Source organism: Sulfitobacter sp. DSM 110093 (assembly GCF_022788715.1).
Lineage (GTDB): Bacteria > Pseudomonadota > Alphaproteobacteria > Rhodobacterales > Rhodobacteraceae > Sulfitobacter.
Map to the genome: position 1 here is coordinate 1 of NZ_CP085168.1, position 115,343 is coordinate 115,343.

Sequence of the window (115,343 nt, forward strand, 5' to 3'; positions counted from 1 at the left end):
ATGAATACGAGCGGATCCGCGTCTCTGGGCAGACATGCCGGGCTTATCTCAAGCCAGCTTATACAGCATCGACAACGCTTACTTGAGCCGAATAAAGAAAAGGTCTTGCGGCCTTTTTCGTTCAAAGAGGCTTGCCATTACATCGGCGTAAACGAAAACTCGTTGCGCCATACCCTACGCACCAACCCAGATCTGCCTCAAGGATCGTTGCTTCGGGGCACGCGTCGTCATTTCGAAGCATCCGAAATCAATGCGATCAGAGATTTCTTGATCGAGAATGATCGGCTCGAAAGTAAAAATATTACGCGCAGGCAGAATGGTGAGCGCTCTCAGGTAGTTAGCATCGTTAATCTGAAAGGCGGGGCGGGCAAGACGTCCACAGCCGCAAGCGTTGCATGTGCATTGGCGTTGCGTGGCTATAGGGTCGCGGTCATTGATCTCGACGCTCAAGCCAGCACGACTCAATTTTGCGGTATCATCCCAGAGCGCGAGCCGGATATGCTCACGCTCTATGACGCGATCCGCTACCCGGATGCTTCTGATCCTGAAGAAACTCAACGCGTTGATATCCGCGAAGTGATCCGGCAAACGCATATTCCCAATCTCAGCCTTATTCCCTCCAATATGCATATCATGGAGTTCGAGCATGAGACTGCGGTGAATGATCAGAAGAAATTCCCGTTTTTCGTTCGCGTTGAAGAGGCGCTTGAGCCCATCCGCGATGACTTTGACGTCTTCTTGGTCGATTGCCCACCACAAATGAGCTTTGCCGTAATTTCATCTCTTTTCGCTAGCTCTGGGCTTCTTGTCCCCGTCACGGCCTCCTTCATCGATGTGATGAGCCTGGGTACATTCCTCGGCATGGCAGGTGAGATGATGTCGGTTTTGGAGGGACGCCAGGGCGCTCGGCCCTACGACTGGATCAAATACCTGATCACAAGATACAACCCGACAGACCAGCCGCAAATTCAGGTCGCAAGCTATTTAAGATCGATCCTCGAAGATGCAGTTATGGCCAGCGAGTTCTATTTGTCGGCCGCAATCGCGGATGCGGCGAATAGCGCAGAAACAATCGCGGAAGTAGATCCGTCGAGCTTCAATCGTCAAACCTATCAGCGTGCTTGGGAATCAGTTACACGGGTCGTCACAGAATTCGAAGGTCTTATCCATCAATCTTGGGGAAGAGACACCAATGGCGCGTAAAGGAATTTTCTCAGCAAGTCTTGAGCGAACCCTGTCCGGTGGTGACGAGCCTCAGGAAGCCCCCTCCCCTGCCGTGTCCCCTGTGTCCGCAGCGCCTGCGTCTGGCAGCCCAACGGTTCGACGCTTCCGCGAAACATATGATGATCTGCGGAACCAGACGATCCAGGACATCGACATTGACCTCATCGGTCAAAGTAAGTTTCGGGATCGCTTCGATGTCTCTGCAGAGATTGATACGCTCGTCGCATCCATTCGCGAGTCAGGCCAACAAGTCCCAGTGCTGCTTCGGGCCGCACCGGCTGGCTCAGGCTACGAATATGAGCCGGTCTATGGTCGGCGTCGGATCGCGGCTTGTCGTATCATCGGCATTCCGGTCAAAGCCTATATTGGCGAGCTGGACGATGACGCGTTGGTGGTGGCCCAAGGCCTCGAGAACGCTGAACGCCTCGAGAATAGCTACATCGAGAAATCCGCCTTCATTACTCAGTTGCTTGATAGCGGCATGAAAGCTGCGGTGATTGAACGGGCCCTTAACATCCCGACAGGCGACGTAAGCCGGATGGCAAAGGTCATTAGGGAAATCCCGAGTGAGCTTATTGATGCAATTGGTTCTGCGCACGGCATCGGTCGGAGGCAATGGGGTGAACTGGCAAAGATCACAGCAGTTGTGGAAACCCGCCGGATCAAAAAAGCGGTAGAAGCACTGCCCAACGAGCTCGATAGCCCTGGCCGTTTCACCACGGTCCTTCAGCGTTTGAAAGGGGGCTCTGAGCAGCGGTCAAGCAAGCCTAAGAAGCTCTCGGTTGCAAAGGGTCAGGTTGAGATGAGCCCCAGCACCAAGGGCATCAGCATCAAGGTAAAGGATAAGTCCGACGCGGCCTTCATCGAATGGCTTCAGGACGAAACCGAAAATCTATACTGGCAATGGAAATCTGCGAATGAATAACGTAAGTCATTGTTATAACGGGATTATTTGGCGATGTTAGTAAAAATCTGTACCGCGGTACAGATTTTGCCCACACTCCAAGTAAAGCGCCACTAAGAGCGCATTGTACGAACCAAATATGAGCAACATTAGCATAAGAAAGGAGGCAGACGCAGCGCAAAAAGAAACCCCACGAAACCGAAGTCTCGAAGGGTCCCAAGAGTTTTAAGCACCTCATGGATACCTTGCTGAAGAATCGATTGCAACACCGTTTTCGGTGAATGGTCTCTCTTTGCCGTCTGAAAGCTATGAAACAGGCAAAAATCACGGCATCTCATGTCGGGGATCGGAGGAGCTATGCCCCTACCCTTCCCGAACGCATGCAACCAGTCACGCGCCGCGATCTCATGACCGCAGTTAAAAGCAGCAGCCCGAGCTATGGTCTGACCCCAAGCTCGATCCTTGTTTTGGAAACGCTCTTGAGCTTTCTGCCATGCCGGGACCGCAGTAAAGGCATGGAGACGCCTCTTAGTTCTGACGCGCTCTTGGTGGTTTACCCATCGAACAAAACCATCTGCGAGCGCGCCAACCGCATGGGTGATCGGGTGCTTCGGCGCCACATCGCCAAGCTCTGCGAGATCGGTTTCATCACACGCAAGGACAGCGCCACCGGAAAGCGCTTCCCGCTTCGGGTTGGCGGGGTTGTTCGTGATGCCTTCGGCTTCGATCTCTCCCCCCTCCTGCACCTTTACCCGGAACTGGTGGCAGAGGCCGCGCGCCTCGATCTTGAGGCTGAAGAGCTTCGCTCGATGCGCTCTGAGGCGCTGGCAATCCGCGCTGATCTTCTGCGCGCTCCTGAGCAGCTGGCCGCGGTACAGATCGAATACCTTACTCAGGTGAAAACGATCCTGCGCCGCTCTTCTTTAAAGACCGGCGAGGTCGCGGCTCTTATGCAGGAGATGCGCGCTTTGAAGCCGGCCGACCAAGCGGCTCGCCCTGCACCTGAAGCCCACAACGAAATTTCTCGTGTCCTAAACGGGGGCCCCTGCCCTTCCCCGGCCGCCGCTGACCAGATGTGTCGCGCAGAGAACAAAGAGAGCGAACGGCAAAAAGCTGACCCCGGTACACAACCCGTCAGTGATGAGTCAACCATCAAACTCAACGCGACCCAACCAATCGTTCTGCCCCGCCGGAAACTGAAGGTTCGCCGCGAAGCACACCCCCAAAGCGATATTGCGGATACGCGACCAGAGTCCGGCAGGAACGGTCAAAATGTCCGCCAAGTAGAGTCTATAAAACTAGATCCTAATAAGAAGGCGCCCGATGAGTATTCGCGACTTACAGAAGCATGGGAGCATTGTCCAAATATCGCCAGCCTCTACCCGGATGCTGTACAATCACCCTCTCGCTTGCGGGAAGCGGTTTTTCTTTTTGGATCATTTTTGAGTTTGAAAGGTGAAGCCATGGCTAAAGGTGTCGCCTCAATCGGATGGCCGAACATGCTCAGAGCTTTGGAGTATCTTGCTGAGAATGCGATGCGCATCAAATCACCAGCAGCCTATTTCACCTCGATGATTGAAGGGTTCATAGCAGGAAAACCTGTCGCCGGTATGCGATGATCTGTTGCGGGTTCCTCCACACCCCGCACGAAATCTGTACCGCGGTACAGATTTTTGATTTGGGCTTAGCTTCTGCTCCAGCAGCCAGAGTTCAAGCCGATACTCTGAGGACCATCGGCGCAGCCCTGTCCGGGTGAACAAGGCTGCTGACGATATCCAAAAAGACATTCCGCGAAATTTCTGTACCGCGGTACATGAGCCTCAGAAAGAAGGTTCGCACTCCAAACCTACTTTATCATCGACCGCCGTTTCATAGGCCTCAGATGCAGCCGGAGATTCGGCTTCAATCTGACGGATAACCAGAGGCACCGGTTTGCCGGTATGAAGGTTACCATCTGCTTCCACCGTAATGCGCCCGTCAGGCTGCCACGAATGTAGTGCTCCCCGTGCCGAAATGAATTTGCTTGCCTGAACTGTGACATCAGACATATTGGATCCCTCCCTGTTGATCTGACTTTAGGATACGTAACACCCGTGAAAATCCTCAGCGGGTCTTTTTGTGATTGGCCCTCTTATTTCCCTCAGCAATTGCGAGCCATGCGGAAACCGGCCTGTCGCGCGGCGGCCTCAGTTTCAAAAGGCTGCCGGTTGTTGACCCCGGTCTTCGAGTAACCGGGGCAATGCGGCAGGTGGTAGATCTTCGAATTTTTGTTGCCGATCACTGGCGCTTGCTCTCCTTCAGGCCGATGGTCTTCGCCGCTTAGGAATGCGGCGCGATCGAACTTACTGGGGTCAGTAGCCGGAAAGTTCACTGGCTCCGCATCCGGGCTCAGCCAAACCGGGATATGATCCGAGACGCTATCGCGCGCCTCAGCATGGGTGATGCCCAGAACCTTGTGTGGAAACTCCAATCTACCGCTGGCATGGATGGGCAGGCTCACGCCAGGCGGCGCCCTGATGTCATCGTAGAGGTTTGCGAAGCGGCCGTCCTTGGTGCTCAGCGTAGTGCCTCCACCCGTGATCAACTGCGCGGCGGTCTGACCGACGGGGCCCCAGGCCGGGTTTGTCGGAGGCAGGTTGAAGTTTCCCGTCAAGAATGACGGTGAGCCCTCAAAGCTGTCATTGAGCCAGTCGAGATATGAGCGCAGCGCATGCGCTTCCTTTTCCCGCTCCGCAACGGATTTGCCGTAGATGGGATGTACCGTGGCCATTACGAATTGAAACCCATCGTTGGTTTCAAAGCGGGCTGAGAAGGGCTCTCGCGCAAAGACATCGCGATTATCCACATAGACCACAGCGCCATCGACCCAGGTGATTTTATCGCTGCAGTAATGGAAGGCCTCGAACCCTTTGTAGGATCAGCTGAGCCGCGCCTTCTTCACTCATGACTTTCTGAACTGCGATCAAGTCAAATCGGCTCGCGGCCTTTGCGACCGCGGTCAAATCCTGTCCGTCATCTCATCCGAGATGTTCGATATTCCAACTTGCAATAAAGGCATCCGCATAGACCGGTGAGGGAAGCTAAAATACAAAGATGAGTCACAGAAATTTTTACATGGTAGTATCCGCCGTTATTTTTCCGCAGACGCGAGGCGACCCCATCCGATCGTCTTCAGGGCAGGGGGCGCATAAATGAGATAGCGACGGGAGAAGAGGTTACATGACGGCAGTTCTTTGCCCAAGATCGGCCTCCATTGACCGAAACTTAGCATTGGCATATATTGCCAATAAAGGAGGCTCGACCCATGGTGACACGCAACGTTGTCCTGACCGAAACCCAAGACCATCTGGTTCAAGCACTGGTGGCGTCCGGGCGCTACCAGAATGCGAGTGAAGCCTTGCGCGCTGGCCTGAGGCTGCTTGAGCAGGAAGAGGCGCAGATCATGGGCGTCCGCCAAGTGCTTCTCGAAGGTCTCGCGCAGGCGAAGGCGAGTGAACTTGCTGAGGGCAGCGGCAAAGACGCGATCCGTAGGGCCTTTGCGACCGCGTGCGCCCGTTCATGAGCCGACCCTTTCGGCTGACCCGTCGGGCGGAAGCCAGCCTCACTGAAATGGCCAGAAGTACGATCGAAACTTTCGGCCGGCGCGAAGCGGAGCTTTACGAGGCCGGATTGCTCAACGGCTGTGAACGTATTCTGAATGGCCAAGCCCATAGTCGGAGCTGCGCTGTTCTTGTTGATGATGTCGAAGACCTACGGTTCATGAGGGCAGGGGAGCATTTCCTAGTCTTTCTGGATCGATCGGACGAGGTCATCATCGTGGGTACCTTCCAGTCCCCGAGCGATCTGCCTCGCCTTGTTGCCTCACTTTGAGCTTAGAAGTCCGAAGCCTGCTGATCCCCATCACAACCCGGTTGCCTTCGTCAGGTTCACTCTGAACCGATCGCGCCGGCGCTGATAGCGGCGGGTCATCTCGGCCGAAGCATGCCCGAGCTGCTTCTGGACATAGCGTTCATCAACCTCTGCCGAACTGGCGAGGCCGGCACGCAGCGAATGGCCTGCAAACAGTGCGAGCCGGTCTTTTTCGGGCAGGTCGGACCGAATTCCGGCGTCTAGGACCGTGCGCTTGATCAGCCGCACAACATGCTTGTCGTTCAGTCTTGTCTCCGTGGCACGCTTGCCATCCCGCGAGGTGCCGACAAAGACCGGACCGAAGTCGAACTTGGCGAAGTGCAGCCATTGTTCGAGCGCATGCACGGGGCAGGTTTGATCCTTGGACCCGCGGCCAATCTCGACCTCACGCCAGCCAGTCTTGGCATTGAGGGTGAGCAGGGCGCCCTTGTCGAAGATCTCAATCCAGCCCCCCGAGTCCGGCGTGTCATCCTTGTGAACGTCGAGGCTGATGATTTCCGATCGACGCAGACCGCCCGCATAGCCGATCAGCAGGATGGCTCGGTCTCGCAGACCGCGCAGGTCGTAGGGCAAGGTGGCCACCATCGCGAGAATGTCCTCGGCCAGGATCGCCTCCTTCTGCACCGGCGGACGGGCGTGTTTGCGTTTGATGCCAGCCAGTACGGAGGCAATATGGCGGTTCTTGCGATCGAGGTTGAAGCCGCGTTGCTTGTAGTTCCAGCTAAGGCCAGAAAGACGGCGCTCGATGGTCGAAACTGAGAGGGCAGGTGCCTTTCCCGTGGGTGCCGCCAAGTTGGCGAGGTAGAGGCCGATCATCTCGGGTGAAGGCGGCAAGGGCTCCGTTCCCTTCAATCTGCACCACCGGGCAAAGTGCGCCCAGTCTTTTGCATAGGCAGTCAGGGTGTTCTCAGAGGCCGCCTGCTTTGCATAGCCGCGTGCGGTTTCTACCAGCTGATCAAGGGTGCCTGAGCCAGCCACATGCGAGGGCAGGGTGATGCCATCACTTTTCTTTTGATCTCTTGCGTGACCCTGAGCATCTTCAGATGTAGTAAAGCGACCTGAGCTCAACTTCTCGTTCTCTGTGGCCATATCTCTCCTAAAAATTCACTAATATTGAAACTGTTTCTCAATATATCTGTACAGGTCCGATAATGTAAACTTATTGGACATAATTTTGACCAACAAGATGCGGCGGTTCATGCGCTATTATCTGGAAATAAGCGCCGCGCAGGTTTAGTCTGTCTGGATGAACCCGACCGCTAAACTCATTATAGGCGATACCATGAGCCTACAGCTTCTGCCCCGTTGGATCACTCAGCAAAGAGATGAAGACCCTGAAACTGTTGCTTTGTTATCTGGCGCGGCGCTGGCTACGCTAGATGCGGTGTTACGCGACCCAAACGGTACATTGCCCTGTGCCCTATTGCGGGATCGAATGGCTCTGGATTCTGCTGTGGCTTGCCTAAAGCTCGAGGGTCGCAATGAATCCGGGTCCGATATCCGTGACGCGGTGTGTTTAGCGCGGGCAGGAGATCGGCTGGGACCTGCGGGCGAGATGTTTATGGAGTGGCGTAAGCTGGCGCGGATCAACTTGGGTGTCAGTGGATGGAAGGGGCGGGTGGAGAATGCGCTACCAACAGCGCTGGCTCATGAGGCCGTGTCCATTCTTGGAACTCCATCGGGAACACCGGTGGGACAAGCAAGCGACATCTTAGCAGAGCTGTTGCCCCGGTTCCCACGAGAAGAAGTGGGAGCATTGATGTTGGCGGATGTTGCTTTGGCCCGTGCGGTCGGTTGGGATCGGCCTGTACCATTATTGGGGGCGCATATGGCGCGCAGGGATATCCGCGCGATCGCGACTGGGGCGGGTGAACCCAAGCTTTTTGTACATCGTGCGATGGTTGCTGCTTGCGACAATGCCATCCGTTTGGCGGCGGACCTAGACCTGCGCGTTGCCAAGTTGCGGTCCGTTGCGCCAAAACTGCGGGCCAAAGGATCAGACGCTGCGCTGGCTTTGTTCCTGAGCCACGATGCGGTGTCACCGTCAGGCATGCTAAGCCCGATGATCCAGGGCACATTGATGCCGATGACGGATCGCGCGGCGCGCCGTCTGTGTGACCGTTTGGCGGAACTGGGCGTCGTGCGGGAACTGACTGGCAGGCCGACGTTCCGACTGTACGGGGTGTAAGCATGGCCAAGGAACTCTCAGTGTTAGACACTGAATTAGACGACCTGCCCCCGGAATTGCGCTGGCGTGAATGGATGGGCCGGATTGAAGCGGTGATTTTTGCGAGCGCTTCGCCAGTGTCGCGCGGGGACTTGGCGCGCGTTGTGGGGCAGGGGGCCTCGGTTGACCTGTTGATTGAGGATATTCAGACCGATTTAAACGATCGCCCCTATGAGTTAGTCGCCGTAGCAGACGGCTGGTTGATGCGAACGCGGACGCGATTTGCTGATGCCATTCGCGCGGCGGCCGATGTGGGCGACCAGCATCTGAATTTGGACGAATTTGAAGTCGCTGTGCTCGCATCGATTGCCTATCACCAGCCGCTGACGCGGGATGGGTTGAAGGATATTTTTGGCAAAGACATCAGCCGTGATTTGATCGGAAGGTTAAGGGCGCAGGAGTTGATCGCCATGGGTCCGCGTAGTCCGAGGGCGGGGGCACCCTATACCTATGTGACGACGCAGAAGTTCTTGATGGCGTTTGGGATGGAAAGTCTCCGTGATTTACCCGACCGCGGCGAGCTAGAGGATGCTGGCTTGGCAACTTGACACACAGAAGCCTATGAGTGTGCAACTGGTGGGGATTCTAATGAGCAAATGGTGGACGTTCTAATAGACAAATGGTGGGGTCTCTAATAAGCAACCAGTGGTAAGAAACCAGACCTCTCATACGAGGGGCGTTCTGCAAAGCTCGAAAGGGAAGCGCCGGTCGATGAGTGATACAGAAGACTATCTGCCAAGACACCTCATTCCAGAGCTTGAAGACGCGATCGCATCAGCGCGTGTAGTTAACCTCATCGGCCCGAGGCAGGTTGGTAAGACGACACTTGTAAGAGACTTGTTTGGCAATGGCCGTTTTGTCACTTTGGATGACGCTGCAGTCTTAGCCGCCATTGAAGCTGACCCAGAAGGGCAGCTCACCAGTCTAATGGAAGACCTGGACCACGCACCGCTTATCATCGATGAGGCTCAGCGGTCTAAAAAGCTGGCTCTGGCAATTAAGAGGGTGGTCGATACCAATCGGCGCAAAGGGCAATTTGTACTTACCGGATCCTCCAATGTATTTACGACCACTGATGTCGCTGACTCTCTCGCAGGCAGGATGCGCACACTCAAGCTCTGGCCCTTGTCAGTTGCGGAAATCAAAAGAGCACCGGTCAGCCGCCTAATGGATTGGGCGATGCAAAAAGACCCGAAGCTGGGACAAGTGGCCGATCCAGAGCCAATCACCCGAAGTGATTACATTGATTTCATTCTGGAAGGTGGGTTTCCCGAAACCAGAACGTTGCCAATCAGATCCCGCCAGCGGCAGTATAGGGACTATATCGACGCAGTTGTTGAGCGCGATGTGGCAGATATCACGCCGGTTCGAAAACCAGATGCGCTGCGTATCCTGATAGACCAGATGGCGACACGGTCGGCTCAAGAAATCAAGGCTTCCGAACTTGCCAAACTGACCAAGCTGCAACGCGTTACGGTCGAGCAATATCTGGACATCCTGATACGACTATCGATGCTCACCAAACTGGGTGCCTGGACATCGGGTGAGGGTAAGCGGGAAATTAAGAACCCAAAATATCACTTCGCAGATTCAGGCATCGCTTGCGCCTTGCGTCGCTTCACTGAAGATACCTTTACCATCGACAACAATCCGCAAGCCCTCGGCGGTCTACTGGAGAGCTTTGTTTTGAACGAACTGCTCAGAGCCGTCCCAATGCAGGATGCTGACTATCGGCTCTATCACTGGCGCAGTGCGGACCAGCGGGAGATTGACATCCTGATCGACGGCGGCAGCCACCTGGTCTGTGTCGAGGTCAAGGCCTCTGCATCGGTCAGCGGTGATGACTTCAAACATCTCAAATGGTTCTCAAAAGACGGGCCTGGAGGCAGCAGGATATGTACTGGGATCGTGCTTTACTTGGGTAAAGAAAAACTCACCTTTGGCGATAGGAATTTTGCTCTCCCGGTGAGCGCCCTTTGGAGCAATATCAATGCCTAGGTGGCTTTGTCATGTTATTGACGCGCCCCATCTGCATTGGTCGACTTCATGCACGTGAGCTGATTGGGTCGGGGCCGCGCTTACCAAGACGCGGCGCCACGTTGACCTATGTGACTACTGAGCAGTTCCTGATCGCGTTTGACCTGGAATCGTTACGCGATCTGCCGGATAGGGAACAGCTGGAAGACGCGGGCTTCACTGCGGAGAGCGAAAAGGCTGGCATATAGGCGTTCTCTAAAAATAAGTTGCTTTGCAAAAGTGTTTGGATATAACAATCTCAGGATGTTGAATGGCGCCTCATTCTACCTCGGCGTGAACTTCCATTGTTGATTGTCACCGAGGGCATTGTCAGGTTGTTGATGTTGCTTCGGTTCACGCATAGCGCTTGCGGATGATCAGCCAAGTTTCATAACTCCGCTTGAAGGGATTCCGGTTTCCTCGGTCCATCATCTCCTATGCTGTGTGGGCGTACCATCGCTTTGCCCTGAGCTTGCGCGGTGTCGAAGATCTTCTGGCCGAACGAGGTGTGATCGTCTCGTATGAAAGCATCCGGGTTTGGTGCCAACGGTTTGGACCGCAGATCGCGGCCAAGATCCGTCGCGACCGCCCAGCTCCGTCCGACAAATGGCACTTGGACGAAGTGGCCATCTCAATCCGCGGGCGGAAACACTGGCTTTGGCGGGCGGTCGACGCGAACGAAGACGTATTGGATATCTTGGTGCAAAGCCGCAGAAATGCTCAGGCTGCCAAGCGGTTCCTGAAAAAGCTGATGAAGCGATGGGGCGTGCCACGCGTGCTCGTAACTGACAAGCTACGCAGTTATGGCGTGGCCGTCCGGAACCTTTGTTCGGGGGTCGATCACCGCTCGCACAAGGGGTTGAATATCCGGTCCGAGGCGTCGCACCGACATACGCGACGACGACAGAAAATCATGGGGCGATTCAAAACCCCGCGCCAAGTTCAGCGGCTTCTATCCGTCCATGATCAAACCGCCACCATCTTCCGACCGCACCGCCAGCACCTTTCCGCAGCATCTTATCGCCACGCCCGGGCCGATGCATTCAGCCTGTGGAACAACTATGCGGCGGAAATGGCAGTCTGAACCAGACGCGGATATTGATCACGTCCGGGCATTACAACCTGACAATGCCCTTACAACATCAAAACTCAGAGAACCTTGATAGCACTTTCCAGATGATTGGTAGTAACAATGCGGTCGCCAACGCGTTCAAGCCCATTGCGAGACCTGCGAATGCCCCAGCAGTTTCATTCACTTGAAGAGCGCGTGCGGTTCCAATGCCGTGGCTCGCGGTACCGATCGCCAAACCACGTGCCCGCCAGTCATCCACGCCTACCATATTGAGGACGGCAGAGCCGACCATCGCTCCCAAAATGCCCGTGACAATGACCAGAACTGCCGTCAGCGATGGTAATCCGCCAAGCTCCTCGGCGATCGCCATTGCGACGGGGGCGGTGACAGACTTTGGGGCGATAGAGGCCAGCACTTCGCTCGACCCTCCCATCGCCCATGTCACCGCGATCGCGGACAGGATCGCAGTAAATGACCCAAAGACGAGGCTCACCGCAATGGCCAAGGCAGATCGGCGCACATGGTGCCACTGACGATAAAGGGGCACAGCCAGAGCGACGGTGGCCGGGCCAAGAAGGAAATGAACAAACTGTGCGCCTTCGAAATAGGTTCCGTAATCGGTTCCTGTCATCATCAGGACGCCGACGACCAAAAGGACTGCAACAAGAACCGGGTTCAACAGAGGGTTCTGTCCGGTTTTCTCAAACACCCAGCTGGCCGCCTGAAACGCGACAAGCGTCAGGGTCAAATGGTACAATGGTGTCGCGCTTAAATAGACCCAGACCTCTTGCAGGTTATCCATCAGAAGCCTTCATCCCGAGCCGGTACATGAGCAGGCCTGTCACGCCTATTGTCCCTAGTGTGCTGACGATCAGGGCAACCCCGAGTGGCAAGAGAGCTTCGCCTAGCAATTGAAAATGCAAGATCACACCAGTGCCCGCAGGCACGAACAACAGGGACATTGAGCGCAAAAGCCCATTTGTCGTATGCTCCAATTGCGCGGGCACTTCACCGCGGATCAATAGAATGATGAAGAGAAACAGCATGCCAAGCACAGGCCCTGGAACAGACAGTTCCAAGGCCCCGACGGCCAGCTCTCCGGCAAGCTGACACAGGAGTATCAAGGTTAGGAAAGGCAACATCTGGTTCCTCCGGGCTTGCCAGCATAAACACTGGTCATCTTTTCCCAAAGGCTCAACTTGGGAGCTGATATCTCGGACCAAAGAACCTTGTCCGTTCGTGTGTCATAAGGGATCACTTTGGCCCCCCTTTCGACTTCGGGAATGGCGGGTGGGAGTTGGACACTCCGATGGCAATCATTCATGCCCGTCTCTGCAAGGTGATATCGTAGCTGTAATGCTGTGCTGGTAGAATACTCAACGTAATAATCAGGCCGACGCCATCCTTATCGAGGTAATTTCTGCGAAGCTCCAAAGCATGATCTCCGATCTCTACCTGTAGAATGTCGGCCAATTCGCGGGGAACCGGTCTCGCGCCGATTGACTGTTGGATTTCGTGGATAACGACGTCGTGGCGGGCTTCAAGGAGGGAGTAAACCAATCCTGAGTAGGTCGGTATTTCCTCAACGATGCCTGCATATTCCTGACTAAGATAAACATCGGTCCAGCCGACCGGGGCTGACAACGTATCTATGTGCCGGGTCTGGCTAATCCGGATCCAATGTCGCCCTGGCCGATCCTGTAACTTCTGAGCAAGGTCTTCATCTGCGACAATAGCAGCAGTTTTATGCACCTTGCGCCACGATGGGCCCGCAAACTGCATCAGGTCTCCTGCTGCAGACATTGAATGGACATAGGTTTGCGTCGGTTCTGTTGATAGAATGCGGGTTGCGGCGCCCTGCTTCCGTTCGATCAGACCCAGCTTCTCTAATTCCGCCATCGCATTACGGATCGTCGATCTGCTCGTATCAAATCGTTCACAGAGCACGGTTTCACTGGGCATCGCGTCACCAGTTTTGAGGACGCCTGCCTTCAGATCCGCCATGATTCGGGCGGCTACATCGCGATAACGTTTCTTCATATATCTTATCTTTCAGAGGCTTATGCGAATCTTCATAAAGGCGGATTGACCTGGCACCTATCTTGCACCAACCTATCCGAACATGTCAACTTGTTCGTACAAGTTGCGCGGGGAGGGGAAGAGATGAACGACACTGTACATGACGATGTGGCTCAACTGGACGCCGAGGGGTTGGATCGCAAACTGTCCCCAATGATAGCCATTACGCTGACCCTGATTTCGGCGCTATACGCCGTGTTCCATCTCGCCGTATTAAATTTTTGGTCCATTGATGAATGGGTCTATCGGGTAACTCACGTAAACATTGGCGCCATTCTGGCCTTTGTGGGCCTTAAGGCATGGAGGGGAGAGCGAGCTCATCTCGTCTGGGTTGTGGACATATTGTTGGTGCTGGGTGCCATCGGGTGCAGTGTCTATGTCGCGGTAAATCTCGAAATGCTGATCATGCGCACCGGTGTCGTCACCACGGGCGCGGATCTTGTCTGCGGTGCGGTGGGAACATTGATCGTGCTGGAATTTGCACGTCGAGTGTCCGGCATCGTCCTACCTATTATTGCATTGGTGTTTATTTCCTACGTATTCATCGGCCAATGGCTCCCTGGAGTGCTCGAGCATTCCGGGTTCCGCGCAGACAACTTTGCATCCTATCTGTACAGCCAAGAAGCGATATTTGGCATGACCGTCGCGGCGTCGTCCCGCTACATCATCCTGTTTGTGGCCTTTGCCGTCTTTCTCCAGGCCTCTGGTGCAGGCGAGTATTTCATGCGTCTTGCAATGGCGCTGTTTGGCGGAACACGCGGAGGGCCGGGTAAGGTTTCGGTATTTTCAGGTTTACTGTTCGGAACAGTCTCGGGTTCAGCAGTGGCCAACGTAGTCGCTTCGGGTACTTTCACCATTCCTATGATGCGGCGTATTGGATACCCGCGCGAAAGCGCCGGCGGGATTGAGGCCGCTTCGTCGTCGGGCGGGCAGCTGGCACCGCCGGTGATGGGGGCAGGGGCGTTCATCATGGCCGAAATTACCGGAATTCCTTACTCCGACATTGTAGTGGCCGCCGTGTTGCCGTGTCTGCTGTTCTATATTGCAATCTTCCTGACTGTCGATCTGCAAGCAAAGCATCTAGGCCTTCATGGGGTTCCGCGCAGCGAACTGCCGAAAATTGGTGAGCTTTGCCGCGATGCTTTCTTACTCTTGCCGCTCGTAGTTCTGCTGTATCTACTCCTGTCAGGGTACTCCATCATCGCGGCTGGGACATGGGGTCTGGCATCGACGCTACTGGTTTCGATGTGCCGCGAAATCGGGTTTCGGTCTTACGTGCTCGCAGTTCCGCTTGTTTTGTTTGTGGCTTTGCCGCTGTCGGGAATGCCGGTTAATTATGCGGGAGCTTTGGCAACAGTCGTCAGTTTCATTCTGATGGCCGCGCTGGCATTAGTGCAGAAGCGAGGCTCGCAGCTCCCTGAAGTGGTGCGAAACCTGGCGCAGCTTACTTATGTCGGGCTTGCGGATTCATCGCGCAAATCTTTGCAGCTTATTAGCGTCATGGCCTGTGCGGGTATCGTCGTTGGAGTTCTTGGCCTTACGGGGCTTGGGGGGAGGTTTTCCTCGGTGCTACTTACGGCAGCCGGTGAAAGTCAAATCCTCGCCTTTATCCTGGCGATGCTTATCTCGATTGTGCTGGGGATGGGCATGCCGACCACAGCCGCCTACGCGATTGCCGCAGCTGTTGTCGCGCCTGCGCTTCAACAGATGGGCGTTTCGGCCCTGGCTGCGCATATGTTCGTCTTCTACTGCGCCGTTATTTCGGCAATCACACCGCCAGTTGCCATCGCTGCCTTTGCAGGGGCCGCAATTGCGGGGGGTAAACCCTGGCCGACGTCGATCCGTGCAATGCGCTATGGCATTGCGGCATTTTTCCTGCCGTTCATGTTCTACACCAGCCCTGAAATATTGCTCGAAGGCACTTGGAGCGAAACACTCCACATCTTCGGAACGGCCTTGATCGCTGTTTATTTCATTGCCGTTTCAGGCGAGGGCGAGTTGTTCGGACCGGTTGGGCCTCTGGTTCGAGCGCTTTCGGCCATCGCGGCACTCTTGCTTCTGTGGTCTAGCCTGCCAACAGACGTTCTTGGGCTAGCCATTGCCGCAGGGCTGATCCTGTGGGCACGCACCTCGGGGCTCCGCGCCTCACAACGCACCGCATCTCGTTAAACCGGAGACAAAAGAGGAGGAACTCCATGACTATCTTTACAAAAACCATCTTGGCCGCGACGGCTGTGGTCGGTCTTGCCTTGCCCGCCGTAGCGCAAGACACGCCGTCATCCATGACAATTTCAACAGCCTCACCAGGAGGTGTCTATGCCGTCTATGGGGAAGGCATCGCGCAGCTTGTTTCGGACGTGGTGGGTATCACGACATCAACACGTCAAACCCAAGGACCAGCACAGAACCTTGTTTTGCTTCAAGCAGGTCAAACAGAACTAGCCATGACAACATCCGGCCCGGCGTTCGAAGCTATGAACGGCGAACTGGAACTCGCACCAGGTCAGAAATACGGTGAGATGCGTGCCCTGTTCGCGATGTACCCGACGCCGTTTCAGATGATTGCGCTGGCAGAAAGCGGTATTACATCGCTTGATGGTCTTGCCGGCAAGCGCGTAGGCTCAGGCCCCCGTGCGGGCACCGGCGGAACCTACTGGCCACGTTGGCTTGGGGCAATGTCTATCGATGCTGACTTGCAATACGGCGGTATTGGCGATCAAGCGAGCCAATTGGCTGACGGACGTCTGGACGCGATCGTGACAGCGGGCGGCATTCCGCACCCGGCATTGTCCGAACTTGAGAATACTCAGGATGTGACAATTTTCGGGATGAGCGACGAAACTTTGGCCGGAATCTTGGATAGTAACCCCTACGCTGTCGAATTCACGATCCCTCAAGGGACCTACGAAACCCCTGAAGGTGATCTGACCACAGCAGCGATGTGGAACTTTGTCGTAGCCGATGCGTCGATGTCGGAAGAACTGGCTTATGAGATCACCAAAGCCGTTCTTGAAAATAACGCGCGCATGGTCTCTACCCACTCGGCTGCCAAGAATACGCTGGCCGAAAACATTCTCAGCAACACGTTCATTCCGCTGCACCCTGGGGCCGCACGCTACTATGCCCAAATCGGTGTTGATATTCCGGCTGCAATCGCACCAGTTGGGGAATAAATCAGGATGAGTTTGGCATCGACAGCCCCTGGTCTTATTTCCCGAACGACTGGCTACTTGCGGGCTTCCGGCTTTTTCGATGAAGGCGGAACCGTCGATGCCTATCTTGCCTTTGAGGCCGCCCTTGCCGAAGTTGAGGGCGACCTCGGCGTCATCCCCGAAGAGGCTGTTGCGCCTATCGTTTCGGTATGTCGCCGTGATCTAATCGACATGGATGCCCTGAGAAACGGTGCAGTAGCAGTGGGGTATCCCATCGTGCCATTGGTTTCGATGTTGGCAGAGCTGGCGGGAGAACACGGGCAGTGGGTCCATTACGGAACCACAACGCAAGACGTTATGGATACAGCGCAAGTTCTTCAGATCCGTGGAGCTCTAACCGGTATCTTCTCAGACATGCAGGACGTCGAAGGATTTCTGGCAGCACTTTGCCAAGACCACAAAGATACGGCGATGGCCGGTCGATCTAAACTGCAGCACGGAGTGCCTATTTCTTTCGGGTACAAATCAGCAGTTTGGCTTGATCAGATTCAACGAACACGGGAAGGCGTGCAGCGCGCATTGGACGACGCATCTATGCTGCAATTCGGCGGTGCCATCGGTACGCTTGCGTCATTGCAAGGCGCGGGGTTGAGCGTCCGGAGTGCACTTGCCAAGCGACTTGACCTACATGAGCCGATAATTTCCTGGCACGTAAGCCGTGACCGGACCGCAATGCTGGCGACGGCGGTTGCTAGTTTATTGGGGGCGCTGGCAAAAATGGCCGTTGATATCGCATTGATGATGTCGACGGAAGTTCAGGAGCTCCAAGAACCTGCGGCTAAGGGGCGGGGCAGCTCGTCCACGATGCCTCAAAAGCGCAACCCGGTAATGTGTGAGGCCATCATTGAAGCGGCGCGTGAGGTCCAGCATGTGCCGAGCATCATTCTTGACGCAATGCTCCAAGAACATGAGCGCGGTATCGGCCATGGCTACCGCGAAAGAACGGCGATATGCAACGCGATCTGTCTTCTGTCTGGCGCCGTCACGCTTGCCAAAGACTTACTAACTGGGTTGAAAGTGGATACCGCACGAATGCAGAGAAACCTTGGCGCTACAAAAGGATTGATCCAGTCAGAAGCGGTTATGATCTATCTGTCAGAGAGATTTGGGCGGATTAAGGCACACGACATCCTTCATGAGGTGTCCCATCAGGTTATCCTAAAGAAAAGTGACCTTGAAACGGAGCTTGCAAGATTGGGTTTGGAAGTGCCTCCAGCTATTCTAGCCGAAGATGCCCAGATTGCGCATGCTTACGGGATGATCGATCAGGTTTTATGTAAGCGGCGGCTACCGGCCCTTTGACTTGCCCAAGATATGCTGCCGTACGGTACCTCAAACGGGACTGTTGCATTAATTTGCGAAGGCCATGAATGCGTAGGGAAGAGCCTTGGATTATGCGTCCGCGAACAGTTCGCTGATGAACTGGATCTCCCCTCGAACGCCCGGCTGCTTGTAGTGGATGTGACCTCGCTTGATCGTTCGGATGGTTTCGATGCCGCTCAGCGTCGTTTTGGCGGTTCGCAAGGAACGAAAGCTCTGGTGGTATCCGAGGAGCCGTTTGGTGGCCGCATGATCGCTTTCGATCAGGTTGTTGCGCCACTTTCGGTCGATGTGCCGGATGCTGTCAAAATGCGGGTCATATAGATGATTGATCTCGCGGATGACGCGCCGGTAGGTCGGGGCTTTGTCTGTGACAATGGTGACCGGCCGATGAAGTCTCACGCGCTCGATCGCCTTGTTGAGAAAGGCCTTTGCTGCTTTTGCATCCCGCCGGGCGGTGAGGCGGAAATCAACCATTTGACCGTTTGCATCAATGGCGCGCCAGAGATAGCGCCATTTGCCACCGACCCGAATGTAGGTTTCGTCAACGTGCCAATCGACGCTTGCGCGAAACAGATGCCTCTCAGTCCGCTTCGTTAGTTCAGGCGAGAACTTCTGGACCCAGCGGAAGACTGTTGATCGATCGAGCGCGATCCCGCGCTCTTCCAGGAGATCAACAACATCTTGGTAGGACAACGGATATCGCAGAGAATGATCTCCCGGGGAAAGCGATGGCGCTTGAACGGTGATTTTCGTGGCATGCTCGACCTCCAAATCATGATCGTCGCCAAGTGGCTTCGTTAATGCAACAGTCCCCCCGAAAAGGCATGGGTGGCGTAGAGCCGTCCTCGGCCTACAAGATCGGGGATGGCGATCTTGCAAAGCAGAACGCTCCGCCGTCCAGTTGATAGACTGCGGAGTTTTACCGTTCGTTCAGGTCAAGCCCAGCCGGTGATCGATTTTATCTCCAGGTAGTCGTGCAGACCCCACTTACCATGTTCTCGACCATTGCCGGACTGCTTGTAGCCGCCGAAGGGCGCCCTGGCGTCCCAAGCGGCTCCGTTCAGCCAACTTGCCCCCACCCTGAGTTACCGCGCCACCCGGCGCGCATTTTTAGTATCCGCGGATTGGACATAGGCAGAAAGACCGTAAACCGTGTCATTGGCGATCTCAATTGCTTGAGCCTCGCTCTCATAACCAAGGATCGTGAGCACCGGTCCAAAGATTTCTTCTTGCGCTATGGTCATGTCGTTAGTGACATCGGCAAAGACTGTAGGCTTGATATAGAAACCTCGATCTAACCCTTCGGGTAGACCAGGGCCGCCAGCGACGAGGGTTGCACCCTCGGCAATACCGGCCTCAATTAGGGCTTGGACCCGCCGAAACTGGGACTGATTGACCACCGGCCCCAAGATAGCATCCCCCATGGGGTCGCCCACGTCATGGGCCTCGGCCGCCTCGCGGGCCGCAGCCTTGGCTTCTTCCATCCGATCCATTGGGACAAGCATTCGGGTCGGTGCGCGGCAGGCTTGCCCAGCGTTAATGAAGCACTCACTCACCCCCGCCTCAACTGCAGCGGCAAGATCGGCATCGGCCAGGATGAGATTGGCAGATTTTCCGCCTAGTTCCTGCGCGACACGCTTGACCGTATCAGCGGCATCCTTGGCCACGGCAACGCCAGCTTGCGTCGATCCGGTGACCGACACCATATCCACATCTCCATGGCGAGACAGTGCGGAGCCGACAATCGCACCCTCACCGAGGATGTGGTTGTAAACGCCTGCAGGAAATCCAGCCTCGGCTATCAGCTCAGCAAAACGGACCGAGGAGAGGGGCGAGAATTCTGAAGGTTTCGCCACCATAGTACATCCTGCCGCAAGTGCCGGCGCCGCCTTCATCACCAGTTGGTTCATCGGCCAATTCCACGGGGTAATTAGGGCGCAAACACCAACCGGTTCTTTTGAAATCAATATATTGCCACGCAGCTCCTCGAATGTTTCGGCTTCGAGAGCCTCAATTGCCGCCTCGATGTGCATCCGGCCCACGGCGGCCTGTGCGGTTTTTGAAAATCCGATTGTGGTGCCCATCTCGCGGGTCATCAGTTCGGCAATTTCGTCATAGGCTTCGTTGTAGAGGTGCAGAAGACGACGCAGCAGAGCAGCGCGTTCAGGCACTGTGGTTTGCGACCAAGACGGAAAGACTGCCTTGGCCGCTGCGACAGCTGCATTTACAGCGCGCGCGTCGCCCATCGGGACATCGGCGATATTGTCCTCGTTCGCAGGGTTTATCAGCGGTGTGGTCGCGCTGGAAACTGGCGCGACCCAGGCCCCGCCGATGTAGAATTTACCAAGGTTTTGCATCGGAACTCCTTTCGGCTGGCCCGGCAACTTCGCTCCCTACCGGGCGAATAAATACGAGGCGACCTGTTATTCATCAGGCCGCTCCGCTCATAGTAGTGTTGGGTCCGTTCAGAGCCGTCCTAGACGCTTGTAAAGCTTGATCTCTTCCTGCCAGAATGGCTGGGCCTTCAGATCGGCTTCGGTCTGTGCGAACTCTTTCATTTGATCCTTCTGCACTTCATCCCATTTGTCCGCGAAGGTACCGTCGTTGATCTTATCGATCACGCCACGCAGGTGGTCTTTGGACGCCTTTTCCGCCGCTTCGTTTGGTCTGACCCAGGCGAGTTGGCCAAAGGCTGAGGTGCGGGAATGCAGCTTGAGCTGCTCGAACAGCCCGTGGTCGACAAAGTACTGGCCGATCTCGCGCATTTCGCCCGAGGCATACAGCTCGAGGATTGCCGCTTCGTAGCTGACACCCTTTTCAACCAGAACCTCGACCCCCTGCCGTACGGCGTGCAGAAATCCGAAATGTTCGTTGAACAAGTCTGCGATAGTCTCTTCTTCAAAACTAGACTCGATCACACCCATTTTGGTGGAGCCGATGGCCTTGGCTAGCGCGATCAAAGTGTTCTGCGCGTTGCCGCTGGCATCTTGGTGAACCGCGACAAGGCTGGGAAAGCCAACGCCGGCGACGACCGTGTCACGCACGCCCTGGCCGACCATGCGCGGAGCTAACATGATGACGTCCACGTCCGTTTGAGGGACGATCTTCTTGAAGTGGACGTTGTAGCCTGAGGCAAAGTTGACCACATTGCCTGGTTGCAAGTTGGGGGCGATATGCTCGGCGTAGACCGCGGGCATAACCTCATCCGGAACCAGCATGAAGTTGATATCCGCCTTCTCGGCCGCGTCCGACAAGGGCAGGGTTTCGAATCCGTCTTCCTTGGATTTGTCGGCCGAGGCATCGCTGCGCGAACCAACGATGTGAACTCACGTTGAAGCGCAATTTCTGTTTGATCAGTTTATCAGGGTGACGTCACCCTTTCCATCAGGTTCAATCGGAAGACTTCAGCGGGCGTTTGATACCCCAGACACTTGCACGGCGTGCTGTTGAGACGGTCGCAGATCGACCTTAAATATCGATCTGTGAACACCGTGGGATCAGCCTTTCGCGGAAGGTAGCGGCGTAGACGGTTGTTGGTGTTTTCGACCGTACCCTTCTGCCAAGGCGATTGGGGGTCGCAGAACCAAGCGTCGACACCAAGCCCAGCTTTCAAATGCCGCCAGGCAGTGAACTCTGTGCCGCGATCAAATGTGATGCTGCGACGGGCTTCAGCGGGCAGGGGAGATAAGCTATCAATCAGGCCTTCCATCACCGGCTTTGACTGACGATCTGGGTTCTTTAAAACGACAGCGAACCGGCTCACGCGTTCGACCAACGAAGTCACATTCGCTTTCCCAAACTCCTTGCGGAACATCACCAGATCGCACTCCCATGTGTGGATGCCCGCTTTGATGCAAGAGATAATTTGACGGTTTAAACATGTGATCGGGTACGGTCATGTGTCAGGCCTCAATTTGCGACGTTTCACATGCCGCGGGCCGGTATGGCGATGCGAAGGTTGGGTCCATATCAATGACACGAGCGCGGAGCTCTCTGGGAGTGCCTGGTTTTCCTAACCTCGATCTGGTCGATCATTTGTCCTTACTGTCTCAATGTCCTTCTCACATCATACCGAGCGTTGCAGGCTTACGCCGTCGCGATCGGATCTCGATAATCTTCATGCTTCGTCATCATTGCCCAAATGGTTCGGGCTGTTTTGTTAGCCAACGCGATTGCGACCAACATACGTGGTTTGCGTTCTAACATTTGCTCAAGCCACGACCCTTTAGGTGGTCCATTTTTGATCGCCCATCTGATCCGGGTCATGGCGCCGATGATCAGCAGTCGTCGGATGTCGCGTTGCCCCATCTTTGATGTTCGCCCCAACACTTGCCGCCCACCTGTTGATTTCTGAACCGGGACCAGACCCAGCCATGCCGCAAAATCCCGACCGCGTTTGAAGCCTTCTAGCGGCGGGGAGAATGCCTTGATCGCCATTGCACTCACAGGTCCGACCCCCGGCGCAGTTTGCAATCGGATCGTTTCTGGGTCGGATTTCGATTCTTCTTTCAGGCGCCGCTCTATCGCAACTATTTTGTCAGTAATGATACTTAGCTGATCCAAGTGTATATGGCTGAGTTCAATAACAATTGAAGGCAGGTCACAATCCGGGCTATCAATCTGTTCAGCTAACTTCTTTACAAAGTTCCGACCGGGAGGGGCGATGATCCCGTATTCCATCAAATGACCACGCAGCGCATTGATGATGGAGTTACGTTGCCGAACAAACAAATCCCGTGTCTTGAAGACCATCGAACGGGATTGTTGTTCAGCCGATTTGACAGGAACAAATCGCATTGTGGGCCTGACTGCCGCTTCCGCAATGGCCTCGGCGTCGTTTGCGTCATTCTTCTGGCGCTTAACGAATGGCTTCACATAGATAGGTGGGATCAAGCGGACGTCATGGCCCAACTTCATGATCTCGCGACCCCAGTAGTGCGATGACGCACATGCCTCCATTGCGACCACGCAAGAGGGCTGTTCGCCCAAGAACTTCAGGAACTGACCCCGAGTTAGTTTCTTGCGGAACATTGGCTCACCAGTAGCCGTCGCGCCGTGTGCCTGGAAAACGGACTTTGCCAAGTCGACGCCGATCATTGTAACTTCATTCATGGATGCTTCCTCCAATTTGGTGCTTTCAACATCACCATTATGGCACACTTTGATGCCGCTTCAGGGGTGGGGCATCCACACCATCAATGCCCGAATTGGCTACGTTCGGCTATCGCTTCGGGGCGATGGGCTATGGCAATTTCATCAAGAAATCTGCGCCCATGATGCCTGCGGGTTCCGCGTGGCCTGCGGCGTCGGCGATGCTCTGGTAAATGGCGATAGAACTTCTCAGCACGGCCGTCTTTGGAGTAAGCATAACGATAGATCGTCTCATGGCTGACGCGCATGGGATGGCACTCTTGCCGCATGCGTCCCGCGATCTGTTCAGGCGACCAACCCGCATCAAGTCCGTCGCGGACTGCCGCCATGATGTCAGGATATCGGATCAACTTACGATGCACCGCGCGGCGTTGTTCGTATCTGTCCTGCGCGTTCACAGCGTGGTAGCCGTTCAGCTGTGGCAGTTCTTCGTCATGATAGAAGTTCCGCCTGATCTCGCGGTAGATTGTTGAGGGCGCGCGACGCAGATTGTCGGCGATCTCTTTGATTGGTATCTTCGCATCAAGCCAATTGGCCAGCTTGCGGCGTTCTTCGAGGTTTAAAGCATCCCGCCAGAAACCTGAATCGGGGGATTCCCCTGCGTATGGTTTGATGATTCACTCTGTTCGGGAGGATGGATCATGTCAGCACCTTTGCCGGATGCGCTTCGCATGCGATTTCAGCGATACATTGAAGAAGGTTTGAGCGGTCGAGCAGCGGCGTTGCGCTTGAAGTTATCACCAGCCACCGGTGCTCGGTGGGCGCTTGCTATCCGAAGGAAAGGTCGCGCGGACGCCGCGCCACAGGGGCGACCGCGAGGTAAAGGTACGCTGGATCCCCATCGCGTTTTGTTTGCCGAGATTATAGCTCAAGATGGCGATGTCACGATGCCCGAATTGAGTGCTGTCTTGTTTGATGCAACCGGAGTGCGAGCGCATCCCAATGCTATCGGAAAGTTCCTGCGCAAGCTGGGCTATACATATAAAAAAAGTCATTGGTCGCCACCGAGCGCCGCCGCGCGAAGGTAAGGCGACGACGCGAAGATTGGTTCGCGCACCGAATTCCAGCCGTGATCGAACAACCCGAGCGCGTTGTCTTTCTTGATGAAACGTCAGTGAAGACAAATTTAACCAGGCAGCGGGGATGGGCTCCTCCTGGAGACCGACTTATTATGGACGCCCCGTTTGGCTCATGGGGCACGCAGACCTTCATCGCCGGACTGCGTGCCGATGGGATGATCGCGCCCTGGGTGATTAAAGGTGCTATGGATGGCCCGGCTTTCGCTGCATACGTTGAAAAGGTACTGGTGCCAGAGCTTTCCCCTGGAAGCGTCGTCATTCTGGACAATCTTGCCACTCACAAGAACGCTGAAGCGGCAAACGCGATGCGGAAGGCAGGATGCTGGTTCCTGTTCTTGCCGCCCTATAGTCCCGACCTCAACCCCATCGAAATGGCGTTCTCCAAGCTCAAAGCGCATCTGCGCCGCATTGGCGCCCGCACCTTCACCGACCTATTCAACGCAATCGCCGAGATCTGCGACCTATTCTCACCAGACGAATGCTGGAACTACTTTAAGGCTGCCGGCTATGTCGCAAGTTAAAGGCGGGATGCTTTAGTCGCTAACCTTACTTGCCGTTACGAACGGATATAGAAGGCGCCTCCGGCCGTCGCAGATTGCATGTATTTGCGGCCCATATCATTTGAGCCTGTTGATCCTATGTGACCTCTCTGCGGCGGCGTGCCCACAGTTCATGCGCAAACTCTCTGGCGTTGGTTAGAGAAGCTTCGGGGCCTCCAAGCAGCTTCAGTGCAATGGCTGCAGTTTCGATGATCTCACCGACTGCGGTGGGCGGCTCAAAGTAGCCATCCCAAATTGCTTGCCACGTTTCTAGGCGCGTAAATCCAGTGGCGTGGAGGTTCTGTTTGTTTTTTTGAATAGTTGGCCCAACAACCCAATGGTCCGTTGTCTCGTCTGCTTGAAGCAGAAACAGGTCCTGACCTTTGCCCGCCATAATCTGCGCCGCATCCCGCTGCCCAGAGAGTACGCCGAAAGTGTCCCAGCCCAAAAGTCTCGCGGTATCGCGATGTAGTTTGGGATGCTCCCCTCCGCGCCGTCCTGCCAAAGTCGTTCCTGCGGCGCCGGGGTTCAGCATCGCAGCGACGAAATGTGCGGCATTCGGCAACATAAACAACGGATACAACGCAGCCAGCTTTGCAACCCCCGGCGCAAAATACCCGATGGGTAAGAATGCGAGGCTATTAGAGGAAGATAGCGCCTGCGTCGAAGGCGCTACGTGCAGATTGGCATGGTCAAAAGCCTGGTGAACGATGCCACCGTCATAGCCATGAAGCACCACTTTGTATCCGGCACTCGCAATCAGCCGGGCGGCGTGAATGAAGAGCGGTATGCCTTGGGCGCGCGGTGACAGATAGGCTGGCCAGTCTAGATCAGCGGGGCCGTTGCCGATCGCTGGTAGTTGGCTATATTGTCGCGCCGCGCGACTGAAACCGGCTAGTTCCTGACTCATCAAGCCACGTGAGCGAAGCGCAATGAGAAACGCCCCAACCTGCACATCGGCAATGGCGCCCGACAGCAAAATACCAAAGGCATCTTCGGCCTCGGATTGGGACATCGGTCGAGTTTGACCCGCCGCGTTTCCAATCATCGCGATATATCCTGCAAACCGCTGAACAGGATCGGCGTCACTGGCAGAGACCGCAAGCCTGCGGGCCAGTTCTGTGGAATCGGGGCCTGCTTCGCTCCATTGATTGAGCGCAAGAGGCGGGTGGTGAAGCAAGGGGCCGGGCGATGCTGCTTTGTCAGGCCCGGGATAGAGCAAGGCGTTCGCCTCGGAGACGAGCGCACGTATGCGCAGCCTTAGACTTTCAGCGAAGGGGGTCGGTATCATGCCTTTGCCAGTGCGGTGAAAGATCTCTTGGCCATAATGCTCGCGTAGCTGGCGCAGGTTGCGGCTAATGGCAGAGGGCGTTTTCCCTAATTTTTCAGCAGCGCGCCCTAGGTTGCCTTCAACCAACAACGCATCAAAGACGATGAGCAGCTTCAAGCGGTCAAGATCCTGTACGATATCGATCGCTGAATTCTCTACATTTGCTGGGGCGCCGTCCATGATCTGTCCAATTTCAATCTGAGTTAGCTTAGAAACGTTCTAAGTATCTAGTATTTGTCCTAGGCCTGAAGCTTCTATAGCCGACTAAAGAAGTCAGGAATAGGGGCCTAGCGTCACACATACGTAGTGTGCAGTGCATTTTGGGCCTTAAATACAAGCGATAGGACCAAAATATGAGAACTCTACTGACCGCGGCACTTTTCGGAGCCGTCGCCACACTTGCAACCGCTCAAGACATCACAGTGGAGACGGCGAGAGGCCCGGTTGCAGTGCAATCTGCCCCTGAAACGCTCGTTAGTCTGGACCTTGCCATTCTGGATATTCTCGACCGCTTGGACATTCCAGTTGCTGGGGTCGCTGGGGGTGTAAAACCAGAGTATCTGACCCAGTATGGCAATCCGCCTTATAAACAGCTGGGCAGCTTTTTCGAGCCCGATCTGGAGGGCTTGAACGCCTTGTCGCCCGACCTTGCTATTGTTGCGGGACGCTCAGCATCAGCATTCGACAACGTGTCTTCGGTTGCGCCCACGATTGATCTTACCGCGAAGAGCACCGACCTTTTCGGCTCGCTGCGGCGCAATATGACCGAGATTGGGTCGCTCTACGGCAAGGAAGATATGGCCGCAGAGTTGCTGTCGGATCTGGATTCTCGCCTTGCAACGCTGCGCGAATTGTCCTCAGACGCTGGTACCGCGCTGGTGATCATCACCACTGGCGGGCGCATGAGCACGCATGGCGCTGAGGGGCGGTTTGCGATTGTGTTCAACGAGATGGGCTTTGCGCCAGCAATCAAAGAGGTGAAGGCCGGAAATCACGGGCAGCCGATCTCGAATGAGTTCATTCTGGAAACCAATCCGGATTGGGTCTTTGTTGTCGACCGTGATGCGGCCATCGGGCGCGATGGGCAACCTGCCGCGCAAATGCTCGACAATGCTTTGGTCGCCAAAACCAAGGCAGCGCAGGCCGACCAAATTATCTTCTTGGACCCTGCGGATTGGTACCTTGTTGGTGCAGCTGGCCCGACCGCGCTGGAGCGTGCCATGACGCAGATCATGTCTGCCCTTCAGGACTAAGCGTTGATGCGACTGCGCGCCCATACTCCCACGACCCATGGTGCGCAGTCCGATTTGCGCCACCTGCGCAACGCATTGATCTGCGGTTTTGTGTTGGCGGTGCTATCTGTAGCCAGCTTGTTAGTTGGCGCGACTGGTATAGGGTTGGTCAGCCTCATGAGCGACCCCAATGCTTGGGAAATTTTTCTGATCAGTCGCGTGCCACGCACAGCGGCACTGATTATTGCGGGTACCAGTTCCGCGATCATGGGGGCAATTGTACAGCGGTTGGTTAGCAACCGTTTTGTTGAACCATCAACAATGGGGACGATCGACTGTGCCAGTTTTGGTTTGCTGCTTGGGTTGTTGTTTGCGCCCAATGCGGCACCGATGGGACGTATGCTTATCGCAGCAGCTAGCGCTTGGATTGGCACGGCCTTTTTCATGATATTGCTCCGCACGGTGCCGCTGAAATCTCCGCTTATGCCCCCGTTGTTGGGCATCGCCTTTGGGGGCGTGATCGGTGCTATGACCAGTTTCATCGCCTATCGGTTTGATCTTATGCAATCCCTTTCCGCTTGGAGTACGGCAGATTTCTCAGTCGTGCTGAAAGAGCGTTATGAGCTACTGTACATAGCCGCGGCTGTGACGGGGTTGGGGTGGTTGCTGGCAGACCGTTTCACCTTGGCCGGGCTGGGGGATAATGTCGCAAGAGGGTTGGGGCTAAACCCTTTGGCGGTGCTTGCAATTGGCATCACGATAGTTGCGGGTGTTTCTGGTGCGATTGTAGTGACCGTTGGCTTTATTCCGTTTTTGGGGCTGGTCGTACCAAATCTGATTGCACGCTGGCGTGGCGATAACCTGCGGCGCTCCTTGCCGTTGGTGGCATGGCTCGGTGCTGCGCTGACGCTGTTATGCGATATTTTTGGACGGCTGGTGTTTCACCCTTATGACCTACCTATCGGGGTAACCATGGGGGTTCTTGGGGCGGTTATCTTCCTTGGAATGATCCTTAGAAAGTTCGGGCGATGAACCCGGTCGCGCGGGTTACGCGCGCCCGTATGCTCATGGGGTTAGCTGCGGCGGGATGCATAGTGCTTGCCGTTGGATTTTTGACGATCAATGCTGTGGGTGATTGGGGCTTTGTGCTCTCTTTGCGGGGCAGTAAACTGGTGACCATTGCGCTTGTCGCCTGGGCAATCCCGTTCTCAACGGTGCTGTTTCATACCCTGTCCAATAATCAGATCCTGACCCCTTCGATCATGGGTTTCGATGCATTGTTCGTCTTGGTGCAAACATTGGGCGTTTTCATATTGGGTTCTGTTCAGGTTTCTATCCTCGACCCACACTTGGTTTTTGCCGGAGAGCTGGTGGTAATGTCTGCCTTTTCGATGGCCCTGTACTGGCTCTTGTATGCGCGCATGTCGCACGCGATTGAGGTGCTGCTTTTGGTGGGCATCATCTGCGGTGTGCTGTTCCGATCAGTTGCGGGACTGCTTCAGCGGTTGATTGACCCCGGCGAATTCTTGGTTTTGCAAGACCGCCTATTTGCAAGCTTCAACAGCGCAAGCAGCGGAGAACAGGCCTGTGCCGCCTTGATCATTTGTCTCTCGACACTGTGGGCATGGGTGCGGTTTCCGTCACTGGATGCCATGTTGTTGGGGCGCAGCGGTGCTGTGGCTGTGGGCGTGAACTATGACCGTATCGCCAAAGAGACCTTTCTGATCGTTACCCTTCAAGTGGCGGCGGCGACGGCATTGGTCGGGCCGATCACTTTCTTTGGACTGTTGGTGGTGCATCTGACCTATCGCCTGTCGCCGGGCGCGCCGCACCGCCTGACGATCCCTTTGTCGGTACTGATCGGGGGCACTCTGCTGATCGGCGCACAGGTCATACTGGAACGCCTGTTGGGCTTCCTCGGCACGGTCGGCATGGTTGTCGAGTTCATTGGTGGCATCGCCTTTATCCTGTTGTTGATCGGGTCACGCAAATGATTGAAATCGAAAATCTACGCAAATCCTACGCGGGTTCGCCGGTGGTGGATATTCCTGCGCTTAATATGCCGCAGGGGGGAGTCACGGCCATTATCGGGCCTAACGGAGCGGGCAAGTCGACATTGCTGTCTTTGATCGGGCGGTTAGAAACACCCGGCGGGGGCGGCGTGTTCCTAGACGGAGAGAATGTTCGCAGCTTTCGCAGCACTGAGCTGGCCAAACGTCTGGCGATGCTCAAGCAAGACAACAGCCTAACCGCCCGGCTGACAGTGGCCGACCTTGTTGCATTTGGCCGCTTTCCGCATTGCAACGGGCGCCCCACAGATCGAGACAAGGCAAAGGTGAGCGAGGCTCTGGAGTTGGTCCGGATGACCGAGCTTAAAGATCGCTTTCTGGACGAGTTATCCGGTGGACAGCGACAGCGGGCGTTCATTGCGATGGTGCTGGCGCAAAACACCGAATATGCCCTGTTCGATGAGCCGCTCAACAGTCTGGACATCAGCCATGCCGTTGCGGTGATGCGGCTGTTGCATAGGGTCGCCCGCACGATGGGAAAAACCATCGTTGTGGTGCTGCATGATCTTAATTTCGTCGCCCGCTATGCCGATCATGTAATCGCCATGAAAGCGGGCAGGGTCGTCGAAACAGCACCCGCCTCTCACGCTATTCGAGAGGACCTATTGAAACAGCTCTATGACACCGATGTCGCCGTATCTACCCGAGATGGAAGAACATTTGTTGATGTCTATGGCTGAAACCCAAGTTCCCAATTTGCCCGTTCCGCCAGCCGCTCAAGCCGCCAGCTATCGCTTTAGGGCCCCACGATCCGACAAAAGGATGATAGAATGAGTAAGAAGATCACAGCCCGCTTGATGATGACTGTCGCTTGCAGCGCCATCGTAGCCGCTGGCGCTATTGCGTCCAAACCTGCCGCCGCACAAGGCGCCGATGCGGCAGCATTTGACCTTGGTACAATCACTGTGACCGCTGGCGGCTTTACCCAAGATGTCATAGACGCGCCCGCCTCAGTTACAGTGGTCACCAGCGAAGAGCTTGCCACGGGGAATGTGACCAACCTGTCCGACGCGCTTCGCGGTGTGCCGGGGGTGGCCACGACTGGTGTCGCAGGGGAAAAAGACATCAAAATTCGCGGGTTGCCCGGGGATTACACGTTGATTTTGGTTGACGGCAAACGTCAGGGCACACGCGAGAGCCGCACCAATGGGTCGGCAGGATTTGAACAAAGCTTTATCCCACCTGTGTCCGCAATTGACCGGATCGAAATTGTGCGCGGACCGATGTCGTCGCTCTACGGCTCTGATGCGATGGGCGGGGTGATCAACATCATCACAAAACCGGTCTCACCCGTCTGGAGTGGTTCGGTGACCGCCGAGACGCGCATCCCTCAACATAGCAAAGATGGAGATTCGAACCAGCTGTCATTCTATCTGAACGGACCCATCGTTGAAGACAAGCTGGGCCTCCAAATCTGGGGCCGACGCCTGATGTCGGGTGAATCGCAAATTCTAGACGGGCCGCGCGAACAAGAGGATCTAGATTTGACCGGGCGGTTGACTTGGACACCCTCCGCAGATCACGAGATCGCCTTGGAGTACGGCCGCACGACCATTGAGCGCTATTCAAATCCGGGGGAAAGCCTTGATCCTGCGGATGATCCGGACAGACAGGACAATACCCGCGAGGATCTGTCGCTTAGCTATCTTGGCTATTGGGGCAACTCTACCACCGAGTTGAGCTATCAGCGCGAAGTCGGTGAGCGGACGAATTATGACTGGGTTTCCGGTGCGTTGGTTGAGGATGACAGGTCGCCCGAAATCGTCAATTCTGTCATCGACGGAAAGATCACGACGCCCTTTTCATTCCATGGCGACCATACGCTGGTTAGCGGTTTTCAGTTCCGTCGCGCTGATCTGACAGACCAGAACCCCGGACTGGCCGATGGAATAGACTATAAATACACATCGGATGAATGGGCACTCTTTGCCGAAGATGAGTGGCGTGTGACCCCCGAGCTCGCTGTGACGGCTGGGCTACGTTACACAGACAGCGATGCGTTTGGCGGCAAGTTTACACCGCGTCTCTACGGCGTTTGGAGCGCGACACCAAACCTTACAATAAAGGGCGGCGTGTCTACAGGTTACCGCACACCCTCCAGCCGACAAACGGTTCCGGGCTACTTTTACACCACGCAACGGGGCGCCGGCGTCTTGGTGTCAAACCCCGATCTCAAACCAGAATCGAGCACGAACTTTGAGTTGACCGCGTTGTGGCAGGGCGACTCGGTAGAGATTGGCGGCACGGCATTCCGCACCGATTTCCGTGACAAGATCGAGAACTTCAACACCGGAGAACCTATTGATGTCGCTGGAACGACCTATAACCGCTGGGAATACTACAACGTCCAAGATGCCACTATTCAGGGGATTGAACTAACCGCTAGCGCGGTCTTGTCAGACACGGTTTCGCTGCGCGGGTCTTACACGCTTACTGATTCCGAACAGGATTCAGGGGATTTCGAAGGGTTGCCATTGTCACGGACACCGCGCAACGCCGCCAGCATTCGACTGGATTGGATCACGCCTGTCGCGGGTCTGGATGCATGGGCAGTGGCAAGTTACCACGGTTCAGAGGTCAACTCAGGCGCGCGGATCGGAAACAATGGAACACCATACGCAACCGATGCAACCGGCGCAGTCATTGCCTATGAATATGATCCCTATACGACACTGGATATCGGTATGGCCTACGAGGTTAATGATGCGACGACAGTGAACGCTGCGATTTACAACGTGGGCGATGCATCGATAACCGACAGCGACAACAACACCTATCAATCCGGACGCACAGTCTGGCTAGGGGTCACCGCAAAGTTCTAATCGGTACAACAATGCCAATTAGAAGGGCTAAATTGCGGCGATCAGCGGGCGGGTACTGCTTGCATGCTGATCGCCGTAACAAACCCGCGAAGGTTGATGATGCCTAAGACGTGCAAACAGTCTAACAGGCCTGAGGGTGCTAGTTCTTTGCCGTGACAACACCAATGCTTCACAGCGAAGAAGCGTGTGTCACTTGATCTAGTCGGCTTCGGCTCGTTTCACTTTTTGATGCTCGTCTTCAATGAGGCCGATCTTCCAATAGCCAGAAATGTATGTGTCTGAACGCGGCAGTTGTTTTTCCTGATGCAAGAAGGCCCGCAAGCTTTTGACGACACCGGATTCACCCGCGATGCAGGTTTGAACGCGCCCCTCTGGCCACGGGATGGCACGGATGAAATCCTCTTGCGCGGTTGATGCGTTTTGCGGGTTGGGCTGGACCAGCCAATGGATTTCGACCCCCTCGGGGGCGTGGATATCCTGTTTGTCCTCGATTGATGTCACTTCGAAAATTGCCACACCCTTTGCGTCTCTTGGCATCGCCTCAAGCGTGACCGCGGCGACAGGGGTCGCGGAAGGGTCGGCGGCGACCAAATACCAATCGGCGCTGAAATCGACGACTTTCGGCAGGCTGGGGCCCAAGAAGGCTAGGAAATCCCCAGCTTTGGCGTGGCTGGCCCATCTGGATGCCGGGCCATTGTCGCCGTGGGCTACAAAATCAATGCTCATCTCGCCATTGACTGCATCGTAGTTGCGCACGGTGTAGGTCCGTCGAGGAGGCGGCGGGCCTTTTGCGAGGCGATCCACAAAGGCAGTGCGATCTTCGCCATCGTTGGGCAGCATGATTTTGCAATTCGCGCCCTCGCGGCCTTCCGGAAAACCATCAAGTTCAGGCCCGGCGAAGGTAACGCGGATCATATTAGGCGTAAGATACCATGCGTCTTTGACCGTCAGTATACGTGGTCCGGGCCGGCCTGTTGGTTTGGCTGCAGCCTGTTTAAGCTTTGAGATAACGGTCATGTTCGTCTCCACAGAAGAGAAGGTCTTTAATCTTAGTGTAATTGTCAGAAATAGGGATTGAAAATCATTTTGTAAGAGGTGCTGTTGCGTAATCCTTTTAAGCCGACAGAAAACATAGCGCAGTGCAGTTAATCATGTGTGTGGCAGGCCAGCGCCAAGTCTTGGAGATGCTTCTGATCACGGCCTTTGCGATCTGGTCGATCATTCTTTGGACAAGGTCATCGGGGTTTATAACCAACCTCATTGGCGAAACGCCGGACTATCCGGCGATCCGACGGAGCCAAAAGGGGGCAATGATCGAAATCCCTGATGCTCTGCCATTGCAGGATGCACCCTATGCGCTCTTCCGCCTCGTCCGGATGCCGGCGGAAGCGCGGGGCGTGAGCGCAACTGGAGGTGATTGGGCCACCGCGCCTGACGCAATCTGTTCAAATGGTAGATACGGCATTGGTCACCTTTGTCCCCGACGAAATCAACAATTCCTCGAAAAGCTCCGGCATCAGCGCAAGCTAAGAGCTTCCTGCGCGGAACCGCAAGTCTTGCCCCATAGACCTGAAGTATTCTCCACGAGAAAACTCTCCCGGCCCATTGGATGTAGAATCCATCCTGCTCAACTGTAGCGCAGTCAAACCGGTTCACCGCAGTTTCGACTCGCTGCTGTGATTAAAGCTGCCAGACTCGTCCTCTGACGTACTCAGCAAAGGGTATCGCCGTGGGAGGCCGGCCCCAACTCGCCTGCTCTGCGCCTAGTAAAATGCCCTATAAACAGGCTCTTACGCCGAAGTTCCCAGAAATCTCATCTTTTCGTAATTTTCTGCTTGCGGGTATCGGTGACTAACCTTAGAACCCCCTCTACCGGCGGCGCAGAGATGCGGCGGCGGGGCGCCAGACGGGGCGGACGGAAGCGGAGACGCTAGGTTCGGTTCGGTGAGGCGGGAAAATTCGAGGTATTAGAGGCGGGGCGCGCCAAGGTTATAGGGCGCATCTCAGTTTCTTTTGTCTCAACGCTGTTTGAAAATTTGATATCTGAAGAGATATGTGGGCGGTTTGGTTCATTCGATGGATCAACGTCTGTATATCGCGCTCTTAGGCTTCGGTCGATGATAGAGTGTCAGCTTCACTGTTTGGACGGCTTTCGCTACTTTGTAGCTGAAGCACAACAAACAGAGAATGGCTTGTATCTTTCAGTAAGGGATACAGGTCGATGTGCAGAGGTTCGACGTCAAGGATAAGCTAGCAATAGCTTTTCAACTTGAGAGTTTGATCCTGGCTCAGAACGAACGCTGGCGGCAGGCCTAACACATGCAAGTCGAGCGAGACCTTCGGGTCTAGCGGCGGACGGGTTAGTAACGCGTGGGAACGTACCCTTCTCTGCGGAATAGCCACTGGAAACGGTGAGTAATACCGCATACGCCCTTCGGGGGAAAGATTTATCGGAGAAGGATCGGCCCGCGTTAGATTAGATAGTTGGTGGGGTAATGGCCTACCAAGTCTACGATCTATAGCTGGTTTTAGAGGATGATCAGCAACACTGGGACTGAGACACGGCCCAGACTCCTACGGGAGGCAGCAGTGGGGAATCTTAGACAATGGGCGCAAGCCTGATCTAGCCATGCCGCGTGTGTGATGAAGGTCTTAGGATCGTAAAGCACTTTCGCCAGGGATGATAATGACAGTACCTGGTAAAGAAACCCCGGCTAACTCCGTGCCAGCAGCCGCGGTAATACGGAGGGGGTTAGCGTTGTTCGGAATTACTGGGCGTAAAGCGTACGTAGGCGGATCAGAAAGTTGGGGGTGAAATCCCGGGGCTCAACCCCGGAACTGCCTCCAAAACTCCTGGTCTTGAGTTCGAGAGAGGTGAGTGGAATTCCAAGTGTAGAGGTGAAATTCGTAGATATTTGGAGGAACACCAGTGGCGAAGGCGGCTCACTGGCTCGATACTGACGCTGAGGTACGAAAGTGTGGGGAGCAAACAGGATTAGATACCCTGGTAGTCCACACCGTAAACGATGAATGCCAGTCGTCGGGCAGTATACTGTTCGGTGACACACCTAACGGATTAAGCATTCCGCCTGGGGAGTACGGTCGCAAGATTAAAACTCAAAGGAATTGACGGGGGCCCGCACAAGCGGTGGAGCATGTGGTTTAATTCGAAGCAACGCGCAGAACCTTACCAACCCTTGACATCCTGTGCTAACCCGAGAGATCGGGCGTTCACTTCGGTGACGCAGTGACAGGTGCTGCATGGCTGTCGTCAGCTCGTGTCGTGAGATGTTCGGTTAAGTCCGGCAACGAGCGCAACCCACATCCTTAGTTGCCAGCAGTTCGGCTGGGCACTCTAAGGAAACTGCCCGTGATAAGCGGGAGGAAGGTGTGGATGACGTCAAGTCCTCATGGCCCTTACGGGTTGGGCTACACACGTGCTACAATGGCAGTGACAATGGGTTAATCCCCAAAAGCTGTCTCAGTTCGGATTGGGGTCTGCAACTCGACCCCATGAAGTCGGAATCGCTAGTAATCGTGGAACAGCATGCCACGGTGAATACGTTCCCGGGCCTTGTACACACCGCCCGTCACACCATGGGAGTTGGTTCTACCCGACGGCCGTGCGCCAACCTTTCGAGGAGGCAGCGGACCACGGTAGGATCAGCGACTGGGGTGAAGTCGTAACAAGGTAGCCGTAGGGGAACCTGCGGCTGGATCACCTCCTTTCTAAGGATGTTCCTAGCCAGTTGAGCTTGCTCAACTCGTGGAACACTTAGCAGGTCGGCATACAAAGCCGGCCAATATTAGAACCGAGCCGTCCTCATATCTCTTCAGAAATAGGTCCTGCGCTGAACGCGTAGGTCTCAAAAGTTTGGGGCCTTAGCTCAGCTGGGAGAGCGCCTGATTTGCATTCAGGAGGTCAGGAGTTCGATCCTCCTAGGCTCCACCAAGCTTGGCCGCGGAGCGGACGAGCGTAGCCCTGGCAGCATATCCGAAGGATGTGCGAGAAGGGCAGGGCCAGCCACAAACCAGGTCTTACTATCACACGCCTGCATACGCGCACATTGCTTCGCAATATGCTGTTTGTGCGACGTGCGCGCCTCCGGCGCACACTGGGTCGGTAGCTCAGGTGGTTAGAGCGCACGCCTGATAAGCGTGAGGTCGGAGGTTCAAGTCCTCCTCGACCCACCACCTCTCCTAGGGTGGTTAACGGAACATACCTTCAAGCACATACATATGTGTTTGAACGTCTGTTCCCGAATGAAGCACCGCTTCGTTCAATCCAGACGAATTGACATCGTAAAGAGAGATACTAACAACATGTTTGATCGCCCCGTGTTAGGGGATGATCTCAGTTGCTGCCCTTTTGGGCCGGTGTTTGACGGGCTGTTTCCTCGGCCTATCAGACATATCGCGACTGAAACGAATATGTTGTCCAAGTCAAGTACACTAACCAGAGCGATGACGCGGACCTCCTGCACGGACGGTTCGCTATCTGCATCGCTCATTGTCCAGACGCTAGTCTGGGCGGGTAAAAGTATGCTTTTGATACAGAATAAGAGGATCAGTTTCTTACCAGCTTCTGATCTTCGCGCAGGACGCTAAGTCTTGCTTTTTCTGGATCAAATCAAGCGCGAAAAGGGCGTTTGGTGAATGCCTTGGCAGTAAGAGGCGATGAAAGACGTGATACTCTGCGATAAGCCATGGGGAGCTGAGAATAAGCTTTGATCCATGGATTTCTGAATGGGGCAACCCACCTGATACTTTGTTATTACTGCACTTCGGTGCAGCTAATAACTTGGTAAACCAGGTATTTTTAGGCTGAATATATAGGCTTAAAAAGGCAAACCCGGGGAACTGAAACATCTAAGTACCCGGAGGAAAGGAAATCAATATGATACTCCCCTAGTAGCGGCGAGCGAACGGGGACCAGCCGAGCCATGAGTGTGGTTAGAATGCGTTGGAATGCGCAACCAAAGTGGGTGATAGTCCCGTATAAGAAGCATGATTGGACGTATTAAGTAGGGCGGAACACGTGAAATTCTGTCTGAAGATCGGAGGACCACCTTCGAAGGCTAAGTACTCCTTACTGACCGATAGTGAACCAGTACCGTGAGGGAAAGGTGAAAAGCACCCCGACGAGGGGAGTGAAACAGTACCTGAAACCGAACGCCTACAAACAGTTGGAGGGACCTTGCGTCCTGACAGCGTACCTTTTGTATAATGGGTCATCGACTTGGTCTCACGAGCAAGCTTAAGCCGTTAGGTGTAGGCGTAGCGAAAGCGAGTCTTAATAGGGCGTTGAGTTCGTGGGATCAGACCCGAAACCGAGTGATCTAGGCATGGCCAGGTTGAAGATAAGGTAACACTTATTGGAGGACCGAACCCACATCTGTTGAAAAAGATCGGGATGAGCTGTGCCTAGGGGTGAAAGGCCAATCAAACTCGGAGATAGCTGGTTCTCTGCGAAATCTATTTAGGTAGAGCGTCGACCGAATACCCTCGGGGGTAGAGCACTGGATGGGTAATGGGGCCCCACAGGCTTACTGATCCTAACCAAACTCCGAATACCGAGGAGTACTAGTCGGCAGACACACGGCGAATGCTAACGTCCGTCGTGAAGAGGGAAACAACCCTAACCTCCAGCTAAGGCCCCTAATTCATGGCTAAGTGGGAAAGCAGGTGAGACGACCAAAACAACCAGGAGGTTGGCTTAGAAGCAGCCATCCTTTAAAGATAGCGTAACAGCTCACTGGTCTAAATAAGTTGTCTTGCGGCGAAGATGTAACGGGGCTCAAGCCATGAGCCGAAGCTGAGGATGCATTTATTGCATGGTAGCAGAGCGTAGTGTGACATAGTTCCATGTGTCCTTATCGTCCCTCGGGACGTATTGGACACAAGGAGCTTTCTGTGAAGCTGGCGCGTGAGCGATCCGGTGGAGAGATCACTAGTGAGAATGATGACATGAGTAGCGACAAAGAGTGTGAGAGACACTCTCGCCGAAAGTCCAAGGGTTCCTGCTTAAAGCTAATCTGAGCAGGGTAAGCCGACCCCTAAGGCGAGGCCGAAAGGCGTAGTCGATGGGAACCAGGTTAATATTCCTGGGCCAGATGGAAGTGACGGATCTCGAGGGTAGTTCATCCTTATCGGATTGAATGGGCTGCTTAGAGGTCCCTGGAAATAGCTCCATCGCTAGATCGTACCCTAAACCGACACAGGTGGACAGGTAGAGAATACCAAGGCGCTTGAGAGAACTATGTTGAAGGAACTCGGCAAAATACCTCCGTAAGTTCGCGAGAAGGAGGCCCGGTTTCTAGGCAACTAGAGGCTGGGGGCACAAACCAGGGGGTGGCGACTGTTTATTAAAAACACAGGGCTCTGCGAAGTCGTAAGACGACGTATAGGGTCTGACGCCTGCCCGGTGCCTGAAGGTTAAAAGGAGGGGTGAGAGCTCTGAATTGAAGCCCAGGTAAACGGCGGCCGTAACTATAACGGTCCTAAGGTAGCGAAATTCCTTGTCGGGTAAGTTCCGACCTGCACGAATGGCGTAACGACTTCCCCGCTGTCTCCAACATAGACTCAGCGAAATTGAATTACCGGTCAAGATGCCGGTTACCCGCGGTTAGACGGAAAGACCCCGTGCACCTTTACTACAGCTTCACACTGGCATTAGGCCGAACATGTGCAGGATAGGTGGTGGGCTTTGAAACCGAGACGCCAGTCTCGGTGGAGCCTCCCTTGAGATACCACCCTTGTTCTGCTTGATGTCTAACCGCGGACCGTTATCCGGTTCCGGGACCCTGTGTGGCGGGTAGTTTGACTGGGGCGGTCGCCTCCTAAATCGTAACGGAGGCGCGCGAAGGTTGGCTCAGAGCGGTCGGAAATCGCTCGTTGAGTGCAATGGCAGAAGCCAGCCTGACTGCGAGACTGACAAGTCGAGCAGAGTCGAAAGACGGCCATAGTGATCCGGTGGTCCCAAGTGGGAGGGCCATCGCTCAACGGATAAAAGGTACGCCGGGGATAACAGGCTGATACTGCCCAAGAGTCCATATCGACGGCAGTGTTTGGCACCTCGATGTCGGCTCATCTCATCCTGGGGCTGGAGCAGGTCCCAAGGGTACGGCTGTTCGCCGTTTAAAGAGGTACGTGAGCTGGGTTTAGAACGTCGTGAGACAGTTCGGTCCCTATCTTCCGTGGGTGTAGGATACTTGAGAGGAGTTGCCCCTAGTACGAGAGGACCGGGGTGAACGATCCACTGGTGGACCAGTTGTTATGCCAATAGCAGTGCTGGGTAGCTATGATCGGACAGGATAACCGCTGAAGGCATCTAAGCGGGAAGCCCCCCTCAAAACAAGGTATCCCTGAGAGCCGAGGTAGACCACCTCGTCGATAGGCCAGAGATGTAAGCGTAGTAATACGTTCAGTTGACTGGTACTAATTGCTCGATAGGCTTGATTTGATCCAGTAGAAGCAAGACTTCAACTTATCAATCAAAAGCATACACATACAATCAGTTGTACATGACTTGGAACAAACAACGCTCAGCACTTCAGTGGTGACAGCGCGGGAACGGGTATCCCACAGATACCCTACCTCCCGCCGTCCCTCTGAAAAGCAGAGCGCTTGAGGACTTTATTTGGTTTGGTGATCATAGCGCGAGCAAAACACCTGGTCCCATCCCGAACCCAGCCGTTAAGTGCCGTAGCGCCGATGGTACTGCGTCTTAAGACGTGGGAGAGTAGGTCATCGCCAAACCTAATAAGGTCCTCAAATCGGTATCTCTCAACGATGATCAGAATTATACAAAACCGCCGCAGCTCATAAAGCCGCGGCGGTTTTGCTTTGTGAGGCTGTGGTGTGAATGTACCACCAAAATAGCCTTCCGAATTTTCGCAACGCAAATGGTACGTGCGCTGCTTAAAATCTCAAGAAAAATATGACTTTTATGTGCGAATCTTTTTGCAGCACCCCCATCATAAGTTTAAAACTTACTTATTGGCGCGGGATGGAGCAGCCCGGTAGCTCGTCAAGCTCATAACCTGAAGGTCGTAGGTTCAAATCCTACTCCCGCAACCAACTTTAGCGAACTTTCGCTTTCAGTAAGGCCCGCCTCGCCGGCGGGCCTTACTGCGTTTAGCATGTTCAACAGTTTGCCCCGGATCTCCAGATGGTGGACTTTTTCGTCCGCGTCCCAATCGACCACTACTGGAACTGTGAGGTGCCCCTAGTTTCCTAGACACCTGCTTCGTTCATTTTCTGTTGTTTTATTTCATAGTCAACCGTAACCGCGCGATTGGTACCGCCTGCCTGATTTCCGCATGATGACTTAAGATACGTCCATAGCGACGTCGTCAGTGACGTGTCTTATGCGGAGGGTATCATGCGGTGCGAGGTTCTCGGGTTCGAGCGGCGGCGGCGGTGGAGTGATGATGAAAAGCTATCGATCGTTTCGTCTGTTGGGATAGATGGAGCTACGGTCACGCAGGTAGCTCAGCGCTGCGATGTAAGCCGACAGCAGATTTACAGATGGCGGCATGAGTTGAAGGCGAAAGGTCTTTGGCCGCTGGACGCGGGCGCTGCTTTTTTGTCTGTCGATTTCCGGGTTCCGGAAGTCGCGCCTCCTGAGTAGAAGCCTGCTCCTGATGTTTCGCTTGAGCTTTGTTTGCAAAGTGGTCGGAGTTTGCGGTTTGATAGCTCCATCGACGGGGTCGCGCTGACACGATTGATCAGAGCGGTAGACGCGGCATGATCGGGCCCGGAACTGGTGTCCGTGTGTATCTGGCGTGCGGTGTGACGGACATGCGCAAAGGGATCGCAGGTTTGTCCGCTATGGCTCAAGATGAATTGCGCCAGAAGCCCACAGGCGGTGCTGTGTTTGCCTTCCGGGGTCGGCGCGGGGACCGGGTGAAGCTTCTGTACTGGGACGGTCAGGGGTTTTGTCTCTATTATAAAGTTCTCGAACGCGGCCGATTTCCTTGGCCGAGCGCGGAAGACGGAGCCTTGCGGTTGACCTCTGCGCAGCTTGCAATGCTCTGGGAAGGCATTGATTGGCGGCGTCCGGATTGGGGCGCTCCGCCTGCGCGCGTGGGGTGATTTTAGTTTCTGATCTGCTATATTTATATGGTGTTTGCACCTGAATTTTGGTAGTCAGGCGCATGTCGCACTCCGCCAAACGACCCCGCCGAATTGAAGGCGATGATTGCGGCATTGCAGGCCGAAAATGCTGAGATTGCGGCGGAAAACGCCAAGATGTCAGCCACGCTGCGGGCCCATGATCAATTGGTGCAGACGCTGCGCCTGCGGATCGCCAAGTTGCAAAAGCTGGCTTTTGGTAAATCCTCGGAGAAGGTCGAGCGCGAGATTGAGCAACTTGAACTGGCGCTGGAAGACCTGCTGGTTGCAGTGGCTGAGAAGGACGACGCCCCTATCGACGAAGGACTGGACGAGCCCGTTCCAGAGGGGGCGTCAGCCCCTGTTTTGCGCCGCCGCCCGCGTGTGTCTGATGCGACCCTGCGGGAACGCCGTGAGCTTGACCCAGGTGCGTGCTGTCCAGACTGTGGGGGCGATCTGCGCGTGGTGGGTGAGGATGTCAGCGAACTGCTCGACATGATCGCCGCCCAGATGAAGGTGATCCAGATCGCCCGGATCAAGAAATCCTGTCGGCGCTGCGAGCGGATGGTGCAAGAACCTGCACCCAGCCGTCCGATCCCGGGCAGCATGGCCGGGCCGAACCTCCTGGCGCATGTGCTGGTCTCGAAGTTCGACGACCATCTTCCTCTCTACCGTCAGCATGAAATCTTCGAGCGTATGGGGGCCGACATTCCCGAAAGCACACTTGTAGGTTGGTGCGGCCGCGCCATGAAGACACTATCGCCGCTGATCGAGCGGATCGATGTGGACATCCTGAGCAGCGACCTTCTGCATGCGGACGATACCCCGATCCGGGTATTGGACCGCTCCAGAAGAGACAAAGGATTGGGGAAAGGCGTGAAACAAGGCCGGGTCTGGGCCTATGTGCGTGACCAGCGCCCGTGGGCGGGAGCCGCGCCACCTGGCGCTGTCTACCGGTTTGCGCCCAACTGGAAAGAAGAGCATGTTCTAAGCCATCTGGCCGATGCGCGCGGCATTCTGCAAGCAGACGGCTACAAGGGCTATGCCAAGCTCTATGAGCCCCAATCCAACGGCCCACCACGTTTGCGCGAGGCGGCCTGTTGGGCGCACCTGCGGCGAGACTTCCACGACTTTTGGACCTCAACCAAGTCCGAGATCGCGCGCGAGGCGCTCGACCGGATCGGTAAGTTCTACGATGTCGAGCGTGACATTAACGGCCAGTCCGCAGAGGCTCGCCTTGCGGCCCGCCAAAGACTTAGCCGACCAAGTGTGGAGGCCTTCTTTAATTGGTCCGAACAACAGCTCATGCGCATTCCCGGCAAGAGCGATCTGGCCAAGGCCTTCCGCTATGGCCTCAGTCGAAGGGATGCCTTCAGCCTGTTCCTGTCCGATGGTCGGGTTGCAATCGACAACAACCCAGCAGAGCGGGCTCTGCGACCAATCGGTATTGGGCGAAAGAACTCTCATGACCGTTGTCAAGATTTCGGGCGTGTTTCACCGATCGCCGATAAGACGTTTGTGGACTTTTGGCTGATGGGCTGGTGCAGAACGCTGAGTTCAACGCGACGGTTGCTCAAACTCTCATTCGGGGATCCTATTCGGCCCCATATTGATGGTACGGCGTAAAGGGCTGCCCTAATCTAGCTGCGGAGGTCCGGTTTGCCGGCTCCAAATTCTTGCCCAAGGATTCCCTTAACCGGTCTCAACGTTCTGCATACAGACCACCAGATTTGTTCGGTCCAAAATTGCTCTATCGTACGGCCATTCCGCCTTCAGCGTTGCGGGCAATCGCCCAGATAAATCCGAATGACCAGCTCCGGCGCGAGAACCGCATTCTCAAGGAGGAGAGGGAGATCTTAAAAAAGCAACGCAGTTCTTCGCGGGCCAAAGGCCATGAGGTTCGGATTCATTGAATAACACGCGGGGACTTTCGAAACGGCGCGCATTTGCAAGGTCATGGATGTCAGTTCACGTGGTTTACGTGCGTTCCGCAATCGACCGGCCAGTCGCAGACAGCGGTCTGATTTGGTCACGCTGGCCCACATAAAGGAGCAGTCCCGTCTCAGTCTGGGCAGTTATGGCCAGCCACGCATGACCGAAGAACTGAAAGAGATCGGCTTGGATGCCGGCCACCGTCGTGTCGGACGTTTGATGCATCAGAACGGCATATCTGTTGTGAGAACGCGCAAACACAAGGTCACAACCGACAGCTATCACAAGTTCAACATTGCGCCGAACCTGTTGGATCGCGACTTCAACGCCGACAAGCCCAATCAAAAATGGGCTGGCGATATCAGCTATCTCTGGACACGCGAGGGGTGGCTTTATCTCGCGGTGATCCTGGACCTGCATTCCCGTCGTGTCATTGGATGGGCTGTAAGCAACCGGATGAAACGTGACCTGCGATCCGGGCGTTGAAAATGGCAATCGCATTCAGGACACCGCCCAGGGGCTGCATTCACCACACGGATCGTGGGTCGCAATATTTTTCACACGACTACCAGAAAATCCTGCGCCAACATGGGTTCAAGGTGTCGATGTCTGGGAAAGGCAATTGCTACGACAATGCGGCGGTCGAGACGTTCTTCAAGACGATCAAAGCTAAATCGATCTGGCGGCATCCTTGGGAGACACGGCGCAAAGCCGAGATAGCGATCTTCGAATACATCAACGGCTTCTACAATTCGCGTCGCCGCCACTCAGCATTGGGCTGGAAAAGTCCCGTCGCTTTCGAACGGAAAGTGGCTTAAACGAGCAATTGGGGCGGCACGAAAGCGCGACAAGTCCATATCGCTCAAATGCCTCTGTGCGCCCAGTTTCAAGTTACCACGCCTGCCCGTTTTAAACTATCGATTTCATTAGCCACACCCGCAGCGAAAGCTTGCCCTACTGTGCTGAGCGGGCGCCCATGAGGAACGAATTGTGCGATATCCCAAGTGATTGATGGTATAAGACGATGCACCGAAACCAGTTCAAGATCGAGAAGCTGGTGCGCCACGGGGTCAACGATTGCTATGCCTTCCCCGCGTTCCACCAGTCGGACAATGCCGTGAATGGTTCGAAGCTCGGCCACGATTGTGCGGTGAACTTGAATGGTCTCCATCATCAAATCAATCCGCCGCCGAAGCGGGCTTCCTTGTGAGAGGTCGATGAACATCTCTTTGCGAAGACGGGGCAGGGGGATGTCCTCAATATCCTCCAGCGCGTGCCCTTTGGGCAGGATGCATTTTGCTTCGCAATGGGCCAAGGACAGGGCTTCGCCGCCGAAGGCTTCTGCATTGAGGGTGATGCCAAAGGCCAGATCGCAGCGCTGCTCACTGATCATCCTAAGCATTTCGGCCATGCCTACATCAGCGATTTGCACCGTGGCTTGGGGATGCTCCTTGCGGAATTGGCTAAGGGCGTCGAGCAAAAAAGTGTCGCAAAAGACCGGCTGCGCTGCGATCACAAGATGCCCTACCTGACCGCTGGCGATTGCGCTGGCCTCTTGTTCCAAATTTCGAAGGCCCGCAAGATGGTGCACTACGGTCTGGTGAAACCGAAAGGCTTCGGCGGTCGGGGCAAGGCGATTTCGCTTGCGTTGAAACAGCTCGAAACCTGCCTTTTTCTCCAATGAAGACAACAATCGGCTGACCATGGGTTGGCTCATATCTAAATGTTCGGCGGTGAGTTTCATACCCCCCAACCGCATATAGGCGTCAAAGGCCTGTAGCTCTCGTGTCTTGAACATGCTGCATCCTCTCAGTATGCAGAATATGCAACTAACGGCCAACCCTTGTCAAATTTGGCATACTGTGGATGGTAGCCCCCATCCAACAGCTCCGGGATACCGGACAAAATCTGAGGTACTCATGAACAAAATAATCGGAACGATTGCACTTACTCTTTTGACAGTCGGCGGGCCGGCGCTGGCTCAATCCTATCCTGAGAAATCTGTAACGCTGGTGGTCCCCTACGGTCCGGGCGGTGCTTCGGATCTTGCTGGTCGTGCTCTGGCGGAAACGGCACAGCCTATCCTAGGTCAGCCGGTAACAGTGATGAACAAGCCCGGCGCAGGCGGCATGAACGGGGCACGTTTCGTTTCTGATGCCGACGCGGATGGCTATACACTGCTACTCGCGCGTGTTGGCATGGCCTTGTCACCTGCTGTGACGCCGGAATCTGCAGTGCCGTGGGATGCCTATACATTTGTGAGCGCACTTGAGGCGACGCCGATGATCTTGGCCGTGCGCGGCGATGCGCCCTATGAAAATGTCGATGACTTGATCAAGGCGGTCAAAGACACCAATGGCGCAATGACATATGCGGCCTCCGGTGCCACAGCGATTGATGGTTTCACCACACAGGCGCTTTTGGCCGACAATGACCTCGATCCACTTACCGCGGCAACGCTGGTGCCTTACAAAGGCGGCGGCGCGCTTGCGACTGCGCTTTTGGGTGGTCATGTAGACTTTGTTGCGATGGCAGCCGCATCTTTGATGCCGCATATCGAGAGCGGCGATATGAAAGCTCTAATGGTCTTTGCTCCTGAGCGCGTGGACAGCCTGCCCGATGTCGCGACAGCCGATGAACTGGGCTATGAAAAAGCTGGCCAGATTACTGGGTGGAGCGCGCTTTATGCGCCCAAAGACATGCCCGAAGACGTTGTCGCCAAATGGCAGGACGTTCTGGGTCAAGTCGCAACGGACGAAAAATGGCTCGAACTTGCGGCCCGTCGTGGTTCGATTTCGACTATTGGATCGGTTGAAATGCCCGACTACGCCAATAGCCAGTACGAGCTGTTTAACGGTCTCGCCAAGGACTTTGGCTATCTGCCACAATAAGCTTTGCAGGTGGGCGAACGTCGCCCGCCTGCGCTCCCCGTAGCCGGCCCTCGCGGCCAGCCTGATCTCAACAGAGGTCCCATTTCTTTCATGAGGATTGCCATGACGATGCCCGTTCTGCGGGGGCTGCTAGTAGTCGCATTTTTTGCGCTCTGTGCCTTCTATCTTGTCCCTGTGTTTGTGCCTCGCCCGGCGTTTATTCCTGGCTTTGCGCCACCTCCTGACATGTGGCCGAAAACCGTATCGCTGATTGGTATTGTACTTGGCTCACTTGCACTGATCCTCGCGATCCGCGGCGGCGCTCCGGCGGAGGAAGAGGTCGAAACAGACGGCAGCTCCGTCAAACGTATGACGCTGCGATTTGCTGGTTTGGTCTTTGCTTTCGGGCTGTTTCTGGTGGCGCTGCCCTACGTCGGATTTTTGATCGCAATTATCCTGCTTACGCTTTGCATGGTCCTCATGACCGGCGAACGAAACTATCGAATTTGGATTGCACTTCTGTCCGTCGGAGGGCCGATATTGCTTCTTTTGTTCTTCAATTCCGCTCTCGGAACGCAGTTCCCCAAGGGTGAACTGATTAAGATACTCGGCTTCTGATCGGAGACACTGATGCTTAACGAGATACTCGCAGCCCTTGCGGCTGTTGCTACACTGCAAAATTTTCTGATCATGACCGCCGGTATCTGGGGGGGCGTGATCGTTGGGGCCATTCCCGGGATGACGGGCACGATGGCCGTGACCTTGGCGCTACCATTCACTTTTTACATGGCCCCGGTTCCGTCGATCCTGTTGCTTGTGGCCTTGTACAAAGGCTCAACCTACGGCGGGTCCGTTTCAGCGATTTTGATCAAGACCCCTGGCACTGCTTCGGCTGCTTGCACGGCCCTTGATGGCTACCCTCTGGCTCAACAAGGCAAAGGGGGCAAAGCGCTCAACATGGCGCTCTATTCCTCAGTGATTGGCGACTTCCTGTCGAATATCTCGCTGATTTTCTTTGCCGCCCCCCTCGCCTTGCTGGCGCTTCATATCGGTCCGCCTGAGTTTTTTATGCTGATGCTTTTTGCGCTAACGACTGTCGCAGGGGTGTCGGGCAATTCTCTGCTGTTGGGGATGGTCTCTGCGGCACTTGGCCTGTTGTTGGCAACAGTGGGTGAAGACCTCTATGGCTCTTTCCGCTTTGCCTTCGTGCCTGACATGCAGGCGGGCTTGTCTATTGCGCCCGTGTTGATTGGCCTCTTTGCTTTGCCTGAACTGATCAAACTGGTGGTCATGCGCGCGGCCAAAACCGATGAGGCGGCCCCACTGGGTGCGCAGCATGTGACACGCGACGAGTTCATGGGGTCGCTGCGCAGCATTCTCAAAGGCTCCGCAATTGGTTCAATCCTTGGGGCCATCCCAGGTATTGGCCCTTCATCGGCGGCGTTCTTTTCTTATGGCGAAGCGCAACGGAGCTCCAAGAACAGTGCTAATTTCGGTAAAGGCGAACTTGAAGGCATCGCTGCGTCAGAATCTGCGAACAACGGCGCTTGCGGTGCAACGATGATCCCCCTTCTTGCATTGGGTGTGCCCGGCGATGTGATCACTGGCGTGATGCTTGGTGCCTTCATGATCCAAGGCCTGACACCCGGCCCGCTGTTGTTTCAGACGAACATGCATGAAATTTACATGCTCTTTATCGGTATGCTGGTCTCTTCGGTGCTATTGTTCTTCGCAGGCAAAGTTACCATGCGGATGTTCACAAAAGTGGCTCTAATTCCGCAAACCTTGCTGACGCCGTTGGTGCTGCTTCTTTGTATCTTCGGGATCTATTCTATCGCTTCCAGCACCTTCGATGTGGCCGTTCTTCTTGTGATGGGGCTGGTTGGGTTTGGCATGTTCTTGCTGAACATTCCCGCAGCACCCTTCCTCATTGCATTCATCCTTGGCCCAATGATCGAAGAAAACCTGCGCCGCGCGTTGGCAATATCGCGGGGCGATCCTGCGGTGCTGCTATCGTCGCCCATCACATGGGTCTTCGCAGTGCTGATCATCTTTGTGCTTGGCCTAACCGTCCGCCGAGAATTCTTAAAATCTAAAGAAAGACGAGTTCAGCAATGATTGACCTGAGCGAAACAACCTTTGCGTTTGATGACCTGACCGCGGACGCCGCAAGACATCTGGCACGGCTGATCTCATTCGATACGGTCTCGTGCAACTCTAACCGTGCGCTTATTGATCATATGGCAGATTTCTTTGGCGAACTGGGTGGGCGGATTACGATACTGCCTGACGAAACCGGCGCCAAAGCAAATCTGATTGCGGCCTTCGGACCCGAAGATATAGCGGGCATCGTCTGGTCGGGGCATACGGATGTTGTCCCCGCAGATGAACCAGAATGGGAAAGTGACCCCTTTCTGGCCGAGATCAAAGACGACAAGCTTTTTGGCCGGGGCTCTTGCGACATGAAGGGCTTTGCTGCCTGTGTTATGGCAGTGGCACCGCAATTGGCGCATGCGGGGCTTACGCGCCCGATTTACCTCTGTTTTTCCTATGACGAGGAAGTAGGATGTCTGGGTGCGCCCGCGATTGCAGAGTATCTTGGGCAACTGCCAGTGCCACCTGAGTTTGCGATTATCGGCGAACCTTCGATGATGAAGCTGATCACAGGGCAAAAAGGCAAGATTGCCATGCGGGCGCATGTTACGGGCACAGCTGGGCATTCATCATTTGCACCAGAGCATGTAAATGCCATTGAGTTTGCTTCCAAGGCGGTTGAACGGATTTCCGAGCGCGGCAGGCGCTATGAAAAAGAAGGCCCTTTCGATCAGGATTTTACCGTGTCTCACGCCACGATGCTGGTGACGATGATGCAAGGGGGTGTTGCAACAAATGTGACGCCTGACAGTTGCACGCTTACGTTTGAGTTGCGCTCAATCAGCGGTATGGATCCTGAGCAGGATATGGAACGGCTTTTGGATGAAATCACGCGGTCGGTTGCCTCTCCGATGCAAAATAAGGTCCTCGGTACTGGCATCCGTTTTGAAAGGATCTTTTCCTATCCCGCTATGAGTGATGCGCGAGAGACCCCAAGCTTTCAACGCTATGCTGACCTGCTGCCAGCTTGGGGTGGCAAAGTTTCATATGGTTCAGAAGGCGGTGTGTTTGAGCAAATCGGCGGGATCCCTGCGGTGATCGTTGGACCTGGATCTATCGATCAAGCGCATAAGCCGAACGAGTTTGTCGCGATTGAACAACTTGCAACCTGTATTCAGTTTTTGAATGGCGTCGTCGACTTTCTGTCCTCCGAATAGGCCCGCGGCGACAGCTTGAAGTCTTCCCCGCTCGTCGTCGTCATTCAGCGCTTGCCCTCTTAAAGGGCAAGCTTAATTCGCGCCCCGTTCTTGGATCGCGAACAGCAGGTCATCATACGGTTGCTTTCGGCACGTTCGGCCCGCGTTAGAACCATGTCTCGGTGGTCGATTTCCCCCTCGACCACGGCCACCTCGCATGAGCCGCACAGTCCTTCGCGGCAGTCGCAGGCGACATCGATCCCTGCCGCCATGATCGCATCCAGCAAAGTGGTGTCGGCGGCAACTTTGACCACCAAACCCGAGTCCGTCAGTTCCGCCTCAAACGCCTGCTCTTTGTCGGGATCGATACCCGTGGCAGTGGTTGAAAAATGCTCAAAATGGAATGTGCCTTCGGGCAGATCCTTGGTCAGCGTCTCCAGCGCACTCAGCAGCCCTTTAGGCCCACATGCGTAAACTTGCGCGCCATCTTCCAGACCCGCGACCATGTCGGGCAGGTCCATCCGATCACCTTCGTCCCCTGCATACAACGACAGGCGCGCGCCGTGATCACGGGTCACACGGTCCAAAAACGCCATGGTTGATTTAGATCGGCCAGCGTAATGGAGTGCATAACTCTGCCCCAAGGCTTTTAGACGGTCGGCCATCGCAAGAATGGGCGTGATCCCGATGCCACCCGCAACAAGCACCACATGCGGCGCGGTTTCATCAAGTCTGAACAGGTTCGACGGCCCGCGCATACGGATTTCCGCACCAGCCCGGAGGGTTTCATGAATATGCCGAGACCCGCCACGCCCTAATTCCTCGCGCAGAATGGCAACACGATAGCTGTCACCCTCGGGTGCACCGCATAGTGAGTATTTGCGATCATATGCGCCGACGCAAAGCTCGATATGCGATCCGGCAGTCCACTTGGGCAAGGGGCGGCCCTGCGCGTCTTCAATGGTCAGGCCAAGGATGCCGTCAGCCTCTTGGCGTACCTCCGCGATCCGTACCTTTCGAGCGATGTCGCGTCGTGCGGGTGGGCCTACGGCAAAGGTGCGACGGGGATGGATCGCATTCGGGTTGGCTCGCTCTGGGTTCTGTGCGGGATCCCATTCAACCCACAGTTCATCCGGTCCCCGGAATGAGGTGTTGGGTAGGTAGTCAAATTCCTGCTCGGACAGCCGCAAATGGGGCAGGCGGCGGGTCACTTCTTCGAGGAAGATCCGCATTTCCATCCGCCCGATGTTCTTGCCCATACATTGATGCCCGCCATAGCCAAACGTCAGGTGATCAACGGCATTGTCGCGGTAGATATCAAAGGTATCAGCCCTTTCGAAATGCCGTTCATCCTGATTGCCAGAGGCCTGCACAATCAACAACTTTGCGCCCTCGGGCAGATCGACATCATTCAAAGTTGTGGGCGCCGTGGTCTGGCGGCGCCACGCGACGATTGACCCAGCATAACGCAGACATTCCTCAACCGCATTGGGGATCAGGGAGGGGTCCGCACAGATATCGTTCCAAGCATCGGGATGCGTCAGCAAGGTTTTGAACATATTGGCAGACGCCAGCGAGGTCGTTTCATGCGCTGCGACGATGATCGCCATCATCATCGAATGCACATAGCTGTCAGTGACAACCTCGGGTATCTCGGCGTTCATGCGAATGGTATGATGCATCCAACCGGTTCCCTCCGGCTCGGCACGCATCTTTTCGATGATCTCACCCGCATATTGCCAGAAACGCCCTACATCGTGGGCGACCTCAATCTGCTTTTGATCCGAAGGCTTGCCCCATGTGTTCACCGAATGCGCCACGGAAAAGGTCTTGAGGGTGGCGATTTCGTCCTCTGGAACACCAAGGAAATGCAGTGCCACCAGCAGCGGCACTTCGTATAACATGCCATCAATCAAATCGACCCGCCCGCTGTCGATAAAGGCATCAATCTTTTCGCCTGTCAGGCGCCGGATCATATCCTGCTGCTGTTCCAGCTTTTCGGGCATGAAGTGGTCCAGCAGTGCGCGCCGCCGCTCCATATGCGCGGGCTCGTCCTCGTTCACCATGGTGCGGGCCATAGCGTAGTCATAGCCTTTTAGGATCTCATGCGCCTCTGCTGTGGCGGGGGTGATCTTTTCCAAAACATTCCGTGGGGAAAACAGGATAGGGTCGCGAAACACCGCTTTGATGTCATCATACCGGGAAACCACCCAGTATCCCAGTTTCGGGGCGTAAAACACCGGGAGCTGGTCGCGCGACCAACGCAGAGCATCGGCCGGATCAAGCTGATATGGCCCTTCGAAAGCATCAAACGCCTCCGCCATGGCCGCCGGGTCTGTGATCGGACAACCATGCTCCGCGCCTGCAGAGGCGGCTGTGTCAAATGGGCAGCCCTTATCGTTGCTTTCGCTTTGTTCGACCATCCTTTCGCTCCCCCTCACTCACGATGCTCCGAGTCCGTTCTATTTTACGGATAATGAACAGGCCATATTTAACATGATTACGTGTAGGGGCTTCATGGGCCTTGCCGAACCCGCATTTCTTTCAATCGCTAAGGGCTGTGGGGGCAGTGTCGCCACCATGGGTGCAATAATAGCCGAGGCTCGTTGCACGAGAGCAGGGCGCGCGTATCCATTGCCATGGGCCTGTCTAGCGGGGCCGTTTCGATCCTATCGAACGGCGATCTGCCAAACCCAGCCCATGTCGTATCTACTGATCGCATCAATCCATTTTCGACGGCATCCACGTCCGCCCGACAGGGGGCCCGCTGATCGCTTCTTGTCTTGGCTCCGGTTCAGCCAAATGCGGGTTTCTACGGTAAACGACATAAGCCAAGCTCGCCACTGTACCCATCATCGGGATCAAAATCGCCAAAGCAACCACCGGATTTTCAAAGAGCGCGGCCAACGAACCCACCAACAGCCCGGCCCCCATCTGCATGAAGCCCATCAATGACGACGCGGCGCCAGCGATACTTGGAAAGGGGGCCAATGCCGCAGTAGACATGGCGGGCATTACGAAGGCGATCCCGAACGTGTAAAAGGCGACCGGCACCATCACCCGAAGAAAAGTAGTCTCTCCGATCAGCAGCGACAGGATCAAAGCGCTGCCCAAAAGGATCACCCCCAGACCGGGCACAACCAACCGATACGCGCTGTTATGTTTCATAAGGTGGCGAACGACCAATGACCCGGCGAAAAAGCTGCCCGACTGCATCAACATTCCAAGCCCAAATTCGGTCGGGCTGAAGCCAAGCTCTTGCATCAAAATGAAGGGAAGGATCGTGGCCAGAGCGTAAATCGCACCGATTGCACCGGCGATGGTCAGTGACGTCGCCATAAAGTGGCGGTTGGTCAGCAGCGTGAGGTAGGATTGGCCAAGCTGGCGCAGGTTGAGCCGGCTGCGGTCGGGAACAACCGTTTCGCACAGGCCCCAAACCGTCACGCTGATCACCGCAATACCAAAGGCCATCATCGCAACAAATACGGACTGCCACCCTGCATGCATCACCAACAGCCCGCCCAAGGTGGGTGCCAGTGCAGGGGCCACCGCCAAAATGATCCCCATCAAGTTCATGATGCGCGAAGATTCATCGCCCTCAAACATGTCGCGGACCAACGCCCGTGAAATCGCCACGCCTGCGCTGGCTCCGATGCCTTGAACAAATCGCGCCGCGATCAGGGTTTCAATTGTAGGAGCTACAAGCGCCAGTAGGCTGGCAGTCACGAACAAAAGCAGAAAGCCGATAATCACAGGCCGCCGCCCCATTGCATCCGAAAGCGGCCCCGCGATAAGCTGAGCCGAGGCAAAACCCGCAAAATAGAGGGTCAGGGTCATTTTGACCAAGCTGTTCGTAGTATCATAGGCAGAGACAACCTCGGCCATTGCGGGGGTATAAAGCGCCATGGCAATCGGCCCGGTGGCGATGAAAAGAGCACCAATCAAACTAACCCTGCGCACAGACATCCGCGGGGCAACTTTAGCCGCAGTTTGATCACTTATTCGATCTGAAACGCTCATGTGGAAACAGCCCCCGTTGTACGCTTATTGCGGTAAGCGGTCAGATGATTGTCCCGGGCAGTTTTCAGCATACCGCGGAAGGACTGCCAGTCATCGGCGGGTATATCCCCGCGCGTGACGGCTCTCACCTCGTTTCCGATGGCTCTTAATTTGGCCAATAGCGGCGTGGCCTTTTCAGTTACTTGCACCAGTTTGGCGCGGCGGTCTTTTGGATCGACGCTTCGCCGCACCATCCCCGCAGCTTCGAGATTATCCAAAACACTTGTGACGCTCATTGCGCCAAGTCCGGTCAGATCGGCCAGATCATTCTGGCGCAGCGGACCAAAACGGGCCACATTCGCTAATGTCCGCGCCTCACCCGGGGTGATACCTAGCGCCGCATCAGACACCCTGCGTTCAAACTCTGCCCGTAACAAACGGGCGATATCAAGAAGCAGAAAGGACGAGGTATCGGAGTCTATCGGTTGGTGCATGGGTGCGGCCTCACAAATCGTAAGCCTGAAAGATAGTAAGTGGAACGTACTAAATCAACCTTACCCGTTTGCATCTGATTTTGGGCGGAAATGTCGAAGTTATCTCGCGCCTCAAGACTAAGGGTAGCGTTACCCGTATGTGCCGCAGGCCGCAATGACAGCGACGGGGTACAACGTCCAAAAAACGGCAACCAATCCAACCCATCCGGTGGCGATACTCGTCCATTGCATAAAAACCGAAACCGCTTTGAACCGATCCATGTGCAATGCGAACAATAGCGCGACCTGCATAAAGATCGCAGCGAACCACGCAGAGAGCAGTGCGAAACGAACCAGTGAAACATCCTGATAGCTGATCTCTGGCCAGCACAGCCCGCAACCAATCCCATGCAGTCCGTAAATGGCGCTAAAGCTGGCAAGCCAAGCGAGCAGCGGCAGAAGGAGGCGAAGAATGTCCTTCACGCCAACATCCCCGGCAGGTGCGCCGCGAGTAAACTCAGAATGGTGATCGCCGCCAAATAATCGGTCCAGAGAGAGACAATATGCAGCTCTGCCGCGCGGGCGGCCGATGTATATCCCCGCAAAATCCGCGCGATAGCAAAGCTTAGCATCAGACTAACCAAAAGCGCATGCGCGAGCGCATAGGCGCATAGCACACACAAGGTGGCCGCATAGGCATGACCATCAGGCGGCGGCACACGGGACAGAAGCATCGCAAAGGTCAATATCGCAATCACAGTTGCGCCGAACGCAGCAACCAACCCCGTCATAGGACGTGCACTTCGGCAATTGCTGCGTATGGCAAAGCGTATGGCCAGTGCAGCGCTCAGCGCTGCTGCAATCCCGATGCCAAGTTCTGCAAGCGATGGCGTCAACCACTCGGCAGGCGGCCAGCCCGGAGCAACTGTCCATAGAAAGGCGTAGCCAAAAAGCAGTGATCCAAAGAACGTGCCATTTGCCGCCAACAGAAAGATAGATCCCCACCAACCGGGCGATTTTGTTGTCTCACCGGCAAGCGGCAAGTTCGCCCCCCTGCCCGCGTCCTGCGGTCCGGCATCAACCTGCGCGCCCAAACGCCAGACCCAAACAAGGGCCAGTGCCGCCACGCCAGCCAGTGCCAGCGGCGTCAGCCAAAATAGCTTTAGCAAAATCGACACAAAGAACAGCCCCGTCACCGCCGCCATGACAATCGGTAAGCGGGTGTTGCCCGGATAGATAACCATAAAATCGGGTCGGCCCGTGGCGATATCAACGGTCAGCGTTTCGCGTCTGCTGGCCTTTGGATCTCCGAGATAACCTTCGCCTTTGGCCAGACGGTTGGGCAGCCCGGGGTCAGCATGGAAGGGGTCGCGCGATACGACATGCGGCAGGCTGGCAAAATTATAAGCCGGGGGTGGCGACATGCTTGCCCATTCCAGCGTTCCAGCCTTCCAAGGATTGCGCCCGCCGGGCACCGCGACAAAAGCGTGGATCAAGACATCGACCAGTACCATGGCCAAGCCGATCGCCATGACAAAACTGCTGATCGACGAAATTAAATTGATCACGCCCCAACCAGTCTCGGCGTCATGGGTTTCGATTCGGCGGCGTTGGCCCATCAGGCCGACCCAGTGCATCGCCAAAAAAGTGCCGTGAAAGCCGACAAATATCAGCCCAAAGGCCATCTCTCCCAGTCGGAAAAAGCGTTTGCGCCCGGTGAAAAGCGGCAGCCAGTAATAGATGCCCGCAAGGATTGGAAAAACAAACCCTCCGAACAAGACATAGTGCAGATGCGCGGTGATGAAGGCCGTGTCATGCGCCTGCCAGTCAAAAGGCACCACGGCGACCATAACACCGGTCAGCCCGCCGATCACAAAGGTGAAAAAGAAGCCAAGGATGTGCAGCATCGGCAAATGCAGCTCCGGTCGGCCTTTCCACAGCGTTCCGATCCAAGCAAAGACCTGCACCCCGGTCGGCACCGCCACCAGTGTCGAGGCGGCGGAAAAGAACGCCAATCCCATCAGCGGAATGCCCGTGGTGAACATGTGATGCACCCAAAGCCCGAAACTTAGAAACGCCAGTGCCACCGCCGATGCGACGATCCAGCCGTAGCCCAGCAAAGTGGTGCGCGCCATGACTGGTATTATGGTTGAGATCACCCCGGCGGCAGGCAGGAAAATGATATAGACCTCCGGATGCCCAAACAGCCAAAACAGATGTTGCCAAAGCAGGCTGTCGCCCCCCAAATCAGCCTGAAAGAACGGCCACCCAAAGGCGCGTTCAACTTCAAGCAAGACCGAGCCGAGGATCAGCGGCGGGAAACCGGTCAGGATCATCAGCGCGGTGACCAGCGCATACCATGCGAAGATCGGCATCTTGTCGAGCGACATACCCGGCGCACGGTATTTCAGGATCGACACCGTCAGCTCAACCGCCGCACAAATCGCCGAAATTTCGACAAAGGTGATGCCGATCAGCCAGAAATCGGTGTTGATCCCCGGGGAGTGTAAGGGGCCGGTGAGGGGCGGATACATGAACCACCCGCCATCGGGCGCGATCCCAAGAACCAGCGCGATCAACAACATTGACCCGCCAAAAGCGTAACACCAATAGCCATAAGCAGTGAGCCGCGGAAAAGCGAGGTCACGGGTGCCCAGCATCTTGGGCAACAAATAAATCGCCAGCCCCTCAAACGTGGGAATGGCAAAAAGAAACATCATGATGGTGCCATGCATCGTGAAGAACTGCGCAAATGCACCGGCATCGACAAAGGCAGAATGCGGCGTCGCCAATTGTGCACGGATCAGCATCGCCAGAATGCCGCCCACAAGAAAGAAAAAGAAAGCGGTGACAAGGAACATCCGACCAAGATCGGAATGGTTCACGCTGCTGGTCCAACCCTTCCAACCCGGCTCAGAAGCCCAGATCGCGGTCAGCTTGCGGTGGCGGCGCAGTGCAGTCATTGTTCTGCCCCGCTCACAAAGGCATCCCAAGCCTCAGCATCATGGGCTTTTACCGTGAAAACATGCGCCCGATAGCCGGGGCCATTATATTCGGCGGAAAGCCCTTGGAAACTGCCCGGCATATCGGCCTCTATCCTAAGTGTGTTGACGTGGCCGGGAATGGCGTCCAATTTTCCAGCAAGACGCGGCACCCAAAAACTGTGAACGACATCAAGACTGGTAATTGCAACATCCACAGGTCTGCCAGCCGGAATATGCAAAACTCCGTCTGTGGTGTGGCCGGGGCGGCTATCATAGGCAAAGCGCCAACTCCATTGTCGCGCCTCGGCGCTGACGGCAACCACATCGGCACCGGCACGTGGCATCAACCGTTGCCCAGCATGCAGACCATAGACTGTCAACGCGGCAAGGACCGACATGGAGAACACCAGCCCTAACCCTACAATCCAGACTTTGATGCCTGCGGTTTCGTCGGCATCGCAATTCTCCTTCGCGCGAAAGGCCGCCCCAAGCAGGACCAGCACCATTCCCAAGATCGTCGCAGCGCCCGCCAACATCGCCCACCACAGCGTCGAAATGGTACGCGCCGCCGGACCTGCGGGATCGACAACCGAAAGCTCGCCGCTGCAACCAATCAGCAGACTGCACGTTACCCCCATGCAACCGATCCGGAGCCCCCTACCAAAATGACCGAAGAACAAACGCCGCAGAGCGATGAGGACAGGTTGATTGACCCGATTGCCGAAGCCCCCGGTTACCAGCAGACGGAAACCCGCATCGCCGTAAACGGCCACCCGATCCACGCGATGAGCGTGGCTTTTCCGGTGGCGCTGTCTTTCTGCCTTTTGGGGGCTGATGTTCTCTTTTGGTGGACCGGCGATGCCTTCTGGGCGCGTGCCGCGCTTTGGGCGGCAGGGACCGGCTTTCTCTTTGGCATGCTTGCTGCATTCTCCGGCACGGCTGAATTGCTGTTGGTGCGCGGCATCCGCGCACGCGCCGCAGCGTGGACCCATGCAATTATTGCCGTGACCTTGCTGTCGGTGTTGGGGGCAAACTGGGGGCATAGGCTTTATGGCTACGAGGCTGCGGTGCTGCCCTACGGTATCCTGCTCTCTGCACTGGGTGCAGCGATGGTGGCCTTTACAGGGTGGCACGGAGGCAAGCTGGTGTTCGATTATCATTTGGGCACATCAAAGGGCAATTGACCGTTCCGGGGGCTAAGCAACCAATCAGGGAGGGTGACCCCGTTGAGATCAGGCTTTCCCAAAACAAGAAACAGGATCGAAACCATCGGCACCATGGCTGCCGATAGCGTCATGAAAGCGGGCGCTGTTTTGCGTTCGTCCGGCTTTTCGGCGACCTGCACAACCTGATGGCCGATCCAAGCATGTGCCGCCGCCAGCGCTGCGACAAAAACGAGCTTGGCATAAAACCACGGCACAAAGGCTTTGGTTAGAAAGATTAGCCACGTCCCCGCCACTACAGCAATGATCGCCGCCGGGGTAACCACGATCGCATAGGTCGTATGGGTGGCCCTGCGAATGCGTTTGTAATCTTCGGGTGTGACGGCAGGGTCATGGCGCGAAAGCATCAATGGCAGGGCAAGCAACCCGCCGCACCAAAGCAACAGTGCCGCAATATGAGCGCTTTTGAACAACGTGATCAGGCCCGGATACAAATCGCTCATGTCACGTTGCCCGCCCTCAGCGCGATCCAATTTCGGCGGGCCAGCGAAACAGCCAGCACAGCATAAGGGATCCCCGCAGGCACCCACATCAATAGCCCCCCCAGTTGTTGATCTTGCAACGGCGTAAGCCCCCAAGCGTAGGGCGCCATAAAGTGAGCCGCATAAAGCGACTGCGGTGCAAAGGTCAGGATCGCGCCTAGCATTCCCATCTGCGCAAAAGCCGCGACCGTCAGGGATATCGCTTCGACCGCTGATCGCTCTGGCGCGAAAACCTCACGCCAGAACCAGATAGCGCTGCCCAATAGCGTCAGTTGCATCAGCCAATAGACCCCGACATGGCTCAGGGCGGCATCATAGGCCATCGGCAGATGCCAAGCCCAAAGAACGACCGTAGACACAACAAATGCAATAATGGCCGACCCTGATCGACGCCTCGGCAAGATGCTTGCAATAAGCGGCGCGGCTACCGCGACCAAAAGGACGTGATGTAAGACACGGGCAGAGAACAGGGCCGACGACAAAGCGCAGAGCGGTGAGACGAACGCCAGTACGAGTGCCAACATGGCCCAAGCTGCGTTACGTTTACGTGCAATGGCAAAAGCAAGAAGCCCCAAGCAGGTCAAAAGAATAGGATCAAGGTTCCAGCTTGCCCATAGATCGACAGGATCCGGCGCGGGGCCGCAATATACTTGGTTCCACGCATCGTTAAACATGCTGCCCCCGGTTTCTGATCACGTTTGCGCCGTGACCCTCTATCTGGCTGCGCCAATTCATTTGACCATAGGCAATTTCTATCGGGGCCCTCAAGATGCGCCCTTTCTAAGAGCGGATGTTCGACTGCACGCTTAATTCACTTTCAATTCCTTGACTCTCAAAAACGCTGAACCAGCTTTTATCAGCGTGAAGGTTCGTCGCTCTTTTTGTGCGCTACCAAGCGGGCTCAGATGGCGATCCATAGGTTCTAAGGAGGGGCAATGTCTTACTCGACAAGACGCGGCGTTCTGAAAACCTTGCTATTTGGCGGCACTGCCCTCGCCGCTCCAAGTGCCCTTTGGGCCGTGGAATATGGCCGCGGCGAAGGTATGCCTTGGGCCCCCATGCGGGGCGATCCGCCCTATTACGGCACAACCGAAGCTCGTTTTTTTACTCCCGACGAACGCGCCGCTGTGGCGGCAATTTCTGCGCGCCTCATTCCCAGCGATGATGACGGACCCGGCGCCACCGAGGCCGACGTCGTGACCTTTCTTGATCGGCAGATGGCAGGGTTCTACGGGCGTGGGCAGCACTGGTATATGAAAGGCCCCTTCGCAGAGGGGACCGATACCCAAGGCTATCAAAGCGAATACCCACCCGCAGAACTCTATCGGCACGCTTTGGCCGAACTGGATGCCTATTGCCGCGCGCAGGATGATGAAAGTTTTGCCGGGCTGTCAGAAGGCCGGCAGGACGAAATACTGACAGGGTTAGATGAGGAAAAGATCACTTTTGGCGCGGTCTCAGCCAAGGTCTTTTTCGATCTTATTCTAAAAAACACAATCGAGGGGTATTTCGCCGATCCGACCTATGGCGGCAATCGGGATATGGTTGCTTGGCGATATGTCGGCTTTCCCGGCACCCGCTACGATTACCGCGATTTTGTGAACCACGGTGGTGCGCCGATCCCTCTTGAACCAGTCAGCCTTATGGGGCGACCGGGATGGAGCCGCCCCTAGATCGCATGCAAGGCCGCCCCGTGAGCGGCGATATAAGAGGTACCGATGACACGAGAGAAGCTCGCAGGTTTTGATGTTGTCCTTGTCGGCTTCGGCTGGACTGGCGCGATCTATGCCGAAAAGCTGACCGCCGCCGGACTGGAAGTGCTGGCTCTTGAGCGCGGCCCATGGCGCGATACGTCAAAAGATTTCGCCACCACATTCGCGCAGGATGAACTGCGCTATTATTGGCGGCACGGCATGTTTCAGGAAACCGCGCAATCAACCCTGACTTTTCGTAACAACGGTGCAGAAACGGCGCTGCCGATGCGGCATTGGGGATCGTTCCTGCCCGGCAATGGTGTTGGCGGTTCGGGCGTGCATTGGAACGGACAGACCTACCGTTTCCTGCCATCCGACTTTGTTGCGCGCAGCCATAATGAAGAACGCTATGGCCCGCTGCCCGATGGCATGACGGTGCAAGACTACGGGGTAACCTACGACGAGCTTGAGCCGCATTTCGATTATTTCGAAAAGATCTGCGGCATCTGCGGCAAGGCTGGCAATCTGAACGGACAGACCAGCCCGGGGGGCAACCCTTTCGAGGGGGCGCGCAGCAGCGAATATCCCAACCCACCCATGCAGATGACATTCTCGCAAGATCGGTTCGAAGCCTCGGCCTGCGATCTTGGACTCAATCCTTTTCCAGTGCCATCTGCGAATATGTCACGCGCCTATGTCAATCCACTCGGTCTGCAACTGGCACCCTGCACCTATTGCGGGTTCTGCGAAAAATATGGCTGCGGCAACTACTCGAAATCCTCTCCCCAGACCACGATCTTGCCGGTGCTGATGGAGCGCCCAAACTTTACTCTACGGACCGAATCCGAAGTGTTATCAATCGAAAAATCGCCAGATGGATCGCGCGTAACAGGCGTGACTTATGTTGACACCAGCGGCGACAGTTTCTTTCAGCCTGCGGAGATGGTTGTGATGTGCGCCTATCCGTTGGAAAACACCCGACTCATGCTCTTGTCGCAGATCGGGACACCCTATAACCCGCAAACTGGCAAAGGCGTCGTCGGCAAGAACTACTGTTATCAGGTAATGTCTGGTGCCACGGTGTTTTTTGAAGACGAATTTACCAATGGATTTGTCGGTGCCGGGGCACTTGGCATGGCCGTGGATGATTACAACGGTGACAATTTCGATCATAGCGGGTTGGGGTTTATCGGCGGCGGATATATCGCCTGCTACACGACCAACGCCCGCCCAATTGAAAGCCATCCCGTCCCCGATGGCGTTCCTGAATGGGGCAGTGCCTGGAAACAATCCGTCGCCGCCAATTTTCTAAAGACAGCCACCGTAGGTGTGCATGGCGCGTCAATGGCGCACCGCAGCAATTATCTTGACCTTGATCCGACCTATACCGACCGACACAATCGCCCCCTTTTGCGCATGACTTACGATTTCACGCAGAATGATCGCCGACTAACCAATCACCTCACGCCAGTCTCCGAAGACATCGCCCGCGGCATGGGCGGACGCGAGGTAAAGGTTTCTGAGCGCACGGGTGCCTACGACTCGGTCCCGTATCAAACCACCCACAACACCGGCGGCACGATCATGGGCACCGATCCGCAGACCAGTGTGTGCAACCGATTTTGTCAAAGCTGGGACATACCCAATCTATTTGTCGCTGGGGCCGGTTTGTTTCCCCAGAACGCCGGCTATAACCCCACCGCCACGGTCGGCGCTTTGGCCTATTGGTCGGTCGATGCAATTATCAATCGATACTTGCCTGACCCCGGGCCTTTGGTGCAGCCATGATACGAACCACCATCATAACAGCTGTTGGGGCTGCTGCCCTGTCTTTCGCCGCACCAGCTCAGGCGCAGGAATTAGCGTACTCTCAAGTTGAGCGTGGCCGCTACCTGACCTCTGCCGGGGATTGCAAAGCTTGCCACACCGACATCGAAAACGATGGCCAACCCTTCGCCGGCGGACGGGCGATGGCAACGCCCTTTGGCACTATCTACTCGGCTAATCTGACACCCGATGCAGAAACCGGCCTTGGCCGATGGTCGCGGGAAGATTTCTACAATGCTCTGAACGAAGGCATTGATGACCAAGGCAGGCACCTTTACCCCGCGATGCCTTATCCGAATTTTACCCTCATGACGCGGGACGATACCGACGCGATTTTTGCATATTTGCAATCCCTCGAACCGGTACATAAAGAAAAACCCGAGAACGAATTTCCATTTCCGCTGAACATCCGGATGTCTGTCAGCGGCTGGAAAATGCTGTTCTTTGAGGATGAAGAGTACCGCACCGATCCCGATCAATCCGATGCGTGGAACCGGGGGCGATTTCTGGTCGATGGGCCGTTGCATTGCGGCGCATGTCACACCGGAAAGAACCTACTCGGGGCGAGCGTTGACGATGAATATATGCGGGGCGGCTTGCTTGAGAACTGGTTTGCCCCAAACATTCGCGGCGGCGAAAATGGTGGTATCGCGCATTGGGACGAGGATGACATCGTAGAACTCTTGAAGGATGGGCGCAGCAAACACACAGCACCGATGCAGCGCATGGGCGAAGTGGTGTCCTTATCCACGCAAAACCTCCGTACCGACGACCTGCGCGCCGTGGCAACCTATCTCAAAAGCCTTGACGACCAACCGCCCGAAACTTTGGATAAAATTGACGCCGCGCTGGCGGAAACGGGCGGCGCCCTATATTTTGACAATTGCGCAGGTTGCCATGCCGCTGACGGCTCCGGCGTGCCATATATATTCGCACCGCTCACGACCTCTAACAAGGTGCACGCTGAAGACCCATCAACCGCTATCCGCATTATCCTTGGTGGCGCCCGGGCAGAGCCAACAGACAATGTGCCGAGCATCCCCGCCATGCCGCCCTTCGCATGGAAACTGTCAGACGCGCAGATTGCCGATTTGCTGAGCTATCTGCGCGGTTCTGGCCCGCGCCGCGCCGCGCCCGTTTCCGCGTCTGATGTCGCTGAGGTGCGTGGGTATCTAAGCGAAGGGCATTGAAGGTGTCAGTTTTCGGTAAAGCGGAGGGTGGTAGCGCGGCACACATCAACAGGTTGATCGACTCTGTTGTGTAAATCAGCTGACGAACGGCTCTCCCCTTTCCCCAAGCGGATTTATCCTAGGGCTTTCGTGACAGGGATGCCAAGGGCGGTGTAACCGTCCAGGATTGCGACGCGCATCTGAACTTCCGCGACCTGCCGGCCAAAGTCGCGCGCTATCAGGCGCTGGCCAACTAGCATTCACACAATGCATCTTTGTCTCATCGTGGCTTCGGCAGTGGTAGCCGCTCCACTTTCGTCAGAGCGCCCGACCCAGATATCTCGATGCGCAAAGTGCGTCGTTTCTGGCGATAGCACCGGCTGTGGTTGGCTTCCATGGCTGGGCATTCCGGCGCGGCGGGATAACTGCGTCCGCACCGCGGTCAGCGATGGCCTTGTGACATCGGCGTGTGTCGTAGGCACCATCGGCAGTGACGCTGCCAATCTCCTGATCGGGTGGGATCTGGCCTAGTGGATGAGGCAACATCGGTGCATCCCGAGTGTTGCTGCCGGTGATCTCAACTGCTCTGATTTCTAGCGTTTGCTCATCAATGCCGATGCGGATCTTACGCCAGATGCACGCCTTCACCCCTCGACCTTGATGCCGGTGCTATCCACTGCCCGGCAGTGGTTTGTTTTCAAACCATGGGAGGGGATCAGCAGGTGCAGCGGATCCTTCGCGCGATGACATGGAATGCCCACCGAAAGCGTCCTTTGACGGCGGGAGATAGTGCTGAAGTTAGGCACGTCCCAATCGAGGCCCGTCAACCGAAGCAGGCTTTCTACAAAGCCGTCGTCTGGCGCAGCACCATCCCGAAAAGCACTTTCATCGTCAAACAGGTTTGGAACGCAGTGCCACTGAATGTCAGCGACCCACCCCTCTTGCCGAAGGGTCCGGCATCTCAGTTCACTCCGCTGAGTTCGCGAGTATCTCGATACACTGGACGAGGCCGCCTTCGGTGCCGCCAGCGAGGTGCAGCCCAAGTTTACCTCGCATTTCGACCCGGCCAGCCATTGGACTGCCGCCCGCAAAGGCCCAGCATTCTTCAGTTATTTCGACAACTACCTGATCGATACGGATCACGGCGTCATCGTCGATGTCAAGGCCACGCGGTCCATTCGGCAGGCCGAAGTCGGCTCGACACGCACCATGCTAGACCGCGTTAAGGCCAGGTTCAACCTGCATCCCGAACGCCTGATCGCTGACACTGCCTATGGCACCTGGAGCCGGGCGGACTTCGAGTGGGACGTTGAGAACGACCAATACATTTGCCCCGAGGGCCAGACACTGAAACAATTCCGGCGAAATTACTCGGACCCGAACCGGGGGCCGAGCGGACAGGGCAGAACCAAATACCGTGCCCTAAAACTGACTTGCCAGGCCTGTCCGTCTAAGGCCAAACGCTGCCCGAACGCAGATGCAAGATCGATTACCCGCGAAGAGCACGAGGACTCCCGCCAGATTGCCCGAGACATTGCGAATACCAAGCAATACGACATATCTATGAAGCTTCGGAAGTAGGCCGAGATGCTCTTCGCGCACCTCAAGCGCATCCTCGGTCTCGGAAGGCTCTGATTACGTGGCCCATGCGGTGCAAACGACGAATTCCCGCTTGTCGCAACCACCCAAAACCTCCGGAAATTAGCCAAGATCTTTCCCGGGCCGCAGCAAGTACGAAAAGCCTAACCGGAAAGGCGCTCGCGCAGCATTTGTAACGGTCATTTCTGCGCTCGCAAACGTTAGTTTTTCCACAAAATCGGCGGAGAGTAGCCGTTCGCCGCATGTTTAATGAATGCCTGCTTTAGGAAAGCACATATAAATGCTGGCCTTCGTTCATCGGGTTGAACCGGAACCCAAATGCGGACGTCATTGGTAGCGGCTTAGAGCTGTCTGGCCAAGCCGAATGGAGTGTGAGAGCCAGCCTCTCGCGGGCCCAGGCAATGTTGAAGCTGGCTCAACGCATTGATTTTTAGAGTGATTCAATAAATGCAGCTCAGTGGGCGGATATGAATATCTTGCCGATGTCGTAATCACAGTTAAGAATGCCTTATTTAATCAACGCTGGATACTTTCCAAGTAAGCCAAAAGTCCCGCCAGAATTTTTGGCGTTGGGTTCATCACACCATTCACCTCGATTGGCACGGTATCACTTGCCATAGCGCCACCAAATTGGGGCATCACCCTTCCGAAATGGCCGTGTTGAGGATCGCCATAAATATAGCTTAATGCACGGGCGCGGGGGGAAGAGCCTTCATTTTCACTGGCCAACAATGTCAGGTCTGTTGGTCTTGGATCGAGCCGTACCGACGAAAGGCCGTCGCCAAGCCCCGACATCCCGTGGCAAGAGGCACAGTTCGCCGCAAAAAACTTGGCTCTATTATGGGTTTCGGGCATTGAAGGTACTGTGCAGGCGGCTAAACTAGCGCCGATGATTGCGAGAGGGAATAGCAATAACCTCGAAGTTGGCATAGCTAAGGGTAGCATACCCTATAGGAATAAGCACGAGCCTCAGCTGTAAAAAGTTTGCATTTTCGGCCTTGAAGGCGGAGCGTTAAACAAGAATAATTCGTGACCCTTGCTGTCAAAGCTCTGACCCCTCGGAGCATTGGGCGGTCCTTCCCCTCCTTTGACCCAAGGGTGCTGACGTCAGGCAGTTTCACATGAAATCGGAACTTGATTTTTGCTACTGACTACAATGGTGGCGCTACGCTGGAGGCAAATCTCTCTCCCGGCGAAACGTCCAACCGTGGCCGGTGGTGCCCAATGTCCGCACCAACGAAAGATCATCGTGCTGCAGATAGCGTGAAACGTGGCGCGATTGCGTAATCAACAGTAGCCTGCGTTTGCATGAGCATTGTCGCAAAAGTGTCTTTCGCTCGGAGAAAAATTACGGCCCAATGCCAAATTTGATCTAAGTCAAAACACAGTCATGTCCTTCGTGCGATCCGTTTCCCAAAGATGAAGGGAATCGGGATATGTTCGATACGCTCAAATTGATCGCGCTTGCGCTCATTGTGTTCTTAGCGGCACTGGGCGCGGATTGGGCGCGTGATCCGGCTTATATGGTCCATGCGCTGCTGATCATGGTGATCGCGGCAGGGCTGTTTTTCTGGCAACTGCGCCAAATGCCTGTAGAGGCGGGCGAAATGGCTCCCGCCTTTGTGCCGCAGGGCTACATGGACGGCCCAGTGCGTTACGGGGTGATTGCCACGGCCTGTTGGGGCGTGGTCGGCTTTCTTGCCGGGACTTACATCGCTTTCCAGCTCGCCTTTCCCGCGCTCAATATCGAATGGGCGCAGCCCTATGCCAACTTTGGCCGCCTGCGCCCGCTGCACACCAGCGCGGTAATCTTTGCCTTTGGCGGTAATGCTCTGATCGCGACCTCCTTTTATATCGTGCAACGCACATCGGCGGCACGGCTCTGGGGCGGCAACGCGGCTTGGTTCGTCTTTTGGGGCTACCAGCTTTTCATCGTTCTGGCGGCGACAGGTTATCTGCTGGGGGCAACACAATCCAAGGAATATGCCGAACCGGAATGGTATGTCGATATTTGGCTGACCATTGTCTGGCTAACCTACCTCGCTGTGTTCTTCGGCACGATCCTAAAGCGGCGCGAGCGGCATATCTACGTGGCGAACTGGTTTTTTCTAGCCTTCATCATCACCGTGGCGATGCTGCATGTGGTGAACAATCTGGCGATCCCTGTGTCGATCTGGGGCTCCAAGTCCGTGCAGGTTTTCTCGGGCGTGCAGGATGCCATGACGCAATGGTGGTACGGCCATAACGCCGTGGGCTTTTTCCTGACCGCCGGTTTCCTTGGGATGATGTATTACTTCGTGCCAAAGCAGGCGGGTCGCCCGGTCTATAGCTACAAGCTGTCGATTATCCATTTCTGGGCGCTGATCTTCCTTTATATCTGGGCCGGTCCGCACCACCTGCATTACACCGCGCTGCCGGATTGGGCGGCGACATTGGGCATGGTGTTTTCGATTATCCTGTGGATGCCCAGTTGGGGCGGCATGATCAATGGTCTGATGACGCTTGAGGGCGCGTGGGACAAGATCCGCACCGATCCGATTATCCGCATGTTCGTCGCGTCGCTGGCCTTCTATGGGATGTCAACTTTTGAGGGGCCAATGATGTCGATCCGGGCGGTCAACTCATTGAGCCACTATACCGATTGGACCATCGGTCACGTGCATTCCGGCGCATTGGGTTGGAACGGCCTCATCACTTTTGGCGCACTCTACTTTCTGACACCACGACTTTGGGGACGGGCGCAGATGCATTCGCTCTCGGCGATCAATCTGCACTTCTGGCTCGCGACCGTGGGTATCGTTCTCTACGCGTCCTCGATGTGGGTATCGGGTATTATGGAAGGCCTGATGTGGCGCGAGGTGGATGCCAATGGGTTCCTCGTCAACAGCTTTGCCGACACCGTTGAAGCTAAATACCTGATGTATGTGGTCCGTGGTTTGGGTGGGGTTCTCTACCTCGCCGGCGGTGTCGTGATGGTCTGGAACATGTGGATGACCATCCGCGCCCCCGAAGCCCGCCCCATCACCGTCGCCCTGCCAGCGGAGTAAGATCAATGGCCAAGAATCCCCAAAGCCCGAATTACGACCCCGCCGACGACCCTAAGGTCGTTACCGCCCGCAAAGGCGTGAAGCGGGGAAAAGTTCCTAATGAGCTACCACCCGAGACGCAGACGATCACCTTTCACCAGCGGTTTGAGCGCAATGCGACCCTGTTGCTGATTGCCTCGCTGGCGGTGGTCAGCGTCGGTGGCATTATCGAAATCGCGCCGCTCTTCTGGCTGGAGAACACGATCGAGGAGGTCGAGGGCATGCGCCCTTATTCGCCGCTGGAACTGGCGGGGCGCGAGATCTACGTGCGCGAGGGCTGTTATGTCTGCCACAGCCAGATGATCCGCCCGATGCGTGATGAGACGGAGCGCTACGGTCATTACAGCCTTGCCGCAGAATCTATGTATGACCACCCATTTCAATGGGGCTCCAAACGCACCGGGCCGGATCTGGCGCGGGTCGGAGGGCGTTATTCGGATGAGTGGCACGTCGATCACCTGATGGATCCGCAATCTGTCGTGCCGGAAAGCGTCATGCCGAAATATGCCTTCTTGATGGATACCAAGCTGGAAGGCGATGATGTGACCGATCTTGTTGAGACCCACCGTATGGTCGGCGTGCCCTACAGCGATGAGATGATAGCCAGTGCGAGCGGAGATTTTCGCGTACAGATTGATCCTTTCGGCGATTATGACGGCCTACTGGAACGCTATCCCGGCGCACAGGTGCGCAGCTTTGATGCCCAACCGGGGGTCAGCGAGATGGATGCACTGATCGCCTATCTACAAATGCTCGGAACGCTGGTCGATTTCTCGACCTTTGTGCCCGAAGCTAACCGCTGAGGAACTTGCCATGGACACCTATTCCTTCCTGCGTGAACTGGCCGACAGCTGGGCACTGCTGATCCTGACGCTCATCTTTCTTTGTGTCATCGGCTGGGCTTACCGCCCCGGCTCGCGCGCCCTCCATGAAGATGCGGCGGATGTGCCTTTCCGGAACGAGGACCCTGACCAAGATTGCTATGACGGAGCCCGCCAATGACCAACAATCGCAAGATCGACCCCACCACCGGGACCGAGACCACCGGCCACAGTTGGGACGGTATCGAAGAGCTGAACACCCCTCTGCCGCGCTGGTGGCTTTGGACCTTCTACGCCACCATTGTCTGGGGTGTGATCTATACGATCCTCTACCCGGCTTGGCCGATGGTTTCGGGCGCGACGGCGGGATTGTTAGGCTATTCCACCCGCGCCGAAGTCGCAGCCGAGATCGAGCGCGTGAACCTGTCGAACGCAGATCTGATCGACAGCCTCGTTACTGTTGATTTGGCTGTGCTGCGGGACAACGAAGACCTGCACCGCTTTGCCGTCCAAGCCGGGCGCTCGGTCTTTGCAGCCAATTGTTCGCAATGCCACGGCGCGGGGGCGGGGGGCGTTGTGGCTTCGGGGTATCCCAACCTGTTGGACGATGACTGGCTCTGGGGCGGCACTATGGACGACATCGCCTATACCGTCCGTCACGGCATCCGCAACGAAGAAGACCCCGACGCGCGGTTCTCGGAAATGCCGCCGTTTGACTGGATGGAAGACGCCGAATTGGATGCCACCGCCCATTTCGTGCGCAGCCTGTCGGACCTCGGTCACAACGCGACCGCCGCCGCGAAAGGGGCCGCGCTTTACGCCGACAATTGCAGCGCCTGTCACGGCGAAAAGGGGCTGGGCAACCGCGAGATAGGCGCTCCGAACCTTGCCGATGCGATCTGGCTGCGTGGCGACAGCCAAGAAGCGATTCTACGGCAACTCAAAGCGCCGCGCATGGGGGTGATGCCGCCTTGGCAGGCGCGTTTGGGAGAAGCCGAAGTCCGGGCTATAACCGCCTATGTCTATGGACTGGGAGGCGGTGAGGCCGCCGTGGGCGATGCTGAGGATGCGCCCGCCCAATGAGCCAGCGCAAAAGATGATCCGCAGGTTTGATGCAGATCAAAGCAGCCTGCACATCAAGGGTGTAGGCCGAAAGACATAGCCCGGAGCCAAACCACTTATGTCAAACGCCTCGCCCCCGCTTTTCGCTGCACGTGAGCCGATCTTTCCGCGCCGGGTGAGCGGCTTCTTTCGCCGGTTGAAATGGGTCATTCTGATCCTTGCACTGGGCATTTACTACATCACCCCGTGGATCCGTTGGGACCGGGGGCCGAACCTGCCTGACCAAGCGGTGCTGGTCGATCTGGCCAATCGGCGCTTTCACTTCTTCTGGATCGAAATCTGGCCGCATGAATTTTATTTCGTGGCCGGCCTGCTGATCATGGCGGGGCTGGGGCTGTTTTTGTTTACCTCGGCCTTGGGCCGGGTCTGGTGCGGCTACGCCTGTCCGCAGACGGTCTGGACGGACCTCTTCATGACCGTTGAGCGCTGGATCGAGGGCGACCGAAATGCGCGTATTCGCTTGCACAATGCTCTGTGGAGCCTGCGCAAAGGGCGGCTGCGGCTGACCAAATGGGCGGTTTGGCTGCTCATCGCGGTGGCGACGGGCGGGGCGTGGGTCTTCTACTTTGCCGATGCGCCGACCTTGGCGCGTGACCTTATGAACCTGCAGGCCGCCCCGGTGGCCTATGCGACCATCGCCTTGCTCACAGCCACGACGTTTATCTTTGGCGGCTTCATGCGCGAACAGGTCTGCATCTACATGTGTCCTTGGCCCCGCATCCAAGGCGCGATGATGGACCCCGGCACGCTGACAGTCGGCTACCGAAAATGGCGCGGGGAGCCGCGTGGCAAGGGTGGGGTGAAACGTCAAAAGGCGGCAGCCGAGGCGATTGGCAGCGGCGACGCTGTGGCGCGCTATGGGGCGGCGGTTGACAAGAATACAGCCGCCGAACGCCAATCGCGCAGCGGCGAGGTGCTGGGAGATTGCATTGATTGCAACGCCTGTGTCGCAGTGTGCCCGATGGGGATCGACATCCGCGAAGGCCAGCAAATGGAGTGTATCACCTGCGCACTGTGCATTGATGCCTGCGACGACGTGATGGCCAAGATCGGCCGTCCGCGCGGGTTGATCGACTACCTCGCGCTGGATGACGAGCCGCCGACCCAACCGATGCAAAGCGCCGGGGTCGCGGGGCTTGCCGAAGTGCCCGCTGGCGAAGTTGCCGGGGCCTGCCAACCGCCGTGGCAGCCCAAGCCCCTATGGCAGCACATCTTTCGCCCGCGGACGATCTTTTACACCACCGCTTGGGCCGCCATCGGGGTGGCGCTGGTTGTCGCCCTTTTCATCCGACCCGAGATCGACATGACCATCGCCCCGGTTCGCAACCCGACTTTCGTCACCCTCTCGGACGGGTCGATCCGCAACGCCTATGACATCCGCCTGCGCAACAAGCACGGCGAGGCGCGAGACTTTCAGCTGTCGCTCGTGGCTGACAACGTTCTGCAACTGGCTGTCGAAGGCGCTCCCGGCACTGTGGTGGAGGTCCCTGCGGACACCAGCCGCTTGCAACGGGTCTACGTGATCGCACCCCCGCAAGCCCCTGCCGCCAGACAACAGCGGAGTGATCTGCGGCTCTGGGTGCAAGACGTTACCTCAGGGGAGCGTGCTTATAGCAATACGATTTTTAACGGAAAGGAAGGCCTTAATGAACGCAGTGCAGACTGAACGTCCCCTCACAGGATGGCATGTACTTGCGATGTTCGTGGGTGGATTTTCTATCATCATCACGGTTAACCTTGCTTTGGCGGTCAACGCGGTGCGGACTTTCCCAGGCAAAGAAACTGAGTCGAGCTATGTCGCCTCTCAAAACTTCGACACGGACCGCGCTGCGCAGGAAGCACTGGGCTGGCTCTTGCAGACCGACCTGACCGACACAGCGCTCAGACTTGCGGTGCAGGACGAAAGTGCCGGCGTTGTCATGCCAGAGATAATCACGGCAACGCTTGGCCGCGCAACGACCGTGGCGGATGATATGACGCCAGCGTTCGACTGGGATGGCAAAGCGTGGGTGGCCTCGGTCATCGCCGGACCGGGCAATTGGAATCTGCGGATTGAGATGCGCGCTGCCGACGGCACGCTCTTTCGCCGCCGCATACCGCTCAGGGTAGTGCGATGACGATTGCCGCTTGTCCGGGCTGCGTTGTGGCGGCCCCTTCAGCTGACGCTGTGGCGCGAAGCCTGACGGAAAGCGAGGCGGCTCTCTATCTCGCCCTGCCGCAAATCCGCTGTGCGGCTTGCATTGCCGGGGTGGAGAGGGTGTTGGCCAAACTGCCGTCGATCCAAGCGGCGCGGGTGAACCTTGGGGCCAAACGGGTCCGGATCGTTCTTTTGCCGGGGCATGACGCCAGCGCTGCGCTTCAGGCGCTCAATAGTGCAGGCTTTGAGGCGCATGAGCTGGACGCGGCCGCCCTGCGCCCGACGTCGGACGACACAGGCCGCCGCCTATTGGCGCGTGCAGCCGTGGCGGGCTTTGCCATGATGAACGTAATGGCAGTTTCCGTCGCGGTATGGTCCGGGGCCGGCGATATCACGCGAGAGATGTTTCACTGGGTGTCGGCGGCCATCGCGCTGCCTGCCTTGGCCTTTTCGGCGGTGCCGTTTTTTGCGTCGGCGGCAGTTGCCTTGCGGGCCGGACGGATGAACATGGACGTGCCGATTGCGCTGGCGATCCTCCTTGCGGCGACGACATCACTCTATGAGACCTTCGCCGCCACCGGAGCGCATACATGGTTCGATGCGGCACTTTCGCTAACCTTTTTCCTGCTGGTGGGTCGCTATCTTGAGCATCGCGCACGGGCCACCGCACGTTCTGCGGCGGCGGAGCTGACTGCGCTGGAATTGCCGCGTGCGACCCGGCTGACCGCCGCAGGGCGTGAGACCGTAGACGTAGCCGCGCTCATGCCCGAGGACCGGATCGCATTGGCAGCAGGAGCGCGGATACCGGTGGACGGCATCGCCGAGGCTGCCGCGATGGTCGACCGTTCGGCCCTTACCGGTGAGGCCGAGCCAATCGCCATCGCTTCCGGTGATCCGGTCTGCGCGGGCGAAGTGATCCTCGGCGCCCCGCTGACCCTGCGCGTTGCCCGACGGGCCGAGGATAGCACCCTGCGCCGGCTGGCGGCCTTAGTAGAAGTGGCCGAAACCGGGAAACATCGCTACAGCGGGATCGCCGACCGGGCCGCTCGGCTCTATGCGCCGGTAGTGCATGGTTTGGCCGCGCTGGCCTTTGTGGTTTGGTGGGGCCTGACGGGCGATCTGCATCACGCCGTTGCGGTCGCCACGGCGACACTGATCATTACCTGCCCCTGTGCCTTGGCGCTTGCCATTCCGGCAGTGACAGCGGCGATGACCGGGCGATTGTTTCGGGGGGGAGTGCTGTTGAAATCGCCCACTGCGCTGGAACGGCTGGCCGAAGTCGACATGGTAATGTTCGACAAGACTGGCACGCTGACTGAAGGCCTGGCGCAATTGCCTGATCTTGACCCTGCCCCCGCCTCTGTGGCTTTGGGTTTGGCGCAGGCCTCAGATCACCCGGCGTCGCGCGCACTGGCGATTGCGCTTGCCGCTCACAGCCCCGCCGCGCTGAGCGATCTGCATGAGGTGCCGGGCGAGGGGGTTTGTGGCCTGTGGAATGGCGCGCCCGTGCGGATGGGGCGGGGCGAGGACGGGCCTGCGCTCTACCTGCCCAACCGGTGCATCCCCCTGCCGCTCTATGAAAGGCTGCGCACCGGCGCGGTTGCGGTGGTCGAAGCATTGCAGGGGCAGGGCCTAGAAGTGGCGATGGTGTCAGGTGACACGCAGGCCCGCGCAGACGCTTTGGCGGCCAGGCTGGGGATTGCGCAGGTTTACGCGGGGGTGCGCCCTGAAGACAAAGCGGCGCTGGTGCACAGTATGGCCGAGCGGGGCAAGCGCGTGCTCATGGTGGGCGATGGGCTGAACGACACTGCCGCGCTCGTAGCCGCACATGCCTCACTCGCGCCCGCCACGGCGCTTGACGCCGCAAGGGTCGCGTCGGATGGAGTTATGCTGCGCGGTGACCTATGCGCAGTCGAAGAGATCCTGCGCCTGGCGCGCCGGGCGCGCAGCCGCATTAGGCAGAACTTGGCTCTGGCTGCGGTATACAATGCCGTGGCGATCCCGGTTGCCGTCCTGGGTTTTGCGACGCCGCTGATGGCAGCGGTGGTGATGTCATCATCTTCCATCTTTGTTGTTTTGAATGCGGTGCGCCGATGAATATCTTGATTGTCTTAATCCCGGTTTCCGTTTTGCTTGGCGCGGCGGGGTTGGCGGCCTGCCTCTGGACGCTGCGCGCCGGGCAATATGAAGACCTCGAAGGGGATGCGGCGCGGATTCTGTTGGACGAGGAACCTGCGTTTTTTTCGGACGAAGGATAGGCGAGATTGCGGGTTGACGGCGTCCAGATTGGATGCAAGGCGCAGGGATGGGAGCTTGCGGACCAAATGAAACGTTCAGCCGAGTGCAAGATCGGCCGGGCGATAGATCTGTAAAACGTCAGCGTACGATCAACACTGAAATCGTCGCATGTGAGGCGAGATAGCCGGCGTTCGAGGAAAAAACATGCTCTGCCAGGCCGGGGATATGGCTGGCCATCACAATGAGATCGATATCCAGCCTCTCAGCTGCGCCGGCCAGAATGGCGTCCAGTTCTACGGCGGGGTCGTGGCTCGTCTCAGCGTGGGGTTTGTAGGTCGCGCCATGCGCTTGCGATGCGGTTTCGGAGAAATGTGCGAGCCGTTTTGAGAATTCCTCTGGGCTGCGGGCGACTTCGCTTGGTTGGCTGGGACCAACGCTCACGATGTGCAACTCCGCATGGTAGAGACGGCCCAGGTCGGCAGCGACCTTGAGCGCCTTGTCCAACCTTTCGCAGTGGCGCAGATCGACGGGAATCATAATTTTTCTATACATTGTCTCTCCTGTAGTTTGCGGCCCGCTGGTCCGTGAGCGGGCGGCTGGGTTCGGTCCTTCGAATTCTAAGGTTGTGCGCCGTGCTCAGCGGGAGAACAGGACCGGGACTTCAGTCTTGCGCAAGATCTCTCGCGTGGCCGCGCCGATCACCAGATCATAGGCGCGGGAATGGCCAAAGGCGCCGACAGCCAGCATGTCCGCATCGCGCTCGAAGGTCTCGCGGCTCAGAGCTGCCGCCACGCCCGGGCGCTCCCAGCAGCGTTCTACGAGTGTCGTATTGATCTTATGCTGGTCGAAAGCGGCGGCAAGGGCGCTGGCCGTCGCCTTGAGCCCCGCGTCGCGGCTGTGATCGTTGATGTGCAAGATATTCGCGGTATCGCCCTCCCGCAGGAGATTGAGCGCCTCATGGGCGGCCCGGACCGCTTCTCGAGCGCCGTTCCAGCCGATTAGAACGTTCCGGCCCAGATGTTCTGCCGAGAAGTTCTGCGGGATGACAAGTACCGGCCGAGCCGAATCGCGGATGACGGCTTCCAGCAGCCGCGCATGGGCGTGGCTTTCGGCCACCGGGTCGGCGGCGGCCATGAGAATGAGGTCCGCGCATTGCGCGCTTTCCACGATGCGCTCGGCGGCGGTTTCGGAATGGCTTTTCAACAAGCACCATTCGCTGGGGAATGCCTCGTAGTTGAATCTCTTCTCGAAGGCCTCCTTGAGCGCGGCGGATTGTTCGACCTGAGATTTGCCGAACTCGGTGAACACGATATCCGGGAAATGCACGGCGACGCCCGGGTAGACCATCAGCGTTTCAACCGTGTGCAGACCGATCACGTGGGCCTCATGGCGCCGCGCGATCAAGGAACTCGCCACCAATACGCTTTCGGCTGTCGAAGTGTCGGTGAGACAGGCGAGAATTGTCTTGATAGCCATGATGGACCTCCCACTGGTTCGGGCAGGCAGGTTGGACGGTCAAGTTGCTTATTGGACGCTATAGAATACTATGTGGTTATAAGGATCACGACCGTGCTACAAAGGGCGCTCAACTGCTTGCTTCGGATGCGGACACGAGTGCTCCCATGTTCTTTACGAGAACGATTTGGGAAGTATCCAACGCAATGATATCTTCTTTGCGCAGACGCGTGAATGTGCGGCTGACGGTCTCGATTCTTAGACCAAGGAAGTCTGCGATGTCGGCGCGGCTCATCGGTAAAGAGCATGCGGTGTATGTACCGATTGGTGTGCCGACGCGTTCTGCCAAATTTATGAGAAAGGATGCAACTTTCTCGGTCGCAGATTTCCGAGCGAGCATCATAAAGTGATCTTGCATTGCCGAGATCTCACGCAGCGCTGCGTGCAGCAGGCGTTGATGTGCCGCATCATCACCCTCCAGAGGGTCCAGCGCCGTGCGCCGATGCGCAACCACTTCTGCGGACTGGATGGCTTCGCAATCACTGTGATGTGAAATGCCATTCGGAAACCCGATGATGTCCCCTGGCAGACCAAATGCAATGACCTGTCGCCGTCCGTTTCCAAGAACGCGGGTCAAACGAAAGACGCCTGATGTGATCTCGTAGATATTGTTGGCGATGTCGCCTTCGCGAAACAAATGCGTTCCGACGGCCTGCCGTTTGCATTGTGAGGGTGCCGCACCTGCGCACCCGAAGGGGTGCGAATCAGGCAACTTGGTTGCGGGAGAAAACTCACTTGATAATGTCACATACATGCGATCATCCTTTTTAGGTTGCGATCACAATCTCAGGTGCGCGTCGCAGGAAGACCCTTGTCCGTGTATCCAATTGTATCGGTTTGTCGCAGGCGGTTTCTGACATGCCTATCGCTGGCACCGGTCGAGATTGCGGACTATAGAAACCAAACTGCTCTGGATGGTGATCTTTGCTGTGAAGAAAATCCTTGTTGTCGACGATGACGCCAAAATTCGAACGCTCCTGAGGCGATGTTTCGAAGGGGAGGGCTACCATGTGGCCGAGGCGCAAGACGCGAAGAGCGTTCGCGCGGCATTCGCAGAGGCGCGGTTTGACCTTGTCACTTTGGATCTCAACCTCGGGGTAGAAGATGGGCTCGATATCGCACGTGAACTGAACCGCGACCATGGTGTGCCGATCTTCATGGTGACGGGTAAGGACGACGTGATTGATCGTGTGGTTGGTCTTGAATTGGGAGCCGATGACTATCTGATCAAGCCGTTCCACATTCGGGAGGTATTGGCGCGGGTGAAATCCGTCCTGCGCCGCAGCAGCAGGCATGAAAAGGACGATGAGGTGCAGCCGCAGGAGGACGCGGCAGAAGACCCGTGGCTTTCGCTTGATGGCCTCACGGTGAAACTTGATCAGATGATGCTTGTCGATCGCGATGGTCAGGACTGCGACCTCACCACCGCTGATTTCAAGTTGCTGGCAGCGCTACTGAAACACGCCAAGAAGCCGCTGTCTCGCGACCGGCTTATGGACTTAATTGATGGTCAAAGCTGGGCGCCTTTGGACCGCACTATTGACAACCAGGTGGCGCGCCTGCGCAAGAAGGTCGAACGAGACCCTGGCCGTCCGCTTTTGATCAAGACGGTTCGCGGCATCGGATATATCCTGACGGAAAGCGCCGTGGAAGTAGGGCGTTAGCTTTCAAACAACGCGCGGAATGCCTTGGCGAGATCAACCTGCCTATAAGGTTTTTGCAATATGGAAAAGCCGCCGTCGGTGTCCTTGCCGCGCAGGACGTTTTCTGAAAACCCAGATGTAATCAAAATTCTAATGTGTGGCATCTCCTTGGCGACACGCCTGGCCAACGCGTGACCGGACAACTCGCCGGGCATAACGAGGTCGGTAAAGACAACATCAATATCGTTCCGTGCTTTCAATACCTCCCAGGCCGCGTCGCCGCTTGTCGCTGTCACACAAAGAAAGCCCAGGCTTTTCAAGCGGGTTTCCGACAGGCGCAGCACCATCGGATCATCTTCGACCAGAAGGACACGTAGCCCTGCGCCGATCTGCTCGTGCTGCTCGCGGTCATGCCGGAGGTCTGCGTTGCGCTGAATAGCATCTGCCAAAGCAGGGAAATAAAGGCTGATCGTCGTGCCTTCGCCGACTTCGCTGTAGATTGCAATATGTCCACCGGATTGCTTGATGAAGCCATAAACCATGGACAAACCAAGGCCGGTTCCCTGACCGACGGGCTTGGTTGAGAAGAAGGGCTCCATCGCGCGGGTTCTGGTCCCAGCAGACATGCCCTCGCCCGCATCAGCGATCGACAAGCGAATATAGTTGCCCATATCGATGCCAATTTCTTGCGCAACATAGGTGTCATCCAATTGCATATTGCGCGTTTCCAGCTTAATGTGGCCCCCCGATGGCATCGCGTCCTGCGCATTCAGCGCAATGTTTAGAACGGCCGTCTGAAGTTGCGTCGCATCAATCTTTGCCTGCCACAAATCATTTGCGAAGTCAGTATCAACCGCAATATGCGCACCGATTGTCCGATTGAGCATCGCCACCGCCTTGAACACTTCGGCGTTCAAATCTATCACCTCTGCGTTCAGCGTGCTTTTTCTGGCAAAAACCATGAGCCGCGAAGTTAGATCTGCGCCAACCTCCGCCGCTTCCAGCGCATCAGAAATCAGCGCACCGCTTTTCTCGGAGGTTTCGGCCATTTCTAAAAGTTCAAGGTTGCCGATGACGACGGTTAGCAGATTGTTGAAGTCATGGGCGATTCCGCCGGTCATCTGGCCAATCGCATCCATTCGCTGGGACCGTGCCGTCGCCTCTTCGGCAGCCTTTCTTCGCGAAAGATCATGCATGATGCCAACGAAGGCGACTTCGCCTGAAATATCGGCGCGTCCTACCGAAAGATGCAACGGAAAGACACGCCCATCTGATCGCAGACCTTCGACATCGCGTCCCATCCCAATGATCCGTTTTTCACCAGTTTCAAGGTGATGGCGCAGAAACCCGTCGTGGCGCGAAGCCATTGCATCAGGCATCAGCATACGCACGTTTTGTCCGACCAAAGCGTCGACTGAGTAGCCAAAAAGGACCGCAGCCGCCTGATTGACCCGCAGAATATTTCCAGCGTGATCGGACACCACCATCGCATCAACCGCAGCATCCAACAGGGCAAGTAGGACGGGGCTTTCGTCATTGATCTTCATGTACGGGTTCCGTTGAAATGTAGCTACACGGGCAGCAAACGCATTTCAAAGCTTGCTTGCAAGCTATTCGATGCCGTCAGATATCGTAAGAACGGACGTGAGATCTGACAGCGTTATAACCCCGACAAGTTTCTGCCGATCTGCGACAAGGAACTTGCGCCTGCCGGTGCGCTTTACAGTATCCATGAGTTCCACCGCCGTTGAACCGTAACAAACGGTATTGTCCTTATTTGTACTCTCGACAACATCATCAACTATTGTCGTCGTCCTGTTTTCGAGATCAATTTTCTGCACAATCCGAGCGTCGACATACCCCAAAAGAACCTCGTTTTCGATTACGGGAACAAAGCTGATTCCATGCTTTAGGAACACTGCATCGGCGAGCTCCGCCAAAGATAGCTCCGGTGTGACCGTCATCGGGTCGCGGATCATGAGGCTGGCGACTATGGGGCCGCCAGCTGCGAGCCGGGATCCGTGCGAAATTACCTGCCTCCTCATCGCTTTACCGTTGAATTGCTTCAAGATAGTCGAGCAGATTTGCAAAATCTGTTTCTAATACCTCGCCATCCGCGCCTCCATTGGGATAAACATGACGCAAGCCGACCGCAGAAAAATCAGGCATCGGCGAGAAAGGATCGTCCTTCTCCAAACGACCCATGATGAACCGGCCGACAAACTCTCGCGGAAAATATCCACCGTTCCGCTGTTTGAGACCGGCCAAATCCGGGGGAATGGTGCTCAGTCCCAACGAGGCCGGCCCGGCACCTCCTCCAAGGGCGCCATGACAGGCTGCGCATTCCTGCAAGTAGATGCGCTGACCTTCGCGGACCGCATCGGGATCTGCGACAAACCGTTCTGTGCAGGCCGAAAGGAGGGCGCAGGACAATACAGAGATTATTGCTAATCGAAGGTGCATGGTATGTGTTACCTTTAAATCTGTTTTCAGTTTGCAAATTGCGTTGTTCTTTCGGACCCCAATGTCACGGTCAATGACACAGTAGAACCGGCCAATCGCGCTGTTCTATTAGCGTTCGGGTAGTCCCCCCAAAGACGGTTTCGCGCAGACGCGAATGGTCATACGCGCCCATGACGATTAGGTCGGTTTCATTTTCTTTCGCGCGCTTCAATATGCCGGCGCCGATTTCCTGACCGCCGCTTGGATACTGCTGTATGGTGACGCTGCACCCTTGGTGGTTCAGCCAAGCAGCAACGTCGGAGCCTGGATTTTCTCCATCGTAAAAAACTGTCGAAATAGGGTCAAAAATTGCAACTGTGACCTCCTCTGCAATCTGAAGGGCGGGGAGTGCTGCTCGGATAGCGCGTGTCGCTGGCATCCCCAGTTTCCACGCCACAAAAGCAGATTCTGGGGACAAAGCCGCAGCAGCGCTCATAGCGTTCAGCATGACTGCCGCCGACGAATCAAATAGTGCCGCCTGAACGATATTGTTGAACAGCCGCTGGTCGAAGCGCAGGTCATCACCGATGAGAATGCAATCACAGGTCAAACCCGCACGCACGACAGCGTGGCGCAATCCCGCAGCCTCGCCGCAAACAGCGCGTACTTCGGAGCGCGCACCTTGGTCTACAAAATATTGAGATAAATCGCGACGCTGTACTTCTAAGGCAAGGTTCGCGTCGTCTACATCTGCTTGCCATCCGTGGGGTAGAGAATAGGCGCTGAACTCTCCGATGCCGATAGCAGAAACAGGAACTGGAGGCACTTCACAAAGCAACAGGACAATCAGAAAAATGTTGCGTTCTCGCGCCATGCGGCACAGCGTATCCAATTGTTCCGGTCGCGCACGCGCTCCGAGAACGACCGTGACCGTTGTATTTTGCATTTTAGCGCTCCTTCCAAGATTGGCCTGAGCATATATCCTCATTACAATAAACGCTTTGATGTAGATCAATGCGACCGTTTTTCGGTGAGTCGTTGCATCATTGACCTGCCCCCCGCGACACCCCTCACTTTAAAGTAGATTTTGCCCGGTATTGTCACGTTGACCCGCCGAGTTTGCCAGTTGGCGCCGTTCATTGATCAACCGGCATGTGTCACGGCTTCCCACGCCTTGAATGCTTCGAGCTGATTGTAGTGGATGGTAAGGGCAGAGCGGCAGCGGGCTGGAACAGAGAAACAATTGCGGGTTGCGGAATGCATAGATACGAAGGATTGTAGTCCAGCCGGCGATCGGAAGCCTTGCATCACCCGTTCTCGCTTCCGGAAGGGCAAACGGCTGTTCTCGGCGCGGTTGTCGAGCCCCTTGTTTGACCAATGATCAAGGCCGTTCGCGACCTCCCACTTGGCAGCCCCACTTGAGCGCTGTTTGACCGTATTGATCGCGTTCGGGCTGAAGAAGTAACCTCAGCAGCGCGCCTGAAAATGAACTTCATGAGTGTGGCTAGCCATGAGTAGCTCACCTCGCTCTTAGGCAGGTCGTCCTTGCTGAAAGCAAGGGTCGGCGACGCACTAAAAGACCCAAACGCACTGAAACTGCTCGATGTCGCTGACCGTAATGGAGATCGAATCCTGACATTCGTCAACGATATCTTGGATGCCCAAGCCTTAAGTGAAGGGAAAGTTTCTGTAAAACGCCAGACGGTTAATCTCAACCAAGTGGTCACAGCCGCGGTCGAGAATTGCCAAGGCTACGCTTGAAAAAATAAGGGTCTGCTACGCTGTCCACACCCCCCATGAACCGGTGATCACCATCAATGACAGCGCACGGGTCACGCAAGTCTTGAACAACCTGACCTCCAATGCCGCCAAATTTATCTCCACCGGGGATTTGGTTGAAGTCCGCTTGACGCGGATCAGCGACAAAGTGCGGATCGAAGTCACCGACCATGGGATTGGCATACCCGTGGCCCTGCAGCCCGACATCTTCACCCCCTTTCGTCAGATTGACCCCAGGACCACTAGCGCAAACAAAAGCAGCGGTCTTGGACTGAGTATCACAAAGCAACTGATGGATCTGCTTGGCGGACAGGTGGGATTCAGCTCGGTCGAAGGGGAAGGATCGGTTTTCTGGATCGAGCTAGCAACTGTATTTCTCAAGCGCTCTGAGTGCGCCATTTCTGATCTGCTTTCACGAGCGCATTGACGATTGTGACGAGTTTTCGCGCAACGGCTGTGATGATAACCTTGTGTGATTTTCCGGCGTTGCGCAGTCGATCGGCGAAGATTCTGAGGACTGGGTTGTGATGGCTGGCAACGAGGGCAGCTTGGAACATGACATGCCGAAGCAGTCGTCGACCACCGGCAATTGCACGCTTGCCGCGCATCGCGCCGCTGTCGTGGGCAATGGGGGCAAGGCCCGTGAGCGCTGCGGCCTGCTCGCCTGAGATTTGGCCGAGTTCGGGCATCTCGGCGATCAACATGGTGCTGGCGACAGGGCCAATGCCAGGAACGGAGCGCAAGATGTTGGCGGTTTTGGCAAGCGTTTCATCCGCCGCAATGGCCTGTTCGATCTGAGCCTCAAGGTCTGCTATTTGGTGGTCGAGAAGGGTTTTCAACTCATCATCCATACTCGCAAATATGTCAGACGACCCCAACTTCCCATGCGCCTTGACCTGCGCCAGAAGTCGCTTCCGCGTTTCCACGAGCTGACCGCGTTTTGATACCAAGGCTCTGAGAACGCGTATCTTTTCGTGCGGCAGGTTGCGCCCGGCATCAGGTCTGAAGACCATGAACCGCGCGATAAGCTCCGCGTCGATCCGGTCCGTCTTGGCGCGTGTGCCACGGCTGGCGGCGAAGGCTTTGATCTGAGCGGGTGGCAATTGCCGTGTCGCGATTGCTGCGGCATCCAGAGCAGACCACAAGCGCCATTCTTGCCCACCAGTCGCCTCAAAGCACACAAGCGCGTTGAGTGAAGCCGCCAGGTCGGCAATCTGCGCGTGGCCTTCCTCAGTGTTGGGCAGGCGCTGTCGCTGTCCGCCTGGCAGGCAGTGAATATCCAGCCAATCGCGGCTGACATCTGTGCCGATGATCGCAGAGTGTGTTAACTTATCCATGTTCTCTTCCTTCTGGTCCGTGGTCCTGATTGGCCACATTCAACTGTTCGAGATGATGAAGAGAGACGGCGCTGGCTCGCTAGCAAACGTGGTCAAACCCACAAGGCTCAGACGCCATACACCGCCCCGTCAGCGACCTCGGCCAAGGCGGCTGACGGGGGCAACATAGCAAAACTGAGATACAGAAGGCTCAGGACTCATAGCCAGTAGATGACAGTGGCGGCGAGAGCGATGGCTGAGAGGAAGACCTTTGGGCATCGGTCGTAGCGAGTGGCAACGCGCCGCCAGTCCTTGAGTCTGCCGCGTTTGTATCTGCGCTTGTCATACTTCACCGTCGCCTTCCGCTGTTTTCGTCCGGGGATGCAGGCGTGTATCCCCTTGTCTTTTAATGCTTCTCTGAACCAGTCGGCGTCGTAGCCGCGATCGCCGAGCAGCCAATCGACATCCGGAAGACTATCGCAAAGCGCTCGCGCACCTATGTAGTCGCTCACCTGTCCTGCCGTTACGAACAGGTTGAGTGGGCGCCCCCGGCTATCGCAGATTGCATGAAGTTTGGTGTTCATGCCGCCTTTGGTTCGTCCAATAAGACGTCCACGCCCCCCTTTTTGACGCCCAAACTGGACGCTGTGCGATGAGCCTTCAGGTAGGTAGCATCGATCATCACGGTATTCTTTTCGCTGTGCTCGGCAGCCAGTCCCACCATCATCTGTGCGAAAATGCCTTTGTCGCTCCAACGCTTCCAACGGTTATAGAGCGTCTTGTGGTGGCCATACTCCTTAGGCGCATCTCGCCATCGCAAACCATTGCGATTGATGAAAATAATCCCGCTTAAAACCCGCCGATCATCCACACGTGGTTTGCCATGGGATTTCGGAAAGTAGGGCTCCAGCCGCGCCATCTGCGCATCGTTCAGCCAGAAAAGATCAGACATATCACCGCTCTGTTTTCGGACGGTGAATCATGCGGCTCCGCGATAATCAATGGGTCCTGAGCCTAACAAGATTGTTCTCACTAAGGGGTCTGGCATCGTGTTTGCATCAAAGCTTTGCCAATAGAAGTAGTTTGAGATCGCCCGTGCAAAAGGTTCGCGCACCCAAGTGATATAGAATGGTTTACGCCATGTCAGTGCTCGATGGTATTTCCGGGCTGGGAAATGGCCGTGCACCAGCCTGATGGACTTTGGGAGTTCGGCTAGATCTTTTCGGTACCGCCATGCCAATTGAAGCAACGGAGGCGAAAGCCATTCTTGATGTGTTTTGGCGGCCTCCACGCCTTGCGCGGCAACTAAAGCGTGATCGCGCTCGTGGTGGTAATCGAGCTGAACCTCACTTGGGGCGAACGCTTGCTCCAATGATTTGGCGAAGCTCGTGCCTGCAGTTTTCGGTATATGTACTGATACATAGAGCATTTGGGGGATGTGGCCGCTTTGTTGCTAGGCCCTCTTCATAGTCGAGGTTTTGAGCTTCAGTAAGGTCTGAAGATGGGGGAGTGGCGTGGATATAAAATTTGCCTGCTGTATGGTGCTTTGTTCCGGGCAGAGCGAAGCAATCTAGCCTCTGAAGCTTTGGGGGGCGATAGATGCAAGTGGGGCACTTTTGTACCAGGGCCCGCATAACAGCCGTGGTCAAATCGAGGTGTGCTTACTAATTTGGGTCTCGTCACGTCAGGATTGTGTTTAAAGTCGGGCTGGTCGGAAGCCGTATATTTGTGCATAGAAGAAAGCCTATAGGGTGCGCCGTTGTTGGTATTTGATGCATGGGCAAAATGTCTGTGCGTGGCTGATGCTTGGGGCCTCAAGGTGCGAAGCTTACATTGAACAAGGATAGTCCAATGCGACCTCTACGAGCGATTTATGTATCCGCAGCCCTATTCATGATTGGCAGTCTTGCCGGCTGTGGTTTTACCCCAATCTACGGGACTGGATCGTCGATCAGCCAAACATTGTCGGACATTCAGGTGGCCCCCCCGGGCAACCGGGAAGAGTATTTGTTCGTTCGGGGCATGGAAGAGCGTCTTACACGCAACTCTCAAGCCCAAAAGACTTTGAGATATAACCTATCACTCTCTGAAGTTGGTCTGGATATCAGGGACGTGAGCCGCAGTCAGGTTATTGGAAAGGTAAATTACCAACTGTTTGATGAGGCGGACGGTAAGGTGCTGGCCTCTGGAGCGGTGGAGTCTTTTACTTCGTTTTCGACGGATGATGATTTTCCAACGTTGATGCGAAACAGCGCTCAAGAGCGGTTGATCAACATTCTTGTCGACAGGGTCATGTCGGACTTGACGGCCAAGCTGGCCATGGACTGATCCTATTCCGGTGGCGGCAACGGCATAGCGAAGATTGCGTGTCACGGCGGCTCGGCGCGCTGGTTCTCGAAGCTTTTAGCAGAGACACCGGAGGCCGATCTGCGTCTTTGCTTTGGCGCGCGGATGTCGCTCAGGGCTCATGAGATAAAATCTCTACCCGGCTTTATTGAAATTTCTTTGTACGACCGACCGACGGATTCTCCGAATCTGGGGCAGTGCTGTCGAAAGATATCAAGAGCATGAAGCGCGACTGTCGAGAAGGCTGGATGTGGCTGAGGGTTATCGGGACGGCTGCGGAGAGCGTTGTTTAAGCAGCTTTTTGTGCATGATTGGGGGTGGAGAGGGGTCTTTTTAGCCAAATTCAGCTCTTCTTGGGTTCTCGGTTAGGTGAGTTGTGTGGCTTTTGGGCCGTGCTCCAACAATCATGCGGGATTGTTTCCGTAGCGTTAGGCTTGATTTTCTTGCCAGATGGGGTTGGAGGCCATACTATAGTAAGGTGTTAATCCTTTGGTATGTTTAACTGGACAAGCGTCACGCCGGGCTATGTACGATAAAAAGTATAGGAGCCCCCTGTGATTGCTTCTGGCGAGACGGGGTTTTTGGGATTGGTGCAGCGCGTCACGTGACGCGCGGTTGCGCATAAGTATGGAGCTGCCAGTTGGGCAAGTTTGAGAGCAGCAAAGGCGTGCAGGGGCGCGTACAGGTCGCCGAGCAAGTCGGATACGCTTCGATTCCGACGCCATTGTTGCGGGCTGCGGGCGACACGGGTGCGCGCAGTACTGGGATTTCTGTTACTGCTGGTGCGATTGGCATGGGGCTGGCGGCGCAAAGTGCGTCTCAAGACGGTTTGATGGCGTTCGCGGCGACGCTCCCTGGCGCTGACGTTCTGGCTTCTCTTGCTAAGGGTGACCCCCAAGGGCCCAGCACGGGCGCGGCGGATGTTGTCGGTGCCGAGGGTATTGGCGGTGATTTTCAGCCTGATGGCGCTGCGATTGAGGCTCACCTCGGCGCTGATCCTCTTGCAGCAGAAGCGTCTGATACGGCGAGTTATGACATAGCGGTCACGCCGGGGGTGCAAGAAAGCCAGCTGACGTCTCACATTGCGATCGACCCAAGCGCTGTTGTCGGGGAGGTTGTGCAGGACGCGCGGAGCGCGCCGGTCAATTCGCCTGCTGGAACGCAGCCCAATGTTGGTGCGAGTGGGGGTGAGAAGGTCGTCTCTACCATTACGATTGTGCCTGGCGACAGCTTGCTGCCTGACGATATTCCGGGTGATGACGGGCCGGTTGGGTCGATCGTCGGGTCGGTGATCGGCGATGGCGGTCTCGTGGATGGTCTGCTCGACGGTGTTCTCGGAGAGGGCAGCTTGCTTGATTCCGTTCTGGGCGAGGATGGCGTGGTGGGCGTTCTCCTCGGCGAGGATGGCATCGTCTCGGGCCTGCTTGGCGACGGCGGTGTTATTGATTCGGTGCTGGGCGAAGGTGGTCTTGTTGATGGCCTTGTCGGCGGGGTTCTTGGGGAAGACGGCTTGGTTGGCGGTCTGCTCGGCGATGATGGTCTTGTTGATAATCTCCTTGGTGATGATGGCCTCGTTGGGGGCCTTCTTGGTCAAGACGGCGTTGTTGATAATTTGCTAGGCGACGATGGTGTGGTCGGTGGCCTGCTTGGTGAAGACGGCGTTGTTGGTGGCCTGCTTGGCGATGATGGCCTTGTCGGCGGCCTGTTGGGTGACAACGGTGTCGTCGATGTGGTGCTAGGTGACGACGGTTTGGTCGGTGGTCTTCTGGGCGAAGACGGCGTTGTTGGTGGCCTGCTAGGCGATGATGGCCTTGTTGGAGGCCTGTTGGGTGACAACGGTGTCGTCGATGTGGTGCTAGGCGACGACGGTTTGGTCGGTGGTCTTCTGGGCGACGACGGCGTTGTTGGTGGCCTGCTAGGCGATGATGGCCTTGTCGGCGGCGTGCTGGGTGACAACGGTGTCGTCGATGTAGTGCTAGGCGACGACGGTTTGGTCGGCGGTCTTCTGGGCGACGACGGCGTTGTTGGTGGCCTGCTTGGCGATGATGGCCTTGTCGGCGGCGTGCTGGGTGACAACGGTGTTGTCGATGTGGTGCTGGGCGACGACGGTTTGGTTGGAGGTCTTCTCGGGGACGACGGTGTTGTTGATGGCCTGCTCGGTGATGGCGGTCTTCTTGGCGGATTGCTGGGCGGGGGCGGCTCTGAGGCCGCAGAGATCGTTCCTGCTGAAAGCGCGCTTGGCGATGGCGGGCTGGTTGACGGTATTATTGGTGAAGATGGCCTTGTCGGCGGTGCCCTTGGCGACGATGGTTTGGTCGGCGGTCTTCTGGGCGACGACGGTGTTGTCGATGAGCTTCTCGGCGATGATGGCCTTGTTGGCGGTGCTCTTGGCAGCGACGGACTGGTTGGTGGGCTTCTGGGCGGATTGCTGGGGGGCGGTGCCGCTGAGGTAGAAGAGGACGTTCCAGCTGAGCTGACCGATACGGGGATCACTGAGGTTTCAGGTGTTCTGGAGACGGGGACCGAGACTGTAACCCAAGTTGCTGACGGCGTGCTTGGCGATGGCGGGCTGGTTGACGGTATTATTGGTGATGATGGCCTTGTCGGTGGTGCTCTTGGCAACGACGGACTGGTTGGTGGGCTTCTGGGCGGATTGCTGGGGGGCGGTGCCGCTGAGGTCGAAGAGGACGTTCCAGCTGAGCTGACCGATACGGGGATCACTGAGGTTTCAGGTGTTCTGGAGACGGGGTCCGAGACTGTAACCCAAGTTGCTGACGGCGTGCTTGGCGATGGCGGGCTGGTTGACGGTATTATTGGTGATGATGGCCTTGTCGGCGGTGCTCTTGGCAGCGACGGACTGGTTGGTGGGCTTCTGGGCGGATTGCTGGGGGGCGGCGGTGCCGCTGAGGTCGAAGAGGACGTTCCAGCTGAGCTGACCGATACGACGACCCCTGAGGTTTCAGATGCCTTGGAGGACGGGTCCGCAAACGCTGAGCCTGCCAGCAATGCAGTCTTGGGCGCTGGAAGCGTGGTTAATGAGGTACCTATTGTTGGGGGTATCCTTGGCGGACTGCTGGGCGGCCAGGCTGCGTCGGCTGTGGTTCCGCCTCTGACCGAAGGGCCAGTTGCAGGTCTCTCAGAGGGCGTGACGGCTGAACCTAACGATGCCCAAACGTTGATAGGGCAAGATGAGACCGACCCGGTCGCTCCCACAGATACACCTGATACCTCATCAGAGGCTGACGTTTCTGGCGCTGCCTTGCTTGATGATGTGCCGGTGACGGAAGACGCAGGAGATGACGGCTTCCTCGACACGTTGGTCGCCGGGGACACTGAAGACCTATTGGGGTCTGTTGAAACACTTCTGGACCCCAGCGACGCACTTCTCGACGGGCTGCTCGGAGAGGTTGATGTATTTGGCCTCAATGTTGTTGAGGGTGGCGAGGGTGACGATCTGTTCGCCGGGCTGACGGGTGAACAAGGGCTTACGGGCAGCTTGGTTGAGCAAGACGTGCTTGGCCTGTCCGATCCGATCGGGGATGATGCGCCTGATGCTGAGGTCGACAATCTGTTGAACGACATCCTTGCGGGCGGTGTGAGCGACATCACCGGCGAGGAGGGGGCTTTCGATGCGCTGTTTGGCAGCGATGCGATGGCCGAAGAAGAAGGCGAACTGCTTGGTGTCGAAGATGCTGCGGTTGCCGAAGCGGGTGCTGTCGAAGGCGCGCTCGACATTCTCTTTGATCAGGGTGCGGATCAAGGGCACTCTCTCTTAGGTGGATTGCTCCAGGAGACCTTCGACAACGACAATGCCTGATAGGCATTGTGCGAACAGTCAGAACTGACGGCTATGGCGGCTCCCGCCTTAGCCGTCCTTGTCGTATCGATTACGATTTAAGCCATTCTTAAGGTGGTATTTTTCAATTTTGTCACAAAATGGGCTCAATTGGACTGCATCCTTTTAGGTGCAGGGCGTTTGCCCTTGTAACGAAAGTCTGAAAAAGTTCTAAGCAAACTACTTTAGGTTGGTTGACGATTTACACTATGGCGCTAGGCGATTGTGAGCGCGCATTTTGAGAAGGGGCATGCCGTGTCCGTTGGCGTAAAGCTTAAGCAAAGAGGCTCCTCTGGAAATGAGGACGTGCAAGCTGTCTCAAACATGTCGTTGGGCGCGCCGGCTGATATTTCGCTTGCGCAGGGGACCCCGGCAATCGTCGCATCCGACAAGCTAGGGTCCGATTTAGCCTTGAGTTTCGCGGATGGAAAAACGCTGCTGGTACAGGACTTCTTCGTGATCGGTGAGGAAGGGGACTTCAGTCGTCTGCTTCTGCCGGACGGGGAGGCTTTTGTGACGGGGCTGATGGGGCCCGAGCCGACCTATAGCACTGATGGCGATGTGGCAGAGCATACTGTGCACGACGCTGAGGGCGCGGCGGCATTGCAAGCTGAGCAGCCCGGCGTTCAAGAGAGTGCTGGGGAGGGCATGGATTGGTCCAGCCCGCTCCTCCTGGCGGGCACAGGCCTTTCACTTGGAGCGGGGGTCAATTTCCTTTCAGGAAGCGATGATGACGGCGCGCCCGTGGCGGCGCAAAGTGAGACGGCAGAGCTCTCACTTGCAGTCGACGAAGTGATCGGCGCCGAACCCGACAGATTGACGCCCGAGGAATACGATTCAGAGGTGTCGACCACCGGCCCTGAGACCGCCGAAGCGCCCGAGGGCGCGGCTATGGAAGGTGCCGACCCGGCGGATGACACCATGGAAGGTGCATTTGTCGGGGGTGCAGATATGCCTATGGACATGGAATACCAGCAAGATTTGCTGGCAGAGTTAATGACGGAGTTTGTTGGATGAGGGTTATGAGGCGCAACCAGAATGTTTTCAGGTGCGCTGCTGGTTGGTTTTATTCCACAGCTGCGATCGCGCTTGTTCTAACTCTGGCAACGCCGGTTGCCGCGCAGATATCGTTGCGCACAGCCGTATTGCAAGCCACGGAACGGGACGGTGAAGTCTCTGCACTTCGCCAAAAAGTTGCCAGTCGATCAATAGACATCCAAGCGGCCCGGGATGAATATTACCCGAGCATCAGCGTGTCGGGTGATACGTCGACCACAGATTCCGATGGCCCCGGTATTACCCTGACGGTTTCACAGGTCCTGTTCGACTGGGGATTGATCCGCAGTAAGATTAATGCGGCATCTCATGTCCGTGTGCAGGCGGTCTCTGATTTGAAAATGGCTGTAGAGGGCCTGACCCTTCAAGTGGCCGAATATTTTATCGATGTTGAGGTGATGGACCGTAAGATCGAGCGGACCCGCGATTATACCGCGTTTGCTCAGCGGATTGCCGGCCAGGCGGAGGCCCGTGCCCAGGCAGGGATCGGCGACAATGGCGAAGTTGCGCGTGCCCGACTGGAGATCGCACGTGCAGAAGACCAGCTGTCACAGCTCGTGGCGAACCGCAGTATCGCATTGTCTCAGATTGATTTCCTCGTCGGTCGCCAGGTGGGCTCCATCGTGGCGCCCCCTGATCTTGGGTATGCCCGTCGCTATGCTGAGGCCGCAAAAATCCGGTCTGCGGTGCGCATTGCCCCAGATTATGTTGCTGCCCGCGCGGGGGCGGACGAGGCTGCGGCTGGCGTGGAGACCGCCAAGGCATCACGCATGCCCACGATTAAGTTGCAGGCACAGGGCCGCGCCGCACTGAACGGCGGTAAAAGCAGCGCGGCCCTCGGGCTTTCCACGGGGGTGGACCTTAGTTCCAGCGGACTTGGGCGCCGGCAGATTCAATCTGCTGAACTGAACCTGCAGGCGGCAAAATCCACATTGGTGTTCACCGAGCGGGAGCTGACAAATACGGCGACCAGTGCACTGCAGCAGATTAGCATTCTTCGCAGAACCGAGACCGCACGGTCGCAGCAGCTGCTTGAAGCGCAGCGGGTGCTCGACAATTACGAGCAACAGTTCATTGGCGGTCAGCGTGAGATTTTGGACCTGCTGACCACAGGCCGTGACCTTTACGATTCCGAAATCGAGAAGATTGACACCTATGACGAGCGCAAGCGCACGGAATACCAAGCCGCGCATGATCTGGGTGTTCTTGGCACACTGATACTCAATGCCGCATCTTAGTACTCGGGGCGGTAATTGAGGGCACTATGATTAATGGGGAGCAGAGATGAAAGACCATGACTTCGCGGGCCCCTTGATCGCTGGCATTGTTGAGCTTTGCCGGGTGCAAGGGGTGACGACCTCGGCAGAGCAGCTGACCGACGGCCTGCCAAAGTCGGGTGATGCCGCTCAAGATGAGCATTTGGCGTCTCTCGCCCTGCGGCGGGTCAACATGAGTTGTCGTATTAGCCGGGAATCTCTGGATACTCTGCCTGCCCACTGCCTGCCCGCATTGGTCTTTCTAAAGGACGGACGCACCATAGTTCTGGAGGGTCTCCCAGAGACCCAAGCACGGGTTATCTTGCCGGAATCGGGTGGCGGGCGCGCATTATGGACGCGCAGTAAGCTTGATGAGATGCATGACGGGCGCGTCTTGATATCCAAGCCAATTGATATTGTGAGCAGTCGGCTGGACGCTTCCAAAAGCGGGCATCACTGGATTTTGGGACCGGTTTTTAGCAACTGGGCCATCTACCGCGATGTTATCTGGGCTTCTTTTGCGGCCAACTTGCTTGCCGTTGCTACGGCCCTTTTCTCAATGCAGGTCTATGACCGGGTCGTGCCCAGCAACGCTTTTGATACCCTGTGGATCCTTGCCAGTGGGGTGGGAATTGCCATCGTTCTGGAGTTGGTTTTGCGCATTATGCGCTCGACGCTTGTTGATGTTTCAGGGCGAGATCTTGATTTGCGGCTGTCGGCGCAGCTGTTTGACAAGGTCGCGAACATGCGACTGAAGCATCAGCCCGCGTCAACTGGGGTTTTTGCCAACCAAGTCCGAGACTTTGCCACTGTCCGCGAGTTTTTTACATCCAGCACTGTGACCGCGATCTGCGATTTGCCATTTGTGCTGATCTTTGTGGGGGTCATTTGGTTCATTGGCGGGCCGATTGCCCTGGTGGTGCTGGCGGGTGTGATCTTGACGGTTCTGCCCGGTCTGGTGATGCAAAAGAAACTAGGGAAAGCCTCAAGGGAGAACACGCGTGAGGCTGCCGCGCTGAACGGGCTTTTGCTGGAAACGATTTCGAATTTAGAAACTGTGAAGGCGTCGCGCGCTGAGGGCCGCTTGCAACGTGCGCATGCGCAGTTGACGGCAACCATGGCGACCACGGCGATTAAGACCCGCAGTATTACAAATTTTATGACCCAGCTTGTGAGCTCAGTGCAAAAGCTGGCCTATGCAGGCGTGATCATTACCGGTGTTTATTTGATCAGCGCTGGTGAATTGACTGTTGGGAGCCTGATCGCCTGCACATTGCTTTCGGGCCGCACGATGGCTCCGATGGGGCAGGTGGCCGGCCTACTGGCGCGGTGGCAACATGTGCGTGCGGCGATGGAGGGGTTGGATCAGATCATGGATTTGTCCGTTGAACGTCCCGACGACCGCCACTTTGTCCGTGCGCCTTCGCTTTCGGGTGGTTTTGTGCTGGACGACGTGGTCTTCCGGCACGATCCCCAAGCGCCGCCGATCCTTTCTATTCCTGAGCTTTCGATTAAGGCCGGTGAACGCATCGCGCTTCTTGGTGGCAATGGCGCGGGCAAGTCGACCCTCTTGCGCATGATGGCGGGTCTGACGGATCCGCAGTCGGGCAGCGTGCTTGTAGACAGTCTGTCTCTAAGCCAGATTGATCCGATCGACCGGCGTCGTCAGATTGGCTATCTGCCGCAGAGTGTCGCGCTTTTCCAAGGCACTTTGCGGGACAATCTTTTGTTGGACCATGGGCTGCATTCTGACGAGGAGCTGCTTGAGGCATTGGATGCGGTGGGATTAGGCACGTTCGTGCGCCGCCACGTCCGCGGGCTTGATCTGCAACTTCAGGGCAATGCCAATGTCTCAGGGGGGCAACGTCAGTCAATTGGCCTTGCGCGGGTGCTGCTGCAGGACCCTCGGATTGTCTTGCTGGATGAGCCTACATCGGCTTTCGACCATCTCACTGAAAGCAAGGTTATCGCCCATATGAAGGAGTGGCTGCAGGGCCGGACGACGATTATTTCGACACATAAGCGGGAGTTGCTAGGGCTTACCGAACGCGCGATCGTGCTCAAGGAGGGCCGGGTGGCGCGCGACGGTGATCTGCTGAGCATTCTTAACACAGCACGTGCGAATGCCGTTCAGAACAAACCGGTGCAGGCTGTGAAATGACCACCGTTGATGACATGCCAGTAAGCCACCTGGATGGCAGCTATCGGCGTCAGACACTCAAGGTCGCGCGCTGGACGATACGCACGGTTGTCATCACTTTGATCGTTGCCATCGGATGGGCGTCTGTTGCCCAGATCAATGAGATCACGCGGGGGGATGGCCGTGTCATTCCTTTACGCCGGATGCAGACGATCCAAAGTCTTGAAGGCGGGATTCTGGCGGAATTGGCAGTGCAAGAGGGTGACATTGTTAAAGAAGGTCAGACGCTGGCGCGTCTCGATCCGACCCGCTCTGAATCGGCTTTTCTCTCAGCGGAGTCTGAGATCATAGCGCTGACTGCAGAGGTTGCGCGCCTAGATGCAGAGGTTCTTGAGCGCCCCGTATTGGATTTTGGCGATGCGCCAAACAGCTCGGAGCGCAATGAGCTAAAGTTGTTCACGGCCAGACGGACAAAACTTGAGGCCTCGCTTGAGGCTCTTGAGGCAGAGCGGTTCGCCATTCAGGAGCAGATCGACATAACACGGCCCTTGACCCTTAATGGATCGGTAAGCCGCATTAATTTGCTTCAACTGGAGCAAAAGAAGGCTGAACTGGATGGCAAGATCAGCGAAACCCGCAATGTCTATGTCCAAGACGCCTATAAGGATTTGGCTCAGCGTCGGGCCAAATTGTTGATGATGCAGCAAGAATTGGTCCAAAAGCAGGACGAGTTCCGGCGGACAGAAATCCGATCTCCGGTGTCGGGCAGGGTTAACAACATCGAGATCACCACGCTCGGGGGCGTGGTGCAGCCGGGCGAGCCGATCATGCAGATTACGCCCACCGATGATCAGTTGATCATTGAAACGAAGGTCAAGCCGCGGGACGTTGCGCTGATTGCGCCGGGCATGCCTGCCAGCGTCAAGATTACGGCATATGATTTTGCCACTTATGGCGATCTGCGCGGTGTGGTTACGCAGATCTCAGAAGACACGGTCGAAGAGGATACGCCCCAAGGTCCGGCCGACTTTTACCGCGTTATGGTGCGCACCGAACGGAGCTATTTGGAGCGCTTCGGGGAGCAGTACGCAATCCGGCCTGGGATGATTGCTCAAGTTGATATTGAGAGTGGCGATCGATCCATCTTAAGCTACCTCACGCGCCCAATTCTTAAGGCGCGCCTTCACTAAACCCAAGTGGTGGGGCCGCTGCTGGCCCTATCCACTACAAAATACGACATAGAAAGTGCTGCCCTTGCCTTGTCTGCTGCCCCCTTCAAGCGCGTTCCGCGCTCTCTTTTCCGTTGTGTTTCGATCTGCGTCGCTGGCGGCAGCAATGACAGTGGTGCTGCCATGGGCCACAGCAGCTGAGGCACAGAATGTGCGCAGCGTGGAAGTGCGCGGTGCGCAGTTTATCCCCGAAGATGATATCCGTAAAACTTGCGGTGCCGAAGCCGGGATCGCCTATTCGCAATGGGAGCTGATGGCGATCGAGGAATGTCTGATGTCGACCGGCGTGTTTGAAACGGTGAGCCTATCGCTGGAGGGGGATCTGCTGGTTATCGACGTTCAGGAGTTGGACACAAGGCCGGGCCGTATCGATGCAAGTCTTGCTTATGTCTCCCAGGACGGGCTGACAGCCAGTCTGTCCTTTGAACGCTATAACCTGTTTGACCGCACTTACGGTGCGGTGAGCCTTGAATACGGCGAAGAGATACAGCGATATAGTGCGAACCTCTATCGAACAGAAGCCTTTGAGACGTCGCTGGACTTGGGGTTTGAAGTCGTGGCGGGCCGTGACTCTTTTGATGACCGTAGCTTTACCTATGAAACCGTAAGAGCCGAAGCCTATCTTGCTTGGACGCAGGTGCCCACCATACGGTTTGAAGGGGGCATAGGATACCGAGATCACCGACTTTACGATCTTGATCCGAGCGCCAGTGCCTTGTTGGTGCGCGAACAGACCGACGGTATTGCAGCACCCTATGTTCGGTTTGGCGTGGCGCATAAGAATTGGCCTGAACCAGAAGAGGGTGATGGCCAATGGCAGACCTTTGGTTACAGCGTGAAATTGGATCAGTATTTTTGGAACGTCGGTACATCTGACCTGCTCTCGGATACCCGTTTTGAGGCAAGAATGCAGTTTCCAATCGCGGACAAAACCCGGTTGCTGTTTGGATTTGATGCGGGGGCGGTTTCCGGTTTAGACGGCAATGCGTCTCGGGCCATCGATAGGTTCTATCCTGGCGCGGACAGTTTCCGGGGATTTGCCCCGCGAGGTATTGGCCCTCGCGATGGAGAGGATGCCTTGGGCGGAAATAACTTTGTACGGGCATCCATCGAGCTGCAACGTGATTTTGGCGAGCTGTTACACACACCAATCCTTGGGGGCATATTTGTGGATACCGGAGGCAGCTGGGATTTGGACGACACGCTTGATGGGGGTATTGATGATGGTTGGCATCGCCGCAGCAGCATTGGTGTGTCGGTCACTCTCGACATTGGAGCGACCCCTGTGTCGCTGTATGTCGCCAGCCCCTTTGAGCGCGAGCCAGGCGACGCCCGGCAGACCTTTGGTCTGGGTCTCAGCACGCATTTCTAATTGGCGCTCTGGGGTGGTCGCGTTATCGCGCCGAGCTTGCAAGCCGGCATGCCGATTGTCGATCAAACGACGTTTGCCGCGGATATCCACGCCTCGAATGCTTCGAGTCTATGATGACGGATGGTGAGAGCGGAACGACGGCGGGCTGGTACGAAGAAGGCGTTGCGGGTTGCATCGAGACGAAGCGGTATAAACGACCCGGCAATCGGAAAGTCTGCATCACCCGCGCTCGTTTTCGAAAAATTCAGGAGAGTGAAACGGCAGAAAGTGCGACATGCGCTGAATCGATCTCGCAGGCTTCTAGGTCCACAGCGTGGGCAGTGAGTGCGTTTGCCGGAATGTCGATAGCGCGCTCCACGGTTCAAACAACAATGTAGTTCTTCGTTAGCGTAGCTGATCACGCTTACCTTGAAGATTTGCCCATATCCGCATATGGTGCTCTAATAGACTACCCACGCGGAGGAAGAGATGGGCGTCCACAAGCAGAGCGTCAGCTTTACAGATACCGCCTTTGCCTTTGCGCGCGAACTGGTTGAGAGCGGAGAATACCCGAACGTCAGCGCGGCGGTCTCGGGAGAGATGGCCCGCGCGCGTGCTGCCCGGACACGTGAGAAGGTATTGTTCGAGGCCGAGGTACAGCGCCGCTTGGCTCTGCCTCTGGATATCTGGGAACCAGTGCGAACAGGCGACACCATAACGACTGACGCGAGGGAGCATCTCGCTCGGCGCGTGCAAGCAGGCGATCGCGGCTCTGCCTGATGCGGGTCATCCGCCATCCGCTGATCGCGCACGATATTAACGCTTTGGTCGATCATATCATTGAGGCCACGGACGGTGATTTTGCCGCCGCAAGCCGACGTCTTGATGAGATCGACGTGCTTGTATCTGACATCATCGCCAATCCAGCGTCCGGCATGCGGCTTTCAGCACCGTTGGACGGCTGGCTCGTCCGGCACGGCGGGCAAGGGTATCGCATCACGATCGTGTTTCGTCCCGACCGCGAGGTCGACAGCCTCTTTATCGCCTTGATCGCATTCGGCGGACAGGATTGGATGACGAGCACTGAAACGCGATTATAAGAACTATGATATGTAAACGCATATCTAAAATGTCCCGATCCGTACCCTCTGCTGATCGGCATACGTGAGGTGCCGAACCCCGCTCCCTTATCGCATGAGAGCTGCCCTCAGCCTAAGACACAAGATGTCGCTGGAACAGACTGAGCTGGCCGAAAGACGCGAAGCGATTGCGCGTGGCGATGTAGTCTCCCAAAGGTAATCAGGTCGTATTTGGGCATTAACCTGTTTGGCTGCTGGTTCCTAAACGCGGACCTCCCTGAAGGTAGAGGCGTTCTCGAGCTTGAGTTTTTTGGCGAAGATTGCCCTATTTTTATTGAAGGGAGCTCAAAATGGTAACCAAGGGTGCTCTGGATCAACAGACCGGATCAGTGGAAATCAGTCCGGCCAGCGTGGTTATCAGAGATTGAGAGTTGCGTCCTGCCGCTGGTGCAGCACACGGATCACCTCGATCTGGTCGCCACTGTCGCGGAAGTAGATCATATGCGATCCGACCGGGCATTTCAGTTAGTCGGGGCGCACATCGACTTCCCGGCCCCTTTTGGTGCCAGATACCAACCCCTCGAACGTCGCAATCAAATCACGGTGGTAGCTGTCAGCCTGCGCAAGTGACCATTTCTGAAACGTGTAGAACCAGATTTCTTCAAGGTCGATTTCAGTCAGTGGCGAAAGCGCATAGGGTTTATCCTGCATGTTTAGCAGCGTGCTTTGCGTGCATACGGCTCAAAAAGGCATCACTGTCGAAAGAGCGCGGCGTCCCTGACTGTTCCCCAGCAATCAGCGCATCCTGCAAAGCACGGATTTTTGTTTCATGTTCTTCGAGAAGTCTCAAGCCTGCCCGCACAACATCGCTGGCGGACCCATAGCGGCCAGTCTGTACTTGCTCGACAATGAAATCTGAAAAGTGAGTTCCAAGGGTTACGGACGTGTTTCGGGGCATATCGACAATCCTTTTTCAAAGCAGAACCAGCATGTACGCCCCAATCTACTTGGCATCGAACATTATTCATTGTCTAAAATATGGGTCCGTCTTTTATTGAATGGCTTATCATAAAGTAAAGCGGGGAGGAGTTATGAAAGATTTCCCCTACGTTTGCAGGAAATTACTGCGTTTGGTGCGGAATTCCGGCTCATTGGCCACTTTGGTTATCGTCATATCAGCTTTGGCCATTCATAACTCTAGCTTTATCAACTGCAGGCTGGGCATTGTTCCTCCTTCCCTGTCTGGCAATTGGATTAAGGGCCGCAGCTTTCGCGCACTCGGAGCAGCGGTCAGATTTTAGGACGTGAGCGAAGCCCTTCGGGGGAGGCTTTCGGCTGCTCTAACGCGAGAACGCCGGGTTGGCCGATGGGGCGGCTCTGACGCCATGCGCCGCGTTTTCAGTGGAGCCCGTTCGCAAGGGTGACACGATCAATTCGCCTTACGCGATGTTCTATGCAACCTTGAACCCAAATGAAAAAGCAGCCTAACATTCGAACCAAACGCTCTCCGGCAAACAAGGGGCGGTTCAATGATTCCTGCTTTCTCGCTTCCAGGCGCCTAAGCCAAGCATGAAATTAGCCTTAAGGCGCATGGCCTCAGAACCACATGTGGGTCTGAGGCCATGCGAAGCTGGAAGCTCACTTGCCAGTTTCAGCCAGCCGTCCATCCACCATCAATCAAGAGGTGCGTTCCCGTAATCATCTCTGCAGCGTCCGAACAGAGAAAAACGGCTGGGCCCATGATATCGGCCTCAGTGCCTACACGGTTCAGCTTGATTTTACTTTCTATCCAAGCCCGTTTTTCGGGGTCGGCGAAAGTCGCTTCCGTTAGAGGTGTTCGTATAAAGGTGGGGCAGAGTGTGTTAACGCGAATGTTTTGCGGGCCGAACTCAATCGCCATTGCCTTGGTCATCCCCTCAATAGCATGTTTGGATGCAGAATAGACCGCCCGATCCACACCGCCGACATGGCCCATTTGGCTGGATACAGTTAGGATCGAACCGCCACGCCCTTGCATCGCGCGCGCTGCGGATTGCGCGAGGAAATAGGCTGCGCGGAGATTCACGTTCATTACCGCATCGAAGTCTTGCGGGTCGGTGTCGAGCGCTGGACCGTGGCGGGCGAGGCCTGTGGAATTAACAAGGATATCGAGCGGCGCAAGATCACTAACCGCGCGTCGCACAGCATCAGTATCGGTCACGTCCAGCGCCAATGCGTGCGCGTTCTTGCCCTCTGCGCGTAGTGCTGTCACCACCTTTTTCAACAAGGCTTCGCTACGCGCCGCCAAGGTTACATTCGCACCAGCTTCGGCTAGGGCGGCAGCGATCGCTAGACCAATGCCACGCGATGCGCCGGCCACCAATGCATGCTTGCCCGTAAGGCGCATCGAAGGGGTTCGGGGAAGCTCCATCAGCCCTTCACCACTGGCGCACCCGCAGCATAAGGCACGTTGACACCGCCATAACGTCGCACGCGGACATTGCATTGTTCCGCATGACCAGCAAACCCTTCGAGCATACAAAGACGTGAGCCATAAGCGCCCACCATTGCCGCGGCCTCATCTGTCAGGATGCGCTGATAGCTATGCGTTTTTAGATACTTACCAACCCATAATCCGCCAGTGTAGCGTCCCGCCTTTTTTGTTGGCAGGGTGTGATTAGTGCCGATCACCTTGTCTCCATTGGCTACATTCGTCCGTGGTCCCAAGAACAATGCGCCATAGCATGTCATGTTTTCCAGGAACCAATCATCGCGATCGGTCATCACCTGCACATGCTCGGATGCAATGTCATCTGCGACCGCCAACATTTCGTCATAAGTATCGCAAACAATTACTTCGCCATACTCTTCCCAGCTGATTTTTGCAGTATCGGCCGTTGGCAGGATGCCAAGCAGGCGCTCGATTTCCTGCATTGTTCCTGTCGCCAACTCGCGGGAATTGGTCAGGAGAACGCAGGGGCTATTATATCCGTGTTCGGCCTGACCCAGTAGGTCGGTTGCGCAAAGTTCCGGATCGGCGGCAGACTCATCTGCAATCACCATCGTTTCAGTTGGACCGGCAAAAAGATCAATGCCGACGCGACCGAATAGCTGACGCTTGGCCTCAGCAACAAAAGCATTTCCTGGGCCAACAAGAAGATGCACAGGGTCAATGGTCTCGGTGCCAATGGCCATTGCGCCAACCGCTTGAATGCCTCCTAGAACATAGATTTCATGTGCCCCGCCAAGATGCATCGCGGCAATCACCGCTGGATTTGGTTCGCCCTTGAAAGGCGGGGTGCAGGCGATGATGCGAGGGACACCAGCAACAGCAGCCGTAGCAACCGACATATGCGCGCTTGCGACCATCGGAAACTTACCGCCTGGCACATAACAGCCAACAGATTGCACTGGAATATTCTTATGGCCGAGGATTACGCCCGGTAGCGTCTCAACTTCGATGTCCTGCATCGAATCCCGCTGTGCTTGGGCAAATTTGCGCACCTGTTCCTGCGCAAATTTGATGTCGTGCATTTCCTGATCGGAGACCTTTGCCATCAAGGCTTCGATTTCACTATTCGACAGACGAAAAGACCTGGGTGAGTAGCTATCGAATTTTTCGGATAAATCCCGAACAGCTTCGTCGCCACGAGCCTCAATGTCTTGCAGGGTGGCTTCAACGACGGCGCGAGTTTTCAGATCATCTTCGGCACGATCACCCGCAGTTTTGCCACGTTTAAGATATTCGATTGTCATGTCGGGTGTCCTCCAAAGTCGCGCAATCGGGCGCGGTGATTAGTCGTGAAGCGCAAATGCCAGCTCAGCTGGGACTGTGATTGGTAGCTCCAGCAGCCGGAACGATTGCGACTTTCCGTGCCCGTCCAAATTTAGGCTGCCGTTCACGCCGCCCTCGAGCGCGCCGTCCAATACGAAGTTCATGCCATTCAGACGCGGCAATAGATACCTGCGCACTCGAGTTGTTCCACGATGTGCGAAAAGTTCGTTGACCCGCATCTCAGTCACCTGCTGGCACAACAAGGGATAAGCCGCTTCGTGATATGCGAATACACACACGCTCAATCGCTCGCCCTTGTCGCCAGCTCTGGCATGGGCCAGTGCGTAAAGCGCAGTTTCAATGTTGTTAGAGTCTGCGTTCATAGGAAGGTGACCTTTGTTTCGATCTCTCGTTTGGGCACAAGGAAGGATACCGTATGAATTCGTTCCACATGGCTTTGTCGAACGCCACCACCCCCTGCGGGGCCACAACATAGCAACGCCAACACTTCCTGCGTTGCCGCCATAACCTGGGCCTTGTCATCACTTTCCACAGCAAGACGGACCCGTAAATCTGCCGCTTGCGCGTCGGAGATTGTAGCTTGCAATGCTCCATCATCGCTGTCGAAGATGCTGGCAATACCGATCACATCTAGACGACTCCTCAGGTTCAAACCGCGGATGCTCATGCGTTCTTTGAGGGTTGCTACGGCACGACGCGCACGGGGTAGGGCGTTCAGGCCAGCATATGAGATCTCTCCTTCGCCCAACCAGCCACCGCGCAGACTGACCGTAACCTTGTAGCTATCGGTGGCGGGGTGCCCGCGAACGCCACTTAATTCAATTTGGTTCTCAGCGACCTTCGTGATCTCAGCTTCGCTGATATCTGCGACTACATCTGGTGTGATATAGGCGGCGGGGTCGTGGACCTCATAGAGCAGTTGCTCGCGGCCGGTCTGCACGTCCACACGCCCGCCGGTTCCATTTGCTTTAGTGATGGTTACGCGACCCTCTGCGCTTATCTCTGCCACAGGAAAACCGATGCGCGCGGGGTCGGGCACATCCTTTTTGCCGGGGTCACCAAAGTAGCCACCGCAAATTTGCGAACCGCACTCCAGAAGATGCCCCGCCATCGTGCCAATGGCCATCTTATCCCAGTCACTGGGAGACCAACCGAGGCCGTGAATTAATGGCCCTAAGGCGAGTGCGGGATCAGCCACGCGACCAGTCACCACAACATCAGCGCCTTCGTCTAGGGCCTGTGCTATACCCTCTGCCCCGATATAAGCATTCGCGGCCAATATGCGGGCTGGATCCAGACTGTAGTCTGACGGCGTCCCTTCCCAGGGTGACAAGGTAATATCGGCGATCTTGGCGCGTAAATCGTCCCCCTCTACTACCGCAATACGAGGTCGCCGAGCGCCGGCGGTTTTGGCGAGCTTATGGATTGCTCTAGCTGCCGCACGAGGATTGGCTGCGCCGAAGTTTCCAATGATCGGAATTTCGGCATCCAAACACTGCGCGATGATTGGTCCAACAAGCTGCTCTAAAAGCGGTTCATAGCCGCTCTGCGGATCATGTTGGCGCGCTTTTTGGGCCAAGGCTAAAGTCCGCTCGCCGAGTGTCTCAAGCATCAAAACCGAAGGTCGCCCATCGGCGATGAGATGCGCAACAACGGCTTGTGGCGCGTCCACCCGATCACCGGAGAAACCCGCGCCGCAGCCAATCAGCATCTCGCTATAAGGGGGTGAAAATTTTTTCATGTTGATGGTTTTATCATTATGAATAATATTGTCAATAATATTACATATTAAACTTTCCGGAAGCGGATTGCCGTTTGCAGGACAGAATGTGAAAGTGGCCAAAACAGGAGACGTCATGAACAAGAAGGCAAACCCTGGCAGTGAAAATGATCGCCTTACGGATCAGAACCGGATTATCGCTGAAATTGAATCAGACATCATCTTCGGCCATTTGCATCCGCGAGAGCATCTTGTCGAAGACCAGCTAATCGAGCGTTTCGCTACGACCCGTCACAAGGTTCGCACTGCTTTAACCGAACTGATTCAACGCGGTCTTGTCGTGCAGGTGCGAAACAAGGGTGCGCGCGTCCAAAACTACACTGCTGACGAGGTGCGCGGCCTCTATGACATTCGGAATGCGCTCCAGACACAGGCCATTAAGCGCATGGCGTTCCCTCTCAAGCCGGAGGTGGTAAGGTCCTTGCAGGACCTGCACGAAGAACACATCACTGCAGGTGAAAACGGTGCGCTTCAGGAGATGTATGAGCTCAACAACCGGTTTCACGAGGTCTTTTTTGAGGCTTGTGAACTCCCTGTGCTGGCCAACGCGATACGTGACTACGCGTTTCGCACTCATCCGATCCGCTCACGGGGGTTTTATGACGATACCTACCGCTGCGCCGCACAGGATGATCACGCAGACATCGTTGCCGAAGCCGCCAGTCAAGATGATGGCGCACAAGAGCGCCTTATCCAGATCAATCTGCGCCACACCAACCGCCCCCGTGACATGTATCTGAGCGCAAATTTTCCGTCTAGCTAAGAGGAGCTATACCGTCGCAACTGGCGTTACAGGCGACCCAACCGCGCCAGGTAAGCGAAGAGGCGGAGCCGTCAGAAAGAACCGTGATCTACCCCTTGCGCGCAGCCACTCATTAAGCGGGCCCAAGCGCCACAATTCTCCAAGGTGAATTCCGAGCTTGAACAAGCAATGCTCGTGCAGGGGGAGAGATGAACCTTGCGGCCCCACGGGCGTGCGTTTTGTTTGCTCAACCGCATAATTGTCCGCGATTAAGACTGCGATGCCGCTTTCGGTGATCCAGTCGCGGAGGTCCTCATCTTGCCCATCAAGGACAGCAAAACTTCTCGCTAGCTTTTCCGCATCAGGCGTTCGGTTCATGCCCAGAAGGGCTTCCGCGAAGCCAGTGTGTAAGCAAAGCATGTCGCCAGCCTCAACCGCTATCTCATCTCTTTCCAGAACTTCCCGAAACATGGCGCCGGTCACGAGAGTGCGACCAGAACCAAAATGCCGAAGTAGATCGACCATGACGCCACGCCCTTGAACGCCAGTTTCAGCCATCCGCTCGATACCAAGGCGCTGAGCTTGGACGCCCTCCGGGCCCATGCCGCACCCGACATGTCCATCCCCAGTGGTTATGTGTTCGCCACCACGCCAACCGTTGTAATAGACAATTTCTGCGTCGCCATCACCGTCAGCATCAAAACGGGCTCCGACATGGCAAAGGGAATCCCACTGCGTTGAATATTGCATATGCAACAGGACTGCATCATCGCAGATCACATCTGTGATCGCAGGATCCTCGCGTGCGATGTCGTAATTGAAATTCGCGCTATCGTCGCGGATTGTCGCGAAGTGACGCGGAGGGCCGCGTCGGGGGTTCAAGAAGCTGCCACCGGGATAATCCAATGGAAGCGACAAGCAAAAACTCCGGCCTTCTTGAATTTCCTGCGCGGCCTGCCGGGTTCTCTCACTGGTGAGCAAGTTTAGCCGACCTCGTTCGTCATCGGGGCCGAATTCGCCCCAGTTCGAACCATCAGGCCGGTTGATCCAACGGCCAGCACTCATGGTTTTGCCGCCGTATAGGTCGCATTACCGTTCCGCCGCAGGGCTAAGATATGCACCAGCCCTAACAACGAAAAGCCCAGTATATCCGTATACCCGCCTGGCCAAATCAGCGCCAAGGCACCGAGCATTAGCATGCCACGAAATAGCCATCCACCAGCTCGATGGCCAGGTAGCACCATTCCCACCTGCGCTGCGGCAAGAGCATAAATGCCGATGCACGCGGTTAGCAAACTGTAGGTTATGCCAAAGGTAATACCATCGGTCAGCAGAAGCTCGGGGTGATAAACAAATACGAAAGGGACGATGAATCCAGGCAAAGCTAGTTGAACCGCAATCATGCCGACCTTCATCGGGTTCGTATCCTTGCCTGCGATGGACGCCGCAATGAAGTTACTTGGACCGACTGGTGGCGTAATCGATGACAGCGCCGCAAAGTAAATCAAGAATAAGTGAGCAACCATTGGCTCTACACCACTCGAAATCAGCGCGGGAGCGACTAGAACGGCCATCAGAAGGTAACAAACGATGGTCGGCAAACCTAAGCCAAGAATAATTGAGGTGATTGCTGTAAGCACCAGAAGCAAGGGGAGGCTCTCCCCAGCTACCCCTTCGAGAATTTGAGAGAGAACGAGACCCAAGCCTGTGGTGCTGGTTAGGCCTGCGATGATGCCAGCGGCGGCGATGATCCCAACGATAACTGCCGCATTGCGGGCACCCTCGATCAGCCCTTGAAAGAGGTTTCGGATAGCAAAGACAAGAGAGCGGTTCTCGGCTAAATCGACCAGTGCGATGGAACAAAAAGCATAGAAGCCTGCTCGAGGTGGCGTGTAGCCCTGCACCAGCATTGCGATCAGGACAATGATAGGTAGGAACTTCAACCAGCCGCCAAAAAAGAAATCGTCCTTCAAATCTATGGCATCAGACAGGTTGGTGGTTTCGACCCCCGCCAAATGATCGCGGGCGGCTCTCAGATCAACCATTACGAAGATGCTGAGGTAGAACATGATTGCCAGCGGAATGCTTGCTAGCATCACGTTAGTATAGGTAATGCCGAGAATGTCGACCATTAGGAAGGCCGCGCCGCCGAGGATGGGTGGCACGAACTGCCCACCGACACTCGCCGTCGCCTCAACGGCGGCCGCAAACGGTCCAGAGAAACCAGTGCGCTTCATCAGCGGAATGGTGAATGCTCCGGTGCTCGCCGTGTTGCCATAAGCAGTGCCCATCACGGCACCAAGGCTGCCGCTGGCGATGACGGCGACTTTTGCCGGCCCACCGCGAGTTCGACCAAGCGCCTTTTGGGATTTTACTAGCAAAAAGTCTATGAAGCCAAGCTGGCCTAGATATGCTGCGAAGAGCACAAACAATACAATATAGCTTGCTGAAACACCGGTGATTGACCCGTAAATCCCCCGCCCAGTCAAGAATAATGCCTGAACGATTTGAGTGAAATCGAGCCCAGCATGGGAGAAAGGTGCCGGCAGGTTCGCGCCGGCAAGAGTGTAAACGATGAAGAACAGGGCGATAATCGGGATGCTCGGTCCAGCTACGCGCCAAGCTGCCACCAACGCCATCAACAGCGCGATCAACCCAAGGCCGATTTCCGTGGATGATGGCGGCAAACCCGCGAACTGCCACATCTGCGGATACCAGTAGTAGGCATAAGCAGTGACCAGAACGATCCCGACGATCCCAATAGTCCCAATCGCGCGTGATAAGCGGTCCGGTGCCTCACGCTGCATGGCAAACAGCATTAGAAAACCCAGACCTATATGCAGGATCCGATTAAGAACTGGATCGAGAAAGAAAAAACCTGCGGCTAGCACCACGGTAACGGCACCGAAAATAAGGGCGCAGAGATCGGCAAACCGACTTCTACCACGTGCGGGGATCTCGTCGACCGTCATGGATTTTCTCCCGTAGGTTGCGGATCAGAACCGCATAAAGTGCCTATAATCTTCGGGCGCGGCACTTTTGGCCGCGCCCCATGAGTTTACCAGATGCCAATTTCTTTGAAGTAGCGGACCGCTCCAGAATGGTAGTCAAAGCCCTGATCCACTATGAACTCGCGCGATGCTAATGCATTCTCCGGCACCCATTGGCTGCCATTCGAGTGGACAGAGGCAAGTTTGTCCGGGTTTTCATAGAGTGCTTTCGTCAACGCATAGGCGGTGTCATCGTCCATCTGGTCATTCACGATCATGATGGAAGGTAGAACAACTGTTGTGACTGGGCTCTCTTGGCCTGTGTAAGTGCCAACCGGGATGACACCCGTAGCCATGAAGGGCATGACCTTTTGTAGTGTGGCGATTTCATCTTCTGTTCCTGAAATCAGACGGGCGTTTGCCGAACTGGTGGCATCGACCACGGCGCCAGTCGGAATGCCGGGCGTAACAACCATAACCTCCAGGTCGCGGTTTTTGAGAGCCTCGGATTGCGCCTGATGGCCGATCCGGGCAGGATTGATGTTGTCGAGTGATCCTGCGATTGCTTGTATTGCCCCGGTCGTTACCTCAAACGATGCGCTGCCAGGTTCACCAACGCCGACTACGTAACCGCTACCGAACGCATCTGCCCAGCTGTCGATCCCAGATTCATCTCGAACGACAACCTGCATGAAATTCGCGTGACCCGCACCGATGACGCGGATCTTATCAGCATCGACAGTGCCGTCATTGACGCCGTTACGCATACTCGTGGCGAGCGACAGGCCAATATGCAGATCGTTCCCGGCGCTCAGGCGCCGTGCGTTTTCCATAGATCCCGCTGTTGTAATCGGCGTAACGACTGTCCCGAGAGCATCCCCAAACACCTTGGCAAAACCATTTCCGAGAACAAACCAGACACCGCCCTCACTGGCGGTCCCAAGTCGTAGCGAACCATCAGCCACTGCAGGCAACGCGCCGCTAATGGAGAGCGTCGCGGCAAGGGCGATTGTAGTTTTCCTAAGTGCTCCGAGCGATGCTGCAGACAGCACCGACAATAAAGAGCTGATATTACAGCTAAATTTCATTTCATTCCTCCTCCGAATTTATTATAAATAACATTATTGACAATTATGTCAATGGTTCCGATGCGCTTCATTGGCTAGGTAACCAGGCTCAAATCAACCGAGATATTGACGCTTTGTCTAATCCTCGAGCGTGGAGGCCTTGAAGGTTTTTGACCGATCTGGAAAAACCACTGCCGGTTTGAGAGCTTAATCCACTGCTCATTACCCACCAAAAGGATAAGCTATGTGACAGTTCAAATATAAAGGCCGCGGTTTTTCTTCAGGAAAGCTTGGGGACCACACTCAATACAAAAGCTAATCTCGGACCGTGAATAGAGCGGAATCTGCGATCCTCAGTATTTCTCAGACTGTTGCACTAACTTAGCCGTTGAGCCAAGTTTTCGCTTTTGAGGTTGATTATCCCGCGCCACATCATCCTCTGTGTGTTGCGGTAGGTAGTATCTGCATTATCCGCAGCCCTACCAAGATGTGGTCGACCTACTGGAGGAGCATGGGATCACTGCCAGTCGGTCGACCGTTTATCTCTGGGTGATTAAGTTTAGACCCGGATTGACTAGGCGAACCGATCGCGAGCGAGATTACCATGGTTATGAGCAGCGAGTTTGAATCGCGCTTGATCTGCCGTGACACCCCAGCATATTCGATGGTGTATCCTGGCGGAAGCATGGTTTTGGCCGCCTCTTCCAGCACCGCGAGCCCTTGGGCGTTTGTTGAGAGAGGTCCGATGACTGATCAGTTATTTGCGATAGGCATCACGCACATTGAAGTTCGATGCTGGGAATGCGGGCACAAAGTTATTCGCAAGCCGGGCGATGTGCGTGAGGGCATCACGGAGCATGAGTTTGAAAAGCGGTCAGTCTGCAGATGTGGCACTGGGTGGCCTCAAGTCACCCAGTTTCCAAAGAAAAGTCCCCGTCGGTGCGGATACATCCCACGGGCGCACATCTAGTGGTGTATCGGTTGGACGGGCATACTGTCGAGATTATCCGGCTCCTGCATTGTGCCCAGAACCTGACAGCGTTTTTGCTTGAGCCGTGATGTTCGTTAGCGCGACCTTGCGCAAAGCATCGTTGATCCGGCTTTGCCAGCCCGAACCTTCTGCCTTGGGTCGTCCACGCTGAAGGGTTGCACTGGCGGACTTGTCGGCCCAGTAGGGCGCATTCAGATCCGGTGCGTCGTCCTCAGAAGCGGTCGGCATATGCTTTTTGTTCTCGCTCATTGGCTTTGATGATGCGTCGCGCGGCAGACGTTTGGGTTGGGCCTCAGGGCATATTTCTAGGTGAGTTGGCGGTCTCTTGGGCGTTCCCGATCCGGGCTGCGCGATTGGACATCGCTTGTCGGAAGAGCGTCATGTAGCGGGGGGCTGTGACAGATAGGTCGTATTGCGCGCGCGCGAGGTTCCGAGCCTTCTGCCCATAACGAAAGCGTCGCGCTGGATCGTCTAGGAGGGCGAGGATTGCGTTGATCCAAGCATCGTCGTTGTCGGGAAGCAGCTGTCCGTTGACATCGTCTTGGATCATCTCAGCTGCATATCCACGGTCGGGTGCTAGGACGCAGCCACCGCGCCCCAGTATTTCCATCAAACCCCAATTTGCGACACCGAACTTTAGGGGGTAGAGGAAAAGGTCTACTTCTGTGATCCGCTTTGAGAATTCATCGTAAGGCAGTTTGCCGGGAAATTCGATCACCTTTGCGGCGCGGGGGTGCTTAAGCATTAGGTGATCGCGGAAAGTTTTGATCTGGCCGTTATGTGCGCGCGTGACAGCTTGTTGTTCGTAGCCATAAGTCACTTCCTCGGCGCCGCCGAAGGCAATGAATTGCGCATCAACGCCCTGTGACACCAGTTTGTCGACCAGCCTCACATAGGTTTCAAAGCCTTTGGCTGATGACAGATCGCGTGCCGCGAAACCGATTGTCATCTTCTCGCGGCCGCCGGTCACAGGTGCAGGCATTGATGTGAAATCAAACCCCTCCATTTGCACTTCGATATTGGAGCGCAGGGCAGGGGGGAACATGCTCTTTGCATGTTGGCTGGGGCAGATCACCAGGTCGCTGCAGACGGCTTGGTGAAAGTTCAGCATCTCAGCATTTCGGTCTGCGATCCGTTGTGACAAGTCGGGTGGATAGGCGGGGTCCCAGCCATGCGCCCGGAAGCTTGGGAATTCGATGTAGCTGACAATGGCCGCGTCGATTTCATCGTAGAGGAAATGCGGCGCACCCCAAAGGGAGTGGGCCACTACCACGTCGATCTTCGTATGTTTGCGCAGGTCGCGTAGAGCGTTGAGTAGCCCTCTGCCGATGCGGGCTGAGCGTTCCACTTTGGCTGAATAGTAGTACCGATCATCGCTCAAAATTGGGCCATCCGGGCGAAACCCAAGAATATGATTGCCGCGCTGTCGGTTGCGTTTCATATGTCCTGGCGTGGTTAGAAAGTAGCTTTCGGCCAGGCCTGAATGGCGCAGGTAGTCGCATAGCAGGCCGAACTGGCCGGGATATACGGCACCTGCAAAGACGATAACTGGTTTGCTCACCATTGGCTCCGTTTTCGGGCCTCCCCCAGCCGTTATGGAGGGGGGGTGGTGTGAGCGTAGCGCACATAAACTTGTGGGTGCAACTAAGGTTGAGGCGCTGTGAGGTTGCTGTTTCTTCGCTCAGAAGATGTTCATGTCGCGGGCGACAATGACCGCTTGGGTGCGGTTGTTTGCACCCAGCTTGGCGCAGATGGATTTCACATGCATCTTGACGGTTGCTTCGGCCAGACCCAGTTCGGTTCCGATCTCGCGGTTGGGTTGGCCTTGGGCGAGAAGGGCTAGAACGGTCATTTCGCGTTCTGATAGAGGGGAATTGCTTGATACTTTACTGACTTTGGCGCGTGGCCGGTCGATAAGCTCGACTGGAACGTACCGCCCGCCGTTGGCCATAAAACGTATCTCGTTGGTGAGGCTCTTAAGCGATTCCGTTTTGAGGACGATGCCTGCGCCGCCCAGAGCAAGTGCTTCTGACACGACATGCGCTGTGGGATTGCTGGTCAGAATTCCGACGGGCTTGCCCCCGTTCCGCTCGAGGGCTTTTGACAGGCCTGTAATCCCGTTCATGCCTGGCATGTCGAGGTCTACCAACACCAGATCAAAAGGTCCTTCCGCGTCGATCTTGTCGAGCGCGGTCTCAAGGTCGGGCGCGGTCTGTGCCTCAAAGTCGGGGAGGTTTGAGAGGAACTGCTCAAACATTTCCAATACCATCGCATGGTCATCTGCGATTAGGATCCGGGTTGGTTTGGTTTGAGGGGACGTCATATTACTCATCTTTGATTTACGAAACCCCTGGGTAAAGTCCTCAAGTCAACACTATCGACGGACGGCATTAATCGACAAAGGCCGAACAAAAAAGGACCGTTTATCGGCCCGGACGCTAGATTTATCACGAAACCTCAGCGAAGCAAGCGATCATCTGTTATCGGGTGAACTTGATCCAAGCGTGTGTATGGCTTTTTGCGTCGCGTCTAATGCTTCCCTTGCGCCCTCGAGTGCAACTTGCTGTGTCGTTTCGGAGGTGTCGAGAGAAAGCTCTACTTGGCGCAGGCCGTGTTCCAGCAACTTAAGGCCCGTAAGGCCGGAAGACCCGGTTGCGGCGTGCAGCAAGCGCTTGGTTTCGGCGCTCTGCTTGCCGGGTGTGATCTCATCAAGGATCGCCCGTGCCTCGGCATGGGCGCGCATCATGAACCCCACGGCAGCCTCTTGGCCAAGCTGCTTGGTCAGGTCTTTGACTGTTCTTGCTGAGAATGGTTCTGCCAAGGTGGCGGGGGTCTTTTTTATTGGTTGGGCGCTGCCGTCTGTGGCGGAGACTGTGTTGTCATCCTTGCTGTGGGCTGCACAGTAGACCGCGTGGCAAAGCGCAGCATTGCGGATGGGCTTTTCCAGCAGCCGGACCATTCCGAGGGCGAGACATGCCTCACGCAGCTTGTCGTTAACATGCGCTGTCAGACCAAGGATCAGCCCGTCCCATTCCAGTCTGCCCTTTGATTGTTCATCTCGGATGCCGCGCAGCAGCTCGACACCGTTTATATGGGGGAGGGTCATGTCGGTCAGCAGAAGGTTAATGTTCTGCGCGGCGTCGGGCCGTTGCAGAATACGCATTGCTCGCAATCCGTTCTCGACCCCTTCGACCTGCGCGCCCGCTTGGCTCAGGCTGTGAACCAGCCAATCTCGGCTTGAGGGGCTGTCCTCTACGACCAGTATCCCAAGGCCTTTTAGCAGTCCATCGCTGCTCGGCGTGGCGTCTGGATCCTCTGCTGTGGTATCTGCAGCTGCGCCGGGCAATGAGAAAGTCGCGCGTAAGATTGTCCCGGCGACAGGTTGTGTGGTGTCTATCAGCGGTTCGCCGTCATGGGCTCGGTCAAGAAGTTCGAGATGGCCGCCCAGGTGGCTGATGGCATGGGCTAGGACGCTCATCCCGGCGCTGGTCCGCTCTGTCTTGGCGTCGGTGCTCCGGTCTATGCGTGTTGCGTCAATATTGCTTCCCAACAGCCGCGCCTTTTGGGCATCGGGTATACCGCCGCCCTGATCTGCGACCTGAACGGTGATGATGTTTTCGCTCTGCCTTTTGGTGTCTTGCTGTCTTGGGCCGGGGGCGCATGTAACATGTATGTCGATGGCTTCCCCGCCATGTTTGCCTGAATTGTCGAACATGTTCTGGAGCAGGGCGCGCACCAGATGGACGGGCCCGTGAAGCCGGAGTTGGTCTTGTGGCTCTACGGTCAGGGTCACGCTCGCGCCTCGCCCGTGCACGATGGGCTTGATCATATCGACGATTGTTCGTGCTTCTTCGCCCAGGTCGAAGTCCTCGTCGGCTTGTAGGTCGGCGCTGGTCAGTTCCCCCCGGATCACGCGGATCACTTTTTCTATGTGAGTGAGGGCGAGTTGCGCAGACTTCTGCACGTCTGCGGTGCGCGGATTGGGCGCTGCAGCTGCGCCTTTCTCTTGCTCAAAGAGTGTTTCTGCGGAGGCTAAGACAGATTGGATTGGTGTTCTTAGGTCGTGGGCAACCCGAAGCAGGGTCGCTGCGCGCGCGCGGTTTTGTAGTTGCACAGCCTCTTGATCAGTTTCGACCAAGCGCAGCAGGAAAGTTTCGGCATTGCCAAGAGAGAGGTGTACCAGCTCTCCCTCGAGCTGTGTTGCTTTATAAGTTGTGGATACCGCAACGCTGCCGCTGCGCTGTGCGCGGGCGCAGAGTGTGGGCCAGCTAAAGGTCGCCTTGAGAGCCGCCACGTCCAGCCCCAATTGATTGGCAGGGGGGTTTGAAAGTAGGATTTCTGCCTTCCCTGTTGCGAGTATCGCAATGCGCCGATCGGTGGATATTAAGCGTGCGATCGCCTGCAGAACAGGTCTGACTTTTGCTGCGTTCAAAGCCGATTCTTTTTCCTCGGGCATTTGGTTCTCCAGCATGCTTTGTTCTTCTGGTGGGCAGGAGGGGTAACATACCGATCCAAGTGGGCCGTTGGGATGCTGCGATCCTGAGGGGCTATCGTCAACCGCGTGGGTTCCCTTGATGAGCATTTGGCTGGATATCGGGGTGTATGAGCAACGCAAGGTGCACATGTCTAAAAGTATGTAAGCTATCCATTGACCGCAACTTTAGTATGTGATCTCGTTATTGAGAAACTGGGTGGACCAATGGTCACGCTCCCAAGGGGCGTTGGATAGATAGAGGAAGAAGAGATGGCGATTACTGAGCTCCAGGCTGGCGGCCTAGCCAACGTGAAGATAGATGCCGCCAAAGGTGACATTTCCAGATACGTAAAGTCAGGGGACAACCTTGTTGTAGAGTTGCGTGATGGCGGTAAGATCGTCGTATCTGACTTCTACGAAGCTGCGGCTGGCGGTGTGCCGCACAAGCTGATGCTGGCTGATGGTACGTTCAGCGGCGTTGAAGGGACCTTTGATGACACGGAAGAGGTTGCCGGTCTTGGTGGCAACATGGAGCAAATCGGTGCTGGGCTGGGCGCTCTGACCACAGCTTCTCTCGCGTTTGCTGATGACAGCGATGATGAGGCCGATCCGGCAGACCCTACCGATACGACTGATCCGACGGACACAACTGATCCTACAGATACAACAGATCCGACCGATCCGACGGACACAACCGATCCGACGGACACAACCGACCCGACGGACACAACCGACCCGACAGACACAACTGATCCAACCGATCCGACGGACCCCACTGAGCCTACGGATGAGGCGGACACTGGATTGCTTGATCCCGTGCTTGGGGATGAAGGCGTGCTGGGTGGTCTCACCGGGAACGATGGGCTGTTGGGAGACCTGACCGGGTCCGATGGCTTGCTGGGAGATTTGGTTGGCAACGACGGGCTTTTGAGCCCCGTTACCGGAGAGGATGGCCTGGTTGGCACCCTAACGGGCAGCGGCCTTTTGGGCAGCAGTGACGGGTCTGGTAGTTTGACTGGAGGACTTGTGTCTGATGACGGTCTTTTGGGCGGCGTCCTTGGCGGGACCGGGCTGACCGATGGTTTGCTGGGCGAAGGTGGCGCAGTGGACGGTATCGTTGAAACCGTAGAAGGCGTTCTTGATGGCGTTATCGGTGATGGCGGTATTCTTGGCGGCCTGCTCGGCGGTGAAGGTGGCGTGCTAGATGGTGTCCTTGGTGACGAGGGTGTTGTTGGCGGCTTGCTTGGCGGCGAAGGGGACCTTCTTGGAGGTCTGCTCGGCGGCGAGGGTGGCGTGCTAGACGGTGTTCTTGGTGACGAGGGTGTTGTTGGCGGCTTGCTCGGCGGCGAAGGGGATCTTCTTGGAGGTCTGCTTGGCGGCGAGGGTGGCGTGCTAGACGGTGTTCTTGGTGACGAGGGTGTTGTTGGCGGCTTGCTCGGCGGTGAGGGTGGCGTGCTAGACGGTGTTCTTGGTGACGAGGGCCTCGTTGGTGGCTTGCTCGGCGGTGAAGGTGGCGTTCTTGGCGGCCTTCTCGGCGGGGACGGCGGACCAGCTGATGTCGTCTCTGGTACGGTTGAGGACCTGTTGGCCACCGTGGGGGCTGAGGATGGTTTGCTTGATCCGGTGATCGCGGACGGCGGTCTGCTTGGCGACCTGACGGGGAACGAAGGCCTACTGGGTGACGTGACCGGGTCCGAGGGCTTGGCCGGTGATCTTGTTGGAGATATGGGCCTGCTGGCTGATGTAACCGGCGAGGACGGATTGCTGGGTGATCTCACCGGTGTCGGCCTGCTGGGAGCGGGTAGTGATGGGGGTCTGCTTGGCAATCTAGGCGGCGATCTGCTGGATGGTCTCGGTGGTGACGGCATGCTCCTGAGCCTCTCGGCTTCGGTGGATGGCGCGTAAACAGACTGTTTCTAACTTCTCGCACTTACCAAAAGCCCCGCTGAAAGGCGGGGCTTTTCCCTTAATTTCAAGGCGCTCAGCGATTTCATACCGGGGGCGGGATCTGAGATGAGGGTGGCAAAGCCCCCCCCATTCAGGATTGACAACCAGAGTAACGCCTGTTTCTCATATACTTAAGTTATTTATACATACTTTAGAAGTACGCCTCTCCCAAGGCGGCCCCCATGAGGAGTTTGCACATGGCAGATCGAACCATCCAAGCCGGTTCTGAAATTGGCATCAAGATTGACGTTAACCGTTCCGACATTGAGCGCTACGCCAGACAGGGGGATGACTTGTTCATTACCCTTGCGAACGGGGATGTGATCACAGTCAATGATTTTT

Annotated in this window: 92 protein-coding genes, 3 tRNA genes, 3 rRNA genes and 11 pseudogenes (1 of these 109 running past the window's edge); 60 read left to right on the forward strand and 49 right to left on the reverse strand. The window is 56.1% G+C overall.

The window, feature by feature from the left end; genetic code table 11:
* The 3 genes from repA to DSM110093_RS16780 all read left to right on the forward strand — a co-directional run bounded on the left by repA (position 1) and on the right by DSM110093_RS16780 (position 3,747).
* A complete protein-coding gene (gene repA / locus DSM110093_RS16770; protein ID WP_243267862.1) occupies positions 1 to 1,203 on the forward strand; it encodes a plasmid partitioning protein RepA in 1,203 nt (400 codons plus the stop codon).
* Positions 1,193 to 2,149, forward strand: a complete 957-nt coding sequence (gene repB, locus DSM110093_RS16775; protein ID WP_243267863.1) for a plasmid partitioning protein RepB — start codon at positions 1,193 to 1,195, stop codon at positions 2,147 to 2,149. The genes repA and repB overlap by 11 nt, the downstream gene beginning before the upstream one ends.
* 287 nt (positions 2,150 to 2,436) lie before the next feature.
* Complete coding sequence (locus DSM110093_RS16780; protein ID WP_243267864.1) at positions 2,437 to 3,747, forward strand: helix-turn-helix domain-containing protein; 1,311 nt, start codon at positions 2,437 to 2,439, stop codon at positions 3,745 to 3,747.
* A 201-nt stretch (positions 3,748 to 3,948) separates the two neighbouring features.
* Here the strand turns inward: DSM110093_RS16780 and DSM110093_RS16785 are convergent, their stop codons facing one another.
* Together DSM110093_RS16785 and DSM110093_RS16790 are read right to left on the reverse strand one after the other, a co-directional pair.
* Positions 3,949 to 4,176, reverse strand: a complete 228-nt coding sequence (locus tag DSM110093_RS16785; RefSeq protein ID WP_243267865.1) for a hypothetical protein — start codon at positions 4,174 to 4,176, stop codon at positions 3,949 to 3,951.
* A 92-nt stretch (positions 4,177 to 4,268) separates the two neighbouring features.
* Positions 4,269 to 4,973, reverse strand: coding sequence for a hypothetical protein (locus DSM110093_RS16790; RefSeq protein ID WP_243267866.1), 705 nt, complete (start codon positions 4,971 to 4,973; stop codon positions 4,269 to 4,271).
* Between the two features lie 459 nt (positions 4,974 to 5,432).
* Here DSM110093_RS16790 and DSM110093_RS16795 point away from each other — a divergent pair, with 459 nt between their 5' ends.
* Positions 5,433 to 5,690 carry a type II toxin-antitoxin system ParD family antitoxin gene (locus DSM110093_RS16795; RefSeq protein WP_243267867.1) on the forward strand — a complete coding sequence of 86 codons (258 nt, stop codon included), beginning with the start codon at positions 5,433 to 5,435 and terminating at the stop codon, positions 5,688 to 5,690.
* Positions 5,687 to 5,998, forward strand: a complete 312-nt coding sequence (locus DSM110093_RS16800; protein WP_243267868.1) for a type II toxin-antitoxin system RelE/ParE family toxin — start codon at positions 5,687 to 5,689, stop codon at positions 5,996 to 5,998. Before DSM110093_RS16795 ends, DSM110093_RS16800 begins: the two co-directional genes overlap by 4 nt.
* A gap of 30 nt (positions 5,999 to 6,028) precedes the next feature.
* On the opposite strand, the gene DSM110093_RS16805 is transcribed toward DSM110093_RS16800, so the two are convergent.
* A complete protein-coding gene (locus tag DSM110093_RS16805) occupies positions 6,029 to 7,126 on the reverse strand; it encodes a tyrosine-type recombinase/integrase (RefSeq protein WP_243267869.1) in 1,098 nt (365 codons plus the stop codon).
* A gap of 193 nt (positions 7,127 to 7,319) precedes the next feature.
* Here DSM110093_RS16805 and DSM110093_RS16810 point away from each other — a divergent pair, with 193 nt between their 5' ends.
* The 5 genes and pseudogenes from DSM110093_RS16810 to DSM110093_RS16830 all read left to right on the forward strand — a co-directional run bounded on the left by DSM110093_RS16810 (position 7,320) and on the right by DSM110093_RS16830 (position 11,364).
* Positions 7,320 to 8,225, forward strand: coding sequence for a DUF1403 family protein (locus DSM110093_RS16810; protein ID WP_243267871.1), 906 nt, complete (start codon positions 7,320 to 7,322; stop codon positions 8,223 to 8,225).
* A 2-nt stretch (positions 8,226 to 8,227) separates the two neighbouring features.
* Positions 8,228 to 8,812 carry an SMC-Scp complex subunit ScpB gene (locus tag DSM110093_RS16815; protein WP_243267872.1) on the forward strand — a complete coding sequence of 195 codons (585 nt, stop codon included), beginning with the start codon at positions 8,228 to 8,230 and terminating at the stop codon, positions 8,810 to 8,812.
* Between the two features lie 163 nt (positions 8,813 to 8,975).
* Positions 8,976 to 10,262 (forward strand): ATP-binding protein, encoded by a 1,287-nt coding sequence (locus DSM110093_RS16820; protein ID WP_243267873.1) that lies wholly within the window; start codon positions 8,976 to 8,978, stop codon positions 10,260 to 10,262.
* 17 nt (positions 10,263 to 10,279) lie between these two features.
* Positions 10,280 to 10,489, forward strand: a pseudogene (locus DSM110093_RS16825) (SMC-Scp complex subunit ScpB); the annotation flags it as partial.
* Between the two features lie 191 nt (positions 10,490 to 10,680).
* The gene (locus tag DSM110093_RS16830; protein ID WP_243267874.1) at positions 10,681 to 11,364 is read left to right on the forward strand and encodes an IS6 family transposase; all 684 of its coding nucleotides are present in this window, start codon (positions 10,681 to 10,683) and stop codon (positions 11,362 to 11,364) included.
* Between the two features lie 58 nt (positions 11,365 to 11,422).
* On the opposite strand, the gene DSM110093_RS16835 is transcribed toward DSM110093_RS16830, so the two are convergent.
* From DSM110093_RS16835 to DSM110093_RS16845, 3 genes are all read right to left on the reverse strand, one after another.
* The gene (locus DSM110093_RS16835; RefSeq protein ID WP_243267875.1) at positions 11,423 to 12,154 is read right to left on the reverse strand and encodes an LrgB family protein; all 732 of its coding nucleotides are present in this window, start codon (positions 12,152 to 12,154) and stop codon (positions 11,423 to 11,425) included.
* A complete protein-coding gene (locus tag DSM110093_RS16840; RefSeq protein ID WP_243267876.1) occupies positions 12,147 to 12,494 on the reverse strand; it encodes a CidA/LrgA family protein in 348 nt (115 codons plus the stop codon). Before DSM110093_RS16840 ends, DSM110093_RS16835 begins: the two co-directional genes overlap by 8 nt.
* Positions 12,495 to 12,672: 178 nt before the next feature.
* A complete protein-coding gene (locus DSM110093_RS16845) occupies positions 12,673 to 13,392 on the reverse strand; it encodes a GntR family transcriptional regulator (RefSeq protein ID WP_243267877.1) in 720 nt (239 codons plus the stop codon).
* 123 nt (positions 13,393 to 13,515) lie between these two features.
* Here DSM110093_RS16845 and DSM110093_RS16850 point away from each other — a divergent pair, with 123 nt between their 5' ends.
* From DSM110093_RS16850 to DSM110093_RS16860, 3 genes are read left to right on the forward strand one after another with little or no spacing between them, the layout of a single operon-like run.
* Positions 13,516 to 15,600, forward strand: coding sequence for a TRAP transporter fused permease subunit (locus tag DSM110093_RS16850; protein ID WP_243267878.1), 2,085 nt, complete (start codon positions 13,516 to 13,518; stop codon positions 15,598 to 15,600).
* Between the two features lie 26 nt (positions 15,601 to 15,626).
* Positions 15,627 to 16,604: a TAXI family TRAP transporter solute-binding subunit gene (locus DSM110093_RS16855; RefSeq protein WP_243267879.1), complete on the forward strand. Its 978-nt coding sequence runs from the start codon at positions 15,627 to 15,629 to the stop codon at positions 16,602 to 16,604.
* A 12-nt stretch (positions 16,605 to 16,616) separates the two neighbouring features.
* Positions 16,617 to 17,945, forward strand: a complete 1,329-nt coding sequence (locus DSM110093_RS16860) for an adenylosuccinate lyase family protein (RefSeq protein ID WP_243267880.1) — start codon at positions 16,617 to 16,619, stop codon at positions 17,943 to 17,945.
* A gap of 90 nt (positions 17,946 to 18,035) precedes the next feature.
* Here DSM110093_RS16860 and DSM110093_RS16865 read toward each other — a convergent pair whose 3' ends face one another.
* The 6 genes and pseudogenes from DSM110093_RS16865 to DSM110093_RS16890 all read right to left on the reverse strand — a co-directional run.
* Entirely contained in the window at positions 18,036 to 18,737 is a 702-nt protein-coding gene (locus tag DSM110093_RS16865) for an IS6 family transposase (protein ID WP_243267882.1), read from the reverse strand.
* A 164-nt stretch (positions 18,738 to 18,901) separates the two neighbouring features.
* A pseudogene (locus tag DSM110093_RS16870) lies at positions 18,902 to 20,323 on the reverse strand (aldehyde dehydrogenase family protein).
* Between the two features lie 108 nt (positions 20,324 to 20,431).
* Positions 20,432 to 21,286: a hypothetical protein gene (locus DSM110093_RS16875; protein WP_279290864.1), complete on the reverse strand. Its 855-nt coding sequence runs from the start codon at positions 21,284 to 21,286 to the stop codon at positions 20,432 to 20,434.
* Between the two features lie 41 nt (positions 21,287 to 21,327).
* Positions 21,328 to 21,798, reverse strand: a pseudogene (locus tag DSM110093_RS16880) (IS30 family transposase); the annotation flags it as partial.
* A gap of 254 nt (positions 21,799 to 22,052) precedes the next feature.
* The gene (locus DSM110093_RS16885; RefSeq protein WP_243264639.1) at positions 22,053 to 23,078 is read right to left on the reverse strand and encodes an IS110 family transposase; all 1,026 of its coding nucleotides are present in this window, start codon (positions 23,076 to 23,078) and stop codon (positions 22,053 to 22,055) included.
* Positions 23,078 to 23,731 (reverse strand): annotated as a pseudogene (locus DSM110093_RS16890) (IS30 family transposase); the annotation flags it as partial. The pseudogene DSM110093_RS16890 and the gene DSM110093_RS16885, both read right to left, overlap by 1 nt.
* 27 nt (positions 23,732 to 23,758) lie before the next feature.
* Here DSM110093_RS16890 and DSM110093_RS16895 point away from each other — a divergent pair.
* A protein-coding gene (locus DSM110093_RS16895; protein WP_243267883.1) for an IS630 family transposase occupies positions 23,759 to 24,717 on the forward strand; the annotation gives its coding sequence in 2 pieces (ribosomal slippage) (positions 23,759 to 24,100 and positions 24,103 to 24,717; 957 coding nt in all).
* A gap of 115 nt (positions 24,718 to 24,832) precedes the next feature.
* Here the strand turns inward: DSM110093_RS16895 and DSM110093_RS16900 are convergent.
* Entirely contained in the window at positions 24,833 to 26,245 is a 1,413-nt protein-coding gene (locus DSM110093_RS16900; protein ID WP_243267884.1) for a LysR family transcriptional regulator, read from the reverse strand.
* Positions 26,246 to 26,418: 173 nt separating this feature from the next.
* On the opposite strand from DSM110093_RS16900, the gene DSM110093_RS16905 reads away from it, so the two are divergent.
* The 5 genes from DSM110093_RS16905 to DSM110093_RS16925 all read left to right on the forward strand — a co-directional run bounded on the left by DSM110093_RS16905 (position 26,419) and on the right by DSM110093_RS16925 (position 32,188).
* Positions 26,419 to 27,318: an ABC transporter substrate-binding protein gene (locus tag DSM110093_RS16905; RefSeq protein WP_243267886.1), complete on the forward strand. Its 900-nt coding sequence runs from the start codon at positions 26,419 to 26,421 to the stop codon at positions 27,316 to 27,318.
* Positions 27,319 to 27,372: 54 nt separating this feature from the next.
* Positions 27,373 to 28,329 (forward strand): iron chelate uptake ABC transporter family permease subunit, encoded by a 957-nt coding sequence (locus DSM110093_RS16910; protein WP_243268007.1) that lies wholly within the window; start codon positions 27,373 to 27,375, stop codon positions 28,327 to 28,329.
* A gap of 62 nt (positions 28,330 to 28,391) precedes the next feature.
* Entirely contained in the window at positions 28,392 to 29,291 is a 900-nt protein-coding gene (locus DSM110093_RS16915; RefSeq protein ID WP_243267887.1) for an iron chelate uptake ABC transporter family permease subunit, read from the forward strand.
* Positions 29,288 to 30,046: an ATP-binding cassette domain-containing protein gene (locus DSM110093_RS16920; protein WP_243267889.1), complete on the forward strand. Its 759-nt coding sequence runs from the start codon at positions 29,288 to 29,290 to the stop codon at positions 30,044 to 30,046. Before DSM110093_RS16915 ends, DSM110093_RS16920 begins: the two co-directional genes overlap by 4 nt.
* A 90-nt stretch (positions 30,047 to 30,136) precedes the next feature.
* Positions 30,137 to 32,188 (forward strand): TonB-dependent receptor, encoded by a 2,052-nt coding sequence (locus tag DSM110093_RS16925; RefSeq protein WP_243267891.1) that lies wholly within the window; start codon positions 30,137 to 30,139, stop codon positions 32,186 to 32,188.
* Between the two features lie 198 nt (positions 32,189 to 32,386).
* Here DSM110093_RS16925 and DSM110093_RS16930 read toward each other — a convergent pair whose 3' ends face one another.
* The gene (locus DSM110093_RS16930) at positions 32,387 to 33,205 is read right to left on the reverse strand and encodes a siderophore-interacting protein (RefSeq protein ID WP_243267893.1); all 819 of its coding nucleotides are present in this window, start codon (positions 33,203 to 33,205) and stop codon (positions 32,387 to 32,389) included.
* Positions 33,206 to 34,453: 1,248 nt separating this feature from the next.
* On the opposite strand from DSM110093_RS16930, the gene DSM110093_RS16935 reads away from it, so the two are divergent.
* From DSM110093_RS16935 to DSM110093_RS16975, 9 genes and pseudogenes are all read left to right on the forward strand, one after another.
* Positions 34,454 to 35,917 (forward strand): 16S ribosomal RNA (locus tag DSM110093_RS16935).
* 147 nt (positions 35,918 to 36,064) lie between these two features.
* A tRNA-Ala gene (locus DSM110093_RS16940) sits at positions 36,065 to 36,140 on the forward strand.
* A gap of 165 nt (positions 36,141 to 36,305) precedes the next feature.
* A tRNA-Ile gene (locus tag DSM110093_RS16945) sits at positions 36,306 to 36,382 on the forward strand.
* Positions 36,383 to 36,816: 434 nt separating this feature from the next.
* Positions 36,817 to 39,650: ribosomal RNA gene (locus DSM110093_RS16950) — 23S ribosomal RNA — on the forward strand.
* Between the two features lie 181 nt (positions 39,651 to 39,831).
* Positions 39,832 to 39,946, forward strand: a 5S ribosomal RNA gene (gene rrf, locus DSM110093_RS16955).
* The 16S, 23S and 5S rRNA genes sit together here with 3 tRNA genes alongside, the layout of an rRNA operon.
* Before the next feature lie 244 nt (positions 39,947 to 40,190).
* Positions 40,191 to 40,267 (forward strand) — tRNA-Met (locus tag DSM110093_RS16960).
* A 669-nt stretch (positions 40,268 to 40,936) separates the two neighbouring features.
* Positions 40,937 to 41,284, forward strand: coding sequence for an IS66 family insertion sequence element accessory protein TnpB (gene tnpB / locus DSM110093_RS16965; RefSeq protein WP_243267894.1), 348 nt, complete (start codon positions 40,937 to 40,939; stop codon positions 41,282 to 41,284).
* A 102-nt stretch (positions 41,285 to 41,386) separates the two neighbouring features.
* Positions 41,387 to 42,763: pseudogene (locus DSM110093_RS16970) on the forward strand (IS66 family transposase); the annotation flags it as partial.
* 323 nt (positions 42,764 to 43,086) lie between these two features.
* Positions 43,087 to 44,052, forward strand: a pseudogene (locus tag DSM110093_RS16975) (IS3 family transposase); the annotation flags it as partial.
* A gap of 68 nt (positions 44,053 to 44,120) precedes the next feature.
* Here DSM110093_RS16975 and DSM110093_RS16980 read toward each other — a convergent pair.
* Positions 44,121 to 45,032, reverse strand: coding sequence for a LysR family transcriptional regulator (locus DSM110093_RS16980; protein ID WP_243267896.1), 912 nt, complete (start codon positions 45,030 to 45,032; stop codon positions 44,121 to 44,123).
* Positions 45,033 to 45,153: 121 nt separating this feature from the next.
* On the opposite strand from DSM110093_RS16980, the gene DSM110093_RS16985 reads away from it, so the two are divergent.
* The 4 genes from DSM110093_RS16985 (at position 45,154) to argE (ending at position 49,415) form a co-directional block, all read left to right on the forward strand.
* The gene (locus tag DSM110093_RS16985; protein WP_243267898.1) at positions 45,154 to 46,125 is read left to right on the forward strand and encodes a tripartite tricarboxylate transporter substrate binding protein; all 972 of its coding nucleotides are present in this window, start codon (positions 45,154 to 45,156) and stop codon (positions 46,123 to 46,125) included.
* 102 nt (positions 46,126 to 46,227) lie between these two features.
* The gene (locus DSM110093_RS16990; protein ID WP_243267899.1) at positions 46,228 to 46,722 is read left to right on the forward strand and encodes a tripartite tricarboxylate transporter TctB family protein; all 495 of its coding nucleotides are present in this window, start codon (positions 46,228 to 46,230) and stop codon (positions 46,720 to 46,722) included.
* Between the two features lie 12 nt (positions 46,723 to 46,734).
* A complete protein-coding gene (locus tag DSM110093_RS16995) occupies positions 46,735 to 48,222 on the forward strand; it encodes a tripartite tricarboxylate transporter permease (protein ID WP_243267900.1) in 1,488 nt (495 codons plus the stop codon).
* Complete coding sequence (gene argE / locus DSM110093_RS17000) at positions 48,219 to 49,415, forward strand: acetylornithine deacetylase (RefSeq protein WP_243267901.1); 1,197 nt, start codon at positions 48,219 to 48,221, stop codon at positions 49,413 to 49,415. Before DSM110093_RS16995 ends, argE begins: the two co-directional genes overlap by 4 nt.
* 59 nt (positions 49,416 to 49,474) lie before the next feature.
* Here the strand turns inward: argE and DSM110093_RS17005 are convergent, their stop codons facing one another.
* The 6 genes from DSM110093_RS17005 to DSM110093_RS17030 all read right to left on the reverse strand — a co-directional run bounded on the left by DSM110093_RS17005 (position 49,475) and on the right by DSM110093_RS17030 (position 57,488).
* The gene (locus DSM110093_RS17005; protein WP_243267902.1) at positions 49,475 to 51,817 is read right to left on the reverse strand and encodes a cytochrome P450/oxidoreductase; all 2,343 of its coding nucleotides are present in this window, start codon (positions 51,815 to 51,817) and stop codon (positions 49,475 to 49,477) included.
* A gap of 298 nt (positions 51,818 to 52,115) precedes the next feature.
* The gene (locus tag DSM110093_RS17010) at positions 52,116 to 53,360 is read right to left on the reverse strand and encodes a multidrug effflux MFS transporter (protein WP_243267903.1); all 1,245 of its coding nucleotides are present in this window, start codon (positions 53,358 to 53,360) and stop codon (positions 52,116 to 52,118) included.
* Positions 53,361 to 53,410: 50 nt separating this feature from the next.
* Complete coding sequence (locus DSM110093_RS17015) at positions 53,411 to 53,887, reverse strand: MarR family transcriptional regulator (RefSeq protein ID WP_243267904.1); 477 nt, start codon at positions 53,885 to 53,887, stop codon at positions 53,411 to 53,413.
* 129 nt (positions 53,888 to 54,016) lie between these two features.
* Positions 54,017 to 54,349, reverse strand: coding sequence for a hypothetical protein (locus DSM110093_RS17020; RefSeq protein WP_243267905.1), 333 nt, complete (start codon positions 54,347 to 54,349; stop codon positions 54,017 to 54,019).
* The gene (gene ctaD, locus DSM110093_RS17025) at positions 54,346 to 56,829 is read right to left on the reverse strand and encodes a cytochrome c oxidase subunit I (RefSeq protein ID WP_243267906.1); all 2,484 of its coding nucleotides are present in this window, start codon (positions 56,827 to 56,829) and stop codon (positions 54,346 to 54,348) included. Before ctaD ends, DSM110093_RS17020 begins: the two co-directional genes overlap by 4 nt.
* Entirely contained in the window at positions 56,826 to 57,488 is a 663-nt protein-coding gene (locus tag DSM110093_RS17030; protein WP_243267907.1) for a cytochrome B, read from the reverse strand. Before DSM110093_RS17030 ends, ctaD begins: the two co-directional genes overlap by 4 nt.
* 27 nt (positions 57,489 to 57,515) lie before the next feature.
* Between DSM110093_RS17030 and DSM110093_RS17035 the strand changes: the two genes are divergently transcribed.
* Positions 57,516 to 58,034: a DUF2231 domain-containing protein gene (locus DSM110093_RS17035; protein WP_243263417.1), complete on the forward strand. Its 519-nt coding sequence runs from the start codon at positions 57,516 to 57,518 to the stop codon at positions 58,032 to 58,034.
* On the opposite strand, the gene DSM110093_RS17040 is transcribed toward DSM110093_RS17035, so the two are convergent.
* Together DSM110093_RS17040 and DSM110093_RS17045 are read right to left on the reverse strand one after the other, a co-directional pair.
* Complete coding sequence (locus DSM110093_RS17040) at positions 58,007 to 58,516, reverse strand: CopD family protein (RefSeq protein ID WP_243267908.1); 510 nt, start codon at positions 58,514 to 58,516, stop codon at positions 58,007 to 58,009. The genes DSM110093_RS17035 and DSM110093_RS17040 overlap by 28 nt on opposite strands.
* Entirely contained in the window at positions 58,513 to 59,229 is a 717-nt protein-coding gene (locus DSM110093_RS17045) for a cytochrome c oxidase assembly protein (protein ID WP_243267909.1), read from the reverse strand. Before DSM110093_RS17045 ends, DSM110093_RS17040 begins: the two co-directional genes overlap by 4 nt.
* A gap of 261 nt (positions 59,230 to 59,490) precedes the next feature.
* Between DSM110093_RS17045 and DSM110093_RS17050 the strand changes: the two genes are divergently transcribed.
* From DSM110093_RS17050 to DSM110093_RS17060, 3 genes are read left to right on the forward strand one after another with little or no spacing between them, the layout of a single operon-like run.
* Positions 59,491 to 60,228, forward strand: coding sequence for a gluconate 2-dehydrogenase subunit 3 family protein (locus tag DSM110093_RS17050; protein WP_243267910.1), 738 nt, complete (start codon positions 59,491 to 59,493; stop codon positions 60,226 to 60,228).
* Between the two features lie 45 nt (positions 60,229 to 60,273).
* On the forward strand, positions 60,274 to 62,037 hold the full coding sequence (locus DSM110093_RS17055; protein ID WP_243267911.1) for a GMC family oxidoreductase: 1,764 nt from the start codon (positions 60,274 to 60,276) through the stop codon (positions 62,035 to 62,037).
* Positions 62,034 to 63,266: a c-type cytochrome gene (locus tag DSM110093_RS17060; protein ID WP_243267912.1), complete on the forward strand. Its 1,233-nt coding sequence runs from the start codon at positions 62,034 to 62,036 to the stop codon at positions 63,264 to 63,266. The genes DSM110093_RS17055 and DSM110093_RS17060 overlap by 4 nt, the downstream gene beginning before the upstream one ends.
* A 113-nt stretch (positions 63,267 to 63,379) precedes the next feature.
* Here DSM110093_RS17060 and DSM110093_RS17065 read toward each other — a convergent pair.
* Positions 63,380 to 64,206, reverse strand: a pseudogene (locus DSM110093_RS17065) (IS5 family transposase); the annotation flags it as partial.
* A gap of 2 nt (positions 64,207 to 64,208) precedes the next feature.
* Between DSM110093_RS17065 and DSM110093_RS17070 the strand changes: the two are divergent.
* Positions 64,209 to 64,991, forward strand: a pseudogene (locus DSM110093_RS17070) (transposase); the annotation flags it as partial.
* Between the two features lie 369 nt (positions 64,992 to 65,360).
* Here DSM110093_RS17070 and DSM110093_RS17075 read toward each other — a convergent pair.
* On the reverse strand, positions 65,361 to 65,699 hold the full coding sequence (locus tag DSM110093_RS17075; RefSeq protein ID WP_243267913.1) for a cytochrome c: 339 nt from the start codon (positions 65,697 to 65,699) through the stop codon (positions 65,361 to 65,363).
* Between the two features lie 581 nt (positions 65,700 to 66,280).
* Here DSM110093_RS17075 and ccoN point away from each other — a divergent pair.
* From ccoN to ccoS, 8 genes are all read left to right on the forward strand, one after another.
* Positions 66,281 to 67,891, forward strand: coding sequence for a cytochrome-c oxidase, cbb3-type subunit I (gene ccoN / locus DSM110093_RS17080; RefSeq protein ID WP_243267914.1), 1,611 nt, complete (start codon positions 66,281 to 66,283; stop codon positions 67,889 to 67,891).
* A gap of 5 nt (positions 67,892 to 67,896) precedes the next feature.
* Positions 67,897 to 68,733 carry a cytochrome-c oxidase, cbb3-type subunit II gene (gene ccoO / locus DSM110093_RS17085; RefSeq protein ID WP_243267915.1) on the forward strand — a complete coding sequence of 279 codons (837 nt, stop codon included), beginning with the start codon at positions 67,897 to 67,899 and terminating at the stop codon, positions 68,731 to 68,733.
* A 10-nt stretch (positions 68,734 to 68,743) separates the two neighbouring features.
* The gene (locus DSM110093_RS17090; RefSeq protein WP_243267916.1) at positions 68,744 to 68,932 is read left to right on the forward strand and encodes a cbb3-type cytochrome c oxidase subunit 3; all 189 of its coding nucleotides are present in this window, start codon (positions 68,744 to 68,746) and stop codon (positions 68,930 to 68,932) included.
* Positions 68,929 to 69,834, forward strand: a complete 906-nt coding sequence (ccoP, locus tag DSM110093_RS17095) for a cytochrome-c oxidase, cbb3-type subunit III (protein WP_243267917.1) — start codon at positions 68,929 to 68,931, stop codon at positions 69,832 to 69,834. The genes DSM110093_RS17090 and ccoP overlap by 4 nt, the downstream gene beginning before the upstream one ends.
* A 97-nt stretch (positions 69,835 to 69,931) precedes the next feature.
* Positions 69,932 to 71,539, forward strand: a complete 1,608-nt coding sequence (gene ccoG / locus DSM110093_RS17100) for a cytochrome c oxidase accessory protein CcoG (protein ID WP_243267918.1) — start codon at positions 69,932 to 69,934, stop codon at positions 71,537 to 71,539.
* Positions 71,520 to 71,990 carry a FixH family protein gene (locus DSM110093_RS17105; protein WP_243267919.1) on the forward strand — a complete coding sequence of 157 codons (471 nt, stop codon included), beginning with the start codon at positions 71,520 to 71,522 and terminating at the stop codon, positions 71,988 to 71,990. The genes ccoG and DSM110093_RS17105 overlap by 20 nt, the downstream gene beginning before the upstream one ends.
* Positions 71,987 to 74,107, forward strand: coding sequence for a heavy metal translocating P-type ATPase (locus DSM110093_RS17110; protein ID WP_243267921.1), 2,121 nt, complete (start codon positions 71,987 to 71,989; stop codon positions 74,105 to 74,107). The genes DSM110093_RS17105 and DSM110093_RS17110 overlap by 4 nt, the downstream gene beginning before the upstream one ends.
* Positions 74,104 to 74,268, forward strand: a complete 165-nt coding sequence (gene ccoS / locus DSM110093_RS17115; RefSeq protein ID WP_243267922.1) for a cbb3-type cytochrome oxidase assembly protein CcoS — start codon at positions 74,104 to 74,106, stop codon at positions 74,266 to 74,268. Before DSM110093_RS17110 ends, ccoS begins: the two co-directional genes overlap by 4 nt.
* 118 nt (positions 74,269 to 74,386) lie before the next feature.
* Here the strand turns inward: ccoS and DSM110093_RS17120 are convergent, their stop codons facing one another.
* The 3 genes from DSM110093_RS17120 to DSM110093_RS17130 all read right to left on the reverse strand — a co-directional run bounded on the left by DSM110093_RS17120 (position 74,387) and on the right by DSM110093_RS17130 (position 76,517).
* A complete protein-coding gene (locus tag DSM110093_RS17120; protein WP_243267924.1) occupies positions 74,387 to 74,800 on the reverse strand; it encodes a universal stress protein in 414 nt (137 codons plus the stop codon).
* 84 nt (positions 74,801 to 74,884) lie between these two features.
* Complete coding sequence (locus tag DSM110093_RS17125; protein WP_243267925.1) at positions 74,885 to 75,724, reverse strand: universal stress protein; 840 nt, start codon at positions 75,722 to 75,724, stop codon at positions 74,885 to 74,887.
* Between the two features lie 109 nt (positions 75,725 to 75,833).
* Positions 75,834 to 76,517: a helix-turn-helix domain-containing protein gene (locus tag DSM110093_RS17130; protein ID WP_243267926.1), complete on the reverse strand. Its 684-nt coding sequence runs from the start codon at positions 76,515 to 76,517 to the stop codon at positions 75,834 to 75,836.
* Positions 76,518 to 76,647: 130 nt separating this feature from the next.
* Between DSM110093_RS17130 and DSM110093_RS17135 the strand changes: the two genes are divergently transcribed.
* Positions 76,648 to 77,427, forward strand: a complete 780-nt coding sequence (locus DSM110093_RS17135; protein WP_347568649.1) for a response regulator — start codon at positions 76,648 to 76,650, stop codon at positions 77,425 to 77,427.
* On the opposite strand, the gene DSM110093_RS17140 is transcribed toward DSM110093_RS17135, so the two are convergent.
* The 5 genes and pseudogenes from DSM110093_RS17140 to DSM110093_RS17160 all read right to left on the reverse strand — a co-directional run.
* Complete coding sequence (locus DSM110093_RS17140) at positions 77,424 to 78,953, reverse strand: PAS domain S-box protein (RefSeq protein WP_279290861.1); 1,530 nt, start codon at positions 78,951 to 78,953, stop codon at positions 77,424 to 77,426. The genes DSM110093_RS17135 and DSM110093_RS17140 overlap by 4 nt on opposite strands.
* A 63-nt stretch (positions 78,954 to 79,016) precedes the next feature.
* The gene (locus tag DSM110093_RS17145) at positions 79,017 to 79,451 is read right to left on the reverse strand and encodes a CBS domain-containing protein (protein ID WP_243267928.1); all 435 of its coding nucleotides are present in this window, start codon (positions 79,449 to 79,451) and stop codon (positions 79,017 to 79,019) included.
* 4 nt (positions 79,452 to 79,455) lie between these two features.
* Complete coding sequence (locus DSM110093_RS17150) at positions 79,456 to 79,869, reverse strand: c-type cytochrome (protein ID WP_243267929.1); 414 nt, start codon at positions 79,867 to 79,869, stop codon at positions 79,456 to 79,458.
* Positions 79,870 to 79,939: 70 nt separating this feature from the next.
* Positions 79,940 to 80,794 carry a universal stress protein gene (locus tag DSM110093_RS17155; RefSeq protein ID WP_243267930.1) on the reverse strand — a complete coding sequence of 285 codons (855 nt, stop codon included), beginning with the start codon at positions 80,792 to 80,794 and terminating at the stop codon, positions 79,940 to 79,942.
* A gap of 197 nt (positions 80,795 to 80,991) precedes the next feature.
* A pseudogene (locus DSM110093_RS17160) lies at positions 80,992 to 81,291 on the reverse strand (IS6 family transposase); the annotation flags it as partial.
* A gap of 102 nt (positions 81,292 to 81,393) precedes the next feature.
* On the opposite strand from DSM110093_RS17160, the gene DSM110093_RS17165 reads away from it, so the two are divergent.
* Both DSM110093_RS17165 and DSM110093_RS17170 read left to right on the forward strand, forming a co-directional pair.
* Positions 81,394 to 81,609, forward strand: a complete 216-nt coding sequence (locus DSM110093_RS17165) for a hypothetical protein (RefSeq protein ID WP_243267931.1) — start codon at positions 81,394 to 81,396, stop codon at positions 81,607 to 81,609.
* A 43-nt stretch (positions 81,610 to 81,652) separates the two neighbouring features.
* Positions 81,653 to 82,054, forward strand: coding sequence for an ATP-binding protein (locus tag DSM110093_RS17170; RefSeq protein WP_243267932.1), 402 nt, complete (start codon positions 81,653 to 81,655; stop codon positions 82,052 to 82,054).
* Here the strand turns inward: DSM110093_RS17170 and DSM110093_RS17175 are convergent.
* Together DSM110093_RS17175 and DSM110093_RS17180 are read right to left on the reverse strand one after the other, a co-directional pair.
* Positions 82,005 to 82,964, reverse strand: a complete 960-nt coding sequence (locus tag DSM110093_RS17175; RefSeq protein WP_243265498.1) for an IS110 family transposase — start codon at positions 82,962 to 82,964, stop codon at positions 82,005 to 82,007. The two genes, DSM110093_RS17170 and DSM110093_RS17175, sit on opposite strands and share 50 nt — an antisense overlap.
* Before the next feature lie 197 nt (positions 82,965 to 83,161).
* A protein-coding gene (locus DSM110093_RS17180) for an IS5 family transposase (RefSeq protein ID WP_243267933.1) occupies positions 83,162 to 83,895 on the reverse strand; the annotation gives its coding sequence in 2 pieces (ribosomal slippage) (positions 83,162 to 83,574 and positions 83,574 to 83,895; 735 coding nt in all).
* Between the two features lie 899 nt (positions 83,896 to 84,794).
* Between DSM110093_RS17180 and DSM110093_RS17185 the strand changes: the two genes are divergently transcribed.
* The 7 genes from DSM110093_RS17185 to DSM110093_RS17215 all read left to right on the forward strand — a co-directional run bounded on the left by DSM110093_RS17185 (position 84,795) and on the right by DSM110093_RS17215 (position 96,177).
* A complete protein-coding gene (locus tag DSM110093_RS17185; protein ID WP_243263355.1) occupies positions 84,795 to 85,271 on the forward strand; it encodes a hypothetical protein in 477 nt (158 codons plus the stop codon).
* A gap of 658 nt (positions 85,272 to 85,929) precedes the next feature.
* Positions 85,930 to 89,106, forward strand: a complete 3,177-nt coding sequence (locus DSM110093_RS17190) for a hypothetical protein (protein WP_243267934.1) — start codon at positions 85,930 to 85,932, stop codon at positions 89,104 to 89,106.
* Between the two features lie 273 nt (positions 89,107 to 89,379).
* Positions 89,380 to 90,141: a hypothetical protein gene (locus tag DSM110093_RS17195; RefSeq protein WP_243267935.1), complete on the forward strand. Its 762-nt coding sequence runs from the start codon at positions 89,380 to 89,382 to the stop codon at positions 90,139 to 90,141.
* Between the two features lie 5 nt (positions 90,142 to 90,146).
* Positions 90,147 to 91,418, forward strand: a complete 1,272-nt coding sequence (locus DSM110093_RS17200) for a TolC family protein (RefSeq protein WP_243267936.1) — start codon at positions 90,147 to 90,149, stop codon at positions 91,416 to 91,418.
* A 46-nt stretch (positions 91,419 to 91,464) separates the two neighbouring features.
* A complete protein-coding gene (locus DSM110093_RS17205) occupies positions 91,465 to 93,597 on the forward strand; it encodes a type I secretion system permease/ATPase (protein ID WP_243267937.1) in 2,133 nt (710 codons plus the stop codon).
* Positions 93,594 to 94,766: an HlyD family efflux transporter periplasmic adaptor subunit gene (locus tag DSM110093_RS17210; RefSeq protein ID WP_243267938.1), complete on the forward strand. Its 1,173-nt coding sequence runs from the start codon at positions 93,594 to 93,596 to the stop codon at positions 94,764 to 94,766. The genes DSM110093_RS17205 and DSM110093_RS17210 overlap by 4 nt, the downstream gene beginning before the upstream one ends.
* Before the next feature lie 145 nt (positions 94,767 to 94,911).
* Complete coding sequence (locus DSM110093_RS17215; RefSeq protein ID WP_243267939.1) at positions 94,912 to 96,177, forward strand: BamA/TamA family outer membrane protein; 1,266 nt, start codon at positions 94,912 to 94,914, stop codon at positions 96,175 to 96,177.
* A 62-nt stretch (positions 96,178 to 96,239) separates the two neighbouring features.
* On the opposite strand, the pseudogene DSM110093_RS17220 reads toward DSM110093_RS17215, so the two are convergent.
* A pseudogene (locus DSM110093_RS17220) lies at positions 96,240 to 96,418 on the reverse strand (IS6 family transposase); the annotation flags it as partial.
* 227 nt (positions 96,419 to 96,645) lie between these two features.
* Between DSM110093_RS17220 and DSM110093_RS17225 the strand changes: the two are divergent.
* Together DSM110093_RS17225 and DSM110093_RS17230 are read left to right on the forward strand one after the other, a co-directional pair.
* Complete coding sequence (locus DSM110093_RS17225) at positions 96,646 to 96,936, forward strand: hypothetical protein (RefSeq protein ID WP_243267940.1); 291 nt, start codon at positions 96,646 to 96,648, stop codon at positions 96,934 to 96,936.
* Entirely contained in the window at positions 96,936 to 97,256 is a 321-nt protein-coding gene (locus DSM110093_RS17230; protein ID WP_243267941.1) for a type II toxin-antitoxin system RelE/ParE family toxin, read from the forward strand. The genes DSM110093_RS17225 and DSM110093_RS17230 overlap by 1 nt, the downstream gene beginning before the upstream one ends.
* Before the next feature lie 396 nt (positions 97,257 to 97,652).
* Here the strand turns inward: DSM110093_RS17230 and DSM110093_RS17235 are convergent.
* The 6 genes and pseudogenes from DSM110093_RS17235 to DSM110093_RS17260 all read right to left on the reverse strand — a co-directional run bounded on the left by DSM110093_RS17235 (position 97,653) and on the right by DSM110093_RS17260 (position 102,751).
* Positions 97,653 to 97,946 (reverse strand): annotated as a pseudogene (locus DSM110093_RS17235) (type II toxin-antitoxin system RelE/ParE family toxin).
* Positions 97,936 to 98,193, reverse strand: coding sequence for a type II toxin-antitoxin system ParD family antitoxin (locus DSM110093_RS17240; protein WP_243267942.1), 258 nt, complete (start codon positions 98,191 to 98,193; stop codon positions 97,936 to 97,938). The pseudogene DSM110093_RS17235 and the gene DSM110093_RS17240 overlap by 11 nt, the downstream one beginning before the upstream one ends.
* Before the next feature lie 693 nt (positions 98,194 to 98,886).
* The gene (locus tag DSM110093_RS17245) at positions 98,887 to 99,645 is read right to left on the reverse strand and encodes a glucose 1-dehydrogenase (RefSeq protein ID WP_243267943.1); all 759 of its coding nucleotides are present in this window, start codon (positions 99,643 to 99,645) and stop codon (positions 98,887 to 98,889) included.
* On the reverse strand, positions 99,645 to 100,970 hold the full coding sequence (gene hisD / locus DSM110093_RS17250; protein ID WP_243267944.1) for a histidinol dehydrogenase: 1,326 nt from the start codon (positions 100,968 to 100,970) through the stop codon (positions 99,645 to 99,647). Before hisD ends, DSM110093_RS17245 begins: the two co-directional genes overlap by 1 nt.
* Before the next feature lie 39 nt (positions 100,971 to 101,009).
* Positions 101,010 to 101,372 (reverse strand): hypothetical protein, encoded by a 363-nt coding sequence (locus tag DSM110093_RS17255; RefSeq protein ID WP_243267945.1) that lies wholly within the window; start codon positions 101,370 to 101,372, stop codon positions 101,010 to 101,012.
* Positions 101,369 to 102,751: an acyclic terpene utilization AtuA family protein gene (locus DSM110093_RS17260; RefSeq protein ID WP_243267998.1), complete on the reverse strand. Its 1,383-nt coding sequence runs from the start codon at positions 102,749 to 102,751 to the stop codon at positions 101,369 to 101,371. Before DSM110093_RS17260 ends, DSM110093_RS17255 begins: the two co-directional genes overlap by 4 nt.
* A 115-nt stretch (positions 102,752 to 102,866) precedes the next feature.
* Between DSM110093_RS17260 and DSM110093_RS17265 the strand changes: the two genes are divergently transcribed.
* A complete protein-coding gene (locus DSM110093_RS17265; RefSeq protein WP_243267946.1) occupies positions 102,867 to 103,553 on the forward strand; it encodes an FCD domain-containing protein in 687 nt (228 codons plus the stop codon).
* 6 nt (positions 103,554 to 103,559) lie between these two features.
* Here DSM110093_RS17265 and DSM110093_RS17270 read toward each other — a convergent pair whose 3' ends face one another.
* The 7 genes from DSM110093_RS17270 to DSM110093_RS17300 all read right to left on the reverse strand — a co-directional run bounded on the left by DSM110093_RS17270 (position 103,560) and on the right by DSM110093_RS17300 (position 113,051).
* A complete protein-coding gene (locus DSM110093_RS17270; RefSeq protein WP_243267947.1) occupies positions 103,560 to 104,597 on the reverse strand; it encodes a cyclase family protein in 1,038 nt (345 codons plus the stop codon).
* Positions 104,594 to 106,504, reverse strand: a complete 1,911-nt coding sequence (locus DSM110093_RS17275; RefSeq protein ID WP_243267949.1) for a TRAP transporter fused permease subunit — start codon at positions 106,502 to 106,504, stop codon at positions 104,594 to 104,596. Before DSM110093_RS17275 ends, DSM110093_RS17270 begins: the two co-directional genes overlap by 4 nt.
* An 86-nt stretch (positions 106,505 to 106,590) precedes the next feature.
* On the reverse strand, positions 106,591 to 107,610 hold the full coding sequence (locus DSM110093_RS17280) for a TAXI family TRAP transporter solute-binding subunit (protein WP_243267950.1): 1,020 nt from the start codon (positions 107,608 to 107,610) through the stop codon (positions 106,591 to 106,593).
* 982 nt (positions 107,611 to 108,592) lie between these two features.
* Entirely contained in the window at positions 108,593 to 108,829 is a 237-nt protein-coding gene (locus tag DSM110093_RS17285) for a BrnA antitoxin family protein (RefSeq protein WP_243267951.1), read from the reverse strand.
* 43 nt (positions 108,830 to 108,872) lie between these two features.
* The gene (locus DSM110093_RS17290) at positions 108,873 to 110,144 is read right to left on the reverse strand and encodes a glycosyltransferase (RefSeq protein WP_243267952.1); all 1,272 of its coding nucleotides are present in this window, start codon (positions 110,142 to 110,144) and stop codon (positions 108,873 to 108,875) included.
* A 117-nt stretch (positions 110,145 to 110,261) separates the two neighbouring features.
* Entirely contained in the window at positions 110,262 to 110,903 is a 642-nt protein-coding gene (locus DSM110093_RS17295) for a response regulator transcription factor (RefSeq protein WP_243267953.1), read from the reverse strand.
* Positions 110,904 to 111,053: 150 nt separating this feature from the next.
* Complete coding sequence (locus DSM110093_RS17300) at positions 111,054 to 113,051, reverse strand: response regulator (RefSeq protein WP_243267954.1); 1,998 nt, start codon at positions 113,049 to 113,051, stop codon at positions 111,054 to 111,056.
* Positions 113,052 to 113,324: 273 nt separating this feature from the next.
* Between DSM110093_RS17300 and DSM110093_RS17305 the strand changes: the two genes are divergently transcribed.
* Entirely contained in the window at positions 113,325 to 114,959 is a 1,635-nt protein-coding gene (locus DSM110093_RS17305) for a BapA prefix-like domain-containing protein (RefSeq protein WP_243267955.1), read from the forward strand.
* A 239-nt stretch (positions 114,960 to 115,198) separates the two neighbouring features.
* Positions 115,199 to 115,343: the start of a BapA prefix-like domain-containing protein gene (locus DSM110093_RS17310; protein WP_243267956.1), read on the forward strand. Its footprint extends 1,691 nt past the window's final position; only the first 145 of its 1,836 coding nucleotides appear in the window; its start codon is at positions 115,199 to 115,201; its stop codon lies beyond the right edge, outside the window.

Bases quoted from the DNA above. Each gene is read 5' to 3' on its own strand.
- repA (WP_243267862.1), top strand. From the start codon at position 1: ATGAATACGAGCGGATCCGCGTCTCTGGGCAGACATGCCGGGCTTATC.
- repB (WP_243267863.1), top strand. From the start codon at position 1,193: ATGGCGCGTAAAGGAATTTTCTCAGCAAGTCTTGAGCGAACCCTGTCC.
- DSM110093_RS16780 (WP_243267864.1), top strand. From the start codon at position 2,437: ATGAAACAGGCAAAAATCACGGCATCTCATGTCGGGGATCGGAGGAGC.
- DSM110093_RS16785 (WP_243267865.1), bottom strand. From the start codon at position 4,176: ATGTCTGATGTCACAGTTCAGGCAAGCAAATTCATTTCGGCACGGGGA.
- DSM110093_RS16795 (WP_243267867.1), top strand. From the start codon at position 5,433: ATGGTGACACGCAACGTTGTCCTGACCGAAACCCAAGACCATCTGGTT.
- DSM110093_RS16800 (WP_243267868.1), top strand. From the start codon at position 5,687: ATGAGCCGACCCTTTCGGCTGACCCGTCGGGCGGAAGCCAGCCTCACT.
- DSM110093_RS16805 (WP_243267869.1), bottom strand. From the start codon at position 7,126: ATGGCCACAGAGAACGAGAAGTTGAGCTCAGGTCGCTTTACTACATCT.
- DSM110093_RS16810 (WP_243267871.1), top strand. From the start codon at position 7,320: ATGAGCCTACAGCTTCTGCCCCGTTGGATCACTCAGCAAAGAGATGAA.
- DSM110093_RS16815 (WP_243267872.1), top strand. From the start codon at position 8,228: ATGGCCAAGGAACTCTCAGTGTTAGACACTGAATTAGACGACCTGCCC.
- DSM110093_RS16820 (WP_243267873.1), top strand. From the start codon at position 8,976: ATGAGTGATACAGAAGACTATCTGCCAAGACACCTCATTCCAGAGCTT.
- DSM110093_RS16835 (WP_243267875.1), bottom strand. From the start codon at position 12,154: ATGGATAACCTGCAAGAGGTCTGGGTCTATTTAAGCGCGACACCATTG.
- DSM110093_RS16840 (WP_243267876.1), bottom strand. From the start codon at position 12,494: ATGTTGCCTTTCCTAACCTTGATACTCCTGTGTCAGCTTGCCGGAGAG.
- DSM110093_RS16845 (WP_243267877.1), bottom strand. From the start codon at position 13,392: ATGAAGAAACGTTATCGCGATGTAGCCGCCCGAATCATGGCGGATCTG.
- DSM110093_RS16850 (WP_243267878.1), top strand. From the start codon at position 13,516: ATGAACGACACTGTACATGACGATGTGGCTCAACTGGACGCCGAGGGG.
- DSM110093_RS16855 (WP_243267879.1), top strand. From the start codon at position 15,627: ATGACTATCTTTACAAAAACCATCTTGGCCGCGACGGCTGTGGTCGGT.
- DSM110093_RS16885 (WP_243264639.1), bottom strand. From the start codon at position 23,078: ATGAATGAAGTTACAATGATCGGCGTCGACTTGGCAAAGTCCGTTTTC.
- DSM110093_RS16900 (WP_243267884.1), bottom strand. From the start codon at position 26,245: ATGGACGGCGCCCCAGCAAATGTAGAGAATTCAGCGATCGATATCGTA.
- DSM110093_RS16905 (WP_243267886.1), top strand. From the start codon at position 26,419: ATGAGAACTCTACTGACCGCGGCACTTTTCGGAGCCGTCGCCACACTT.
- DSM110093_RS16920 (WP_243267889.1), top strand. From the start codon at position 29,288: ATGATTGAAATCGAAAATCTACGCAAATCCTACGCGGGTTCGCCGGTG.
- DSM110093_RS16925 (WP_243267891.1), top strand. From the start codon at position 30,137: ATGAGTAAGAAGATCACAGCCCGCTTGATGATGACTGTCGCTTGCAGC.
- DSM110093_RS16930 (WP_243267893.1), bottom strand. From the start codon at position 33,205: ATGACCGTTATCTCAAAGCTTAAACAGGCTGCAGCCAAACCAACAGGC.
- tnpB (WP_243267894.1), top strand. From the start codon at position 40,937: ATGATCGGGCCCGGAACTGGTGTCCGTGTGTATCTGGCGTGCGGTGTG.
- DSM110093_RS16980 (WP_243267896.1), bottom strand. From the start codon at position 45,032: ATGTTCAAGACACGAGAGCTACAGGCCTTTGACGCCTATATGCGGTTG.
- DSM110093_RS16985 (WP_243267898.1), top strand. From the start codon at position 45,154: ATGAACAAAATAATCGGAACGATTGCACTTACTCTTTTGACAGTCGGC.
- DSM110093_RS16990 (WP_243267899.1), top strand. From the start codon at position 46,228: ATGACGATGCCCGTTCTGCGGGGGCTGCTAGTAGTCGCATTTTTTGCG.
- DSM110093_RS16995 (WP_243267900.1), top strand. From the start codon at position 46,735: ATGCTTAACGAGATACTCGCAGCCCTTGCGGCTGTTGCTACACTGCAA.
- argE (WP_243267901.1), top strand. From the start codon at position 48,219: ATGATTGACCTGAGCGAAACAACCTTTGCGTTTGATGACCTGACCGCG.
- DSM110093_RS17005 (WP_243267902.1), bottom strand. From the start codon at position 51,817: ATGGTCGAACAAAGCGAAAGCAACGATAAGGGCTGCCCATTTGACACA.
- DSM110093_RS17010 (WP_243267903.1), bottom strand. From the start codon at position 53,360: ATGTCTGTGCGCAGGGTTAGTTTGATTGGTGCTCTTTTCATCGCCACC.
- DSM110093_RS17015 (WP_243267904.1), bottom strand. From the start codon at position 53,887: ATGCACCAACCGATAGACTCCGATACCTCGTCCTTTCTGCTTCTTGAT.
- ctaD (WP_243267906.1), bottom strand. From the start codon at position 56,829: ATGACTGCACTGCGCCGCCACCGCAAGCTGACCGCGATCTGGGCTTCT.
- DSM110093_RS17030 (WP_243267907.1), bottom strand. From the start codon at position 57,488: ATGGGGGTAACGTGCAGTCTGCTGATTGGTTGCAGCGGCGAGCTTTCG.
- DSM110093_RS17035 (WP_243263417.1), top strand. From the start codon at position 57,516: ATGACCGAAGAACAAACGCCGCAGAGCGATGAGGACAGGTTGATTGAC.
- DSM110093_RS17040 (WP_243267908.1), bottom strand. From the start codon at position 58,516: ATGAGCGATTTGTATCCGGGCCTGATCACGTTGTTCAAAAGCGCTCAT.
- DSM110093_RS17045 (WP_243267909.1), bottom strand. From the start codon at position 59,229: ATGTTTAACGATGCGTGGAACCAAGTATATTGCGGCCCCGCGCCGGAT.
- DSM110093_RS17050 (WP_243267910.1), top strand. From the start codon at position 59,491: ATGTCTTACTCGACAAGACGCGGCGTTCTGAAAACCTTGCTATTTGGC.
- DSM110093_RS17055 (WP_243267911.1), top strand. From the start codon at position 60,274: ATGACACGAGAGAAGCTCGCAGGTTTTGATGTTGTCCTTGTCGGCTTC.
- DSM110093_RS17060 (WP_243267912.1), top strand. From the start codon at position 62,034: ATGATACGAACCACCATCATAACAGCTGTTGGGGCTGCTGCCCTGTCT.
- DSM110093_RS17075 (WP_243267913.1), bottom strand. From the start codon at position 65,699: ATGCCCGAAACCCATAATAGAGCCAAGTTTTTTGCGGCGAACTGTGCC.
- ccoN (WP_243267914.1), top strand. From the start codon at position 66,281: ATGTTCGATACGCTCAAATTGATCGCGCTTGCGCTCATTGTGTTCTTA.
- ccoO (WP_243267915.1), top strand. From the start codon at position 67,897: ATGGCCAAGAATCCCCAAAGCCCGAATTACGACCCCGCCGACGACCCT.
- DSM110093_RS17090 (WP_243267916.1), top strand. From the start codon at position 68,744: ATGGACACCTATTCCTTCCTGCGTGAACTGGCCGACAGCTGGGCACTG.
- ccoP (WP_243267917.1), top strand. From the start codon at position 68,929: ATGACCAACAATCGCAAGATCGACCCCACCACCGGGACCGAGACCACC.
- ccoG (WP_243267918.1), top strand. From the start codon at position 69,932: ATGTCAAACGCCTCGCCCCCGCTTTTCGCTGCACGTGAGCCGATCTTT.
- DSM110093_RS17105 (WP_243267919.1), top strand. From the start codon at position 71,520: ATGAACGCAGTGCAGACTGAACGTCCCCTCACAGGATGGCATGTACTT.
- DSM110093_RS17110 (WP_243267921.1), top strand. From the start codon at position 71,987: ATGACGATTGCCGCTTGTCCGGGCTGCGTTGTGGCGGCCCCTTCAGCT.
- ccoS (WP_243267922.1), top strand. From the start codon at position 74,104: ATGAATATCTTGATTGTCTTAATCCCGGTTTCCGTTTTGCTTGGCGCG.
- DSM110093_RS17120 (WP_243267924.1), bottom strand. From the start codon at position 74,800: ATGTATAGAAAAATTATGATTCCCGTCGATCTGCGCCACTGCGAAAGG.
- DSM110093_RS17125 (WP_243267925.1), bottom strand. From the start codon at position 75,724: ATGGCTATCAAGACAATTCTCGCCTGTCTCACCGACACTTCGACAGCC.
- DSM110093_RS17130 (WP_243267926.1), bottom strand. From the start codon at position 76,517: ATGTATGTGACATTATCAAGTGAGTTTTCTCCCGCAACCAAGTTGCCT.
- DSM110093_RS17140 (WP_279290861.1), bottom strand. From the start codon at position 78,953: ATGAAGATCAATGACGAAAGCCCCGTCCTACTTGCCCTGTTGGATGCT.
- DSM110093_RS17145 (WP_243267928.1), bottom strand. From the start codon at position 79,451: ATGAGGAGGCAGGTAATTTCGCACGGATCCCGGCTCGCAGCTGGCGGC.
- DSM110093_RS17150 (WP_243267929.1), bottom strand. From the start codon at position 79,869: ATGCACCTTCGATTAGCAATAATCTCTGTATTGTCCTGCGCCCTCCTT.
- DSM110093_RS17155 (WP_243267930.1), bottom strand. From the start codon at position 80,794: ATGCAAAATACAACGGTCACGGTCGTTCTCGGAGCGCGTGCGCGACCG.
- DSM110093_RS17175 (WP_243265498.1), bottom strand. From the start codon at position 82,964: ATGGATAAGTTAACACACTCTGCGATCATCGGCACAGATGTCAGCCGC.
- DSM110093_RS17185 (WP_243263355.1), top strand. From the start codon at position 84,795: ATGCGACCTCTACGAGCGATTTATGTATCCGCAGCCCTATTCATGATT.
- DSM110093_RS17200 (WP_243267936.1), top strand. From the start codon at position 90,147: ATGAGGCGCAACCAGAATGTTTTCAGGTGCGCTGCTGGTTGGTTTTAT.
- DSM110093_RS17205 (WP_243267937.1), top strand. From the start codon at position 91,465: ATGAAAGACCATGACTTCGCGGGCCCCTTGATCGCTGGCATTGTTGAG.
- DSM110093_RS17210 (WP_243267938.1), top strand. From the start codon at position 93,594: ATGACCACCGTTGATGACATGCCAGTAAGCCACCTGGATGGCAGCTAT.
- DSM110093_RS17215 (WP_243267939.1), top strand. From the start codon at position 94,912: ATGACAGTGGTGCTGCCATGGGCCACAGCAGCTGAGGCACAGAATGTG.
- DSM110093_RS17225 (WP_243267940.1), top strand. From the start codon at position 96,646: ATGGGCGTCCACAAGCAGAGCGTCAGCTTTACAGATACCGCCTTTGCC.
- DSM110093_RS17230 (WP_243267941.1), top strand. From the start codon at position 96,936: ATGCGGGTCATCCGCCATCCGCTGATCGCGCACGATATTAACGCTTTG.
- DSM110093_RS17240 (WP_243267942.1), bottom strand. From the start codon at position 98,193: ATGCCCCGAAACACGTCCGTAACCCTTGGAACTCACTTTTCAGATTTC.
- DSM110093_RS17245 (WP_243267943.1), bottom strand. From the start codon at position 99,645: ATGGAGCTTCCCCGAACCCCTTCGATGCGCCTTACGGGCAAGCATGCA.
- hisD (WP_243267944.1), bottom strand. From the start codon at position 100,970: ATGACAATCGAATATCTTAAACGTGGCAAAACTGCGGGTGATCGTGCC.
- DSM110093_RS17255 (WP_243267945.1), bottom strand. From the start codon at position 101,372: ATGAACGCAGACTCTAACAACATTGAAACTGCGCTTTACGCACTGGCC.
- DSM110093_RS17260 (WP_243267998.1), bottom strand. From the start codon at position 102,751: ATGAAAAAATTTTCACCCCCTTATAGCGAGATGCTGATTGGCTGCGGC.
- DSM110093_RS17265 (WP_243267946.1), top strand. From the start codon at position 102,867: ATGAACAAGAAGGCAAACCCTGGCAGTGAAAATGATCGCCTTACGGAT.
- DSM110093_RS17270 (WP_243267947.1), bottom strand. From the start codon at position 104,597: ATGAGTGCTGGCCGTTGGATCAACCGGCCTGATGGTTCGAACTGGGGC.
- DSM110093_RS17275 (WP_243267949.1), bottom strand. From the start codon at position 106,504: ATGACGGTCGACGAGATCCCCGCACGTGGTAGAAGTCGGTTTGCCGAT.
- DSM110093_RS17280 (WP_243267950.1), bottom strand. From the start codon at position 107,610: ATGAAATTTAGCTGTAATATCAGCTCTTTATTGTCGGTGCTGTCTGCA.
- DSM110093_RS17285 (WP_243267951.1), bottom strand. From the start codon at position 108,829: ATGAGCGAGAACAAAAAGCATATGCCGACCGCTTCTGAGGACGACGCA.
- DSM110093_RS17290 (WP_243267952.1), bottom strand. From the start codon at position 110,144: ATGGTGAGCAAACCAGTTATCGTCTTTGCAGGTGCCGTATATCCCGGC.
- DSM110093_RS17295 (WP_243267953.1), bottom strand. From the start codon at position 110,903: ATGACGTCCCCTCAAACCAAACCAACCCGGATCCTAATCGCAGATGAC.
- DSM110093_RS17300 (WP_243267954.1), bottom strand. From the start codon at position 113,051: ATGCTGGAGAACCAAATGCCCGAGGAAAAAGAATCGGCTTTGAACGCA.
- DSM110093_RS17305 (WP_243267955.1), top strand. From the start codon at position 113,325: ATGGCGATTACTGAGCTCCAGGCTGGCGGCCTAGCCAACGTGAAGATA.